Consider the following 115,343-nt stretch of genomic DNA (forward strand, 5'->3'; position numbering starts at 1 on the left):
TCACATTTGTTAAGGAATACTACGATGTATGGTACTCCAACCTGTCTTGAAAGAAGGATATGCTCTCTAGTTTGAGGCATTGGACCGTCTGCTGCTGAACATACAAGGATAGCTCCGTCCATTTGTGCTGCTCCTGTGATCATGTTCTTTACGTAGTCAGCATGGCCTGGGCAGTCAACGTGTGCGTAGTGTCTGTTTGGAGTCTCATACTCAACATGAGAAGTTGATATTGTGATTCCTCTTTCTCTTTCTTCTGGTGCTTTATCTATTTTGTCAAAGTCTACTGCTGATCCAAAACCATATCTTTCATGAAGTGTTTTTGTGATTGCTGCTGTAAGTGTTGTTTTACCGTGGTCAACGTGTCCTATTGTTCCAACGTTAACGTGTGGTTTATTTCTTTCGAATTTAGCCTTAGCCATTGTTTTATTCCTCCTGAAATATATAATATTATTTTACCCGGGAAGAGAAGACTCCTCCCGGATTGTTTTAGGTTTATAAAGCCATATTGACTCTTACTTGCCTTCTTCCATTATCTTCTTAGCGATAGATGCTGGAACTTCTTCGTAATGGTCAAATATCATTGTATATGTTGCTCTACCTTGAGTTGATGATCTTAGGTCTGTAGAATATCCGAACATTTCAGAAAGTGGTACCATAGCGTTTACAGCCTGAGCTCCGCCTAGTCTGGCTTCCATTCCTTCTATTCTTCCACGACGAGAGTTAATGTCTCCCATAACGTCTCCCATATAATCATCTGGTGTAACAACTTCTACTTTAACTATTGGCTCAAGTATTATTGGTGTTGCTTTTCTCATACCTTCTTTGAAGGCCATAGAAGCAGCCATTTTGAAGGCCATTTCTGATGAGTCTACCTCATGGTATGATCCATCATAAAGCTCAACTTTGACGTCAACAACCTGGTAACCTGCAAGTATTCCAGATTCCATAGCTCCCTGGATTCCCTGGTCAACTGGTCCGATATACTCTTTTGGTACTGATCCACCAACTGTAGCATTGACAAACTCATAACCATCACCTGGCGTTTGAGGGATCATTCTGATCTTAACGTGACCGTATTGTCCTCTACCACCTGATTGCTTGGCATATTTGTATTCAATGTTAACTGGGTTTTTTATAGTCTCTCTGTAAGCAACCTGAGGCGCTCCAACATTGGCTTCTACTTTGTATTCTCTTAGAAGACGGTCAACTATTACCTCAAGGTGCAATTCACCCATTCCACCTATTATAGTTTGCCCTGTTTCCTGGTCAGTTCTCACTGTAAAAGTAGGGTCTTCTTCAGATAGTTTCTGAAGTCCTACTCCCATTTTCTCCTGAGCTGCTTTTGTTTTTGGCTCTATTGCAACGTGTATAACTGGCTCTGGGAATTCCATAGACTCAAGTATGATAGGATGATCCTGATCACAAAGTGTGTCTCCTGTAGTAGTATCTTTAAGACCTACTGCAGCAGCTATATCTCCAGCATAAACTTCTGTAAGCTCAGCTCTTGTGTTTGCATGCATCTGAAGTATACGTCCGATTCTTTCTTTCTTGTTTTTTGTTGAGTTAAGAACGTAAGAACCTGATTTTAATATTCCTGAGTAAACTCTGAAGAATGAAAGCTTTCCAACAAACGGGTCTGCCATTATTTTAAAGGCAAGCGCTGAAAACGGCTCTGAGTCGTCTGCATGTCTTGCTTCTTCAGTTTCTCCGTCAAGAAGAACACCAGTAATAGATTCTACATCAAGTGGAGATGGCATAAATGAAACTACTCCATCAAGAAGTTGAGGTACACCTTTATTTCTGTATGCTGATCCACAAAATACTGGATTTATCTTAACATCAATAACACCTTTTCTTAGAGCTATTTTCAACTCTTCGATAGATATTTCTTCGCCTTCAAGGAATTTCATCGTTAAATCTTCATCTAACTCTGCAATTTTTTCTACCATAGTCTCTCTGCACTCTTCTGCAAGAGCCTTCATGTTTTCTGGTATTTCTCTGGCTTCTTGTTCTCTTCCAAGATCATCTATGTTGTAGTATGCTTTCATTTCAAAAAGGTCTATTACTGCTTCAAAGTCATCTTCTGCTCCGATTGGAAGCTGAACAGCTACGGCATTAGCGCCTAGTCTGTCTTTCATCATCTGAACAACTCTTAAGAAGTCTGCTCCGATTATGTCCATTTTGTTTACAAATGCTATTCTTGGCACTTTGTAATGGTCTGCCTGTCTCCAAACATTTTCTGATTGAGGCTCTACTCCACCCTTTGCACAGAAAACAGCTACAGCGCCGTCAAGAACTCTAAGAGATCTCTCAACTTCTACTGTAAAGTCAACGTGTCCAGGTGTATCTATGATATTAACTCTGTGCTCTTTCCACTCAGCAGTAGTTGCTGCAGAAGTAATAGTTATACCTCTTTCTTTTTCCTGCTCCATCCAGTCCATCTGTGATGCACCTTCGTGAGTTTCGCCTAGCTTGTGAGTCTTTCCTGTGTAAAACAGTACTCGCTCTGTTGTAGTCGTCTTACCCGCATCTATGTGGGCCATGATTCCTATATTTCTGGTTTTAGCCAGTGAAAATTGTCTTGCCACTGATTTTGACTCCTCTCTGACACTTAATTCAGTATAGTTACATTCTGAATCAGTTTGAAATAATTAGTAACGGTAATGTGCAAATGCTTTGTTAGCGTCTGCCATTTTGTGAGTATCTTCTTTTTTCTTGAATGATGCTCCAGTTCCGTTTGCTGCGTCCATTATTTCTCTAGCTAACTTTAGTGTCATACCTTTTTCGTTTCTAAGTCTTGTGTATTTAACTAACCATCTAAGACCTAGTGTTTCTCTTCTCTCAGGTCTTACTTCTATTGGAACCTGATAGTTTGCTCCACCTACTCTTCTTGCTTTAACTTCAAGCACTGGCATAATATTATTTAATGCCTTTTCGAATATTTCTAGTGGATCTTCATCTGTTTTCTCTTTAATTTCATCAAACGCCCCATATACTATTGCTTGAGCCGTTCCCTTCTTTCCGCCAAGCATTATCTTGTTGATAAGCTTTGTAACGGACTTGCTTCCATATATTGGATCTGCAAGTACTTCTCTTTTTGGAACATTACCTTTTCTTGGCACTTTGCTTCCCTCCTTAATGATTAATGGTTAAATCATCGGTACTCGACAAAATCTGCTTTGCCGGGGCGCCTATATAAAACTCTATATATTAAACGCACCGTAAACAATACGACTTATTTCTTAGCAGCAGCAGCTTTTGGTACTTTCGCACCGTACTTTGATCTTGATTGTCTTCTCTTATCTACACCTGATGTATCAAGAGATCCTCTTACTATGTGATATCTTACTCCTGGAAGGTCTTTGATCTTTCCTCCTCTTATAAGAACAACACTATGCTCTTGCAGGTTGTGGCCTTCTCCTGGAATGTAAGCTGAAACCTCTATTCCATTTGTAAGTCTTACCCTAGCGATTTTTCTAAGAGCCGAGTTTGGCTTTTTAGGTGTAACCGTTTTTACTGAAGTACATACTCCTCTTTTTTGTGGAGCACTTGCATCAGTACTTTTCTTTTTAAGAGCGTTATACCCTTTTTGAAGAGCTGGAGCTGTTGATTTCGCAGCTATTTCTTTTCTGCCTTTTCTTACTAACTGATTAATTGTTGGCATTATGGCACCTCCTTCTTTAATAAATTTGTTTTTTTGCACCGCCAACTGCATTGTCTATTGATTCGGCTATAATTAGTCGATTCTCAATGTGCTTTTTTACACACTAATAGATTTTATCACTTTAAGATGCGTTTGTCTACTTTTTTTTGTTTACATTTGTAAATTTATTCTACTGACAGTATATAATAATACAGTGGCTGTCCGCCTTTGTGTACCTCTACATCCATGTCATCATAAATTTCTTCTAGTCTTTCTTTCAGGGCTTCTGCCTGGTCTTGGGTTACGTCTTGACCATAATAAAGCGTTATTATGTCATCCATGTCTACTATATTATCAAGAAGCTGCACTACCGCTTCGTCAACACTTTTGGTGCATGTAAGAATTTTTCCTTCTCCTATGCCTATTATGTCTCCCTCATGTATGTCAATGCCATCAGAGTTTGTATCTCTTACCGCATATGTTATCTGGCCTGACTTTACAGCCTTTGTTGCTTCTTGCATATTTTGCGTATTTGTTTCAAATTCTTCTGAAGGCTCAAATACCATGAGTGCCGATATAGCCTGAGGAACTGTTTTTGTAGGTATTACTTCTACATTTTTTTCACTCAGCTCTTTGGCCTGGTTTGCTGCAAGTATTATATTTGAGTTGTTAGGAAGTATTATTATATTGTCTGAATTTATGCTGTTGATAGCCTTTATGAAGTCTTGTGTGCTTGGATTCATAGTCTGACCACCTTCTATTATCTGGTCAACTCCAAAATCTTTCATTATATGAGCAATGCCGCTCCCCATGGAAACTGATATTATTCCATATGCTTTGGGGGCCTTGTTTTTTTCTGAAGTCAGATTTTTTTGCTGAATCCTCATATTCTCAATTTTTATCTTGTCAAGCTGACCATGCTGACCTGCTGCTTCGAGTACTTTTCCTGGATTGTTTGTATGAATGTGTATTTTTATTATGCCATCATCCCCTACTACAACCATCGAGTCTCCATCTCTTTCAATTCTGGATCTAAGCTCTTGAGGTTCTATGTCTGCATTCATTACCATAAATTCTGTACAGTAACCAAATTCAATTTCGCCTTCAAATATATGGATGTCACTTTGTATAAATTCTTCATAGTCAATGCTGTCTGCCTGTCTTGATTCAACTATTTGACCATAATAACCCATCATCATGCCTTCCATGAATGACACAAGTCCTTTTCCACCTGAGTCTACAACATTTGCATCTTTAAGGGCTTTAAGAAGCTCGGGTGTTCTTATGAGTGAATTTTTAGCCTCTTCTAAAATTCTGTTCAGAAACTCTTCCATGGCCATATCTTCTTTTCTAATTGACATAGCATATGTTGCCGTTTCTCTTATTACAGTAAGGATGGTTCCTTCAACTGGTTTCATTACTGCTTTGTAGGCTACATCTGATGCTTCTTTTAGGGCCACAGCAACATCTTTTATGCTAAGTGAGTTTTTGCCTTCTACTCCTTTTGCAAAACCTCTGAGTATCTGAGAAAGTATTACTCCGGAATTTCCTCTGGCTCCCATGAGCGAACCTTTGGCTATGGCTTTTCCTATAAGTGTTATATCGTCTTCTTTCAGTTTCTCAAGCTCTGATATTGCTGAAGCTATAGTAAGAGACATGTTTGTGCCTGTATCCCCATCTGGTACCGGAAATACATTCAATCTGTCTATGAGAGCCTTATCATTTGTAAGTTTATTTGCTCCAGAAATTATCATTTCTCTTAACAACTTCCCGTCAATCTTATCCATCTACATCCTCCTGCTATTTTTGGACTCTTACGCCTTGTACGTTTATTCCAATTTTCGATACCTTGAGTCCTGTTTGATTTTCTACGTAGTATTTTACTCTTTCAATTATATTATCAGCAACGACAGAGACTTTTGTTCCATACTGTACGATTACTGATATTTCTATTTCTATAACTTCATTTTCTATATCTACTTCTATTCCTTTGCTGCCGTTTGATCTGGATAAGAGTTCTACTATTCCGTATTTATTTTTAGAGGCCATTCCAACAAGGCCATAGCACTCAAGCGCCGCCTGGCTTGCTATTTTGGAAATTACTTCTTTTTCCATTGATATTGTCCCATATTCATTTACTATATTTAACATTTTTGCCTCCTGTTCTATTATTAGTAAATTGACTATTTCTTTATTGTATAATAATTTTTGTATTTATTCAAGCGATTTAATGCTATAATGGGTTTATGACAAATATTTTGTTATGGGCGTGTTACTTGTCAAATATATAAATTTATTTATTTTTTTTTGTGATAACTTTTATGTTGCAATTAACTCAAAGCTATGATAATATAATACTTGTTAAATTCACGATTATTGATTTGAAGGAGGTGTTTTGCATGGCAAAGGTTTGTGATGTATGCGGAAAAGGTAAAATTTCTGGAAATAATGTCAGCCATTCAAATCGTCATAACAAAAGAACTTGGACGCCTAACCTTAGAGTAGTTAGAGCTATTGTTGACAGTACGCCAAAGAAACTTAAGGTTTGTACAAGATGTCTACGTTCTGGAAAAATTGCACGAGCATAATAATAAAAAAGCTTGAGGATTAATCCCCAGGCTTTTATTATTTTTAACTGATTTTTAATATTTTCGATCCCTGAGGCTCTCAATTATAATTGCGGAGCCTTTTTTTATTTCTACATAACAGTCTTTTATATATTCGTTTGACAGGCCAATGCTTTCTCCTCTTTTGAGATTGTAGTCTTTCAGGGGATACTTTACTCCTTCAAGGCTCACTTGAGCGTCTTCAAATACGGCAAAAATCGAAAAATGCTGATTTTCTCTTTTTTTAGAAATACACTCTCCCCTGCCACATACAAAGGCTCTGTCATAACGATCTACAAGCTTTAAACTAATGCCTTTTTCATAAGCATAATATAGCATCCCAAAATTAGCCAGACTGTGATCCCATCTTCCTCCGAGTGCCCCGTAGAGGTCAATTTCTTTGTAGCCTCTGTCAATAAGAAAATCAATACATATATGGGTATCGCTGAAATCTTTTTCGGGATTAAATTTTATAAACTGAACTTGTTTTTCTTTAAAATATTCGAGAGTTTCTGTATTTATAGAATCAAGGTCCCCCAAAATATAATCTGGAATTATTCCTGCGCCCTGGAGCCTGTTGCTGGCCCCATCTGCACAAACAATAATTTTATATTGAGACATTTGAGCCTTTATTTTGTCAATTTCGCCTATGTCTCCGTTTGAGATTATGGCCGCCTTCATTAAACTATCATCTCTTTTTCTGCGTTTTCCCTAAGCAGGTGGACTGCCTCTTTTATATTGCCTTTGCCAAATATAGCCGATCCGGCAACAAGTATGTCTGCCCCCGCTTCTACAACATCTCCTATAGTCTTGGCGCTTACTCCCCCATCAACTTGTATATCTACGCTCAGGTTTTTTTCTATTATCATTGACTTAAGATCTCTTATTTTTCTTAGTGATGACTGTATAAAAGACTGTCCTCCAAATCCTGGGTTAACACTCATAATGAGTACCATATCCAAGTCTTCAAGGATGTATTCGAGCACGCTTATTGGTGTGGCTGGATTTAGTGATACGCCCACTTTACAGCCACACTCTTTTACCGCCATAACTGCTCTGTGAAGGTGGTTTGTCGCTTCGTAATGAATTGTTATTATGTCTGCCCCAGCATCTGCAAAATCTTTGATGTATCTTGCCGGTTCATCTACCATGAGATGGCAGTCAAATACCATTTTAGAGTGTTTTCTTATACTCTTAATGACTACTGGTCCAAAAGATATGTTTGGTACAAATGATCCGTCCATGACATCTATATGAAGGTATTCACACCCTGCTGCTTCTACTTTGGCTACTTCTTCTCCAAGTATTGAAAAATCTGCCGACAATATTGATGGCGCTATTTTTATCATATTATTTTCTCCTTTTGTTTTTGTCTCTTATTTCATTGAGAAGCTGAATATAGCTCTCATACCTTCTTGCAGGTATGTGCCCTTCTTCTACGGCTTTTTTAACTCTGCAATCAGGCTCATTTTCATGTATGCATTTGGAACCAAACCTGCAGTCTACATCATATTCATAGAAATCTATAAAATATTCTTTGAGGTCTCTTTCTTCAATATCTGACAAGTCTATAGAGCTGAAGCCCGGTGAATCTGCTATGAACGAGTTTTCATCTACTTTTATCAGTTCTGTGTACCTTGTGGTGTGTCTTCCTCTTCCTATTTTTTCACTGACTTTTCCAGTTTTTAGTTTTGCATCTTCTACAAGCCTGTTTATAAGTGTGCTTTTGCCGGCACCTGAAGGTCCCGCTACTATGGTAATATTGTTTTTAAGATAAGATTCTAACTCATCTACATTATATCCTGTTTCTGCAGATACCGCCAGTATAGGGTATCCTGTAGCCTTGTAGTTTTCTTTAAGGCTATCGATGAGTTTTGAGTCATCCAAATCAACCTTATTAAAACAAATTATTATTTCTACGGATTCTTTTTTTGCGGTTATCAGAAATCTGTCAATAAGTGACAGATTTGGATCTGGGGATTTTACTGCGAAAACAAGTATGGCCTGTGTGATATTTGCAATCGGAGGCCTCTTCATAAGATTATCTCTTTCATGGCCTTTGAATATAACACCTTTTCTATTTTCTTCATCGAGCACTTCTATCTCAACTCTGTCTCCTGTTACAAGTTCGACATTGTTATGTCTCCAGTTTCCACGTACTTTGGTTTCATAAACCTTATCTTCTACTTCCACATAATAAAACGAAGATATTGCCTTCACTATGATTCCTGTCATATTTCCCCCTTGTGATTACAATCTTTTGTTAAAACTGTACTTTTGGATTTGCGTATAAATTGTTATAATCTCCATCTAAATATACATAGTATTCTCTTAATTCTCCAGGAAGTCCCTTTACTTCTACCTCAAGTACTTCTCCCAGATCAATCGGTTTTACTGTCTTGTCATATATAAAGGTGTCTTTGGTTACATCTTTTATCTGTACTCTTACGTTTTCTTTATCTTTTGGAAGGGTTATTACCATTGCATAACTTACTTCTTTAGGTTTTTCATAACGATTGACTACTATACCCACTTCTGATCCTGTAGACATTTTCTGACCCGGACTTGGGTTTTGTGAAAGAACTATGCCTTCGCTTTGGCCTTTGTCTTCTCTGTATGATACTTTAAGATTAAAGTTCTTCAGTATGTTTCTTGCCTCTTGCTCTGATTTACCAAGCACAGTAGGCAGTTCTATGTTATTTTCTTCTTTTCCCATGCTCACGGTTATCTTTACAGTTTGCCCTGCTTCTATCTTGTCTCCGGCTCTTGGGGTCTGTTCTATGACAATATTTTCTTCAGCCTGGTCAAATTTGTACTCTACCGATTCTTCCAATTTAGCATCTGATATAAGTTTGGAGGCTTCTTCTATTTTTTTACCTGTGAGTTCGGGAACCACCACTTCTTCTTTCCTCTGGGCCGAGATAATTACTTCTATAGTTTCGCCTTTCATAATTTTTGTTCCAGCCTCAGGATCTTGTTTTGCTATGAGTCCTGGTTCGTATATGTTATTGACTTCTTCTCCTGCAATACTTATCTCAACCCCATTTTCCAGCGCACTCTCTTTTGCTTCTTCGAATGTTTTTCCTGTAAATTCTGGTGTTTCAATTTTGTCTTTATCTGTATTCTGACCAAATCCACCATTTATCATGAATATTATCCCTACAAAGACCAGGGCTGCTAGCAGTGCCCCAGTTACAGTCATTATAAGCTTTTTACTATCTTTTTTTTCAGATTTTATATCCGATTTTTTTTGAGATTTTTTAACCTTACTGCTTTCTTCAGACTTTTTTATTTCATTTTTATCACTTACGTCAGTAAATAATATCTTATATTGATCATCTGGTACTATTTTTTGTGTATGATATGTCTCATCTGAAAAATTATTCTCAAATGCCTTGTTTTCTTTTATATAGTCCAGATCTCTTATCAGGTCGCTGACTGTTTTGTATCTTCTGTCTGCACTTTTTTGCGTAGCTTTTCTTATTACATCTTTTATCTCTGCTGAAATATTGTCATTATCTGAAAAAGTAATCTCTTCTTGTATGTGTTTGAGCGCTATGTTTACAGGGGAGTCTCCTTCAAAGGGAAGTTTTCCTGTGATCATTTCATACATCACTATACCCAGTGAATATACGTCACTGCGCTCGTCAACGTATCCGCCTCTTGCCTGCTCTGGTGAAAAATAATGTACTGATCCCATTATAGAACCTACAGCTGTAATAGTTGAACTGCTTACAGCCTTGGCTATACCAAAATCAGCAACTTTTACCATATTGTTCTTTGCAAGCATAATGTTTTGAGATTTTATATCTCTGTGGACTATTTTTTTGCTGTGCGCTTCTTCAAGGGCCATTGCTATCTGCCTGGATATTGAAACCATAGTTTCTTGCTCTATTGCGCCTTTTTTGTGTATCTCATCTTTTAGGTTTTGTCCGTCTACAAATTCCATAACAATATATGATATATCTTCGTCTTGTCCTACATCAAATATATTTATTATGTTCTGCTGATTAAGACTTGCAGCAGATTGTGCTTCATTCTTAAATTTTTCTATAAATTCTTCGTCTTTTCCAAATTCTGGCTTCAGCATTTTAATAGCTACTATCCTGTTAAGTATCCTGCATTTGGCCTTGTATACATAAGCCATACCGCCTTCGCCTATCTTTTCGAGTATTTCATATCTGTTTCCAAGCAGTTTATTTATCATTTTATACCCACCTTACTGTCATACTTTATGCATATCAAAGAAATGTTATCAATCCCACCTTTTTCAAGTGCTTTGTCTATGAGATCATTTGATTTCTGTTTCAGACTTGCATCTGTAGATATGACTTTTAGTATCTCTTCGTCTGTTATCATGTTTGTAAGCCCATCTGAGCATAATAGTAAAATATCTCTTTCTTTAAGTTCAAATTCATATGTGTCGATTTTTATATCGCAGTCTGTTCCTATTGCCCTTGTTATTACATTTTTTTTGGGATGAGTAAGCGCTTCTTCTTTTGTAATTGCTCCTGATTCAATAAGCTCTTGTACAAATGAATTGTCTTTTGTAAGTTGCTTTATCCGGTTTTCCCTTACTATATAACACCGGCTATCTCCTACATTTGCAACCATGAGCATATCTCTTGACGTAACGGCAGCCACCATAGTAGTTCCCATTCCGTAATACTCTTCTTTTTCGCTCTCTTCAAATACCAAATGATTAGCTTTTTTTATTGAAAATGTAAGCATATCTACAATCTTCTGGTGTTTTTCTTCTGCAATGTATTCTTTTATTTTATCTTTGTTCTCTTCCATTGAAGAAATCACGGCAGTAGTAGCTATCCTGCTTGCTACTTCCCCATTTTTATGACCACCCATTCCATCTGATACGATAAATATATGCGCCTCATCACAAAGCGAAAACTGGCCTACAAAGTCTTCATTATTTTCTCTTACCTTACCGACATGACTTTTAATATAATATTCCATGATATTATTCCCTCCATAAACTCTATATTTCAGTTTTATTGTCGATTATACTTCTTCTCAGTTGTCCGCAAGCTCCGGCAATATCTCTTCCCAGCTCTCTTCTTACTGTAGCTTCTATATTATTTTTAATCAATATATTCTGAAACTCTTTTACTTTTTTCATATCCGGCCTTTTGAAGTCATTTTCTTTTATTTCATTTATAGGGATAATGTTGACATGAGAAAGTGATCCTCTTAGGAGTTTTGCAAGTTGCATTGCTGTTTGTGGATTATCATTCACGCCTCTTATAAGTGCATATTCATAAGTTACTCTTCTTTTGGTTTTTTCTGAATAGGCTTTTGCCGCGCGTATCAGCTCTTCTACACTATAACTTTTTCCTATAGGCATTATCTCCTCGCGTGCGTCCTGGCTAGTCTGGTGAAGAGATATGGCCAGGTTTACTGGTATTTCAAGTTCGGCCAGCCTTTGTATCTGAGGAACCAGTCCGCATGTGGATACAGTTATATGTCTGTACCCAATGTTGAGTCCTTTTTCGTCATGGACCAGCACAAAAAACTTCTCCAGATTTTCCATGTTATCAAAGGGTTCTCCTGAACCCATTATAACTATATTGGAGATCCTCTCTCCGGCATCTTTTTGGGCAGTTATTATCTGTCCCAGTATCTCTCCTGCTGTCAGGTTTCTTACCAGGCCGTCTATTGTAGATGCGCAGAATTTGCATCCCATCCTGCACCCTACTTGTGTGGATATGCACAGGGAAAGCCCGTGCTTGTATTTCATAAGCACCGTCTCTACAATATTGCCATCATCAAGTTCTATAAGATATTTTTTAGTTTCATCTTCCTGGGACTCCAGTTTTTGATATATTCCTGCTTTTGAAATATAGGCCACCTCTGAAAGCTTGTCTTTTAGTTTTTTGGGTATATTAGGTATTTGGTCTATGCTTTCAATGCCTTTTGATATAAATGAATATATCTGCTCAGAGCGATATTTAGGCTCTCCTATGGATACTATCAGCTCTTTTAACTCTTGGCCTGTAAGGCTCTTTATATCTTTTTTCATATTTTCCCTTTTATTAGCTGATTCTTTTCAGCTTGCATATATAAAATCCATCACTTTCACCGTCTGAAGGAAGCATCATAACATCTTCTTGGGTCTTTTCAAAATTGCCATTCTTTTTCAGAAAATCATCGGTTATATCCTGATTTTCTTCTTTATTAATTGTGCATGTACTATATATCATTATGCCACCAATCTTGATATACTTGGAAGCATTTTGAATTATTTTTCTTTGTATGTTATAGATAGAGCTTATATCTTTTATTGTCTTATACCTGATTTCTGGTTTTCTTCTTATTATTCCAATCCCTGAACAAGGGGCATCTACAAGCACTCTGTCGTATTTCCCAGCCATATCCGGATTGTATATAGTTGCGTCATTTTGGCTGGTGTTTACTATTTTAACTCCAAGTCTCTTGCAAGTATTAGTTACCAGTTCCAGTTTGTTCTGTGATATATCCATTGCGTCTATTCTGCCTTCATTATTCATAAGCTCTGCAATGTAACCAGTCTTGCCTCCTGGACATGCACAAATGTCTAGTATATATTCTCCAGCAGCTGGATCAAGTTCTTTTACGCATCTCATGGAGCTTATATCTTGTACACTGAAAAGTCCGTCTTTGTAGCTTTTGCTATTTTCTATATTTTTAAGATTCTTTACTACAAGCGCGCCTTTTACTTCTTCCACCAGCTGAGCATCTGCGCCTTCTTCTTTTAAAAGCTCTGCAAGCTTTTGAGGACTTGTTCTCAAAGAGTTGGCTCTTATATAAAGTTTGGGTTTTATTGAAAAACCATACATTATATCTTCAGTTCCTTCCAGATCATACTGCTTCATAAGCAGGTCCACTATATCTGGGGATACTGAATATTCTACTGATACTCTTTCCGAAGTGTTTTTTATGTCTATATCAAATGCACCAGGGTCTCTTAGTACATTTCTCAAAACGGCATTTACAAATCCGCTTCCTCTTGGGAATACTTTTTTACATAGTTTTACAGATTCATCTACCGCTGCAAAATCAGTCACTGAGTTCATTTCTCTTATCTGATAGAGGCCCATTTCAAGTATTACAAGTACTTCTCTTGAAATGTCTGATATTTTTTGCTTACTGAATTTTTGTATAACGTAGTCCAGATAAAGCTTGTTTTCTATTGTACCATATACTAGTTCTGTAAAAAAACCTCTGTTTATATTATCGAGTTCATTTTTTCTCAGTATTTTATTTATAGTTATGTTTGAATATCCACCTTGATTAATCACATTATATATGGCTTCATATCCCAATTCTCTTGGATTTTTCATAATTCCTCTTTCATTATAATTTATATAAGTTACTTTATAATTTGTTTGTGTATCACCTTCAAAAAGGACGCAGTTTGCGTCCTTAGTTTTTCTTATCTTCTGTTCCTGTCCCTTATAGCAATCAATCTCATAAGCTGTGATATTGCTGCTGCCGCTGCTGCAATATATGTCAGAGCTGCTGCATTTAGCATTCTTCTGCCCTGGGGTATCTCAGAGGGGCTTAGTATTCCCATCTCTGCCAGTAATTTTATAGCTTTACTGCTGGCGTTGAGCTCTACGGGAAGCGTTATCAACTGAAATAAGACACTGGCCGAGAACATTATCACGCCTATATTGAATAGGGCAGGCATTGCTGCAATAAACATTCCGGCTGCTATAAATACCCATGCCAGATTTGATGCAAGGTTGACTACTGGAACCAAACTGTTCCTTACTTTCAAGGGTACATACGCATTTGCATGCTGTAAGGCGTGCCCTACCTCATGCGCCGCTATTGAATTGGCAGCTATTGTGTTTCCGTAATATACATCATTTGAAAGTCTCAGTACTTTTGTTCTCGGGTCATAGTGATCGCTGAGTTTTCCAGCAACCAGCTCAATTTGTACATTGTTCAGGCCATTTTTATCAAGTATCTCTCTGGCTGTCTGCATGCCTGTATAGCCCCTTGTAGTCCGTATTCTAGAAAACTTACTGTAGGCGCTGTTTATTTTCCCCTGAGCATACATAGTCAGTATCATTGCGGGAATCAGTATTATCATTGTGTTGTCGAAGTATAATGGGTACATATTTTTTCCTCCTGTTATACAAACAAGTCTCCTCGCTTTATATCATTTCCTTTAAGATATTCTTTTACAGGCATTCTTTTCTTGTTTGGAAATTGAACCTCATATACCAGCACACTGCTTTCTTTTGCCCTTATCTCAATGCAGTCGCTTTTTACGTCTATTATTTCTCCATAATTATTATTAAGTGAAGGGTTTCCAAGCTTTAAATCGAATAGTTTTACAGTTTCATCATTTAGTTTTGCATATGCTGATGGCCAGGGATCCACCCCTCTTGCAAGGTTTATAACAGCTTTGGCATCTTGGCTGAAATCAAGATGTCCCAGTTCTTTATTCATCATAGGCGCGTAAGATGATTTGCTATGATCTTGAGCGATTCTTGGCACTTGCCCTTTTTCAAACAACTCAAGCGTTCTTGAAAGAGTTTTTTTGCTTAAATCTGCAAGCTTGTCATGAAGTGACCCTGATGTATCTTCAGGCTCTATGTCTATCTCATCTGAAAGTATGATATCTCCAGTGTCTAGACCCTCTGCCATATACATGGTGGTTATTCCTGTCTTTTCTTCACCATTTATTATAGCAAAATTTATTGGAGCCGCTCCCCTGTATTTTGGAAGCAGGGATGCATGTACGTTTATGCATCCCAGTCTTGGTATATCTAATATCTCTTTTGTTAATATCTGACCAAAAGCAGTTACGACTATAAGATCCGGATTTAAACTTTTTATAAGTTCTACGGATTGTTTTTCTTTTACCCGATCTGGCTGATAGACTTCAAAACCATACTCCAGCGCTTTTTCTTTTACTGGTGTAGGTTGAAGTTTTTTGCCTCTTCCCTTGGGTTTGTCTTTTTGAGAAATGACAAGTAATACCTCGTCTCCTCTTTCTTTGAGAACTTCAAGTGAATTAACCGCAAACTCAGGAGTTCCCATAAATATTATCTTCATATTTATAAACTTACCTTTCTTAGCATATACTTTTATTCTGATTTTTCTTTGTCTGTCGTTTCTTTTTGTACTCTGTCTTTAAAAAGTATTCCGTTCAGGTGATCATGCTCGTGAAGCACTGCTCTTGCAAACAGGTCTTCTCCTTCCATTACGCATTCTTGCATGTCTTCGTTGAAGAACTTGAACTTTACGTAATTTGGCCTGCATACCGGTGCATAGTATCCCGGAAGGCTAAGGCATCCTTCGTCGTCTGTCTGCGAGCCTTTGGTTTCAAGTATTTCTGGGTTGATACAAACTACAGGTCCGTCTCCTACATCGATAACGAATATTCTTCTGAGAACCCCTACCTGTGGCGCAGCAAGGCCTACTCCATCTGCTTCATACATGGTATCTATCATATCTTCAATAAGTTCTTTTATTTTAGGTGTTATTTCTTCTACTTTTTTTGATTTTTTTCTAAGCACATCGTCTCCGTCATGCCTTATTGTTCTTATTGCCATATTTTCCTCCCGAAAATTACATCATATTTTTAGGGTTTACATCTACCGATACAAATGTATCGTCATCTATAATTATACTTCTTTTTTCAGATAAAATAAAGTTTATTATACTTTTTAGCAGATATATTTCATTTTCTTTACTTGTCTTATAAAAGAGTTGCCATCTGTATTTTTTTTCTATCTTTTGTATTATGCAGGGCGTAGGACCCAGAGGAATAAATTCCGCTCCTCTTTTGCCTGCATAAAAATTTATTGCATCTTTAATTTTTTCTGCTGTATTTGCTGCTTTCCCCATATTGGGGCTGCTTGATACGATTCTTACAATACTTCCAAATGGAGGATATCCAAAATCTTTTCTGGCTCTTATCTCGATTTCATAAAGCCCCTCGTAGTCATTGTTCTTTATAAATTCAAATATTTCATGGTCTTTCTCTACGGTCTGTACAATTACCTTTCCCTTGTGTTCTCCTCTGCCTGCTCTGCCAGCAACCTGAGATACCATGGAAAATGTTTTTTCATAGCTCCTGTAATCTGGAAATCTCAGGCTCTGGTCTGCATTCAGGACTACAACCAAAGTCACATCTTCAAAATCCAGGCCTTTGCTTATCATTTGAGTCCCTATTAAAATATTGGCATTGGTGTCTTTGAATTCCATGAGTAGTCTCTCATATTCACCTTTTCTTGTCGTAGTGTCCTTATCAAGCCTTACCGTTTTTGCACCGACAATGGATTTTTTTATGTCTTCTTCTACTTTTTGCGTTCCCATTCCAGTTTCTTTCATTTTACTTCCACTGCACTCACTGCATATTCCATCATAAGTTTTGCTATATCCGCAGTAGTGACACATGAGCTTGTTTCCATTTTTATGGTAGTTGAGAGTTATATCACAGTCCGGGCACTTTGGTGTATGAGCGCAGTCTGTACATGTGAGGCTCGTTGCAAATCCTCTTTTGTTTAGAAATACTATCACCTGTTTACCGCGGTCTATCTCATTTTGAATTTCTTCTTTTATATGCTGATTTATAAGTGATGTATTGCCACTTCTAAGTTCATCCATAGTATCTGTTATCTGTATTTCAGGCAAAGTAGCATTAACCCTGCTGGTAAGTTTTACCAGGTCATATTCTTTGCAAGCTGCTTTGTAATATTGTTCTATGGTTGGGGTAGCGCTCCCTAAAACAACTGTTGCACCTGTGTACTCAGCTATTTTTTCAGCCACTTGGACAGTGTCATACTTGGGGTTTTGCTCGGATTTATATGCATCATCATGACATTCATCAATTATTATGAGTCCCAGATTTTTAAGGGGTGAGAAAATAGCCGACCTTGCACCAATTACTATCTGGGCCTCTCCGCTCTCTATTATAGCCCACTGGTCTTTTTTTTCGCCTTCACTCAGATGACTGTGCATTATGGCAATGGTGTCTCCAAATATATTTCTAAAACGCGCTATAGTCTGGGGAGTAAGTGAAATTTCTGGAACCAGAAGTATTACTGATTTTTCATTTTCAAGTGCATCTGCTATAAGCCTGATGTATATTTCAGTTTTTCCCGAACCTGTTATACCAAAAAGTAACTTTGGTTTCTTGTTGTAGAGATTTTGCGTAATTTCTAAATACACATTTTCCTGCTCTTTTGTAAGAGTAGTTTTCTTGCTCTTAAGTTTATAGTTTTCTTCTGGCCTTCTATATTGGAGTTTTTTTTCAAGCTGTGCAATGCCGTCTTCTACCAGCTGCTTTATTGGCTGACTCAGTATTACTTTGTTTTTTTCTTGTATTTCCATTATGTCTACAGGCCCTTTGATCAGCTCTTCAATTAAAAGAATTTTGTTTTTTGCATTTTTCCTCTGAGCGCCTTTGTATATCTCCAATTGTTCCAAGCTTAGCAATGGTACAAGTATTCGCTTATATTTAAGCGAGGTTTTTTCTGCTTTTGGGAAAAAGAGTGAAACCGCCTCAAACATACTGCACATATATTGTTCTTTTATCCAAATCGCAATTTTAAGTGCTTCTGGGCTTATGAGAGGCACGTCTTCTTTTATTCCTGCTATCTGCTTGAGTACAATCTCCTTGGTGTTTTTTGTTTCAGAAGACTGGTCTGGTATATTTATTACAAGTGCTTCGTGTATCTTGTTCCCCTTGCCAAAAGGAACATCTACTCTTTGGCCTGGTTTTATGTCAGAAGGCGCCAGATAGTTAAAGACTCTGTCTACGTATCTGGATTTATGTTTTATGATTATTTCGACTTCAGTATTCATCATTGTGTCTGACATTGAAATTCTCCTTAATATGTTCGAAAGAGGGCACTTTTATTATCAGTGTCCTCTCTTTATTCTTATGTGTATTTATTTTCGGTCGTCTCTGCTGTCGTCATACAGCTCCATTATTTTGTCAAACAAACTTTTGGCAACCATACTTTTATCCATGAGTGGAAGCTCTGTTACAGACCCATCGCGGTCTATTATGTTAACTATGTTAGTATCCACTCCAAAACCTGCACCTTCTTTTTTTACATCATTTGCAACAATAAGGTCAAGATTTTTGCGTTCCATCTTGGATATAGCATTTTTGAGTATATGGTCGGTCTCTGCTGCAAATCCAACCAGTATCTGGTTTTTTCTTTTTTGCTGACCTGTTTCAAAGAGTATATCGTGGGTTCTTTCAAGCTCTATACTCATATCGCCTTCACTCTTTTTTATCTTACTTTGAGATTTTTGTGATGGGGTGTAGTCTGCTACTGCTGCTGATTTTATTATTATATCCATTTCAGCAGCCCTTGTTATGACAGCCTGATACATATCTTCTGCAGATTCTATGCTTATAAATTCTGATATTCCATATGGAATTTTTTCCGATGTTTTTCCTGATATCAAGGTGACCTTAGCCCCTCTTCTTACGGCTTCTCTTGCAACCTGATACCCCATTTTCCCAGAAGATCTGTTGGTTATATATCTCACCGGATCTATAACTTCAATAGTAGGTCCTGCTGTTACGAGCACCTTTTTGCCCTCAAGGTCATTTGTAAGTGTAAGATGGTGGATTACAGTATCTACTATAGTCTCTGGATCTTGCATCTTGCCTTTTCCTATATCATTACAGGCTAGCAAGCCTTCCAGAGGTTCAATAAATATTACTCCTCGCTGCATCAGTTTTTGGATATTTTCCTGAACAGCCGGACTTTCGTACATTACAGTATTCATAGCTGGAGCCATTATGATTTTTGATTTTGTTGCCATAAGGGTCGTGCTGAGCATATCATCAGCTATCCCGTTTGCCATTTTACCAATTATGTTTGCGGTAGCCGGTGCTATAAGGAACACATCTGCTTTTTTTGCAAGAGAAATGTGTTCTATATCCCAGTAAAAATTCGTATCGAACATGTCAGTCACTACTTTATTTTTAGAAAGACTCTGAAGCGTTACTGGACCGACAAACTCTGTCGCGCTCCTCGTCATTATAACATCTACGTTGACCTCTTTTTTTGTGAGCCTGGAAACTATATCGCATGCCTTGTATGCAGCTATTCCCCCTGTCACTCCCAATACCACATTATATTTCATATTACTCTCCCATCAGATTGTTGAAAGCATTACATTTGTCTTCGTAATCCTGCTGCTCCATCTCCATAGTGTATGAACTGCTATATCCTATCTTTTTTTCAAAAACTTCCTGAGTTGCTATAGAAACAGGCTTGATATCTATTGTCTTTACAAGAGCATCACTGCCTTCAACTATTTGTCTCGCTCTTTTTGACACCTGGTTCACAAGCACATATCTGCTGTCTGATATTTCTAATAAATCGTTTATTGATGGATATAACATTATTTTTCCTCCTGGTATAAGTTGATAATCTGTTGACTGTACCTCTTAACATTGCTTTTTTCGGCTTTAATTATACTTTCCATATAATCTACAGCTTCGTCTACATCTTTATTTATAATAAAATATGAGTATTCATCTATTTTTCTTATCTCACTCAGTGCTCTTGAGAGCCTGTCCTTAATCTGGTCATCTGTTTCAGTCCCCCTCTTTACGATTCTTTTTTCAAGTTCGCATATGGTTGGAGGAAGTACAAATATGAGCACTGCGTCTGGGTATTCTTCCTTTATCTGCATAGCACCCACAATTTCGATTTCAAGCAAGACGTTTATTCCTTTGTTTATATTTTCTTCCACTACACTCTTTGGCGTTCCATAGTAGTTTCCAAATACATGAACATGTTCTAAAAAACCATCTTCTTTGAGTGATTTTTCAAATTCATCTTTTGATATGAAATTATAGCTGATTCCGTCAACTTCACCAGTTCTCATTTTCCTGGTGGTAGTTGAAACAGATAGTCTGACATCTTTGTTTTTCTTCATGAAGCTTTCACATATAGTGCCTTTTCCAGCTCCTGATGGTCCTGAAAGTACAAGCAAAAGACCTTTCCTATCCATTATATTCTCCCTTTATCTTTTCATTACAGTTTTCCCTGTTGTCAAATCTATGACCCAAGGTCTCAGGGTTATGCGATGAAAGTATTACGTGATAACTATCAATTATTATAACTGCCCTTGTTCTACGTCCATAAGTTGCATCAATGAGCTTCTTAGTGTTCTTGGCTTCTTCTATTATTCTTTTTATAGGCGCCGAATCAGGACTCACTATTGCTATTATCCTTCTGGCATTAACAGTATTTCCAAATCCTATATTTACTAAGCTCATTTTTTCCCTCTGCAATTATTCAATATTTTGTATCTGCTCTCTTATTTTTTCAAGTTCGCATTTTAAATCTACTACGACGTTTGTGATTTCTATTTTTGAAGATTTAGATCCGATAGTATTTACTTCTCTGTTCATTTCCTGAAGTATAAAGTCCATTTTTCTTCCTACAGATTCTTCACCTTCTACAGTTTCTTTCAGCTGTATAATATGGCTCTTAAATCTTACTATTTCTTCTGTTACATTGGATTTGTCTGCAAGTATTGCGGCTTCTTGAACCACTCTCTGGTCATCGATATTTTGTCCCATATTCTTGAGCATATCCGAAAGTCTTGCAACAAGTTTCTGATGATATTCAAATTCTATGTTCTCACTCAGTTGTTCAATTTTTTCAAAATATGTTTCCAAAAGTGTGCATCTTTGAAGGATATCTTCCTTTAGCTTTTCACCCTCTACGCCTCGCATTTCCCTGAAGCTTATAAATGCTGGTTCCATTGCCTTATCAAGACACTTTTTTATTTCATTTTGATCTATCTCTTTTTCTTCAAGTCTTACAACATCCTGAAATTTTGCGAGATCAACTGCACGTACCTGGCTGGAGGCTCCTGTAACTTCTTCGATTCCTGTAAGAATCTCATAATAATTTTTTACAAGAGCTTTGTCAAAACTGACTTTTGTGTCACTCTCACTTCCAAGTTCAAGTTTCACGAATATATCCACTTTACCTCTGGTAGCATATTTTTTAAAACTCTGCTTGATATATTCCTCCAGATATGCAATTTTTCTTGGTAACTTTACTTGAATATCCAGATATCTGTTATTCACACTCTTCGCTTCTACGGTAAAGTGATATCTTTCATCAAGATATTCTCCTCTTCCGTAGCCAGTCATGCTGATTGTCATCTCTTCCCACTTTCCCAGGCAATATTATAAATTTACATTACTTTCTATTATACCTTCTTTTTGCAAAAAAATAAAGTTCATATTACATTAATTGTGGTAAAATAAACTAAAAACAGGAAAAAGGTGAAAACAATGCCATTAGACGGATTAACACTTCATGCTGCTGCGCACGAACTCAATGCTTCACTCGTAGGCGGTAAGATAGATAAGATAGGTCAGGCAGAAAATGATGAAATACTTCTGTCTATCAGAAACAATCAAAAAAATTACAAGCTCCTAATGAGCGCAAACAGCGCTAATCCAAGAATTTATCTGGTAAAAGAATATAAAAAAGAGAATCCCATGAAGGCTCCTATGTTCCTCATGATACTGAGAAAACATATAGGCGGAGGCAGGATCATGTCGGTTTCTCAAAATGGATTTGACCGCTCTGTTACTATAAAAATCGAGGCTTATGATGAGATGAGGGTTCTTAGTGAAAAGCTTTTAATAATAGAAATGATGGGTAAGCACAGTAATATAATACTCGTGGATGCTGAAACGAACAAGGTTATAGATTCAATAAAAAGAGTTTCTCTTTTAATGAGCTCAGTCAGAGAGGTTCTCCCTAACAGAGAATTTACTCTTCCGCCTGAGCAGAACAAGAAAAACCCCCTTATAAATATAAGTCTGGTCGATTTTGTTTCTGTGTTGAAAAATAAAGATACCCAGATATTTAAAGCCATCTATGGGAATTTTGAAGGGATCAGCCCTATTGTCGCTAAAGAAATATGTTTCCGCTCATCCATTGACTATTCTCTTTCAACTTATGAACTTACTGACTCTAGCTTTGAAACTCTTAAAAACTGTTTTGACAAGCTTTTTAATGATGTATCTGATAATAATTTCTACCCAAATATAGTAATGGATAAGCGACTCAATACTCCAGTAGAATTTTCTTCTATATTACTGACTAACATGAAGGACTACAAAATCGAGCCAAGTGAGAGCATAAGCGAGATATGTGAGCAATATTTTGCTCTCAAGGATCTTTATGAAAGGATACATCAAAGGTCTTCAGGACTCAAAAAATCCATACAGATAAAACTGGACAGGGTAAGCAGCAAACTCGAAAAACAAACAGAAGAACTAAGTAAAGCCTATGAGCTCGACAAGTATTCAAAGACCGGTGAACTTCTTAAGGCAAATATATATATGCTCCAAAAGGGTATGAAGCAAGTAACCGTAATCGACTACTTTGACGAAAATACTCCTCAAGTAACAATCCCTCTTGACGAGCACCTTACTCCATCTGAAAACATCCAGGCTTCTTACAAGAAATACAACAAATCCAAAAACCGCATCAAGGAGCTGGGCACACAAATTGAACATACTCGAAGCGAAATGGACTATCTTGATAATGTAATGGTATCTATAAATAACTGCACGAGCCTTGATTCTATTGAAGAAATTAAAGAAGAACTTGTAAAAGAAGGTTATTACAGTTTTTCAAAAACAGAAGGCAAAAAAAATAAAAAAGATAAAGCCTCAGAACCCATGGAATTTATTGCCTCTGACGGAACTAAGATTTTTGTAGGAAAAAACAATACGCAAAACGACAAACTTACACTTAAAATGTCCAGACCAGACGATGTATGGCTTCACACTAAGAACATACCCGGATCTCATGTAATAATAAAGCAAAACCTTGATGATGTATCTGAAGAGGCTCTTTATGAAGCTGCAAGACTTGCCGCATATTACAGTAAAGCCAGAACTTCATCTCAGGTTCCTGTGGACTATACCCAGAGAAAAAATGTCAAAAAGCCCAATGGGGCCAAACCGGGCCTGGTTATATACGACGACTACGGAACTCTATATGTGACACCAGATGAAGAACTCGTATATAAGCTTATGAAAAAACACGAGGATAAAAATGAGGTGACTTAATGAAAAAAAACAATTTTTCTTTTAAATACATGTACCCGCATAAGGATGATCCAGTGGTCTTTTATGCTGTCAAAGCTCTTTACGGTAGATATACAGACGATAACCTAAGTCAGCTTGGAGGCCAGCTTGCATATTTCTTTATACTGTCCATCTTTCCTATGCTTATGCTGATAAGCCAGATTGTGGGTATATTATATATAGATACTGCAGAGCTTTCATTTGTGCTTTCAGAGTTTTTGCCCCCAAACGTTTTGGACATAGTTTTTGATTATCTCCAGTATGCATCTGACACAAAAAGCACAGGGATATTTACATTCAGTGCAATATCATCTGTCTTTATTGCATCAAAAGCTCTGACTTCTATCATCTATGCTCTTAATAAGGCATACCGGGTAGATGTGCTCGCTAACAATATTCAAAAACAGATACTTGCTTTTGTAGGCACATTGTCCCTTGTTTTTGCACTTATTTTATCCCTTGTACTCATAACTGTTGGGAAACCCCTTTTTTATGACATACTTGAGTTTTTCAGACTAGACACCATCTCTCTTCAGGCATGGACAATATTCAGGTGGTCTGTGTCTCTTAGTACATTGTTTTTGACCCTGTATCTGGTCTATTTCATAATCCCGGTAGAGAGAATTCCTCGCAGGTACAATGTCACAGGAACTCTTTTTACCATGATTTCACTACTGACAATGTCACTTGGATTTGCTTATTATGTCAACAACTTTTCAAAACACACCATAATCTATGGTTCCTTAGGCACAGTAATGCTACTTCTTTTGTACCTTTATTTTTCAGGAATTATCATCGTGCTCGGCGGGGAGCTGATCCACATACTTTACCATAGAAGCATAGGAAATTATGAATTTGATGTAAAGTAGTTTCCCCTTTATTGACACATTTTAATTTTATTGGTATATATTGTTTAATGTTGACAAAATTGGTTATAAATGTTTTAGAGAGATTTCCCGATCTCTTCTCTTTTTATAGCCACGAGAGGACTCCCTATTCCCTAATTCTCGTGGTTATTTTTTTATATTGACTTTAATCAGATTCTTGGATATAATTATCTCAAGATAAATCATACTTTAATTTGGTCCAGAGAGGCCAGAAAGGGATAGATAAAATGATGATTTCTTTTGTAAATACAAAAGTGATTGGTTTTTGCGCATGTAAAAACTTTTCTTCATACATTGATACAATAAACAGAGGTAACTTTTTGCAAATTTTGTAAAAAGCTTATTTCTGTTTTTTTTATTATATCCCGTAATAATAATTGAATTTGGAGGAAACTATGAAAGCAAAACTGATTCTGGAAAATAACGTGGTTTTTGAAGGCAAGGCCTTTGGATACCTGCACGAATGCACAGGCGAAGTAGTCTTTAATACAGGTATGACAGGATATCAAGAAGTTTTAACAGACCCATCCTACTATGGCCAGATAGTTACTATGACCTATCCGCTCATAGGTAATTATGGCATAAATCTTGAAGACACAGAGTCTTCTTCACCAAAGGTAAGGGGTTTTATAGTAAGAGAAAAATCAAATTACCCAAACAACTTCAGGTGCGAGCTTGAACTTGATACTTATCTCGAATCTAACAAGATAATGGGACTTGAGGGAATAGATACAAGAGCACTTACAAAGCTGCTTAGAAATGCCGGAACTATGAAAGGCATAATAGTTCTTGAAAATTCCACCTACAGCGAAGATGAAATTAAAGAAAAACTCAATGTTTTCTCAAATAGAGATGCAGTTTCAAAAGTTTCAACTAAAGAAATACACAAGATCCCTGGCAAGGGTAAAAAAATTGCAGTTTTAGATTATGGAATTAAGACAAGTATTTTGAGAAATTTCATTAGCCGCGGTTGTGAGCTTACTGTTTTCCCATACAACGCAACCGCCGACCAGGTACTTTCAGCTGATCCAGACCTTATCTTTCTTTCAAACGGCCCTGGAGATCCTGCTGATATGTCTGAGGCCATAGAAGAGATAAGAAAAATGGTTGCAATCAAGCCAGTAGTTGGGATATGCCTTGGCCATCAGCTTCTTTCAATCGCATTTGGAGGAGCTACCGGTAAACTCAAATTTGGACACAGAGGATGCAATCATCCGGTAAAAGATATATTTATGGATAGAGTTCATATAACATCTCAAAACCACGGCTACTATGTCACTGAGCTTCCTGAAAACTTTGAAATAACTCATGTGAGCATGAACGATGACACTATAGAGGGTATGAGACATAAGACAATGCCTGTGTTTTCGGTTCAGTTTCACCCAGAAGCAAGCCCAGGGCCTGTAGACAGCGAGTATATATTCGATGAATTTCTAAAGTATTCACTGTAATTATTTTATTCAAGGAGGATTAATATGCCATTAAATAAAGCTATCAAAAAAGTACTTGTTATAGGTTCTGGTCCCATCATCATAGGTCAGGCCGCCGAATTTGACTACTCAGGCACTCAGGCCTGCCAGTCGCTTAAAGAAGAAGGTATAGAGGTAGTGCTTGTAAACTCAAACCCTGCCACAATTATGACTGATAGAGAAATAGCAGATAAAATATATATAGAACCCATAACTCTGGAGTTCGTTGAAATGATAATAGCAAAAGAAAGACCAGATTCACTGCTTGCCGGAATGGGTGGCCAAACGGGACTAAACATGGCAGTAGATCTGCATGACAACGGGATACTTGAAAAATATAATGTTAATGTAATAGGAACTTCTATAGATGCTATCAAAAAAGGCGAGGACAGAGAACTCTTCAGAAATATGATGAAGGAAATAAATCAGCCGGTCATCGAAAGTGAGATTATAACAGATCTTGAGTCTGGGCTCAGGTGGGCAGCAAAGTCAGGCTATCCTGTTATAGTAAGGCCTGCCTACACACTTGGAGGTTCAGGAGGTGGAATCGCAGAAAATGAAGATGCCCTGAGAACTATTTTGGCGTCTGGACTAATGCTGAGCACTATTGGACAGGTGCTTCTTGAAAAAAGCGTCAAAGGCTGGAAAGAAGTCGAGTACGAGGTTATGCGTGACATCAAGGGAAACTGCATAACAGTATGTAACATGGAAAACATAGACCCGGTTGGAATTCACACAGGGGACTCTATAGTGGTTGCTCCAAGCCAGACTCTTTCAGACAAAGAATATCAGATGCTCAGAACTTCATCCTTTAAAATCCTTGAAGCTGTAGGCATAGAAGGTGGTTGCAATGTTCAGTTTGCTCTCAACCCCAATTCATTTGAATATGCTGTAATCGAAATAAACCCAAGGGTATCACGTTCATCGGCGCTTGCTTCAAAGGCTACAGGATACCCTATAGCAAAAGTAGCTGCAAAGATTGCTCTTGGATACGGACTTGATGAAATAAAAAATGCCGTTACTCAAAAGACTTATGCCTGTTTTGAGCCCTCGCTTGACTACGTTGTCGTAAAAATACCTAAATGGCCTTTTGACAAGTTCTATCTTGCGGACAGAGAACTTGGAACAAAGATGATGGCAACTGGTGAGGTTATGGCAATCGGATCCAACTTTGAAGCAGCATTTCTAAAAGGAATCAGATCCTTGGAACTGAATAAATTCTCAATGGAACATCCAAAATTCAAAGACTACTCACTAGCACAACTTAAGGCCAAAGTGATTTCTCCAGATGATGAAAGAATATTTGCACTTGCGGAGATAATAAGACGCGATTACAGAATGGACAAAATCTCAAAAATCACTGGCATAGATCCCTTCTATCTTGAAAAATTCAAATGGATAATAAACGAGGAGCAAAGACTTAAACTGAGCAAGCTTGCTGATCTTGACAAAGAGTGGCTGCTTAATCTAAAGAAACATGGATTCTCAGACAAGGCTATAAGTGACATGCTCAAAGTTTCTCCAGACCAAGTTTACAAATTAAGAAACATCTGGGATATAAATCCGGCCTTTAAGATGGTAGATACCTGCGCCGGAGAATTTGAAGCAATGTCTCCTTACTATTACTCAACATATGAGCAGTATGACGAGGTTGAAGTATCTGATAAAAAGAAAGTAATCGTACTTGGTTCAGGACCAATAAGAATCGGTCAGGGAATCGAATTTGACTATGCCTCAGTTCACTGCGTAATGGCGCTTAGAAAAATGGGTATCGAAACTATAATAATAAACAACAACCCAGAAACTGTAAGTACCGATTTTAATATATCTGATAAGCTTTACTTTGAACCGCTTACAGAAGAAGACGTACTTGAAATAATATATAAAGAAAAACCGGATGGAGTTATACTTCAGTTTGGCGGACAAACTGCCATAAAGCTTGCCAAGTTCCTAAAAGAAAAAAACATCCCTACTCTTGGAACTACTTCAGATCAAATAGATCTTGCAGAAGACAGAGAACAATTTGATGCCCTTCTTGAAAAACTTGGAATTGCAAGACCTAAGGGTAAGGCAGTATGGAATGTTCAAGAAGGAGTAAGCGTGGCATCCGGACTGGGATATCCAATCCTTGTAAGACCATCTTTTGTGCTGGGAGGTCAGGGAATGGAGATCACTCATTCTGACGAAGAGCTTTCTCACTACCTTATTGATGCATTTAAAAAAGACAAAAAGAATCCGGTTCTTGTAGATAAATATATTATGGGAATGGAACTTGAGGTAGATGCTATCTCAGACGGAGAAGATGTGCTGATACCTGGAATAATGGAGCACCTTGAAAGAGCTGGCGTGCACTCAGGAGACAGTATTACAATGTATCCAACTCAAAATGTGAGCGATAAAATTAAAGCCGACATTTTAGATTACACAAAAAAACTGGCACTGGGAATAGGAATAAAAGGTATGATAAACATTCAGTTTATAAGCCTTGATGAAAAGCTTTATGTAATAGAGGTAAACCCAAGAGCTTCAAGAACAGTACCTTATATATCAAAGGTCAGTAAAGTGCCAATAGTCGAACTGGCTACCAAAGTAATGCTAGGCGCAAAATTGAAAGATTTGGATTATGGCACTGGAATATACAAGGAAAGCAAGCTTATTTCAGTAAAAGTTCCAGTGTTTTCAACACAAAAACTCCCTAACGTAGAAATCAGCCTTGGACCTGAAATGAAGTCTACAGGCGAAGTATTAGGTATTGGAAATACTCTTGAAGAAGCTCTTTACAAAGGCTTTGTGGGTGCCAACATGTACACAGGTAAAAAAGGTAAAACAATCCTTGCAACTATAAACAATCAAGATAAGGATGAGTTCATCGAGATTGCCAAAGACCTGGATAAGCTTGGATTTAATTTTGTATCTACGCAAGGTACAGCTGACTCACTTAAGGCAGCCGGAATAAAGGCAAGAGCTGTCAACAGGATAAATGAAGATAGTCCAAACCTTATGGATCTTATAAAAAATAAGGAAGTACACCTGCTTGTAAATACTCCTACCAAGGGAAATGACTCAAAAAGAGACGGCTTTAACATGAGAAGAGCCGCGATTGAGAGAAATATAGATGTAATGACTTCACTCGATACATTCAGAGCTTTCCTTTCATTTGAAAAGCTTCTAATCACTCCAGAAAAACTCGAAATATTTGATATTTCAAAATTCTAAAAAACTACAAATTAGCCAAATTACAATTTATACACAGCAAAAGGAGAGCGACTGTTTCGAGTCCTCTCCTTTTGCTGTATTCCCTGTATATAAAAATAGTATAATCTAAATTATTCTATTTTGGATTATACTATTTGAAGAGTATGTTGTCAACATACACCCACATTATAATGCTTTCTCTATGACCCCGATATGCTTAATTTTGATACTCTCACGCTTGGTGATCCTGCTCCTCCTGAAAGAGGTGATGCAACAAAATCATCGGCTACGCAGTCTATGTCTTTTAGCAGATCAAAAAAGTTTCCTGATACAGTTATCTGGCTCACAGGTTTTGAAATAAGGCCATCTTCTATACTGAAACCATTACACTGAAGTGAAAAATCACCTGAGACAACATTTATTCCTGAGTGGAGTCCTTGCACGCCTGTTATCTTTACCCCTTTTTTTATATCTCTGATCATAGTTTCTACATCAGAATTTCCGGGCATGAAACAGATGTTGAAAGGTGCAATCTCAACAGAGCTCTTATACGAGCCTTTTGATGCATTTCCTGTTGTTTTTACTTTGTCTATATATGCCGTCTTAAGGTTGTGGAGATATGTTTTTAGTATTCCATTTTCAATTATCGGCTTTTTATAAGTCGCTATCCCCTCTGCGTCAAATGCCGTTGTTCTCATCCCAAGTTTAAGGTGTGGGTCATCAATTATATTTACAAGCTCAGAGGCTATTGGCAGATCAAGTTTTCCTGACAGGGCTGAGAGTTTCTTTTGTACCTGCTCTGCACTGAAGTGATTTGAAAACTGAGAAAACAAATCAGCAAATGCCTCGTTTTCAAATACAACCGGACACTCAAGAGAAGGTATTGGCTGTGCTCCAAGCATTCCAAGGGCTTCTTGTGAAGCGGATTTTATTATCTCATCCATGTTTAGCTCTGAGAAACTTTCAGCCATATGGACTCCAGTTCCCGTCCTTGTGTCCTTATCTTCCTTAGCAACAACTCCTGCATATGCGTATATCATTTTTCTTGTTTCCTTAAGGTCGAGACCTTTTGTATTTTTTATCTGTTTGGTAAAAACTGATTCAGAATATGAATTTCCAGAAATTCTTACGATTCTCTCATCTGATTCAAGGATTCCTTTTTCAAGTTCAATCATAAATCTTATCTTATCTTCAACCGAAATATCGTCTTTGATTATTTCATCTGACATATTTTCATAGGGTCCCTTGCCATCATGAAGGAATACTCTGTCTTTGGATTCGATTATCATGGCATTTGAGTATGCCTCATCTACGAGCATTTCAACGGCATTATCATCAAAAATTTCTGTGTAGGCATATCCCATTTTCCCATCAATTATTCCGCGATAAGAAAGTCCACCTTGATCAGACATATTAAATTTTTCTACCTGACCCTGATAAACAGAGATTCTAAGACTTTCCTCGGATTCATAATACACTTCCTGATCTTCAAATCCCCTTGTTGCGCCTTTATTAAAGAGTTTTTCTATACGTGATTGCATTATAAATCTCCTTTTCCACCAACAGTTATATCAGACACTTTTATTGCCGGCTGCCCCAGTCCTGCTGGAATAGATCCACTTACCGAACCACACATCCCCTCACCCGAATCAAAATTGTCCCCTACCATTTCAATTTTTTTCAGTATTTCAAGACCTGTCCCAATGAGAGTTGCTCCCTTAATCGGTGCGTCTATTTTTCCATTTTTAACAAGATACGCTTCTTGCGTTGCAAAATTGAATTCTCCTGTAGTTGGGTTCACGGACCCGCCTCCAAGATATTTGGCATATATTCCGTTATCTATCGAGGCTATCATATCTTCAAATCGGCTGTTTCCATTAAGGATGTATGTGTTAGTCATGCGTGAAGTGGGTGCAAATTTATATGATTCTCTCCTGGATGAACCCGTTGGACCCATATTCATGCGTCTTCCATTGAGCTTGTCTACCATATAGTTTTTGAGTATGCCGTTTTCTATGAGGACATTTCTTCCTGTCTGAGTGCCTTCATCATCAAAAGAAGATGAGCCCCACTCATTTTGAACTGTACCATCATCTACCGCTGTAACTACGTCTGATGCAATTTTTTCTCCAAGTTTTCCTGCAAACACCGAGTTGTTCTTTGCTACCGAAGTCGCCTCAAGACCGTGTCCACAGGCCTCATGAAATATAACTCCGCCAAATTTATTGTCTATTACAACTGGAAATCTTCCGCTTGGTGCTGGCCTTGCCCCAGTCATGGTTACTGCTATCCTAGCTGCTTCTCTTGCCATGTCCTCTACATTTATATCATCATACAGCTCGAAGCCTTTTCCGGAGCCTTTTCCAATCATCCCCTGTTCCATCTTCCCATTTCTTTGTGCTACTGCGTTTATTACGAAGCGGGTTCTGCTTCTCTGCTCCTTTACAAATTTGCCCTCAGAATTTGCGATAAGAACATTTTGCGTAAAATCAAGATAGTTTACTCTTACCTGACTTATTGAGGAATCATAATCCGATGCTGCTTTGTGAGCGTTTCTCATCATTTCAGCCTTGATTGATTTTTCAATTGTCTGCGGCATTATTATTACGGGATGGTATACACTCGCTTCTTCCATTACAAAGTCTATCTTAAGATCAAGAGGAACTGATTTCAGAGATTTTGATGCACTTTGCGCAAGTTTTATCAGTGTTTCTCTATCCATTTTGTTGGTATAGGTATAAACGCTGTTAAATCCATTAAAAATCCGTATTCCCACTCCTGCCGTCCTGCCCGCCAAAGATCTTTCTACCCTTCCTTCTATCATGCCGATAGCCGTGTCAAATCTGTCTTCTGCAAAAACTTCTGCAAAATCTCCTCCGTAAGACAGTGCCGCCATAAGCACATCATTTACAATATTTTTGTCCAGCATAATTTTCTCCTTAATTTCAAGCTAAATCCTGCAAAGTTCTTCGTATACTCTGTTGATTGGAAGCCCCACAACGTTGAAATAGTCTCCAACTATAGATTCCACAAAAAGTCCTGCATGTCCCTGTATTCCATATGCACCTGCTTTGCCCATGGGCTCTCCAGAACTTACATACCAGTCAATCTCTTCTTCTGTAAGTTCTTTGAACACTACTGTAGTTTTTTCACAGAATTTGATTTTTTTGTCGTTTGCATCTATTATACATACTCCCGTGTATACACTGTGGGCTCTTCCTGAAAGCTTTTTGAGAAGCTTTTTTGCATGATCTGCATCTGCAGGTTTCCCTAATATCTGTCCGTCTATATAAACTATTGTATCGCTTCCTATCACTATGTCATCTGGATATTTTCGGGCTATTGGCAGTGCTTTTTTGCATGCCAGTTCCTTGAGATTTTCTTCTATATCCTGACTTTCATCCATAGTTTCGTCAACGTCTACAGCGTCTACGCTGAATTCCCAGGGTGTAAGCTCCATAAGTTCTTTTCTTCTAGGCGATTTTGACGCCAGTATTATTTTTTTTTGCATCTTCTTCATAAAAATAAGCGGGAAACCTGTACTGCCCGATTTCCCTCTCCTTTCAATTCATTATTATTTATTTTCCGATTATTATTTACTATCTCTTATTATATGACTTTTGCTGGTATTTTAAAGTTCACGAAATACTGGTCATACCACACAAGAAAGGCATATATTGTGTATATCTTTCTGCCGTTATTTTTCTTTCCTGCATAGTGCTCATCAAGAAGTGCCAGTATTTTATCCTTGTCAAAAAACTCGGATACGTACTCTTTTTCAAACTGAGCTCTTACTATGTTGCAGTATTTTTCTTCCTTTATCCAGTGAATAAAAGGTACAAGAAATCCTGCTTTTCTTCGCTTTGCCCAGTCCAGAGGTATCTTTTTCTTTGCTGCTTCTCTAAATACATATTTTGTAGTAGTCTTGTTTACTTTGTATTTAACAGGTATTTTTGTTGAAAGGTTCCATACTTCTTTGTCAAGAAAGGGTACTCTGAGCTCTATTGAGTGCGCCATGGTTATCTTGTCCGCTTTAAGCAGTATGTCGTCTACTATCCACATATTCATATCCAGGTAGCTTCGCTTTGTTACATCGTCCATATCCTTAACCTTGTCATAGTATGGCTTTGTAAGATCTCTGTATGTCTGAGAATTCTTGTATTTCTTATTAAGGATATCATTTGCCTGCTCATCTGACATTATATGGGCCTGGCCTATATAACGCTCTTCTACACTCTGACCATATTTCATTATTATGGTCTTTCCTGTAAAGTGAGGCTTATCTTTTGTCATGTCTCTTATCTTCCTTCTAAGTCCCATAGGAAGCATTGAGTAAAGCTTGTTTATTGTCGGTTCTTCATACTCGTTGTAACCTGCAAACAGCTCGTCTGCGCCTTCTCCGGAAAGCACTACCTTGACATCTTTTGCTGCAAGCTCTGAAAGGTAATAAAGAGGCACCGATGAAAGATTGGCGTGTGGCTCATCTGAATGATACTGAACCATAGGTATGGCATCAAAGAATTCGTCTGCCGTTATCATCTTTGCTTTATTTTGTATATGGAGTTTTTCTGAAAGTTCTTTTGCATATACTGTCTCATCGAATCCCTGATTGTCAAATCCCACAGAGTAGGTATTATCAGGTTTTGCACATGAAACAATATAACTGGAATCAACTCCTCCAGAAAGAAATGCGCCTACTTCCACATCGCTTATCTTGTGATATTTTACTGATTCTTCTACAGACTCGCCTATAAGCTTTACGTATTCATCAAAGGGCTTATCTTCTACTTTATAATTAAGACTGAAGTATTTATTTATACTCATCTCGCCATCTTTGAATATAAAGTAATGGCCTGGTTTTAACTTGTTTACATTCTTGAAAAAAGTTTCATTAAGTACTGAATACTGGAAAACAAGGAAGTGTTTAAGCGCTTTTTCATTTACTTCTTTTTTAAATCCAGGAAATGGCAGAAATGATTTTATCTCTGATCCAAAAAGCAGTTCTTCCCCGATTTTTGAGTAGTAAAATGGCTTTATCCCAAAGAAATCTCTCGCTCCAAAAAGCTGTTTCTTTTTTTCGTCCCATATTACAAAGGCAAACATTCCTCTTAATTTTTCAAGCAGGTCTGTGCCATATTCTTCGTATCCATGTATCAGAACTTCTGTGTCTGAGTTATTCTTGAATATATGTCCTTTTTCGAGGAGATCCTTTTTTATTTCCTGATAGTTATATATCTCTCCGTTAAAAGTGATTATCAGTGATCCATCCTCATTTTTCATAGGCTGAGATCCTTCTTCAAGGTCAATTATGCTGAGTCTCCTGAAGCCCATCGCAATCTCGCTGTCTGTATATATGCCTTCACTGTCAGGTCCTCTGTGGATAATCATATTCCCCATATTCCTGATAGTTTCTTCTTTATTCTCTATTTTTTTACTGTAAAATCCTACAAATCCGCACATTATATTTACACTGCCTTTCCTATATAATCCTTTATTGTCTCACCTTGTAATAATACCATATCAAGGGCATTTTCACAATTAAAATAAGCAAAAAAACAGGCATCTCTCTAAGAGAAAATACCTGCGCCCATTTGATATAATGGTTAAATTTTTATTATTAAATCTCCCATAAAATCAGCCTCTTCGTCATTATGAGTACTTATGATAAGCGTTTTTCCGTGTGAGCATTTTTTTACATACTCCATGCACCTGAGCCTGGTATCATTGTCCAGCCCTTTAAAGGGTTCATCCATAAGTATAATATCACTCTCTGCCATTACCGCTCTTACTATTGCGACTCTTCTTTTCATTCCTCCACTGAGTTTTTTTACAGGTGTCTTAAGTTCTTTTCCAAGGCCTGCAAGCTCAAGATTCTCCATGATGCGTTCATGTCTGTGCTTTGAATTTAGCACCATCTTTATATTGGTCTCTACGCTGAGTAGCTCACACAGACGATCTTCTTGAAAAACTGCAGAAAGCCTCATTCCCTCTATTCCATTTACAGTTCCAACATCTGGCGATTCAAGGCCCATAAGGATATTTAAAAGCGTAGTCTTTCCTCTGCCTGAGCTCCCCATGAGGATAGTAGTTCTGCCTTTTGGTATACTTATTTCAAAGTCTTTGAATACAATTTTTTCACCGTATGTCTTACTTATATTCTTAAGTGTTATGTGAGATTCTTTTATCATATTTTGCTCCAGTATAAAATAAGGTTAGATTCTTTCTATCTTCTTGCTTATCATTTTTATGATTCCTATAATAGTTTTTTCATAGATTACGCTTATTATTATCATAGTCACTGTCCAGGCCAGCAGTTCGGCGGTATCTAAAAGTATCTTTGCCTGATAGAGATTTTCACCTATAGAATTTCCTGGAAGTCCAATTACTTCAGCCGCTATTCCTGATTTCCAGCAAAAAGCTATTCCTATGGTAGCTCCTGATAAAAAAAATGGCATCACAATCGGCGTATATATGTAAAGAGCTTTTTTAAAAGGACTTATCCCGAAAACCTTTGCCATCTCAAGAAGCTTGGCGTCTGTATTTGCAAGCCCACTTAGAGTATTTGTATAAATTATTGGAAGCACCATCAAAAAAGATATAAATATTGACAGATTTTTTGTCTTTATCCATACAAGTGCAAGTATTACAAATGAGGCCACAGGTATAGCCTTTATTACATGCATAAGTGGCTCAAGTGCTATCCTTATTATACTCTTGTTATAAGAGAGCACTGAAAGAATAATCCCAAGTGTGCATGCCATCGCAAATCCTGCTGTCATTCTAATCATTGACCCGGAAATAGCACTCCAAAAATGAGGCTGAACAAAAAGCTCTGCCATGGTCTTTAGGACCTTAACTGGGGATGCCAGAAGTATCTCTTCTCCTATTGCCATGCTCGCAAACTGCCACAGCAGTATCCAGAAGGAAACTGCTGCAATGGTTACAATTTTAGATTTTTCCTGATTATCTTTATTTAGGTTCATGTCCTTATTCCTGATTCATATAATAAAAATCCTCGCCCGGCAACTTTCCTCCTACAGATTTAGGGTCCTGATCAAACAGAATCTGCAGATACGCCCCAAGATTGGACTTCATTGATTCACCATCTATGAAAACTATATTTGATTTTGGTATAGCAAGTTTTGCTATTGGTGCGGGTACTATCTCATATTTACCTACAAGCTCTGCAGCTTTTTCAAGATCAGTTGCGGTGAACTCTGTAGATGATTTGTATTCATTTAAGAATGTTTTAAATGCTCCTTCATTATCTTTAAGAAATTCATTTCTTACTATGATAACACCAGTCACAAGCTCTTGCGCGTTTATCTTTTTCCACTCATCTCCAAAACTTATTGCATCTCTGAGGTTTTCATTCTTTGATTTTGCAACGGTCACAAATGGCTCTGGAAGAACTCCTATTGCACCCTCGGAACTTGCAAGTACTGCTGCCACTTCTGCAGATTCAGCCTTATATTCTATAGTAAGGTCTTTTTGCGGATCTATTGCGTTTGAAGTCAGAAGATATTTAAGTGCATATTCAGGCGTAGTTCCTTTTCCAGTAGAGTAAATTGTCTTTCCTCTTAAATCTTCAAGCGAATGTATCGTATCTCCATTTTCAACTATATATAGAACTCCAAGCGTATTTATAGCTGCTACAGAGATTTTGCCTTCTGTCTTGTTATACAAAACTGATGCGAGATTTGCAGGTACTGCCGCAATATCAAGTTCTCCTTTTACAATGTTTGCAACTATTTCATCCGCGGTACCGCTTATCTTAAAATTATATGGATTGAGTGAGGTGCTCTCTTCACTTTGATTCATAAGACTTACCATTCCCATTCCAGTCGGGCCTTTCATTACTGCTACGTTGATTGGTGTTTCTGATACCTCTGGCGCAGTTTCTTCAGGTTTTTGCGCGCACCCTGACAGCATCGCGACAGATAATAAAACAGTTAACATTAGTGATATTGATTTTTTCATTTTCCCCTCCATGATTATATGTATTTTGTGTAAATTATATCATAAAAACAGTGGGTTTACTATGTTATGTCCCTGATTGACACCGGATAATTTCTGTTATATCATTGTAAATGGACGTGAATTTTACTCTAAAAATCATCTGGGGGTGTGTATGAAAAAATTAGCAATATTTGATCTTGATGGGACACTTGTAAGTTCCCTTAAAGATATAACCAAATCAATAAACGAGGCTTTTGAATACTTTGAAATAAACTCTATTACCGAAGAGCAATGCATGAACGCACTTGGTCATGGCGCTAGAAGCCTTGTAATAAAATGTCTTGAATATGCAGGATATAATACAGAATCTAAAACAGAGCTTGAAGAAATCATAAACAAATATAATCAAACCTACGGAAACTCTTCAAATTCAAATACCATACCGTTTGATGGAATTCTTGATATGCTTAAAAATATAAGGATTGCAGGATACAAGACCGCCATTGTCTCCAACAAGCCCCATGCTTTTACGCTTAAAATGTCTGAGGATTTATTCTCAGGGCTGATAGATTTAACTTTTGGCCAAAGTGAACTGTTTCCTAAAAAACCCGATCCTTCAATCATATATCACACACTTTCAAAGTTAGGATTTGATAAATGTGACAGTATTTATATTGGAGACTCTGATGTAGATGTAATGACTGCAAAAAATTCAGGCTTATCATCCATAGCAGTCAGCTGGGGCTACCGCTCAAGGGATATCCTTGAATCCAGCTCTCCCGATTATATAGTAGATTCAGTGGAAGATCTTGAAAAAATTCTTTATATCATATAAGTGAGGTCATAATGTCGAAATTAATAAGTTCAAATCTTAAAAATGTATTTTTCATACTTTTGGGAAATACTATCTATGCGCTCGCAATAGTTGTGTTTATACTGCCGAGCAATCTTATAACTGGTGGAACCACTGGACTTGCTTTATTATTTTATAACCTTTTTGGGCTTCCAATAAATATATTTGTTTCTATATTCAATATAGCAATGTTTGGTCTGGGAGCATTTGTACTTGGAAGAAAATTTATACTCACTACCCTAATAAGTACTTTTTACTATCCCTTTATTCTTACCGTGCTCCAAAAAATACCTCAGATACAAAATATTACAACAGACTATATGCTATCTGCCATATATGCAGGTATCATGATAGGAATGAGTATAGGAATAGTTATAAGGGCGGGAGCTTCTACCGGAGGCATGGATATACCCCCGCTGGTTCTTTACAAGAAATTCAGGATTCCAGTTTCAGTTTCCATGTATGCATTTGATTTTTCCATACTTATGTCTCAGATGCTGTTTGCAAACAAGGAGCAGGTCCTCTATGGCATAATCCTTGTTCTGATTTATACTAGTGTTCTTGACAAGGTACTTATTATGGGCGAATCCAAGACCCAGGTGAAGATAATAAGTGATAAATATAATGATATTAATGCCATGATACTTGAGGAGCTCGACAGAGGCTCAACCCTTATGCACAGTGAGACAGGATACCACAGGAAAGACGCCATGGTGATACTTACCGTAATATCCAACAGAGAACTCTCAAAACTAAATCAGCTTGTTTCTTCAATAGATTCTGATGCCTTTATGATAGTTAACAGGATAAGTGAAGTAAGAGGTCGCGGATTCAGTCTTGACAAGGTCCACAGTTAAAGAATAGATCGAGTATTTTCCATTTATTTATTAAAGCCACTTGTATAAATACCGGTGGCTTTTTCGACGTTTTTATAAAATAGGAAATAGGCAGATAACCTATTATTTTAAATTGTCAATAGCATACTGAGCTTCTTGGTTAGTGAATTTTTCTCCATAATCTGATATTAATTGATCATATATTGCACTAGGTGACATTGCCATTGTTTCTTGATACGATTCAGCTTTTTTTAAAGCATTATACTTCCAGTCTGCATCAATGTTATCAATTGCATACTGAGCCGCTTCTTTTGAAAATTTTTCACCATATTCTGATACTAGCTGATCATATAATCCAACTTTAGACATATGCATTGTATCATCATATATTTCAGCCTTTTTTAAAGCAGATTTGTATTCTGTTGGTACATCTGATACTTGAGTCTCTTGTGTTTCAGATGCTGGTGGAGCAGATGTTTCAATTTGTGATGTATTATCGCCACTATATTCGGGATCAGAAGTCATCTCCGTACCTGGCCCTGTTGCTCCAATTCCGATAAATATAACAATTGCCCAAACCCACCATTTTTTATAAAACGGTTTCTTGTTTTTTGCCCCGCAAGATGGACAACTTTTTGCGTTTTTTGCGATTTCCCCTCCGCAAGTTTTACAATTGATCAAATTTTTGTTACGTTCCATGTTAATTCCCCCTTTTCATAATAAATATTTTACTGAACTTATACCACCTATTTATAAAACATCAATACTTAATTATTCTTTAAATTGGATGTTTTTTATTATTTAATAAACAATATCCAGTTCCTATTACCATATATATGATTTTACTTTGTATTTTTTAGCAGCTTATCTTTTCTCTTTTCAAATTCAGAAGATTGAACATCCATACTTAATCCACTATAGTATTCTATTGCTCTTTCACAGATTTCAATTGATTTTTGAATCTCATTTCTTTTCTCATAAATTATTGACAGTCTCTTGAATGCCGGAATTACACAATCAAACTTACCAATTTCATTTATTTCTTTTTCAATCTGGCTTTCAGAATAAATTCCCCTTAGCATTTTAATTTCTTTTCTTCTTGAATTAATGTAACTTTTCTGCAATTTATCCAAGTTGTTAATGTCTTCTAAGCAATAATAAATGCATTTTTCGAGATATTTTTCGTCAAGATTTCTGTATTTATAATAAAAATCCAGTAGCTGATTATAATCAAAATGGACTTCGTATCCATTGCTTTTATTTTTATCCATCTGATCTATCAAAAATCTCTCTTTCGTATAATCAAATGAGGGGACAATGACTTCCTTTTTCGATTCTTTTTTCTTTTCCAATTTTCCTGTTTTTCTTAGTTGCACGAGCTTTTCTTTTACATCTTCATGTGTCTCATCCAGTAAATCATATACAGCTTTCTTAAACTTAAAATTTTCAGTAAGTAATGGAACCTCTATGGTTTCATTGAACAAAGATGTATTTGCAAATATATGAGTTCCTTCTTTTCTCAATTTGTAAAACTCTTTATCCTTTATAAATCTGTCTATCTCTAAATTTTCTGCTGTGTATTCCTTATAAATATTTGATGTTAAGGTTTCTTCAAATATTTCCGAATAATTTTTTATATAATTATTTTTCGTGAATTCAAAAGACTTGTGCATTCTCATTATGTCTTTAGCATATAATGGAATATTCAAGCTATAGTTGCAAAGAAGAAAAAGATTATCTGAGAAATTATATTCGTGATCCCGATCAAGAGAATTGATAAACATCTGAACAAGATCCACGTTTTGGCGATACAGGCAGGTTAATATAAGAGCATTCCCTGAGTAATTCTGGAATGAATTATTCTTGTGAACATCCCTGAGCTTTAGAATTACATCAAATGCTTTTTTATAGTCTCCTGAAAACAAATGCCTCTCCAGTCCGTAATACAGAATAAATACATATCCTATATCAATTCTACTGTCATAGGGATTCTCAAGCAGTTTCCAATACACCCCTCTTTGCTCTTTGGACAGTTCACTATAATTCGGATAGTACGGCGGCCTGTCTACTTTTGAAATATCTACATTTGTATTTATCGGCAAACTGCTATATATAAGACTTGGCTCCTTACTCATAAAATTAAAAGATATTTCAAAACCATCAATTACAAATTTATCATTTTTATTATCTGGTAAATAATTTCGCTTTGGTCCATCAGCAATCCAAATCAAATCTTCTAAGTCGCTATGTACAGAAAGTGTTGTTAAAGCATTAAATTCGACTTCTTTATTTACCGAAATCAAAGAATTTTCAATAGTATTCTTGTTTTCGTTACTCTTAAACAATTTACTGAATAACCCCATATTTTTCTCCTATCAGCATATTTTCAAAAAAGTGACCATAGTTTACCGTTTTTTTCTCTTATCAATACCTCTTTTAATTCCTTCATCTATTGCTTTTCTCTTTATTGACTTCATATCTTCACCCTTTACTTCCAATATTTCAATGTCTCTGAAGTCGTTTATTATATACAAAGTGCCTATGCAATCTATAAATATCTTATTGAAATTGAAATTTTCATGCAGCTCTATGCTATTCACTATTTCTATAATGTCAAACTCTTCAAGCAGTTGAGTGTGAGTAAAAATATACAGCCAGTGATCCTTGAATTTATGATGATTCTTGAGATGGTCATAGTAGATAGTATTAAGCTTTTCTGATTTATCCACTATACTTTTTTTAATAAGTTCGTGATGTATTTTGGTATCATATAAACCTTTGAAGTAGTCGAAAATTACCATATTTTCAAAGATTTCTATGTGGCCTTTCATTTTTTTGTTTCTGCTCTCCATCTTTTCTTTTATATACTGTGGAGGAAGATTTTTTCCAAAATATTCATTAATATACCTTCTTTGCTCTCCTTCTTTTTTTGATATCGCCTCCACGACTTCAATCCCTATTCCGAGTTGTTCACTTTGAAAGTCCGGAGAATCAAGATGATTTAAAGCCTTTAGCTTAGAGTCAAAACAGGTTTCTAAGGTAATCCTTGCGTAGCACTCAAAATAGTCTTTGCTGTACTTCTCATTTTCATATCCTTCTTTCATACCTGCCTCCAATTTAGAGCTTAATCCGCTTTTACTCATTCCTGAATCCTCTGTAAGCCTCTTTAGCAATCTCATTCATTATTACTGAATAGAAATTCTGATCCTCAAATAGCTTTTTGAATGCGTCCATCTGCTCTTCGTAGCACCCTTGAGCAACGTCTTCGAAAATCTTTGGAAATATACTTTCTGAAAAGACTTCGATACTGTTTTTCTTTGCATATCTTTTCAGTTTTTTGTTATCCTTTACTATTTTCCCATATATTGTTTCTACAATAACCTTGTCTCCATCAGAGAATATTCCAGCGAACTTGTCATTGATGTGATTTATTATATTCTCTAAAAGCTCATCTTTAACATCCTTATTCTTGTCAACATCAACGGTCTTAGTATTATCAATTACAGTATAATCTCCATTTCCTTCCATCACAATCTCACCTTCGTATGTTTTTTCAAGCTTAAAAAACTCAAGTTTAATTTTATCGCTCAGATCAACGTTTTCTGACTGAGCTTTAGGAAGCAGTTTATCCATATACTTCAGGAAGTTGTATTCCTTCTGCAGCTCCTTATCAAACATCCTTGTTATCTGTGTTATATATGAATGCCATTTCACAAAATTCCTTATGGATCTTCTGTATTTATACTGTTCCTCTTCATCCATAACTTCATAATTCTTTATCACAGGAGTGAACAGGCTTGTGATTTTGCCAAGATCCTTGTCTGTCTGCTTTGGCTTGTAGTATATCTTATTGAAATTCTCTACATCATCGTCATTGTAAAGCAAGAATTGCCTTATTAAGATTTTCAGATCATAAATCATGTTAACATTTATTTCTTCATCAAGAACCGTACTCTTATAGAATGGTTCAAATGATTCTTTGATATCGTCTGCCTCGTTCACAAAATCCATTACGAAGGTATCAACTTTCCCTGGAGCTGTTCTGTTGAGCCTCGAAAGAGTCTGCACAGCCTTAACGCCAGTAAGTTTCTTGTCAACGAACATCGTATGAAGAAGTGGCTCGTCAAATCCTGTCTGGTATTTTTCTGCTACTATGAGCATATTGAACTCATCTGAGTGAAATACCTCTGGTAGTTGTCTTTCACTTACTCTGCTGCCATCTTGCCTTATATTCAGACCTGGTTCTGTATATTCATCCACTCCGTCCTTTACTGTTCCAGAAAAAGCTACCAGAACATCCAAGTCCTTATATCCCCTGCTCTCAATATATCTCTTGAATTCAAGGAAATAACGCACAGCATGAAGCCTTGATGCGGTAACAACCATAGCCTTTGCCTTGCCACCTATTTTCTTCTTTGTGACATCTCTGAAGTATTCAACCATGATTGATGTCTTCTGCTGAAGATTATATGAATGCAGCGACTCATATCTCTTTATGGCTTTAACTGCTTCAGTCTGAGGCAGTTCAGGATTTTCAGGAGTATTTTTTGCTATCTTATAGCAGGTTTTATACGTCATGTAATTCGCAAGCACATCATGTATGAAGCCTTCTTCTATTGCCTGCTTCATGGAATATACATGAAATGGCCTGAAAGTGCCGTCTTCATATCTCTGGCCAAACATTTCGAGAGTCTTCTGCTTTGGAGTGGCAGTAAATGCGAAAAACGAAAGATTTTTATGTCTTCCATGACTTAGAAGCTCTTTTACAAGCTTGTCCTCAAAATCCTCTTCTTTAGACTCTTCTTCTCCTTCAATCCTCTCATATTCCAATAAAGCTTCTTCACTGTCTGCAAGGGCAGTTTTGAGCTTCTGAGCACTTGATCCAGTCTGTGATGAGTGAGCCTCATCGACTATGATTGCAAATCTTTTTCCCTTGTTACTCTCAATTTCTTCATAAATAACAGGGAATTTCTGAAGAGTGGTCACTATTATTTTCTTTCCATCGTTTATCGCATCTCTCAGATCCTTTGAAGATTTCCCATCTCCTATTGTCTCGACAAGCCCAAACGTATGATCAAAGCTGCTTATTGTGTCCTGCAGCTGAGAATCAAGCACTTTTCTGTCTGTTACTACGATAACAGAAGTAAATATAGAGTTGTTACACTCATCGTGAAGACTCGAAAGACGGTAGCTGCTCCATGCTATGGAGTTTGATTTCCCTGAGCCTGCACTGTGCTGTATAAGGTAGTTCTTTCCAGATCCGTTTCTTTTCACATCATCCATTATCTTCGTAACTACATCGAGCTGATGATAACGTGGGAAAATCAATTTCTTGCTTGTTTTATATGTATCTTTTCCGTCTTTTGTTACCTTCTTTTTTTCTATGCTCACATGAAGGAATCTCTGAATTATATTGAGAAGAGATTCTTTTGTAAGTACATTTTCCCAAAGATAGGAAGTATTGTAACCATCAGGATTTTCAGGGTTTCCAGATCCCCCGACATTTCCCGCTCCTCCTGATCCCTGATTGAATGGCAGAAAGAATGTCTTATCTCCATTGAGTTGCGTGGCCATAGCTATTTCATAGAGATCAACTGCGAAATATACAAGGAATCTTCTGTTGAACTGAAAGCAAAGCTCCCTGTGATTACGATCTTCCCTGAACTGCTTCATTGCATTTTCAACAGACTGCCCTGTAATCTGATTTTTAAGCTCAAGTGCAACCAGAGCAATACCATTCAGGCTGAGCACCATGTCTATCGTATTGTTATTCTCATTGGAATATGCAAACTGGCGTGTAACGGTCATTATGTTTGCCTTATAACCATTTACGAGTTTGTCATTAAGAGTTGATTCAGGCTTGAAATAGCAAACTTTGAACTTAACTCCCCTGTCGTTTATTCCGCTTCTAAGCACATGAAGCAGCCCATGAGTCGAAGTTTCCTCGCAGAAACGCTTCAAAAACTTCTTTTCTGAGTCATTGCCATATATCTTCTCATATCTTTCCCACTCGTTCTCCTGAGTAATTTTTATAAATGACAAAAGCTTGTGCAGATCTACTGCATTTAACTTGTCATAGGTGGACATATCCCCTTTGATATATCCACCTGAATTTATGAGAGATGTTTCTATGTCTTGTTCAAATCGTATTTCTTTATATTCCAAGATGCGTCCCCCTCTTCTTAGCTATATATTTTTAGTCTACTGCTCTTTTTCCTGTTACACATTCATATATTAATGATTTTTTGTAGGTTTCAAGGTCTGATAGTAAGGCTTCTTTTTGAGATATAAGGCTATCTATTTCGGTACATTTTCGATGTATGAAATTTGCAATTTCTTTTTGTTCTTCAAATGTCGGTACTGGTAGATAAAAATTAATAAAAGGCTCCGTTTGTAATCGCCATCTTCCAAGATTTGAAACCCCTTGTCCTAAACCGTAAAATATTCTATTTGTATAACAAATTTGAAATATATTCTTATAATATTCTTTCGAATAATTAACACCCTGTTTCATTCTAAAAACTCTATAATCTGGACTCGTAACACCATCATATTCTGACAAATCAATCCATCCTGTAAGTAAGTCCATATGATTCATAGCAAAATCACCCTTATATACAAACTGATATTTGCTATAATCAGATGATAATTGACCGTCATTTGATATGATATCTTTTACTTTTAGTCCCTGCTGTGTAATTGAGAGTACATCATAGCCGAGTTGTCCTGATATTCTCTTCAGTATTTTAAAAATATACTTTATTTTCTTCACTTCCCAATGCTTGGGTATCTCTCCAATCCACTCTATCCCACTATCTTTCATTTCTACATCAGGATTCAAGCCCTTTGTTACTGCTTCTGTGATCAGAGATTGCTTGTATTTCTTATATTCCTCTATTGATTCTCTTGTTTTTTCAAGGATATGGTCTATTTCAGATACCTTCTGGTCGAGGAAGTTGGCTATTTTTTGTTGTTCATTTATTGGTGGGGTAGGTATTATTATATTTTTTTGGTTTTGAGAATTTAGGATTTGAACAACATTACCAGTAGAGTAATACCAATGTTGTTCTTCTTGAGTGCTTAAATAATATAAGCCATATTTCCATTGAATTATGTTTTCATCAAAATTAATAGCATTAATTTGTTGATTGTAAGCTACTTCTTCCTGAGAATACCCGAACTTTCCAATGCTACCAATGCAACAAATTAATGGTGTATTTGGTTTTGCTATCCTTGCTTTAGCATATCCAATTTCATTTATTCTTTCTTTTGTATCTACTATTGGTATAAATTTGTTAAGATTGTCGGGTTTAACCCATATCAATAAACCCTCATCATAATAATTTTCATTTCCTTGCATAGACGGAGTGTTACCTGTTTGTATCGAACATATTTTTCCTAATGCAGCAGCTCCCCAATCCTCTGGTATTTCACCTATCCATTCAATCCCTGAATCTTTCATTTTTCTACTCAACTGATTCACCGTCCTTAGAGAATAACGCTCTGAGAGAAGACATAAGGTCTGTTTCCATAGCTACTATTCTTTCTGCTACTCTATCTGCTTTCTCTGGTGCCTCGTATTTATAGAAATATCTTGTAAAAGGAATTTCATAGCCTATTTTGGTCTTATTTTTATCTATCCATGCATCAGGATTGTATGGTATCACTTCTTTCTTGAAGTATTCTTCGATTACCTCATCTTTTTCTCTTCCAAAAATCATCGGAACACTTTCAGTGTCACGCTTTGAGGTGTCTGCTGATTTCTTTCCACTTTTCTTTTGTATCTTTCCATCTTCATCGTAAACTGGAGTCTCAACTGTTATTTTGTAATATCCAAAATCTTCATTCTTGAATACTTTAGACTCTACTGTTTTTCCTTCATGTTCATATGTCTTGTTCTGGAATTCTCCATATGCAGCCACTATAACTTTTCTGCATTCTTCCGATAAATCAACACGTTTAAATCCAAGTGATTTTCTTCTTTTTTCATACATATTTGAAGCATCTATGAGCTGGATCTGTCCTGCTCTTTTTGAAGATTTATTTTTAGATAAAATCCAGATATATGTTGTAATACCTGTATTATAAAATAGATCTGATGGAAGCTGGACTATTGCTTCAATCCAATCATTTTCTATAAAATACCTTCTTATTTCAGATGGGCCTGATTCTGCATCTCCTGAGAACAGAGGGGAGCCATTGTGTATTATAGCCATCTTTCCAGTGTCATTGAGTTTTTTCGCTCCATTGAGAGTAAAGAGCATCTGCCCGTCACTTATTTTTGGAAGTCCTGGTGAAAATCTGCCTTTTTCTCCAAGCTTGTTTTCTGATTCAACTCCGTTCTTCTGTGCCTTCCAGTCTACGCCAAATGGAGGGTTTGAGATTATATAATCAAATGTATATCCTGAGAACTGATCATTTGAAAGAGTGTCTCCAAAACGCATATTGCTTGAGTTTCCACCTCTTATTATCATATCTGCCTTTGCTATCGCATATGTCTCAGGATTGAATTCCTGACCAAATAGAGTTACTTCTGCTTCTGAGTCAAGCTCTTTTAGTCTTTCCTCCATTGCAGTAAGCATCTGAGATGTTCCCATAGTCATATCATATACAGTCTTTACAACGCCTTCTTCCTGAAGCATATTTCTTTCCTCTGCAACAAGAAGGTCTGTCATGGTGTATATTATATCTCTTGCCGTAAAGTGGGCTCCTGCCTCTTCGTTATAACTCTCTGAGAATTTTCTCACGAGCTCCTCGAAAATATAACCCATATCAGTAGTAGTTATAAGGTCTGCACCCATATATGCATTAGACTTGTTGAATTCCTGAATTACGTAAAATAACTTGTCATCCTCTTTTGAATTTCCGACAAGGTCTGCTATAGTATTTTCAAATTTAAAGTTCTTCATTATGTCCAGAATGTTATCGGAAAACCCTGCGATGAACGACTTGAAATTATCTTCTATATGTTCTGGTTCATTCAGTAGATTACTAAACGTAAACGGGCTTGTATTATAGAACTCATATCCTGCAGCTTTCTTCAAAAATCCATCTCTGACTTCAAAGTTCTTTACTTCTTCATATTTTTTCATTACTGCTTCTTTTGTAGGCTCAAGAGTGTCATTAAGCCTCTTTAGGAGAGTCATAGGAAGAATAACCTTGCCATACTCATGTGGCTTGAATGTTCCTCTAATAATGTCTGCAACTCCCCAGATCATGTTCGCTTTTTCTGAAATATTAATATCTGTCTGTTTATGTAAAGCTGTCATATTATCCTCCGTTGTTTGTAAAAAACTAAATTACATTAATTATATCATTTTATGTGTCCAATAAAACGGACAGTAACTGCATATGATTGTAAATATCTGTATTTCTTAGTATTAAAAGTGTTCTTTAAGACCATTATACCTAATTACTCAAAAACATTCCATAAAAAATATGCTCCTCCCTGAGTTGCACAGTTTTCATTATCTAAACTGCCTGGCCAGGTGGAGCATATCATCAATTTTTTAGCTATTTTCCTGTTTTTTACTCTTTACTTTTTTCAGCCTGAAAAAGTCTTCTCTTTCTTTTTCTTCGAGTACTTCGGATATATATTTTACGGTTTCTTCATATCTTGGTATCTGAATTTTTTCAAGGGCATTTGCACGTTTTACAGTCTTCTTGATCTCAAGTGATATAAGATAAACTGCATTTTCTATCTCTGCAAGCTCGTAAACAAGATATTTAAGGTTTTCAAGGGTGTTTACCGCGTTGTCAAGCGCAGAGTTGGTCCTGAAAAAACTATAGTTAGGATTCTTATTTTCGTCTTTTTCGTAAATTACCATGGGGATTTCAACTCCCATTACGCTTCGATGCAGTATCTGAAATTCTTCTTGTTTTGGTATGGACATGGCTACATCAGAAACAGTGTTAACTCCAAGAGTTATATTTGCAATCTCAAGAGTGCTATATGCATCTTCAAACTGGTTTTTAACTTTCTTCTGAATCTCATTTGCCCGATCAACAAGAGTCATGGCTTCTCTTATCAGAACTGTACGTTTTTTGTCTAAAAGCGCATAGCCGCCTCTTGAAAAAGAAAGATTTTCTCTGGCTTTTATAAGGTTGGCTTTTGTAGGAGTAAACTGGCTTTGCATAGATTTCCTCCTATCTTTGTGTGTAATATTTTTCCATCATCTGTGGTGAGAGTCTCTCAAGTTCTTCTGGTGGAAGTATACCCAGTATGTCCCATGCTATATCAAGAGTCTCTTCAATTGTTCTTTTTTCATCTGTTTTCTGACTCAAAAACTGTTTCTCAAATGCCACTCCAAAGGCGAGGAATTTACGGTCTATCTCAGAAAGATCGTCTTCTCCTATTATCTGCGCCAGGCTCCTTACATCTTGTACTCTTGAGTATGATGAAAACAGCTGTGAAGCTACTTCATCATGGTCGTCTCTGGTGAATCCTTCTCCTATACCATCTTTCATCAGTCTTGAAAGCGAAGGGAGTACATTTATAGGTGGATATATATTTTTCTGCTGCAAATCTCTTGAAAGTACTATCTGACCCTCAGTAATATATCCCGAAAGGTCAGGTATAGGATGAGTTATGTCATCATTTGGCATAGTCAATATAGGAAGCAGAGTAACTGAGCCCGCCTTGCCTCTTATCATACCGGCTCTTTCGTATATAGTAGCCAGGTCACTGTAGAGATATCCTGGATATCCTTTTCTGCTTGGAACTTCTTCTCTGGAAGAAGATATCTCACGAAGCGCTTCTGCATAGCTGGTCATATCTGTGAGTATAACAAGTACATGCATACCCTCTTCGTATGCCAGATACTCTGCAGCAGTCATAGCGCATCTTGGTGTGGTTATCCTCTCAATAACTGGGTCATCCGCAAGGTTTACATACATTACAACTCTTTGTATAACCCCTGAGCCTTCAAAAGATTTTCTGAAAAAATCAGCGTCGTCATGTTTTACTCCCATAGCGGCAAATACCACTGCAAAGTTTTCGCTATCTTCTCCTTTTACAGAGGCCTGCCTTACAATCTGGGCCGCCAGCTCATTGTGGCTGAGTCCATTCCCTGAAAATATAGGGAGTTTTTGTCCTCTTATGAGAGTCATCAGAGAATCTATTGCCGATATCCCTGTTTCGAGATAATTCCTTGGATATTCTCTGGAAACTGGATTTACCGGTCTTCCGTTTACGTTATATTTTTTTTCGCAATATATAGGGCCTGCTCCATCATAGGGCTTGCCTATGCCATTGAATGACCTTCCTAAAATGTCTCTTGAAAGGGCTATCTCCAGTGGTTTACCGGCAAATTTTACTGATGCGTTGCTGGTCGAAATCCCTTGTGTTCCCTGGAAAACCTGGGCTATTACACGATTCCCATCCACTGTTACAACCTTGCCATCTCTCTTTAATCCGTTGTCCAGTGTTATTTCCAGAATTTCTCCATAGGCTACTCCTTCGACGCCTTCTAATACTATAAGGTCTCCCTTTACTCTGTCCAGCTTTAAATATTCTCTGTTAGCCATTAGATTACGTCCTTTCTATTTGAGTATTTTTCTATTATCATGTCATAATAACTGTTAATCTCAAAGTGAAGATCGTCTATCCTTGAAAGGTCATCATTTGGCACTGTGTACTTCATTTTTATTACATCTTCAAAAAGCTTTGGATTTTTTATTTCTGAAAGTGGTATTGATTTTTTTTGAGCATCAATCGCTCTGTCATTAAGGTGTTTTATAACTTTGAGCATCTCGTACTGTTTTTTCAGTGGAACGAATGTATCGTCTTTGTGCATAGCGTTTTGCTGAAGAAATCCTCTTTTGATTACTTTTGCTATCTCTATGGTTATTCTCTGATCATCTGGAAGCACGTCTTCACCTACCAGCTGCACTATGGAGTTTAGCTTTTCTTCTTCTCCAAGTATAGACATCATCTGTTCTCTTATTGGAAGCAAGTCTTCTGCTACTTCCTGAGCGTAATAATCCTCAAGCAGCTTTGTATATCCGCTGTAACTTGTCAGATAACCAACTGCAGGATAATGCCTTGCGTATGCCAGCTTTTTATCAAGTGCCAGAAAGGCATTTACAAATCTCTTTGTATTTTCCGTAACTGGCTCTGAAAAGTCTCCGCCTGGAGGCGATACTGCCCCTATTATGGTTACAGATCCTTCTTGATTGTTAAGGGTCTCAACATAACCCGCTCTTTCATAAAACTGGGCCAGCCTGGACGGAAGATATGCTGGATAACCTTCTTCTGCTGGCATCTCTTCAAGACGTCCCGAAATCTCCCTCAGAGCTTCGGCCCATCTAGATGTTGAATCTGCCATTATAGCAACATGATACCCCATATCTCTGTAGTATTCAGCAATTGTTATTCCTGTATATATACTGGCCTCTCTTGCTGCAACTGGCATATTGGATGTATTTGCTATAAGAATAGTCCTGTCCATGAGTGGTTTATTACTCTTTGGATCTATAAGCTTTGGAAAGTCTTCGAGAACTTCTGTCATCTCGTTTCCTCTCTCGCCGCATCCAATGTAGACAATAATATCAGCATCTGACCATTTTGCAAGCTGATGCTGAGTCATGGTTTTTCCTGTACCAAATCCACCAGGCAGCGCTGCCGTTCCGCCTTTTGCTATTGGAAAGAAGATATCGAGCACCCTTTGACCTGTAATCAAAAGTTTTTCTATGGGCCTTCTCATTGCAACAGGTCTTGCTGTTCTCACAGGCCAGATCTGATATAATTTGAGATTTATTGTGGTGCCTTTGGTCTGCACCTCAGCTACGTTTGTATCTATATTGTATTTTCCAGATGGAAGCACGTTTTTAGCTTCTCCACTTATTTCAGGAGGAACCATTAGCTTATGAAGAATCAAATCTGATTCCTGCACATAAGCATATATCATTCCAGGTGAAAGATAATCACCTTCTTTTATAATCATCTCTACATCCCAGATTTTTTCCATATCAATGCTTATGAGTCCGATTCCCTCTGCAATAAATTCTCCTGAAATTCGCTCTATTTCTTTAAGGGGTCTTTGTATTCCATCAAATATATTACCTATCATTCCTGGTCCAAGAGTAAGTGAAAGCGGCTTGTCTGTAGGATGTATCTTTTCTCCCACTTTAAGCCCTTCTGTTTCTTCATAGACCTGTATTGTCCCTGTTGATTCATCAAGAGATATTACTTCTCCAAGAAGTTTTTTATCCCCTACCATCACCATCTCTCTGACCTGAAAATCCTGCATATTTTGTGCTTTTACAACAGGACCATTCACAGAGAGAGTAACTGCTAATTCTTTATTCATTAGTTAGTGCCTCCATCTCTTGCATAGTTTTGTATGAACTGTCCTATGACATCACGTCTTGCATTTATTGAATTTTCCAGTGTCTTTGTTATTCTCAGGTTTGATTCTGGTATTTCCATGACAAATCCACCTATGAAACTTATATCCCCTTCTAGTATTTCATATTTCTTATAGCCCTTAGCTTCGAGCTCTGATTTTATCATCTTTCTTGTTTCATTGTGGTTTGCTGGAGCAAGAGTCAAGATAAGTTTACTGTCTTTAGAAATTTCTTCTGATTCCAAAGTGCTTATAACTATCCTGCTTATAAATTCAGGATATTCACTACCTAGTACAAAGACTCTGCATTTATCTTCTATCTTAAGAGTCATAGTCTTTATAAATCCTTCTGACATTTTGAGAAGTTCGCGCTTTTCACTTTGTACAGCCATTGAAATTTTTTCTTGTTTCTGTCTGTTTATCCTGTCTTTTGAGAGTTTAGCTGTTCTTTGTGCACTTTCTTCAAGGAGCGCTTTTTGACTGTTAAGAAATGTATTTATCTCATGATTTTTTTCCTCAAGTCTGCGACTGTTTTCCTTTTCAATTTTACTGCTTATGAGTTCTTCAAACTGACTCATTTTTTCTTCAAGAGTAATCATTTATTCACCTCTTCCTTATTGCGACCTATAGTTTTACTCCTATTGATTCGTTTATATATCTGGTTATATAATTATCTTCTCTTCTTTGTCCGAATCTGTCTGGTATTTCAACTATGAGTGGATATGCCCTTTTGAGCTTTATATTCATTACTTCTTCTTCTACAAGCTCAAATATTGCCTCAGTAAGGATCAGTATCCCTATTTCTCGGTCATTGAGAATCTCTATTATCTTACCTATTATTTCTTCTTTTTCGTGAAGGATTACACCTGATATACCTGCAAGTCTCATGGCAACCATAGTGTCTTTGTTGTCACTTATTAGAAATGATTTCATTGGATCACGTCCTTAAATTCTTCCTAAAATTAATATTGATACTATTAGTCCATATATGGCAATACCTTCTGCCAGTCCTACAAATATTAGGGTCTTACCAAGTATTTTCTGGTCTTCAGATACTGCACCAAGTGCTGCTGAACCAACTGATCCAACTGCATATCCCGCGCCTATGGTAGCCATACCTGTAGAAAGGGCAGCTGCTATATATCCCAGGCCTGATGCATCAGTTCCTGTTGTTGTGGCTGCGTTTGCTATTTCTGGTATCATAAGCAGTATAGCCCCTGCTGCAAGTGGAGCAAACATACTTATGTTTGCAACAAGCGTCTTTTTTATCTTAGAGCAATCCGCTCCCTTTATATATAATCTTGCACCCATACCTATTGTTGCTACTACTACAAACGCCATAATTGCTAATACTATTCTCATCTTAAACTTCCTCCGCTTCTTCTATGAATTTTACTGGTATATATGATTTTCCATCACCTTTGAAATATTTACTGAAAAGTTCGTAATATTCGAGTCTCAGTCCCTGAATAAGAACTATAAGTCCTTCCAGACCAATTATTATTATATTTCCAAGTACGAGTATTGCCATTCCAATAAAAGGACTGTTTGCAATCTTTGCCATAGTAGAAAAAGCAAGGAAAAGTCCAACGTGGTTAAGGGCAAATGCTCCTATTCTTATAAATGATATTGAGTTTGAAAGAAGGCTGAGAATCGTCTCTACAAGGTCGAATCCCCCTTCTATATAGTAGGTTCCCTTTCCCTCTTCATAATGAGCCTCTTGCCTGAAAATCAAGGCATAAAGAGGGGTCTTGAAAAGAAGCGCCGCAAGTGAGGCCACCATAATTATTCCCAGTACTAAATTGGGGATTAAAGTTGCCTTTAAGAGCATCTGAAGGCCAAAGGAAAGAAGTGCTACGTAAAATATAAGCCCTGCCAGTCCATTTCTTCCAAATAAGCATTCTTCTATATTTTGATCGCGTTTCAAATTATATATTGAAATTCCAAAACTTATAAGAAGCAATATTACTCCAAATCCTATAGCGCTGTATAGAACAAAATTTATGTTTTCAAGTGGTCTTACTACAAGCGCCGGTATTATCTCTTCGTCTCCAAATACACTTCCATACATAAATCCAAACAGAGTCGAACTCAGTCCTATTCTGAAAAGGATTTCTCCATAGTCTTTTGAATCAGTTCCTTTTTTTGATTTTCTCTGCATCAGGAAACCCGCCACTACGAGAACAAGACCTTGTCCAACGTCTCCAAACATTGCTCCAAAAAGGATCAGATAGGTTACTCCAAGGAAAAATGTAGGGTCTACTTCGTTATAGTTGGGTACTCCATACATATTAACAAGAAGTTCAAAGGGACTTATTACCCAGTTGTTCTTGAGTTTTGTGGGAGGTATTACTTCTTTGCTTATATCCTCAGAATTTTCTTTAACAAGAATTATATCCTTATATTTTGATTCAAGAAAGCTAATTATAGTATCTATCTTTCCTTCTGGTATCCATCCTGTAAAGTAGAAGAAATTATTTGTAACTGCAATATTTTCTTTCATATATTCTATTTTTTCTTCTAAATGTATTTCAGAATAAATCTGTCTTATTTCTTCCTGGTATCTCTGATTTATATTTTTTATTACTTCTTTGTATTCGCCGTATTCTTTTTCCAGTTTTTTGATTTGTTCACCTACTATGTTAGAAGTCTGCGAAACATTTCCACTTATATCATCTGGTATGTCTATCTCTTTAAAATTAAGTGACCTTAATATCTTGTTGGTCTCTTCTTCATATTTTGAAGGCGAAAAAATCAGATATGATTCTCCATCTTCAGAACTCCCTATATGGAGGACAATAGCCGATATATTTTCGTAGTTATCACGAAGCTTTATACGATTTTCCTTGGTAAGAGTTCCTATGTGATAATTTATGTGCTTCATTTCTCTTATCTCTGATATATCTATGTCTGCGTTGTCGAGAAAACTTATATTTTCAAGAAAATATTCTTTTTCCTTGATGATTCTTTTCAAATTATCCATCTTAAGTTTTATAGGTGCTATAACACTATACATTGAATTTAATCGAGCTGTTATCTTCTGAAAATCATAAGTTGTGTCTATATCTGCGTTTATCTCAAGTTTCATATCTATGCTGTCTGATATAAAATCCAGTTTTTCAAAAAAATCTTTAAAATCCGTCTTTTCAAATTTTATCTTTTGCATACTCCCAAGGTCTACAGAATCTTCAAGAAATTCACTAACCTTGTGCATGGTCAGGCTATCTGTACTGTTTGATTTCGTATAGTTTTGTATATGGACGCTTCCGTCTATTACCAGATCTTCAAGGATTGGATGTATGTTTTCGACAGGAGAGATTATATTGAGCATCTTCATTTTTTCTATTGCCAAGCTTTCTCACCACCTTTTACAAGTAATTTTTTTATTTCTTTGTTCTTATATCTTACTCCTTCAAGTATTGTAATCAAATCATGAGATTCAAATTCTGAATCGTGGACATATCTTACCAGTTTTGCCATTGTCATAGGATTTGCCTTATCCAGTTTTGTCATCATCTCAAGCAAATGCCTGTTTATCATGACTTGAAGATACTTATCATCATTAGGATTTAGTATTATGCCATATTTTTCAAGCATTTTCATTATTAAATCAATGCTGTCTTCTGAGTATATTATATTTTTAATTTTCTTTAAATTGAGCTTTTCTCCACCTAAAAGTGTATAGTTAAAGATTTCTTCATCCATAAGATTATAATAGCGTTTTGCCCTGTATATCCATTGAATATTTATGAGATCAATATTAACTCCGATAATATGTTCTACAATTGCCTTATCCTCAGTAGAAAGTTTTTCTGCTCTTTTTCTCAGTTCCCTGAAATATACTGAATCAAGATTCATCTCTGCATGGAATTCTCTCAATTTGAGGTCTTCTTCAGTAATGCTCCTGAAAGCTTCTTCAAAAATGGTTCCCCTGAATTCTTCTCCTAAATCAAAAAGACTGTTGTTGCTTAAAAGCCTTTCAAACGATACTGTCTCGTGTTTTTTGCTGTGCTCAAAATGCTGTGGAAGCTCTTTCAGATCTTCTTTCCTGCTCACAGCTCTGAGAATAAGTTTTATATCTTCTACTTCCGACCTTAGAAACATGGCTTCTATGAATTTTTTTTCGTGGGTGGGCAAATACTTTGTAAGTTTTTCTATATCTGTGATTATTTCTTTCCTTAGTACGAGCTCAAATTCCCATCGCCTTATTCTATCTATGCTGTATTCACTCAGTACTCTGGCATATCTGGTATTGTGTTTGATATAGTTTCCAATCTCTCTTTCTGTGTCCAACCCAAGCAGTATGTCATAGTCTTTCAGGCTGACCAATTTCGAATCCATAGCCTGCAGTTTTGTATTCAAAGCACTAAATTTGCTTGCACTTCCCATTTTATTCCTCCAGGTTTCTTATTATCATCTCAAACGAATCCTGAATAACCTTGTCTTCAAATTGACTGTATCTTTCCTGTAATTCCCTGGCCTTGTCTTTTGACGTTTCCCTAATTTGCCCTATCTCCAATTCGGTCTCAATGGATATTTTCTTCTGATATTCTTCAAGATGAGATCTTACTTCTACTTCAATATTTTCCTTTATTTCCTTGAGTCTCAGCTTTTTTCGTTGTTCCAGATCTTCAAGTGTGTTTTTAAAATCTTCCTCTCTTTGTATTGCATCTTTATCAATCTTGATTATATTTTTAATTATGTCCTTCAAAGTCTTTCCTCCCGTCCACAAAAATTTAGTAATTTTTTAATATCACATTTAACCATTATATACCCTTATTTCTTTAAAAACCAATTTAAAAATGTATTTAAAAATATATGATATGGCTTATACGTCCAGTTTATTCATTTTAGTTTCATATTATCTTTATTTTGCTTTGATTTACTCTGTTTTTCTTTCATTTACACCAATTATCATTTTTATTATTTATTTATTGTTTATCTATTTTTTATCATACGAAAAAGCCAGGGTATAAACCCTGACTTTAATTAAAATCATAGTAAACTACAGATCTTTTCTTGCCTTTACCTGTTTCCATGCATAGAGTGCAAGTGATATGCCTATAACTCCATATGCAACAAATACCCTAAAGTATTCTCCTATCTGAGCATTACCAAACAGGTTCTGTCCTGCCTGTGGCGATACTATAAACAAGGTATGAAACAGTGCCGTTCCTATTATTGCCTGTCCTATGGTCGCCTTGCTTACTGATGCTCCACCTACGAGAAGGGCAGCAATAGCATACATGCCGACCTGCTCGTGACCACCATAAGTATTTAGCGTCCCGATATTTTGAAGGAAGATTAGCTGACCAACACCAGCAAGCACAGTGGATATCATTATTGCTTTTATTCTGGTCTTGTTAACGTTAATTCCTGAAACTTCTGCAACATGCATATCCTGACCAACAGTCCTGAAGTCTTGTCCAAGTTTCGTCGCCATGATGAATTTAGTAAATATACATATCAGGGCAATTACAAGAAATGCCGCCGTAGGGAATTTTATCATGTTTATTATTGATTTTTGTTGGGAAAGAACTATAAGAAGTCCAAAAATAACAACAAATATAACTGCTTTTATTAGTGCATTTATATACTTCTCGTATCTGTCTTCCTTCTTATTTTTATAAGCTCCATATGCAAAAAGTGCAATCAGTACTATGCATATAACCATGCTTGCATGTACAAATGTAATCTTGAAAAAGGGATCAAATGCTCTGTCAAGTGCATATTTTATGGAGTTAAGGTCTATGGTGTTTTTTATTCCTACCCCACCGCTCAGCACAAGTACAGGGTTGTTCATAGGAATAATCGTTCCTACAAGGAACAAGAACAGCAACTGGTAAAGGCCGTTGGTGAAATATCCAAGTATCATACCTGCAATCATTTCCTGACCTCTTGTCTTGTTAAGGACTACCCCTGTAAGATAACCAAATACAATAGATATTGGGATGGTGATTGCTACAGCAAGAGAAAATCCAGCAAGTCCTGTTATTCCCCAGTGAGTTACAGCTATAAGTGCGATTTGTCCTGCCATGGCTCCTATAACTATACCAAAGTTAAGTCCCATTCCAGCAAGTACTGGTATTATTAGTGAAAGCACAAGGAAGAGGTTTCTGGAAAGTCTGCTCACCAATTCATTTATTATAAAGCTCATAGGCATCTGAGCCACCTGAATGCAGATCAGGCAAAGTGCCACGAATATAATAACCACTATGTTATCTGTTAATGTTGTTTTTATTTTTTTATTCCAGTCTATTTTATTATTAATTATCTCTACCGGAGTTTTTTTGTTATCTATATTTTCCATTAGTCTTTTCCTCCTCCCATCTTTGTTAAAGCATAAAGAATAATTCCATTTTGCACGATTATTCTCATTACCTCAGAAAGATTTCCTTCTGTAACAATCTTATTTGCTACCGGAAGAGAAAGAGTAAGAAGCCCCTGGAAAAGGAAAGTTCCTAATACTACGTGAACCAGCGTTGCTCTTTTTGAGCTTGCGCCACCTATAAGTATAGATGCTACTGCTGCAAACCCCATCATCATGGGAGCCTGATAAAGCTGGTAGAAACCAAAACTCTGTGCGTAAACTATAATACCTACAGCTCCACACATAGTTGATATCATAGTTCCAAGAAGTCTTGCATTGTCTACGTTTATACCTGATGACTTTGCAAATCTGGGATTATCTCCCGCAGTTGCCATTGCAATCCCAGTTTTAGTTCTGAGAAATATAGCCATAAGCGCACAGCAAAAACCAAAGAATAATAAGAGTCCGGTTGGAACAGTTATTCCAAATATTTCAAATGCTCCAAAGTTATCAAGTATTTTAGAATATCTGTTTCCCAAAGTGATAGTGGTTCTTAGTCCGTCACCTATAGGCCACTTAAGCTCCAGGCTTTTAAAAGGTGCTATCAGCCATACTATACACATAAGCGATATGATTGAAAATCCTGCATATGTAGATACAGTCATCTCAGACCCCTTTACTCTGTTAAGAAGCAGCCCATAAAGCCAGCCAGCAAAAAGAGCAAAGGGCACTGAAACTATCATTGCCACAAATAGAGCTACAAATCCTGTGAGGTTAAGCTCTATACTTATGAGTCCTCCCACGAGTCCACACACTATACCAATTGGTATCCCAAAGTTAAGACCTATGCCGCACAGTATGCCTGGCACCATGGCAAGTACAAGTACGCCGTTCATACCCATTCTTACAAGCGCATCAGAAAGCAGATTATTCAGTGGAAGACCTAATTGAACAGCCGCGATGCAAAGAACTATGAAGAAGGATATAATTATAAGTCTTGGAGTTCCTAATGAACTTACTTTCTTCTTGATATTATCCATTTAGATTTCCTCCTTTGATTTTTTTGTAATCTCCACTCATCATAAGTCCAAAATCTACGTCACTGTCAGTTGGAAGAAGTATTCCTTCTACTTTGCCTTCTGTTATTATGGCTATCCTGTCGCAAATCATTCTTAGTTCATTAAGTTCAGAAGACGTCATTACAACGGTCATTCCCTTTTCTCTGCTAAGCTCAACCAAGGTATCGAGTACTATCTTTTTTGCTCCTATATCAATACCACGTGTAGGTTCTGATACAAAGAGCAGCTCTGGCTCAAGAGTAAGCGCTCTGGCTATGCACACCTTCTGCTGATTACCTCCAGAAAGTCTTCTTGTAAACTGTTTTGGTCCTGTACACCTTATATCAAGAGACTCTATATACTTTAAGGCATTTTCTCTTATAGCCTTATTGTCAGCCAGCTTTAAACCTATTTTTTTCAGGAATTTCTCTTTTATCTGCATAGCGGTAGCAGATATATTTTCCTCTATGGATACATCCAGTAGAAGGCCAACCCCTTTTCTATCTTCTGATACAAAGGCTACTCCTTCTTTCAAGATATCTTTGGTATCTCCAAGCTTTAATTCTTTGCCTTTGAATATTATGTCTCCTGCCGATGGATAAAGACCTATTACCCCATTGGCTATACCTAATTTTCCGTGTCCTGCCAGTCCTCCGATACCAAGTATCTCACCCTTCATGATATCCAGGCTTATACCTTTTGCCTCTTCAGCTGGCATATGTACTCTCAAGTTTTTGATTGACATTATAACTTCGTGGTTTTCTGCACTTTTTTCTTTTGTAAGCATCTCTACTTCACGTCCTACCATTTTTTGAGCTATTTCCTCAATGTTGGTCTCTGATGTGGCAAGCTTGCATACGAGTGTTCCATCTCTAAGTATTGTTATGTTTTCTGTAGCCGACATAACCTCATCGAGCCTGTGTGTTATAAATAGTATTGCAATTCCTGAATCAGCGATTTTTTTCATAGCTTTTATGAGCTGTTCCGCTTCGCTTTCTGTCAGTACCGCCGTAGGTTCGTCAAAAACAAGAAGCTTTACATTGGATTTATCGATTTCTCTTGCAATTTCTATAAACTGCATGTATCCAACCGGAAGATGAGACACATGTTCCTTTTCACTAAAATCCATTCCAAGTGTGTCCAGAGCTGTTCTCGCATCTGCTTCCATCTTTTTTATATCCAGAGTTTTCATTGACTGTCCAAACACTTTGCTGACAGGATTACTTTTTAGTATCTCTCTGTTAAGCTTTACATTTTCAGCAACAGTAAATCCTGGTATAAGCATAAATTCCTGATGGACCATTCCTATGCCCATCTCCATTGCCTGTTTTGGTGATTTTATATGAATTTCTTCTCCATTAAAGGTTACTTTTCCTTCAAATCCTCCTGTGGAGTGAATCACTGGCATTCCAAATAAAATATTCATAAGTGTAGATTTTCCTGCGCCGTTTTCTCCAAGCAGAGCATGTATCTCGCCTTTTTTAACTTCCAGATCTACACCTTTAAGCACTTTATTGCCAAAGTAAGTTTTTTCTATTCCTTTCATAGATAAAACGTATTCATTCATAAAAATTACCTCCCTTCGTTTATTTTTCTCAATTTTCTGAATTTTACTTTTAATTTAAATAAAGACTACCAAAACTGGTAGCCTTTATTCATTTATTGTTATTTTCTACACAAAATTAAAATACTACATATTCAGACAATACCATTAGATAATTCTCAAATGTTGTTCCTGTAGCTTCGTTAGTGTAAGGAGTTATAGTTACTGTTCCTCCAACTGAACTAAGAATTTCTGATACTTTATCAAAATCAACCTTATCTGCAAAATCTCCATCAAGGTAAGCTTTTGCATATTCAACTCCGCCTTCAACAAACATCATGTTTATTGGAACTGGCCAAGTTGCCATTCTTCCGCTCATTCCAGCTTCTCCAACCTTTGCAGTTATCTGCTCGATTACAAAAGGAACGTCTCCAGCTTTGTCTTCTGGTATTTCAATACCAAGTGCTCCTGGGTATCCGTGGAATGGTGATGGACAGCATTGCTGTGGATAAAGAGCTTTAGTTTCTATTATTGCTTTTATCATAGGCTCTTGCATTGAACAGTTTGTTCCAAAGAATGCAGTCTCTGTTCCAAATTCTGCTACTTTTCTTGGAATGTCTTCAAGTATAAACTGTTGTGTTCCAGGAACTCCTGCGTCTCCTGTTGGGTCTGGTGCAGTTGCATCTACAAATACAAGTCCTGCTGCCTCAGCATTTTGTCTTAAAAGATCTCTTCTTGCTGCAAGCATCTGATATGACATATGTCTTGGGAATGAATAGTGAATGAAAGTCTTTGCTCCCATTTTAACTGCTTCATCAATTATAGTCTGTCCCATTCCGATCTCATCAGCAACAAGCACAAGGTCTGCTTTTGAAGCTATCATGTCAGGGTCTTCTCCCGGTGTAGCGGCAATTATAAGTAAGTCGTCTCTAAGTTCTTTGGCCTGATCGATTGCAGCAGATGCTCCTGGAACTGCCTGACACATAACTATAGCTTTAACATCAGGATCTGATGCAAGACTCATAAAATTTGATATAGTTGTCTCAGTTTCTTTCATGAAGTTGTCTGGATATGTTTTTGTAATTATCATATCTCCATACTTTTCCTTCATTTTTTCTGCTGCTCGGAACTCTTCTTCTCCTTGTGAAACGGTTCCTGTCAATATGCCTATTTTATATGTAGGCGTTTCAGTTGATTCTGCTGCTTCCCCTGATTCTGTTCCAGAACCACAAGCTGCCAATCCGAAAATCATCGTTGCACTTAAAAGTGCTGCTAGAACTCTTTTCATAGTCAGTTTCTCCCTTTTCATCTTTGTAAGATTATTTACAATTTTGTGTATGCTTATAATACTACATTTTTTTACATAAGTCTACTTATTTTTAACATATTATTTAGATTATTTTGAAAACAATCACTTGAAAACAAATTAAATCAAAAAAAAAGACCAGTTGATATTACTCAACTGGCCTCTTTTACTCTGAGACTGACCTGATCTTTTCCCCCACACTCGCCTGCTGGAAATTTCGCTCTGGTTCACATCACTACTTTGCTCTCTCGATTTTTTATCGGCAGGACTTACATCTAAGACGCGCCATGCTCACTTTGTACATTTTTGTCAAAGCTTACGTGGGTCCCTTTGCCCGCGTCTGGCCTGGACTCTCAACCACAGACTCTCAAAGCTTCCTTATTTTACTTTATAAGTCCCTGCTTTGTCAAATATAATTTTAAATTTTTTTTTACATTTGTGACATTGTCACAAATCGCTTCATTAATAACTGCATATTATGATATAATCTTAATAATTATAAATTTTATTTAAAATACAACAATAAAGGAGTATTCCAAATATGAAATTTGAAAATTTTGACCCAATCAAGATGTCCCTTATAGAAAAATATGCAGAGCTTATTGTAACTAAGGGCGTAAATCTGCAAAAAGGACAACCAGTTATACTCAGAGGCCCTATAGGCGCAAGCGAATTTATGAGACTGGTTCTTCGAAAATGTTATCAACACAGTGCTTCATATGTAATGCTTGAGTATATAGACAGCCTTGCCGAAAAAGAAAAATATCTATACGGGGCAGAGGCAGCGATCTCTTATTTTCCAAAGTGGAGAGCAGATGGATATGAAGAATTATGCAAAAACAATGCCTGTTTCATACGTATAAGCGGTGATGACCCTGATGTTTTTTCAGATGTACCTGCCGAAATAACAGGGCTTGCAAATAAAACAAATTCTCAGGGAATGAAGAAGGTAAACAGATATACCATGAGCAGTGAGCTTTCCTGGGTAGTTGCAGGCGCCCCTACACCAGAATGGGCAAAAAAAGTCTTTCCAAATCTCTCATCAGATGAAGCGGTAGACAAACTTTGGAATAGAATTTTAGAAGCTTCAAGAGTAAATGCTGCAGATCCTGCAAAAGCATGGGATGAACATAATGAAAGTCTGAGGTCTAAAACCGATTATCTTAATTCAATGCAGTTTAAATCTCTTCACTATAAATCAGAAGGAACTGGAATAACAAAAGGTACAGATTTAACTGTAGAACTTCCAGACAACCACATCTGGAGCGGCGGCTGCGAAAAAAATGCAGCTGGTATCTATTTTAATGCTAACATGCCTACTGAAGAAGTCTTTACAGCTCCAGAAAAAACAGGAGTCAATGGCTACATTTCAAGCACTCTGCCTTTTAACTGTAACGGAAATCTTGTAGAGAATTTTGTACTTTACTTTAAAGATGGAAAAGTCGTAGATGTAAGTGCACAAAAGGGTCTTGATACTCTCAAAGAGCTGCTTGCTACAGATGAGGGAGCGTCATATCTTGGAGAAGTTGCACTGGTACCTCACGATTCTCCTATATCCAACTCCAATACAATATTTTTTAATACACTTTTTGATGAAAATGCATCTTGTCACCTTGCTTTTGGAGAAGCTTATCCAAGCTGTATAGAGGGTGGAGAAAAAATGTCTGAAAAAGAGCTCGAAAATCATGGACTCAATACATCTCTTGTTCACGATGATTTTATGGTAGGTTCCCCCAGATTGAATATAGTCGCTTTAAAAAAATCTGGAGAGGCGATACAGATTTTTGAAAATGGTAACTGGTCAATCTAAAACTATTTAAAACTGAAAAGAGGGTAATATGGATTATCTGATTTTATTTTTGGAGGGAATAATTACTTTTGTATCTCCATGCATCTTGCCCATGATTCCCATATATATAACCTATTTCATGGGAGAGGACACCACCGCAAAAGATACAGATTCTATATTCTCATTTAAAAATCCAGCACTCAAGAATTCCATTGGCTTTGTACTTGGATTTACAATCATTTTTGTACTCCTGGGTGCTGCAGCCGGCAGCATAGGCAAATTCGTTTTTACTCATGTTCGCATGTTTAATATAATTACTGGAGCCGTAATGATATTATTTGGTCTCAATTATATAGATGTCATCAATATAAAATTTCTTAAAAGCACCCATAAGATAGACTACAGAGTCACAGATTTTAAATTCAGTAAATCAGTCTTGTTTGGCATAGTATTTTCAATTGGATGGTCTCCATGTGTAGGGGCATTTCTTGGTTCAGCCCTAATGATAGCTGCAAACAGCCAGACTATGGTCAAGGGTTCCCTTATGTTACTGGTATACAGTTTAGGACTTGGAGTTCCTTTTATCTTGTCTTCTCTCCTTATTAACAGTCTTAAATCAACTTTTGATTTGATAAAAAAGAACTACAAAATAATCAATAACATTTCTGGGGTATTCCTTATAATAGCTGGAATTTTAATGGTTACAGGCTTGTTTTCAAAACTGCTTGTATTCTTTTCCTGATTTGTAATCATAAATTTTTCTACGTTTTATAATAGAAAGGCGAAATATATGAAAAATACTAAATTACCCATAATAATAGTTGTGATTTTAGTTTTGTTCGGTGGAGCATTTTATGCATACAATTCACTAAGCAGCAAAGAACTCCCGGTTTCAGAATCAGAAAACACTTTGCCTCCTGATCAGGTTGAAGAAACCAAGGTAAAGGCTCCCGATTTTAAGGTATATGATAAAGATAATAACGAAGTATTCCTGAGTGATTTTGCCGGGCAGCCCATGGTAATAAACTTCTGGGCGAGCTGGTGCCCTCCTTGCCGCGCAGAAATGGATTATTTTCAAAAAGCATCTGACACTTACTCTGAAAAAGGTGTCAAGTTCTTTATGATAAATTCTACAGATGGCGACAGAGAAACAGTAGAAACTGCAAGTCAGTATTTTGAAGAAAATTCATATGATATGGACATGTATTTTGACCTTGATTTTGATGCATCTTACAAATACAGTGCCCGCAGTCTCCCTACTACTTTTTTTATAGATTCAGAAGGTAATATTGTGAGCTACCAAGCTGGCAGCATGTCAGAAGACAACCTTATCAGCTCAATAGATTCCATAATGGAACCCAATGCCGAATAATTTATTGGAGATAATAATATGATAGAATTGTTAAGGAGTCTTTCAAACAACCTTGGTTATATACTGCTAATAGCTTTTTTAGTATCCAATATAAATGTGTTCAAAACCCTTATTCAAAAGGATGAACTAAGAAAGAAGAATCTAATTCTTCTTTCTCTTATATTTGGGGCTTTTGGAATACTTGGTACCTATACCGGAACAGAGATTAACGGAGCAATTGCAAACACCCGTATTATAGGCATAATGTCTGGTGGAATCCTCTGTGGCCCATTTGTCGGAATAACATCTGGCCTTATTGCAGGTATCCACCGTTTTCTTTTAGACCCCCATGGAATTACGACAATACCATGCAGCATAACGACTATAATATCCGGCTTAGTCTCCGGATACATATATACAAAATCAGATAATTCCAACAAGTGGGCCTGGGGATTTTTTACAGGTCTTGCAATTCAGTCATTTGAAATGATCCTTATAATGTTTATGGTTCCTGACTTTAACACAGCCCTTAACATCGTCAGGAGTATTTATTTCCCTATGAGCTTTGCAAACGCCATTGGAATAGCAATACTTATCCTTATAATACAGAGGATTTTTAAAGAAAAAGATGAAATATCTGCTGAACAGGCTCAAATTGCTCTTGAGATAGCAAACAAAACCCTTCCTCACTTCAGAGAAATGGACGAAAATTCCCTTGAAAACATATGCAGCATAATAAAGGATGCTGTTTGTGCCGATGCCGTTGCCATAACAGACAGGACTTGTATTTTAGCTCATGTAGGAATTGGTTCAGACCACCATATAAAGGGAAATAAGATCGAAACCCAGGCTACAAAAAAGGTCATAATAGATGGTCAACTCATTACTTTATCGGGTAAAGATAATATATGTTGTAACAACCCAAATTGCCAGTTAAAATCTGCATTAATATCCCCTCTTAAGGAGGATGCTACTGTTTCGGGAACCCTTAAAATATACTACTGCAAAGAAAACGCTATATCCTACAGGAACGTTAAACTTGCCGCGGGGCTTTCTCAGCTCATTTCTACCCAACTGGAAATAAGTAAACTTGGCGAACTCAAAAACATGGCAAACAAAGCTGAAATAAAGGCACTCCAGGCACAGATAAATCCACATTTTTTATTTAATGCACTGAACACGATTGTTTCTTTTATACGGATAAATCCTGATGAGGCAAGAAAACTCATAATAAATCTGTCCACTTATTTGCGTCATAATATTGAGTCTGGCGAAAATTTTGTTGATATCAACAAGGAAATTGAGCAAGTCAAAGCTTACGTTGAAATAGAAAAAGCAAGATTTGGCGATAAACTTAATGTTATTTATGATATAGAAGAAAACCTTGATATAAAAATTCCCAGCCTTATAATCCAGCCTCTAGTTGAAAATTCTATAAAACATGGGATCCTTGAGGGAAGTGGCAGCGGCAGTGTAAGTATAAAGATTAGAAAAATTAAAGATGATTCCATACAAGTATGCATCGAAGACGATGGGTGCGGGATTTCCAAAGAGATAATTAAGGGTATCTATAATGATGATATAGATAATACAAAAATAGGACTCTTGAATGTCCACAAGCGACTAAAGTGCATCTATGGACAGGGGCTTTTCATTGATGAACTCGATTACGGGAGTCGAATAGTTTTCACGCTCAAACAATAAGGAGGTCTTATTTTGAATTGTATAATTGTTGATGATGAATTTCCATCAAGAGAAGAACTTAAATATTTTATCAATAACTTCAGCGCTATAAAAATTCTAAAAGAATTTGATGACTCTGTTCAGGCACTTGCCTATATTGAACAACATCAGATCGACATCGTATTTATGGATATACATATGCCAAAACTCGACGGCATGTCGCTGAGCCGTATAATAAACCGTTTTCCAAAACCGCCTTTGATAGTGTTTATAACAGCCCACAAAGATTTTGCTGTGGATGCATTTGAAATAGATGCATATGACTATATACTCAAGCCCTATTCTGAAGAAAGAATTGTCACTACTATCAAAAAACTTGAGAAACAAGAACTGTGCATAAACCTTGCCAGCAAAATAACACTCTGGAAGAATGACAAAATGATAGTTACCAGGATATCAGATATTTCCTACTGTGAGGCAAAGGGACATGAAACCCTTATATATGCTAATGAAACTGAATATAGGGTCAACCTCAGTATAACTGATTTTTATAAAAAACTTCCCAAAAATTCCTTTTTCAGGAGTCACAGGTCATATATAATAAACATAGAAAAAATAATCGAGATTATTCCTTGGTTCAATAATACTTACATGTTAAAAATCGAAGGTGAAATATTAGATATTCCAGTAAGTCGAAACAAGATTTCCGAATTTAAAAATATCATGGGCATATAAAAGCACTTCATGTGCTTTTATTGTTTTTTCATGCCTTTTACCATATTATTTATCAAAGTTGCAGTATTATTAAATTAATAAGTACAGCATTACATATAAATAGAACTAATAAATACCTGTTAATATCAGGTTATACTTTCTTAATGCTGTAAAACTATAATCAGGAGGATAAAAACTATGGTTACTTTTTTAATCGGTATGGTAATACTTATTTTGGGAGGAATTGTTTACGGGACTTACATTGATAAACTTTTTGGCCCAGATGACAGAAAAACACCTGCAATTACCAAAAATGACGGTGTGGACTTTGTACCCATGTCAAAATGGAAAAATTCACTCATCCAATTACTCAATATAGCTGGAACAGGACCCATACTTGGGCCTATCCAAGGTATACTTTTTGGACCTATAGCTTTTATTACGATCCCGCTGGGATGTGTTCTTGGAGGAGCTGTTCATGACTACATGTCCGGTATGATGTGTCTTCGTGAGAATGGCGATCAGATGCCTTCACTCGTAAAAAAATATATGGGTGGCAAAATATTTCAATTCTATAACGTATTTCTTTCACTGTTGATGCTTCTAGTGGGAGCAGTTTTCATATACACTCCCGGAGACCTTGCAGTTACTCAGATATTGGGTCAAAAAGCTACAATAGATAATCCTACTGTATGGATCGTATATGGTGCAATATTTGTTTATTATCTGTGTGCTACACTTTTTCCTATAGACAAGATTATTGGGAAAATATATCCAGTATTTGGAGCAATTCTGCTTCTTTCAGCCGTGGGAGTTGGAGTTGGCATATTTACAAAAGGTTACGAGCTTACTAATTTAAGTGCCTCAAACTGGATGGGTATACATCCTCAGGGAATCCCTTTTATTCCCATATTCTTTGTTACTGTAGCCTGTGGAATAGTATCAGGCTTTCACTCAACTCAGTCTACGCTTATAGCCAGGTCTGTAACAAGTGAAAAAGAAGGAAAAACTACATTCTTTAATATGATGCTCCTTGAAGGTTTTATAGCCATGATATGGGCCGCAGCAGCCATGGGTATATACAATAAAGGAATAGCTCCCGAGCTCGTAGGCAGCCCTGCCGTAATAGGTCTGGTTTCTAGGGATCTTCTTGGTAATATAGGTGGGTTTATAGCTATAATAGGAGTCATCGTTCTTCCTATAACTTCAGGAGACACAGCGCTAAGAGCACTAAGACTTATGCTTGCAGATTTTTTAAATATAGACCAAAAAACGCCTGCAAAAAGATTTACTCTTTCAGCTATAATATTCGCATTTGTTGCAGGGATACTTGTTTTTGCAAAAACAAGCTCTGAAGGATTTAATATATTGTGGAGATACTTTGCATGGAGTAACCAGACAATTGCAGTGTTTGCCTTTTCTATGATAACTATATACCTTATCAAGAACAGTAAAAATTATTTTGTATCCCTGCTTCCAGGAATGTTTTATATGTTCATAATATCAAGTTATATTTTAAATGCACAGATTGGTTTAAGACTTCCTATGAATGTATCATATATAGGTTCTTTGTTTCTAACTGGAATATATGCTCATATGACTATTGCGCAAGGAAAGAAACTTGCCTCTTCATCTGACAAACTTCCTGATAAAAAAGCTATTTAGTTATAAAATCCATATAAAATAACAAAAAAATCTGCTCCTATTATAATTCAGAAGCAGATTTTTTTCTGTCATTTATATGGATTTTTCGCGCATTACATAGGGTGAGCCCTATTATTTCAACATCCGCAACACTCTTTTTCAGCATTAAAGCAAGTTCATTGAGCGTTGTCCCTGTAGTAAATATATCGTCAAAAATGAGAATTCTCAGCTTTGTCCCGTTTTCTTTAGCATCTGCCCCTGAGTAAAACTTTTCTAATACCTTGTCCATGACGCCTTGGTTAATTTCAAAGGCCCCCTTAATTTCATTTTTTCTCTGTGGATCAGAAAGCTTTGACAAAAATGCAGTATGCTTGTTCCTTATAAATAATTCAACATACTTTTCCTTATCACCAAGCTTTTCAGCGATTATATAAGTCTGATTAAAACCTCTGCTCCTCATTCTTTTTCCAGATATAGGAACTCCGGTCACAAAGTCATATTTCAATGAGTTCTCACTTATAAAGTCATTTGTAATAGCTGCAAAATACCTGGCCAGAAAATTCTTGTGCCCGTATTTGTATCCGTATATCTTGCCATGAATAAAATCATTATACTTAATTATGCTGTATATCTTATCAAAATAATAATGATCCCCATGACAAAAAGTGCACAGACTGCTATGGCCCCCATTTCGGCCACAGTGTGTGCAGATTTCTTCAATAAATTCTATCTTTTCAAAACAAGTCTTACACACGCTATATCTGTTATCTCGGCTTATTGGTATATTGCAAAATATACAGCATGTATTTTGGGGAAACAGGATTTCATGCATATTATATCTCCTGTAGGAAATAATCGTTATATGAGCACAAATTTTTCTATAGCATGGGCTACTCCGTCTTCAATATTGCTCAAAGTGACATAGTCAGCAATTTTTTTAAGAGGCTCACATGCGTTAGCCACTGCAATTCCAAGAGCGGCCTGTTTAAGCATTCCAATGTCGTTTTCTCCATCACCTATGGCAATGACCTCTTCTTTTTTAATACCGCACAGTTTCATTATGAGTTTAAGCCCCTCTGATTTATCCATCTCCGGATTAAGAATCTCAAGTGCATATTCCAGAGAATATCTCAACTGAATATCTTCTCCAAAAATGTCCTCCAGTTCGCTCTTTACTGTTTCTAGAATTTTTCGCTCACCCATTATCACAGATTTTCCTGCAAATCTGCTTTCAAAAAAATCTACCAGGTCTTCTACTTCCATGAGTTCAATTCCTATTATTTCATTGTAAATATCCATGGCCTTACTTGAAGTATAGATTTTTTCAATATAGCATCTTGTCTCGTCTGCTACAAGAAAAATTATTTTTTCTTTATATTTTCTGCATATTTTCTGTGCCTGCTTTATATACTCCGTTTTTAGTTCATTTACACGATAAAACCTATCTCTGTTTTTTTCATAAACGACTGACCCATTTGAAGTTACGCTGTAATCAATAAAATCCAGATATTCAAGATATTTCTCTGATTCATTATGGGTCCTGCCTGTATTCATTATTATCTTCACCCCTTTTTTATGGGCTTTTTCCAGTGTTTCTTTTGTTTTTTTGCTTATCATATGATTATGGTCAAGTGTTGTATTGTCCATATCAAGCGAAACTAATTTGTACATTAAAGGCTCCTTATTTGCATGTATGGAATTTCATAATTTAAAGGTTTTGCTATAAAAGCAGTCCCAGTAGTCCGCCCGCTATGGCTCCAGCCATTATGACTCTTGCATAAATAAGTTTTTCTCTTTTCATGAAAAAAATGAACACAGCAAGTATAGACATAGCTCCAAACAGAACCGAAATACCCATTTTTAACTGATAAATAAATGGTTGTGTCGTGTAATTTACAGGAAGTGATGTAATGTCCATCCATGAAATAAAAATAGCCCACATTGCTATAGAATTAAATACCACCGTGTTTTCGCCATACTTTCCTCCATTAATAAAGAGTAATACTATTGCCAACAATGATATTACAATCATGACCGTAAATATTATTAATAAAATTCCCATTTTCCATCTCCTTGATTTTTATTTATCTATGTATTATATATCATTTAATATTTTTTTTAGTTACAATAAACTTACAGTTCATATATGCTTTTTATTTAAAATATGGTATCATAAACTTTTGAGAAGTAAAAATTATATTAAGCATAGGATTTTAATTATGAAAATAAAAAAGAGAATAATATATATTTCCTTAATACTTTTTTTTCTGTTTTTCACATACTATTTACTTGAGAATAAGTATGAACATGAAATAAGCGTTTCCGCTTCCAACCAAGAAGAAGTTCTACCTAATGTTGAGCTTCTTAAAAATATGGAAAACAGTGAAATACCAGGAATTGAAGAAAAAATAAGAAAAGTACAATCAGAACTTTTAAGTTCAAAAAAATCAGAGTCACAAAAAAACAAACTATCAAAATCTGTATACAAAAAGATTTTCGAATCCGTTGTTTTTATGGGAGACTCTCAGGCTGAGCCATTAAGCCTGTATGGATATACGGATTCATCTTCAGTCATAGCAATCAAAGGCCGAAATGTAATTTCTGCAAAAGAAGATATAGACGCAGTGAAATCACTTAGTCCACAAAAAATCGTCATGCTCTATGGAGTAAACGACATGTTACTGTTTAAAACAACAGATGCTTTCATATCGCATTACAAAGACCTTATAAGCTCCATACAAAAACAACTCCCTGATACACAAATATATGTTAACTCTGTATATCCTGTCATGGATTTTGTTAAAGAAAAAAAGCCTCTCTTTAAGAGGAGTGACGATTTTAATAAAGCTCTGGTGAAAATGTGTGCTGACACAGGGACTGTGTTCCTTGATTCTGCAAGTCTTTTAAAGAGCAACTCCGATTACTATGCCCATGATGGTATCCATTTTAAAACGCAATACTACCCGATTTGGCTTGAATTCATTAAAACACATATTGGCATTTAGGAGAATTTATAATGAATATTAAATTTAAAATTAATAAAAACATATCACAAAAAATTATTTCCTGCATGATTCTTGCAATTTTCTTTATGATGCTAAGCGGATGCAGCAAAGATACTTCCGAAAAAAACAATGTTGATTTTGAACAAATCACCGCAGACATTAGAGGGTCTGTAAACGATGAAACTATGACAATTTCAGCGAATCCTTCCAAATCACTGAAACGTTTTTATGGTCTTAATCTTTCTGATTACGAGAATCTTGTCTTGTATTCTCCATCTTCATCAATGGATGTCAGTGAACTTATGATAATAAAACTTAGCGACGATACTCAGATTGACGCTGTAGAATCATCCATAGAAGCTCGCGTAGCTTCCCAACTCGAGAGCTTTGGCGGCTACGGACCGGAGCAATGCGCCCTGCTTGAAGATTACATTATAAAAATAAAAAACAATTATGTATTCTATGCTGTGGGTAAAAATGCCGAAAATCTTAAAAAAGCATTTATTGATGCAATCTAGCATAGGCATATTTTAAAATTAATGACAGGAAGAGGAAAAAAAGTGATTTTTAGCAGTATATTTTTTCTATTTACATTTTTGCCAGTATCTCTGGCTCTTTACTTTATATCACCAATGAAGATGAAAAATCTGACATTGCTTGCGGTTAGTCTTTTCTTTTATGCCTGGGGCGAACCGGTATATGTACTTTTGATGATTTCATCAATACTTATCAATTTTGCTTACGGAATATTTATCGAAAAACTTAAAATTGAAAATAAGATGGCGCTTAGAAAGGTAGTTTTTCTCACCGCCGTTCTTTTTAATATATTTATAATCGGATTTTTTAAATACTTTGGCTTTATAACCGATAATATAAATTTGATTTTTAATGCAGGGATAGTTAGCAGAGATCTTCCACTTCCCATTGGAATCTCATTTTATACTTTTCAGGTATTGTCTTACATAATAGACGTATATCTTGGAAAAGTGAAATTGCAGAAAAACCCTGTATCCTTTGCACTTTATGTAACCATGTTCCCGCAACTAATAGCAGGTCCCATAGTTCGATACAGCGATATTGATTCACAACTCGAAAACCGGGAAATATCATCACACAAGTTCGGTGAGGGTGCCTTGAGATTTATACAAGGACTTGGCAAAAAAGTTCTGATAGCTAATAATATGGGAGCTCTTTGGAATTTGACTTATGCTTTGGATGTGTCCACTATGTCTGCCTTTTCTGCGTGGCTCGGGATAATTGCCTACACTTTTCAAATCTATTTTGATTTTTCAGGGTATTCAGACATGGCTATAGGACTTGGGAGAATGTTTGGTTTTGAATTCATAGAAAACTTTGACCATCCCTATGTTTCAAAAAGCGTAACTGAATTCTGGAGAAGATGGCATATATCTCTTGGAACATGGTTTAGAGAATATGTATATATTCCGCTTGGCGGAAATAGATGCAGCAAAATAAAACAAATAAGAAATATAATGGCTGTATGGATGCTTACCGGCCTATGGCATGGAGCAAGCTGGAATTTCGTAATCTGGGGAATTTACTATGGATGTCTTCTTCTTATAGAAAAGATGTTTCTTAAAAAATTTCTGGATTCCATGCCTGGGATTTTTTCGCATATTTACTGCATGCTTGCCGTCATAACCGGCTGGGTTTTCTTCGCTATTGAAGACATAGGAGTTGCGAAACATTATCTGCATATAATGTCAGGTTTTTCAAAAAATCCCTTTGTTGATTCGGCCTCTTTATATTACTTTCAATCCTATGCTGTCATACTTGTAATTTCCGCACTGTTTTGTACCCCTTTGTTTAAAAAAATCTTTTCTCCAGAGGAAAACACAGACAATAAATTGCAGTATTCTATAGCAGCTCTGCTTCATGTATTTATATTAATAATGTCTACAGCATACCTTGTAACCGAGACTTATAACCCTTTTCTTTATTTCAGATTTTAATTTAAAATTAATTTTACAATATAATTAAATAGAAAGATACCATCATGAATCCAGATTTTGAAAATAAAAATAAAAATGAAAATATAAACCATAAAAAACAAAAATTCCATAAAATATCGGGGCTGTTTTTTGCACTATTTATACTCATTATCGGAACAGTAAGTTTTGTAACTGAAGATACGCATTTTTCTGAAAATGAAAACAGGGTTCTTGCTCAAACTCCAAGACTTGATTTTGACAATATCTTGAGTGGAAGATTCAGCAAAAAATTTGAAAAATACTCAACTGATCAGATGCCCTGGCGAACTTTATGGGTCGAGATGAAATCAAGGTCAGATCTTATGCTGGGAAAAAGAGAAATCAATGAAGTTTTTAGGGGATCTGAAGGTTTTCTTTTTGAAAAACCTGTAACTCCAGATTCGCTTTCTATAGATGAAAAAACTCTTGCCATAAATGCCTTTGCATCCAGATACAAGACCATAAAGACCTATTTCGTATTGGTACCCAATGCTTCTGATATTCTGATTCAACACCTGCCAGAAAATGCTCCCTTTATAAATCAGAAAGATTATATAGACAGTTTCTACTCCGCTTTAAATAATTCTGTATCTAAAATAAATGCCCATGAAGCTCTGTCTGAAACTTCAGATTCTACCATGTTTTACAGAACTGATCATCACTGGACTACCGACGGAGCTTACAGCGTCTTTAAAAAACTTGCCCAGGCCATGAATCTTGACACATCTGATGAGGACTACAAAAAACTATGTGTATCTCACGATTTTTATGGGACACTGGCCTCGAAAACAGGTTATTATAAGGATTATGGAGATACTATAACTGTATATGTCCCCAACTCACAAGACAATCAATATGTAGTCAATTATGTCGAAGAAAAATCAAAATCTCCATCTTTGTATGATACTTCAAAATTAGATACAAAAAATAAATACGAAATCTTTATGAGAGGCAATCATCCTCTTGTGAAAATAAGAACTACCGCAAAAAACGAAAGATCTCTTCTCATAATAAAAGATTCTTATGCCAACTGCTTTATACCTTTCCTCACTGCTCATTTCAGCAGAATAACTGTAGTTGATCCCAGGTACTACTATGAAGATATATACGAGCTTATAGAAACCGAACAGGTATCTCACATGCTCTATCTTTACAATGCAAATACTTTTTTTGGAGACAAGTTTCTTGAATCCGTTCTCAACAACGAATAATTTAAGTATAGTTTAAATACAAGTTTCAAATATTGTCAGTATTACCCACTTATTGTTGAAAAAATGAGTTACTTTAAAAAAAGTTACTTTATTTTTTCAACAATTTTTTTATACCTAAAAAACAATATTTCTCTATAGTATATATAATGTAAGTTTATTTCTTCTAACATTAAGGTCCACCATCTTAATTCCACTTTGCCACTATCAATATGGGCCCATGTCATTTTACATGAAACTTTTTATATGTTATGCTTTTTAATGAGCGTTTGTCCGGAATACGTATAAAATATTAAAAAGAAATAGACTAGGAGCTGATATTATTGATTAAATTTGAAAATGTAACTAAAGTATATGACGATGGATTTAAAGCATTAAATAACATTAATCTTGAGATTAAAAAAGCGGAATTAATGGTTTTAATTGGTCCATCAGGATCTGGAAAAACAACTACAATGAAGATGATTAACAGATTGATTGAACCCACAGAAGGAAACATCTACATCAATGGCAAATCGATCATGGAGCAAAATCCGGTTAAACTAAGGAGAGATATTGGATATGTGATACAGCAGATAGGCTTGTTTCCACATATGACTATTTCAGAAAATGTTGCCTTAGTCCCCAAACTTAAAAAAGAGGACCCCGCAGTTTATACTGAAAAAGTAAATGAACTTCTTGATATGGTAGGATTGGATCCTGAAATTTACCAAAATAGATATCCTAATGAATTATCAGGAGGTCAACAACAGAGAATAGGCGTAATCAGGGCACTGGCATCAGACCCATCAATAATACTTATGGATGAGCCATTTAGTGCACTTGATCCCATAAGCAGAGAGCAGTTGCAGGACGAACTTGTAAAACTCCAGGAAGATATTAAGAAAACTATTGTCTTTGTAACCCATGACATGGATGAAGCTTTGAAAATAGCTGACAGGATTTGTATAATGAAAGATGGCGAAATCGTTCAAATAGGAACTCCAGATAGAATACTTCGTCATCCTGAAAATGAATTTGTAAAAAGCTTTATTGGCGAAAACAGGCTTGAACAGGCTAAACACAGAATCTTCCCTCCTATAGGTGAACTCATGTCTAAAGCAATAACTGTAAAGCCATCACGAGGACTTGCAGAAGCAGTGAAAATCCTGCAGAAAAACAAAGTAGACAGCCTTATTCTTGTCGACAAGGATAATAATTACATGGGCATTGCCAGCGCATGGGAGATTTACAAAAACTACGATAACGAAGAAATGACAGTTAAAGATATAATGAAAACTGACCATACTACTATTGGAATCAACCAGTATATGACCGAGGCAATAACATTGCTTAACAATGCAAAACTGGGATATCTGCCGGTACTTGATGAAAATAATAAGGTAACAGGTGTTATAACTAATGCCATAGTTGTAGAATTATTCTCTAATGACATTTTAGAATAAACATTTAATTACAGTAGCTTATATACTACGAAAGGACAACTTTATGGGTGAAAATATATTTAATCAATTTATAGATACCATTGTTTCAAGATGGCCTATGGTTTTTGACAGTCTCATATCACATATGTGGCTGACTCTTATATCATTAGGTTTTGCTATTTTAATTGCAGTACCCCTTGGTATACTGCTTACAAGACACAGAAATATTTCTGATTTTATAATAGGGATTGCATCTGTTTTTCAAACAATCCCCAGCCTTGCCTTACTCGGATTTATGATTCCTTTTTTTGGAATAGGAACTAAACCAGCTATAATAGCGCTTACCATCTATGGTCTTCTTCCTATCTTGAGGAATACTTATACAGGTATAATAGGAGTTGATCCAGGCGCAAAAGAAGCTGGCACTGGTATGGGCATGACTTCATTGCAAATATTATTTATGGTAGAAATACCATTGTCACTTAGCATAATAATGGCTGGAATAAGAACTGCAACAGTTCTCATTATAGGGGTTACTACGCTTGCATCCTTGGTTGGAGCTGGAGGCTTAGGTGATCTTATTTTCAGAGGTATTTCTTCAGTTAATTCGGGATTAATTCTAGCCGGAGCCGTACCTGCTGCAATATTAGCAATATTTTTTGACTTTCTCTTAAAGCTATTTGAAAAAAAGGCTACTCCAAAAGGCTTAAGATAATAAAATATGGTAATGAAAAAAACAGTTTTTGAAAGGAATTCTATTTATGAACATGAAAAAAAACCTCAGAAAAATCTCAACAGGCTTGCTTGCTTTTGTATTGTTATTCACAATGGCTGCATGCACAGATTCATCCCAAGATACTATTGTAGTAGGCGGAAAAGATTTTACAGAGCAAGATATTCTTGTGCATCTTGTCTCTGAAGTGATTGAAGATAAAACAGACATTAATGTTGAAAGAAAACCTTACCTTGGAGGATCAAGTGTTGTAGCCTCTTCAATGCAAACCGGTGATGTTGACATTATGGTTGAATATACAGGAACAGGTCTTATGAGTGTGCTTAATATGGATGCAATCAATAACCCTGCAGAAGTATTGGAAACAGTCAGAAAAGGATATGAAGATAATTTTGATATCAAATGGCTTGAACCACTTGGTTTTAATAATACTTTCGCTTTAACTATGAGAAAAGACATGGCTGAGGAAATGGGTATTAAAAATTTATCTGATCTTTCACAGTATGCACCCGAATTCACGTTTGCATCAACACAGGAATTTTTAGAAAGATCCGATGGTTATGATTCCATAAAGCCTTTTTATAATATTGAATTTAAAGAAGTTAAGGGCATGGATCCCGGCTTATGTTACACAGCCCTTAAAGAGAATCAAGTAGATGTAAGCATATCTTTTGCAACAGATGGAAGAATTCCAGCTTTTGATTTTGTAATTCTTGAAGACGACAAGCAGTTCTTTCCACCATACGATGCTTCTATTATTGTAAGAAATGACGCTTTGACTTCTCACCCAGAACTTGAAGATGCATTGAAATTATTAGAAGGTAAAATATCTGACTATGAAATGGCCTCAATGAACTCAAGAGTAGACATAGACCGTGAGGACGCAAAGATTGTAGCAAGAGAATGGCTTATTGAAAACGGAATAATCAACGCAGATTAAGAGAATGAATTAAGAGCCCTGTAACTTTTCTGATTACAGGGCTCTTTTTAGTATTTAAAATAAAGAAAGGGTGATTTTCTCTAAAATATTCTTTTATTCCTCCAACTGCATGTCAAAGTTTACATAATTGCCTTCTACATTCTTTATTTTTACAAGCATTCCGTATTTTTTCCCATCTTTATCTGTCAGGCCTCTTAATGCTATTACTTTTCCTTCTATAAGGCATTTTGCCATGGGTTTTGTAACAGTAGTTCCTCTGGATATAAAAAACCGGTCTTCTTTCCAAAGTGAAAACCTGCACTCTGGATCTTCTCTATAACCTTCACAGTAATAAGATTTCGAATTTTCATATATATTCCTGCCACATTTGGGGCATTTACCAATTATTTCTTTTTGATTTTCTCCTGAAAATTTTGTTTTAACACCTGATTTTTTCATTCTTGTAAGGCTGGTTTTTTGTCCTATAATTTCTCTGAAATACTGAGCAGTCCTGGTTAAAGCTTCTGAAACAAGTATTTCTTTTCTATATATGTCCTTAAGTATTATCGAAGTCTCTACAGTTTTTTCTTTAGACATATCTATGTGGAGTTGTTCTAAGGCCTGTACAAGGTATGTTCCTTTTTCTGTTACGTCAAGCACCGTCTTTTTTTCAGTTATATAGCCATATTTGACAGCGTTTGAAATTATATTGTCCCTTGTAGCTACGGTTCCAATCTCAATCCCCCTTAGCATCTGAGCATAGTCTTTGTCATCTTCTTCCGAGCTTTCTTCTGATTCATCACTGATATCCTCTGTTTCTGAAGGTGAATTTTTAAGCTCTTTTATCTCTTCTTTGAATGGGTTCTTGAGATAATTGTTCATATCTACCATAGTCAGGAGTTTAGGAGGGCTGGTCTCTTTTTGACCAGCTTTGAATTCAGTGTCTACAATCTCATTTATAGCAAACTGCGGGAGGAGTTTTTCTTTGGAATCCGGTTTTTCATATTTATAAAAACCTTCTTTTTTTATAGAATTCCCTTTAAGTTCCACAATGTAATCCCGTCCATCTGCAAGGGTACTTATAGTTATGCGTGTTTCTTCCACAAGAGTTTTCTCCGACGTAAAGTTTGCAAGAAATCTGTTTAATATAGTCTGATAGACCTCACGCTCATTTTTTCCAAGAGAATCTATATTTGCATTTTTTATGGTCGGAAGCAAGGCACTGTGGCTTTCTACTTTACTGTCATCAAAAAGAGCCTTTGTATTTTTAAATTTTATCTCGTATCCCTTTGCAGTATACTTTTCAACAAGATTTTTGACATCTTGTGCTTCACTCGAATGGAGGTATTCCGTGTTGGTTCTTGGATAGGTTATAAGTCCTTTTTCATAAAGCCCCTGGGCAGCTTTGAGAGTATCTTCCAGTGTCAATTTGAAACTCTTTACCATTTGGTTTTGAAGTGTGGTAAGTGAAAATAATTTTTTAGGTTTTTTCTCTACAGCCTTTACCTGCTTATCTGTAACCACAGAATCAGATGAATTGAGTGCATCTATAGTCTTACTTATGAGCTCTGTATCATTCATGTCACTAAATCTGCTGTTTTTTACAGTGGCTTTAAATTCTTCGGAGTCTTTTTTTATTGTACAGTCTATCTCTGTGTACTTTTCTGGTATGAAATTTTCTATTTCCTGTCTTCTGTCATATACCCTTTTCACTATGGGGGTAAGAACCCTTCCAACTGGCAGAAAATCCCCTGCCTTAAGAGTTATATATCTGGTAAGATTTATTCCATAGAGCCAGTCCAGATAAGTCCTGGCCAACCCCTCTTTATAGAGGCTGTCCGTTTCAGATATATCTTTTATCCTCATTATAGAAGCCTTTATCTCTTCAAGATTTATGGATTTTAGCCACAACCTTCCTACAGGCTTTTTAATTTTATTGCTACTAAAGACCCTGTATATTATGTTGTTGATTATTACTTCGCCTTCTCTGTCAGCGTCACCGCAGTTTATTATCATCTCTACGTCGGGTCTTATAATGAGATTCTCCAGTAATTCATATTGCTTTCTTACCCCATCATCATCTCTTATTTTGAATTTAAATTTTTCCGGTATAAAGGGGAGCTCATACAGGACCCACCTGGTCTTTTCACGATCAAAATAATCATCCACATCTTGAAGTACGAGAAGATGCCCGAATGCAAAGCTAACTATGTACTCACTATTTTCATAGTAGCCGTTGCGTTTTTCCATCTTGCCAAGAGCCTTTACTATTTCCATAGCAAGGCTCGGTTTTTCTGCTATTATCATTTTTTTCATGTTCTTCAACGATGCCTCCAGTTATCTGCTTTATTTTTTGATAAGGCTGATTCTGTTTTCTACCTCATGTAATCCTAAATTATTTGCCTGTGCACATTTTCTTATACTTTCATATTCAAAATAAGTTTTTTTAACATCCTTATAGCTGCAGTGTTTAAGAACAACGTCGCCAAGTTCTGTGGATATTGTTTCAAAACTTCTTTGCATTTTTACTCTGTCAAGTTCTTGCTTTCTTATTCCTATAGCAGTGGTATGCTCGAAAACAGCTTTAATTATATCAGTTTCCAGGGATTTTTCACATATGACACTAAGGGTGTATGCCGGGCGATTTTTTTTCATAAATACAGGTGTGTAATATACGTCAAGCGCACCTTTTTCAAAAAGTCTGTCCATTGCATATCCCAGATGTTCACCACTCGTATCATCTATATTTGTCTCTATAAGCAAAACAGTATCAGTATTTTCATTCTGCAAAGAAGTATTTTCTTCTATCATGTAAACTCGCAGTATGTTCGCATGAGCAAAGTCCTTAGTACCTGCTCCCATTCCAACCGCCTTAATGGTTCCTTGTGGCATAGATGAAAACTTCGTATTTATACTGGCTACAAAAGCTGCTCCAGTTGGAGTTATAAGCTCACTTTGAGTCTGAGTTATCTTAAGCGGTATGCCATACTTTACAGCCATTTCAAGTGTCGCTGGAGCTGGCACTGGAACTTTTCCATGCTGACAATACACGTGTCCTTGTCCTTCATAAAGAGTTGAAAACACGTGAGCATCTGCATTTAAATCATCTATACAAACTGCTATTCCTACTATATCTATAATTGAATCTATCGCGCCTACCTCATGGAAATGAACTTCATGCTTTGGAAGGTTGTGCACTTTAGCTTCTGCTTCTGCTATTATATCAAACATATCCAGAGCCAGTTTTTTTGCTCTGTCACTTATTTTTGCATTACTTATTATTTTTGTTATCTCGCTCAGACCCCTGTGATGATGCTCAATCGCGTCACCGTGGTCGTGGTCATGATCGTGATGGCCATGGTCGTGATCGTGATGGCCATGGTCGTGGGGTTGATCAGTTTTAAGTATTACATCAAATTTCGTCGCAGTTATTCCACATTTTTGAGTGCTTTTTATATCAATTTCAAACCCGTCTATATAAAGACTTTGGATGGCTTGAGTCAGTTTTTCTTTGCTCGCTCCAAGATCTAGCAGCGCTCCTATTGTCATATCTCCGCTTATACCTGAAAAACATTCAAAATAAAGTGTTTTCATAAACTTTACCCTCCTCTTATTTTTTCTCAATTGCATTTACTACCAGTCTGTTTATCTGGGCCGCAAGGTAACCTGCGCCAAATCCATTATCTATATTTACAACGCCTATCCCTTCTGCACATGAGTTTAGCATGGTAAGCAGAGCTGAGAGCCCGCCAAAATTCGCTCCATATCCTATGCTTGTTGGAACAGCAATAACCGGCTTGTCCACAAGGCCTGCAAGGACCCCCGGAAGTGCTCCTTCCATTCCCGCTACTGCTATTATAGCGTTCATATCCCTAAGTTCAGGTAATACTTTAAGCAGCCTGTGAAGCCCTGCAACTCCTACATCATATATCCTTACTACATCTGCTCCAAACATCTCTGCTGTTATGGCCGCTTCTTCAGCAACTGGAATATCAGAGGTTCCCCCTGTGCATACAGCTATCTTGCCTCTTGGTACAAGTTTTTCATCTTTTACAAATATTACTCCCGAACGTTCTTCAAACTTAGCCTGAGGGAAAATTTTCTTTACCTCATTATATTGAGCCTGATCCGCTCTTGTAGCAAGAAATGAATTTTCCCTTTCATAAAGTCTTTTTGCTATTTCTGCAACCTGGATTGGCGTTTTTCCCTGTGCAAAAATTACCTCTGCAAATCCCGATCTTAATTTTCTATGATGATCCACCCTTGCGTATCCAAGGTCTTCATATGGAAGGTCTTTCAAATGATCAATGACCTGTTCTAACTCCATGTCTCCGTTTTTATATGCTTCAAGTATATCTTTCAAATCTACCTCCGATAATTTTATTTCAGCCCTACGTCCATGCTTCCGCTTCTAAAGCCTTCTATATCAAGCGTTATATATGTGAATCCGATTTTCTTGAATTCTTTTGCTATGTTCTTACGATTTATAATCACTTTTTCAAAATCTTCTTCTCTTACTTCAATCCTTGCTATATCAGAGTGTACCCTGAGTCTGCATACTTTAAGTCCACATTCTTTCAGATAGTCTTCGGCTAATTCTACTTTTTGAAGATCTGCTCTTGTTATATCTGTATTATAAGGAAATCTAGTTGCCATACATGGCGCCGACGGTTTGTTGTGTACTCTTATTCCAAGCTCCTTTGCATACTCTCTTACTTCATCTTTTGTTATTCCAAGCTCTGCAAGTGGACTCACTATTCCAAGCTCTTCAAGAGCTTTTATACCCGGCCTGTACTCTTTGTGGTCATCTGCGTTAGTTCCATCTATTATAACTTTATAAGCATTGTTTTTTGCAAATTCAGTCAATTCCGTGAACAACATTTTCTTACATAGATAGCACCTGTTTACCGGATTTTTGAGAATATCAGGGTTTGAAAATTCGTCAATTTCAATTACTGTTATATCTACGCCCATCTCTGCTGCAAGTTTTCTTGCTTCAGGCTCGTCCCCAGCAGGATGAAGATTGGTCCTAAACATTACCGCATGTACTTTTTTTCCTGTATCCGCTGCGATTTTTAGTATCAGAGAGCTGTCAACTCCCCCGGAAAATGCTATACATACCCCGTCATCTGCCAGGGTATTAATAAAATCCTGTAAAGCTTTCAATTTTTTCATATCTATATACCTCTTTATTATATCATAAATTGTAAACAAAAAATTACCACAAAAACATAATGCATCCGCTTTAGCGTGCACTTACCTTCATGGTAACCTGATGTGTTGTCGATTATATTTATGCCCAATTTTTTAATGTAAAAATCACTCTTACAACTATATTCTCTTCACAAATTCAGATTTTAGTTTCATAGCTCCAAAACCATCTATTTTGCAATCTATATCATGGTCACCATCATACATAAGACGAATATTTTTGACTTTTGTACCTATTTTTAAAACTGAAGAACTACCTTTAACCTTGAGGTCTTTTATTACAGTGACACTGTCTCCATCACTTAATACGTTACCATTTGAATCTTTTATAACTTTTTCATCTGAATTTGATGCATTTTCAGTACTCTGAGACCACTCATGTGCGCATTCCGGACATACAAACATATTCCCATCTTCATAGGTATATTTAGATCCGCATTTTGAACACTCTGGCAAATTTGACATATATTTAGTCCTCCATAATATCATTTTCTTAATTGTTAATAGAACATAATATTATCATAAACATACTCCATTTACAAATATTTCTTGTGTTTTTTCAAAACACTTGTTTACAAAAAGCATTATAAGCGGTATATATACATCAATTAGATAATTTTTATTAAAAATACATTCTGACAAGGAGAATATCATATGAATTATAAAAAAATCGACACGATTGCTATTAATACTATACGCTCACTTTCAGCAGATGCTGTTCAAAAAGCAAACTCTGGACATCCAGGACTTCCTCTTGGAGCAGCGCCAATGGCCTATGCTATATGGACTAAAATGAAACATAATCCTAAAAATCCAAAGTGGAATGACAGAGACAGGTTTGTACTTTCTGCCGGTCATGGATCTATGCTTGTCTACTCCTTGCTCCATCTTTTTGGGTATGACATGTCACTCGATGATATAAAGAATTTTCGTCAACTTGGAAGCTCTACTCCAGGACATCCCGAGTACGGTCACACAGAAGGCCTCGAAACAACTACTGGACCACTTGGACAAGGACTAGCCAACGCTGTTGGAATGGCTATAGCAGAATCTCATATTTCAAAAAAATTCAATCGCCCGGAATTTGATATCGCGGACCATTTCACATATGTTATAGCAGGAGATGGCTGTCTCATGGAAGGTATTTCTTCAGAAGCTTCTTCACTTGCAGGGACTCTTGAACTTGGAAAACTTATAATGCTTTATGATTCCAACAGCATATCAATAGAAGGAAGTACAGATATTGCATTTACTGAAGATGTAGCAGGCAGATATCGCGCTTATGGATGGCAGGTAATTGAGGTTAAAGATGGAAATGATCTCGAGCTTATATCTTCTGCAATAGATGAAGCAAAGAGTAATAAAGATAAGCCCTCACTTATTATTGTTACTACCCAAATTGCATACGGATGCCCTGCAAAACAAGGGAAGGCATCTGCTCATGGCGAGCCACTCGGAATAGAAAATGTAAGAGAATTAAAAACCACACTGGGACTAGACCCAGATTTAGAATTTTATGTACCTGAAGAAGTTTATTCTCATATGGATAAATGGATACAAAGAGGAAATGAAGCTGAATCCAGCTGGTACAATCTCCTGGAATCTTACTCTAAAAAATATCCTGAGCTCTACAAAGAATATCTCAGATGGCACGAAATTGATTTTTCAAAGATCCTAAAAGATATAATAAATCTTGAAAACTATAAAAAGGCTGTATCTACGCGTGAGGCATCAGGGAATCTCATAAACAGTATTTCTCATATAATGGAAAACTTTATAGGAGGCTCTGCAGATCTATCCCCTTCAAATAAAACTCATATGAAAGATCAGGGCGAGTATTCTGCTTCGTCAAGAGATGGCAGAAATCTCCATTTCGGGGTTAGAGAGCACGCTATGGCCGCAATCACAAATGGAATTCGCCTTCATGGTGGCCTGGTACCTTACTGTGGCACTTTCCTCATATTTTCTGATTACATGAAAGCCGCTATGAGGCTTTCTGCTCTAATGAATATCCCGGTTGTGTATGTGCTTACACACGACAGCATAGGAGTTGGTGAAGACGGTCCTACTCATCAGCCCGTTGAGCAGCTTTCATCACTTAGAAGTATCCCTAATATGACTGTATTCAGGCCAGCGGATGCAAAAGAAACTGCACTGGGCTGGTATCACGCCCTTACCAGTCATAATTCTCCTACTTCTTTGATACTTTCAAGACAAAACCTTCCTCTATATAAAGAGAGCAGCGAAAATGCCCTAAGAGGCGCTTATATACTCAAAGATTCTGAAAAGGAAATTCCTGATATAATCCTCATGGCTTCTGGTTCAGAGGTTGAACTCATATACGACGCTCACGAAAGACTTAGGGCCCTTGGAATAGACTCAAGAGTATTAAGCATCCCATCTTTTGAAATATTTGAGAGACAAGAAGCAGAATATAAAGAAAAAGTAATGCCTTTGAATGTAAGAAAGAGAATAGCTGTCGAAGCATCAAATTCAGCGCAGTGGTACAGATATATCGGACTTGACGGAGAGCTTATTGGAATGAATAGCTTTGGGGCATCTGGAAAAGCATCAGACCTTTTTCCTCACTTTGGTTTCACTTCAGAAAACGTTGTTAAAGCCGCAGTTCAAATGATGAAAAAATAATTAATTTATAACTCCCTGACTCAGAATAAGTAAACTGAATCAGGGAGTTTTGAATTTAAAGATAAACCTCTGCAGACATTTTTCTAAGGCTTTCCTCATCTACAACTTCATAAGCCCCACCAACTTTCTTCAGATATCGGGCTTCACAGAAACTTTCGAGAGTTCTAAGAAGATGTCTGTAACTGGTGGAAAGAAGCTGAGCAGTTTCCGAAAGATTAACTTCAAAATACACTTTTTCTCTTTGTTCCGATGTTTTCAGGATATACCCTGCCAGGCGACTTTCAAGAGGATATAGCAAGTTTATAGAGCTGTTGTGAGAACTCCTGTGAAGTTTACCTCCAAGACTTTTGCAGATAAACCTCAGAAATCTAGAATCATCCATAAGCCCAGGATTTACAACGTTCATAGGAATACCTATGCAATAGGTATCTTCAACCGCTTCTATACTCCCCGAAGTAAGCTCAGTTCCTAAAATTTCAATATCTCCCATAACTTCAAAATTTTCATAAAAACATATAAGGAGATTTTTTCCGTTTTGAAGAGATATATATGATTTCGCCCTTCCTTGTGTGAGAAAAAGCATATAATCAAGATTTTCTCCTTCTGTGCACAGCATTTCACCCTTTTTATAAAGAATAAGCTTCATCTCAGACCTTATATCCAAAGTGAAAATATCATCAATCTGATATTTTTTGATATGAGTGTCTTTCATAATATCATCATTTATTATTCTCATCGCACCGCTCCTTAGATTGTTAAAAAAATAAAGATAAGTGATATGACATATGTCATATCACTGTATATATGTAACATGTTATAATAATAATTATTATAACAATAAAGGAGTAAAATATGAACAATATAATATCGGCAGCTACCGGTGTGTTAATAGCGCTAATGCTGCTTTTCAATGGATATCTTGCAGGTTTTTTTGGTATATACACTTCAAGCGTCCTCATTCACGCAGCTGGTCTTTTAGCAATTACTGTGATAATAATTGCGGGCAGGCATCGCTTTGGCAGATGCAAAGAAGCAAAGTGGTATCTTTACAGCGCAGGAGCAGTAGGTGTAATAACAGTTATATTTAATACCATTTCATTTTCAGGAATGGGAGTTTCACTTACGCTTGCAGTCAGCCTTCTTGGCCAGTCTCTCGCTGCCATAATAATTGATCATTATGGCCTTATGGGAATGAAAAAAGTAAAATTCGAAAGACAAAAAATCACCGGTCTTGTTCTTATACTAGCTGGAATTATTATTATGTCAGTATTTTAGGAGGTCCACATGTTTTATATATTAGCAGCAATAATGGCTGGTGCTTCAGTACTCATAGCCAGAATAATAAACTCTATTCTTGCCGAAAAAATAGGCGTATTTCAGGGAACTTTTTTTAACAACCTTACCGGACTTATGGTATCTCTAATTCTTATGTTCATAAGTAAAGACACACTGATAACAGCGTCAACTATTTCTCAGACATCTGCATATATGTATCTTGGGGGTGTCCTTGGAGTAATAGTCGTTTCAGTCTCAAGTTTTATGACACCAAAAATGTCAGCTTTTTATTTTACATTATTTTCTTTTGTAGGTCAGCTTTTTGGAGCCATTCTTATAGACTATGCCACAACAAGAACTTTTTCAATCCCAAAAACTGTAGGCGGACTGCTTGTACTTGCGGGTCTTAGCTACAATCTCATGCTGGATTCAAAAAAATCCGTTGATTCTTCAAAAACAGAAAACATCTTATATGACCCAAATGTTTATTAATAGGGCCTTAATATGTGTATATAGCTTTGGATAAAGTGCATAAAAAAGGCAGGTGAACTCTCTCAGTTGAGCCATCCCACCTGCCTGAAAAGTAAAATATATACAAGATTAGATTCCCACGAACCCTAGTATTAGGTAACCTGCCAATGCAATTCCCGCACATATCAAAGAATATGGAAGCTGAGTCCTTACATGGTCAATATGATCAGCTGCTGCACCGGTTGATGCTAATACCGTCGTATCCGAAAGCGGGGAACAATGGTCTCCAAATACACCCCCTCCAGCTACTGCTGCAAAAGCTGCCGCTACAAGAGTTGTTACCATCCCACCTGAAAAACTAAATGCAAGGGGAAGCGCTATAGGCATACATATTGCAAAAGTTCCCCATGAAGATCCTGTTGAAAATGCCATTACTGCAGATATAAGAAATATAACTGCCGGTAAAAGTTGTGGCGTAAGGAATCCTTTTGCTATATCTACTATATAATTTGCAGTCCCCATATCTTTGCTCAATTGGTTTACTGAATATGCAAGCGCAAGGAGCATTATAGCCGGTATTGCTCCTTTGACTCCATCTGTTGCTGTGTTCATTACCTCCTTGAAAGGAATCCCCTGAAAAACCATGCTTATTGACATGAATATTATTACAAAAAGGAATGCTTCCATTGTTTTTGCTGATTTAAGTGTAAAAAATGTTGCAAGTGCTATTACTATTATCATTATTACTGGAAGAATAAAATTGAGAAATATCCTCTGCTTAAGCCCTGGGTATGCTTCCATATCAGTAAGCTCTTTTCCTATAAGTGGAACTGCTCCATCTCTAAGAACCTTACCTTCGTTCATAGCCCTATCTTCAGCTTTTTTCATTGGTCCAAAGTCTTTAATAATCCCTGACCCTATAAGCCCTACGAATATTATAGATATAATTGGGTAAAAGTTCATCGGTATCGCTTTTATAAAAAGTGACATCGCATCTTCTTGAGTAACTATACTACCTACTCCAATAGCCAGCCCACTCAGGAAAGCCGCCCATCCAGTGATTGGCATAAGTACGCTTACTGGAGCAGATGTTGAGTCAGCTATGTACGAAAGCTTTTCTCTTGAAACTTTGGCTTCGTCAGAAACGCTTCTCATCGTTGCCCCTACAAACAACGGGCTGAAAGAATCACTAAAGTAAACGAACATTCCCATTACCCATGATGCCAGTTGCACTCTTGCCCTGCTTAGTTTCTTATTTTTCATATACTTAGTAAATCCTTGTATGGCTCCAGTTTTTTGGAAGTAAGCAACAAGGATACCTATGAATGTATTCAGAAGCATTATCCATGCAAAACTCGTTGTTCCCAGACTTGTTTTTAAGAGTGTTGGAAACCCCATTATTCCTTGACCCGCAAGCAGTGTCCCTACTATGCAGGCACTCATAAGTGACACAATAGTGTTTCTCGTGACAAATGATAAAACGATGGCTATAATCGCTGGTATTATAGAAATAAATCCCATATTAACTATTTCTTGCATAATTGCCTCCTATTTGGTATATATTCAAATTTCAATCTAAACTCTTTCATAATAGTTTTCTGATTTGCTCACGGTTGCCGGAGGAGCCATATCCAGTTTGTTTTTTGAAATTTTAAGAATGTCTTCTGGCCTTATCCATGGTCTTTCTTGTATAGCGCTTGTTTCTTCATGTGTAAGATAGCCTCTGTAAGCGGTAAGACTTCTTCTAAGAAATCCATCTTTTTCGCATGCTTTTTCGATACCATTATTCATTATGGACCTGAAGTGAGGAAGTACTGAAGCCGCATATGCTATTGATGTCGAATGAGAAATAAGACTCGGAATATTGCTCACACAATAATGAACTACTCCATTTTCAATATATCTCGGATTTTCATGAGTTGTCTCTTTAAAAGACTCTATTGCGCCTTGTTCATCATTGCTTATGTCCACGATAACTGATCCCTTTTTCATTAAATTTAGCATTTCCCTGTCTATAAGGTACTCCTTGCAACCTTTTGGCCATTTTACACAGTTAAGTACTATATCTATTTCAGGGAGCAGCTTTGTAATATTATATTTTGTTGAAAGGACTGTGTTTACCCTCTCATCATACTTTCTGCCAATTTCTCTCATAGTACCTATGTTTATGTCAGCAACCGTACACCAGGCTCCCAAAGAATGCAGTACTTGAAGTGCAGATTTACCTACTATTCCCCCTCCTAGCACAAGTACTTTTATTCCTGGGGCTCCGGCCAATCCGGAAACAAATTTACCTTTTCCTCCGTTTATTGACTGCATTGACTCAAGACCCATAAGTGCTCCTTGTTTTCCTGCAGCCTCACAGTTAGGAGAACCGTATCTGTGTGAATCTTCTGCCGTAAAAGCAATTACCTTTTTTTTAATCATTGCATCAACTTCCTCTGGATGGGATGCGGGGTGTATGCAAGTAAAGATAATTTGCCCTTCCCTGAGAAGATCATATTCAGGTTCTTCTATTTCTTTTACCTTTGCTATAAATTCACATGTGTCATAAATTTCCTTGGCAGAGTTAAGTATGGTTGCTCCTGCTTCTTGATATTCCAAGTCTTCAAAACCTGCTTTTTCACCTGCTTCAGCTTGTACATATACTGCATGTCCATCCGAACATATTGTTGCTACTTCTGCAGGAGTCGCAATAACCCTGTTTTCTCCAATTTTAATGTCTTTAAGTACTCCAAATTTCATTTTATTCTCCTTCCACTTTTATAATAGCTTGCCTGACTGCTTTATAATACAGCAATTAGTGTGCCAACTCTGGAAAGGTAAATAAAACAATACTATCTTTCGCTAAGCCATGTATTTTCAAGGCTTACATCTACTTCTACGAGAATTGTCATATTATCTTTGTAGTTTAAAATTCATACCTTTTTAAAAAATATGACCACATATGGGCACACTCATGCCCATTTGCGGTCATATAAATTACATTATTTTATATTATATCAAAAGACTTGGCTTTTCTTTGAAGGGTCTGTCTCGGTATCTGAAGCATCTTTGCTGCTTTAGAAATATTGTAATCACACATTTCCATGATATTTTGAATTATACCCTTTTCATAATCACCCACTATATCTCTAAGTGACTTTTCAATGACACTGGCACTGACAAGATCATGACCTCCCATTATCCGCCTTTCTACATCTTCAAACTCCATTATCTCTTTACTGCTATCCATATTACTCATAGCCTGTACTACAGCATTTTCAAGTTCTCGTACATTTCCCGGCCAGTCATGTTCTATTGTTTTTTCATAAAATTTCCTGGATATATATTTTATTTTTTTCCCAAATATACCATTATACTTGGCAATATAGTAATTAATAAAAAGAGGAATGTCTTCTTTACGTTCCTTAAGAGGAGGTATATCTATATTAAGCTGGCTCAGCCTGTAATAAAGATCATTTCTTATGTCACCATCTGCCATTGCTTTCACTGGTCTTTTATTGATTGCAGATATTATTTTTACATCCAATTTTTTTATCTCGCTCCCACCTAAAGCCCTATACTCCCTGTCTTGTATTACTCTGAGAAGCTTAGCCTGGAGGGTCACAGGCATTGAATTTATCTCATCAAAAAATACAGTTCCGCCTTCTGCCATCTCTAGCAACCCTGGGCTGTCTATTGCTCCTGTAAAAGATCCTTTTACCGTACCAAACAGGAGTCCCTCCATTAAGCCTTCTGGTATTGCCGCGCAGTTCTGAGCTATAAATGGTCTCTCTTTTCTGCCACTGGCATTATGTATGGCCTGAGCAAATAGTTCTTTTCCAGTTCCTGTCTCTCCATATATCATCACTGCAAGGTCACATCCCGCAGCTACTTTTATGTATTTCTTTGCTTCAAGCATGGTGCTGTCCACGCCTATTATATGTTCAATGCAATATTTTGCAGATGTCTTTGACTTTGATAGCTTTTCTATATCAATTTCCTCGAATATAGTTGAATCCAGTTTTATGACTTCAACGCATTCTTCATTTATCCCTTCACTCACAGAAAGATCAATACAGCCTACAATCTTGTCTTTGGATTTAATAGGTATGGAAAGCGATGTTATTTCAGTTTCTTGACCAGATCCAAATTCTAGTACCTGATTTTCAATATATAGCGGAGATCCTAGTTCCATCGCCTTAAACATGGTGCTGCTCTCCCGATTAAGGTTGTTGTATATTTCAAACAGTCGCTTTCCTACGACTTCTTCATCACCCTCTCTGGCTTCATTAAGTTTTTTATTCAGCTTTGCAGTAAAAAGTATTTCACCTTCAGTATCTATGACTGTTATCCCGTCTATATAACCTTTATCACTGAAAATCTTCGGCATCAGATACATTTGAATTTTCTCCTTCTCAAAATCAACTTTTTTATTATGATTTTTCATAATTTTCTATTTATAATACGTATTAACATTATAACACATAGAAGGTACAAATATATCTATAATATTAAACCTTACAGGGCCAAAGTAGTTTGCATAAACAGTTAAAATACAGTATAATTATTTATATACAATTTAACGAGGTGACTTAATGGATAATAAAGAACAACTTCTCGAAATCATGGAAAAAACAATTTCCTCGCTCGAAGTAAATAAAGACTCTATTATGTCTTTGATCGGAAATATGCAATCAGAATATGAAAAGAAAAAGCAGGAACTAATTGACCTTCAAATCAAAATTCCACTTATGATGGATGATGTTAAAAAGCTCACAGTTCAGGACACTGAAATGAGACAAAAACTTGCTGCAGCGTCCGAAGATTTCAGTGAAACAGGCAGAATAAGACTTCACAAAACATACCAACAGGCAAACGAAATCCACAGCCAGCTTCTTAAGTTGGAAGAAGTTGAAGACTCCCTCATAAAAAGACGTAACAACCTTGAATTTGAGCTTAAACGAAATCAGTTTTACATATCTCAGGCTGAACATATGGCTCAACAGCTTGTGGTTTCGCTTTCTTATCTTCAAACAGGTATATCACATCTTTCTTCCTCTTCTGAAGAAGAAAATAACAACAACAATCAAAGCGCTTTTTCTGCACAGTATATGTCTTTTCTAAAATCAATTGAAAATGAAAAACTACATATTGCAAGAGACATTCACGACGGACCAGCCCAGCAAATTGCAAGTGCTCAGATGCGTGTAGATTTTTGCAAAACCGTACTAAGGCATGATCTCGAAAAAGGCTTAAAAATACTTGATCAGCTAAAAGCAGATCTTGCCTCTTCTCTCACAGAAGTTCGCAACATATTGTTTAATCTGACCCCTGCTCCTCTGGAAAAAATGGGACTCAAAGGGTCTATTGAAAATCTCCTGAACACAATTATTGATTCCGAAAAAACCTCGACTTCATTTCGTTTTGAATTATGTGATGTTATTATTGAACAAGGCATAGAAACTACTATATACCGAATCGTACAAGAACTTATAAACAATATAAAAAAACATGCTCAGGCAACTCAAGTTGTCCTCAGTCTGACGTCATCAGAAAAATATGTATATATCAATATGATAGATGATGGTATAGGATTTAACGTACCCGAAGATCTCAAAGAGTTCTCAAACGGACAAAAATCATTTGGACTTTCGAACGTATATACAAGGATACATGATCTAGATGGGCATCTCAAGATAAGCAGCCAGATTGATAAAGGTACAGTGTTTAGAATCCAATTGCCAGTATGATACAGAAGGAGAACAAATGACTCAGAAAATCAAAATCATAATAATTGATGATCATCCACTTATAAAAGAAGGCCTGAAACAGATTTTATCATTCTATCCCGATATTGAAATTGTAAGCGAAGGTTCCAACGGAGGCGAAGCAATAAGCATAGTAAATAATACTTCCTGTGATATACTGCTTCTTGATATAAATATGCCTGTAATGAGTGGTCTGGATGCCCTTAAATTAATAAGGGAGACACATCCTTATCTAAAAGTTCTACTGTTAACCGTAGAAAATGACTTCGGGACACTTAAAGAAGCTATAGATCTCAAGGTAAATGGGTATATTCTTAAAGAGTCTGCTGGAAGCACGCTTACTGATGCTATAAGACATGTTTATTCAGGCGGCAACTACATAGATCAGACGCTTACAAAATATGTATTTAATATAATAAATGAACCTTCAAACAATAAAGAACATGCTACAAAGTTAGAAAGTGCCGATCCTTTTTGTTTATTGAATGAAAGAGAAGAAGAAATCCTCAGATATATCTCAAAGGGACTCACTAACAAAGAAATTGCTGGAAAATTATTCCTTTCTGAAAAAACCATAAGAAACACTATAACCTCAATATTTAAAAAAATAAATGTCAAAGACAGGGTTCAAGCTACAATATTTGTACTAAACAACACCACTCTTAAACATTAAATTTTACAATCAAAAATACAGATAGCCTTTTTATATTAAAAGGCAATCTGTATTTTATTTTTTCTCCATAACATTTACAAAAGCTTTCACAACGTCTGGGTCAAAATGAGTTCCACTGCATTCAATTATTTCATTCATGGCATATCTAAAATCGGCCGCACAATGATAGGGTCTGTCATTTGTCATAGCATCGAATGCATCAACCACGCATATTATCCTTGACATCACTGGTATATCCTCCTCTTTCAGAGCAAGCGGATATCCTGAACCATCCCATTTTTCATGATGACATCTCACGGCATGAGCAATATTGCCAAGCCCTTCAGAAGCCATTACAATCCTATACCCATTTTCTGAATGTGTTTTAATAACCTGAAACTCTTCATATGTAAGTTTTGATGGTTTACGCAGAATTTCCTCTGGAACTGCTATTTTTCCTATGTCGTGAAGTCTTGTGGCCAAATCCAGTTCACATAGATTGTTTATTGACATTCCCATATAACTGCCTACAAGAATGGCATTGTCTCTCATCCTTATCGTATGCTCCATAGTTTCAGTATTTTGAGATTCAAGCAGCTTTAGAAGCGAATCTATCGACTCGTTAGACTTCGTATTGCATTCCAAGAGCTTCGTTCTAGAGCTGCAGTCACTTGTTTCTCTAATTATTGAGTACACGCTTTCATTCTCATCTGTCATCTGCTCCTCCTAAATTTATACCTATACCTAAATTATAGATTTGAGTGTTGTCCCTTGTCTATACTTTTGATGTCCTAACAATTCGGGACATTAGTCCCTTATTCCATTTATTCTTCATTTATGATAATATATACCTATGAAATCAAGGAGACTAATATGAATATATACGGTTTTACATTTTCCATGCTGGAAAAATATCTGCTTAATAAAGAAATCAAAACTTCCAAGGTAGCATTTATTGCAAAATCCCTTTACAGATACCCTATTCTTAGCTTTGATGATATGAATGATGTCAATAAAGAAATAAAGTCTATGCTTAATACAAATTTTGAAATTTCGCTTCTTGAAACAGCAGAAATCTGCGAGTCAGAGGATTCAATCAAGGTTCTTTTCAAGTTACCTGATTCCAATGTAATCGAAGCTGTTCTAATGCGCCAGAATTACGGCAATACCCTGTGTATATCTACACAGGTAGGTTGTAACATGGGATGCAGCTTCTGTCAGAGCGGAAGGCAGAAAAAAACGAGGAATCTCGAAACATGGGAAATGACTGCTCAGGTAGTCTCCATCCAGAAGAAACTTTCAATAAAAATATCTAATGTAGTCTTGATGGGTATGGGTGAACCATTTGATAATTACGATAATGTTATGAATTTTATAAGCATACTAAATAATCCGTATATGCTTGCTCTAGGAAAAAACCACATCTCAGTATCGACATGTGGGATTGTTCCCAAAATATATGATTATATTTCGCACCCAGACTGCTGCCTTCTAGCGGTGAGCCTTCATGCCCCCGACGACGCTCTAAGAAGCAAGATAATGCCCATAAACAAGGTCTATCCAGTCAACGAACTCATGAAAGCTATTGATGCATATACCTCAGCTGTAAACAAAAAGGTTTTTCTTGAATATGTTATGATACATGAAGTAAATGACACTGTCGAATGCGCTCTTGAACTTGCTAATCTAATAAAAGACAGGAGATGTCACGTTAACCTTATTCCTTATAATGAGACGCAAAATACCGATTTTTCAAAGAGTTCTCATGATAGTATCATGAAATTTTATGATATCCTTAAAAAAAACGATATTCCCGTCACTATGAGAAAGGTCTTTGGATCTTCATCAAATGCGGCCTGCGGACAACTGAGAGCAAATTATAAATCAAATTACCAGGCTCCCTCCGCATTGTCCACATAAATTGTAATCTAACAGTGCAGTATGATTAATTAATATTATATACATTTGAAACATTTTTATTTATTAAATCCAAATATCTTATCTCAGGTATTCAATCAACAGTTTAAGTGTATTTTCCACCCCGTCCATATGGCTTCTTTCATAGCCATGAGATGCGTATACACCCGGCCCAATAAGACCATGCTTGAAGTCAAACCCGGCTTTGAGGGTAGCATCCACATCTGATGCATAAAATGGATATACATCAGCAGCGTAGCCTATATTGGCTTTCTTAGCCGCTTCTATAAGCGCCTTAACTATATCATAGTGATATGGCCCGCCACTGTCCTTTACACATATTGAAACTTCATGTTCCGTGCATTCGAGTCCTTCTCCAACGCATCCCATATCTACAGAAAGAATTTCTTTTACATTTTCAGGAACAGATGCACTTGCACCGTGTCCAACCTCTTCAAATACTGTAAAATGCTGAAAAACAGTTCGTTGAGGTTTTATGTTTTCTTCCTTAAGATATTTTGCATATCCAAGAAGTATCGCTGCACTGAGCTTGTCATCAAGGAAACGACTTTTTATGTAACCACTTTTAGTGACTCTCGTAGCCGGCGAAAAACACACATAATCCCCGTTTGTTATTCCAAGTTTTTTGGTATCTTCTTTAGAAGATGTCTTTTCATCAAGTACGATCTCAACCGTATCAAATGTACGTTTAATGTTATTGTATTCTCCATTTACATGAGTAGATGCATTTATCAGCTGGCACGTCCCCTCATATACTCCGTCAAATTTTGTGTATATCTTGCAAATTTCGGTCTCTACATTGTTAGCATTGAGACCACCTATCGCTGTTATTTTGAGTCTCCCGTTTGACTTTATCTCTGCTACCATACCTCCCAGAGTGTCCACGTGAGCATCCAGCATAATCGCATCATCTTTTTGTTTACCAGGGATTTGCGCCATCACTCCCCCTTTTACAGTTTTTTGTGATTCATAACCAAGATTTTTGAATTCATTCATAAGATAATTGCTTACCTCTTCAGTAAATCCTGATGGGCTGTCAATGTCCAGTAATTCTTTTGCCTGCTGCATTATGTAATCCAGGTACTTATCCATATTACTTTTCCTCCAATTTTAATTTTCTTACACTAATATCTTAACCCTATATTCAAATTTGTGCAAGTGTTCAAAAAAATAATATTTTAATATTATTTCTAATTGCATGATTCATTAATTTGTATTAACATAAAACTGAAGGATAATCAAATATCAGGAGGATTTTTTATGGGATATATGGATATTAAGGTGATTGCATATTTAGATATGAAAGAAGATGAAAAAGTAAAAGCCCTGGATTATATGAGGGTCAACGATGAACTACAAGATGACTATATCAAAGACTGCATAGACAGTAAGATATATGATAAAGGAAGAGGTATGTTTTTTGCCTTTAATGAAGGTGACATTGTTGGTAAGGGATTTTTGGTTATGGAGACCTTGAAGCTGTTGGAATGCGCCTATATACATAAAGTTTCTGCTATAAATTCTTACTTTGAAAACACTGTTGGAAATAGTAGCAATTACATTGAACAAGGAATCTTACAAATTGTAGGCAGGCTAAAAGCCTTTGGAAAAGAAAATGGGGCGGTGGATATAAGGTTGGGTTTTTCAGATAATCCTTCTCAACTCAAGCTTATGGAGCTGTTTAAAAACAAGGATGGATATAAAAAGGCTTATAGATCTTTTGTCATGAAGCTTGACGATAACAGAAGGGATTTGGAAAATGAAATTCTGGAGCTCCGAGATATTAAAGAGCTCAGTATAGAGGAATACATCAATATTTATAATGACAGCTTTGAAGGCGCTCCTCACAGAAGCTTTATGGGAGACCTTGAGGCTTTGGAAGCTTTCGAAGGTAAAGACGGAGTGTCTCATTTTATTGTATGGGATAATGGGGTGAAGATAGGGTTTTTAGATTTTTATATTGACATAGAGCGCGGTATTGGAAAGTTTGATTTGGGAATAGTTAAATATAAAAGAGGAATGGGATATGGAAAAAAAATTTTAGAAACAGCCATCCAATATCTCGTTAGAAATAAACTTAAAGTAGAGCTTATTGTACTTGAACCTAACACCGTGGCTTATGAAATGTACAAGAAGAGAGGTTTTAAGATTAAAAGTATTATGGGGCACTGGATTAAGTTATCAATTTAACCTTGGATAAAAACTTACGCTATGCGCAAAAAAGGACGCCTTTAGACGTCCTTACTTTGCTTAATAAAATTACGCTTTGGCTATGTTTTTTCCATATTCAAAAGCTGCATTTTTCATTTCTTCATCAGGGTTCCAAAGATTTTTAAAACCATCGTCTATTATTTCAAAGCCAGCTTTGTCCATCATTTCATTGATAACTTTTACTGACCCGCCGCTCCATCCATAACATCCAAATGCAGCTGCTTTTTTATTTTTAAATTTCATTTCTTTTACCATATGAATAAACCCTGCAATAGAATGCAACACACTGTTTCCAACCGTTGGAGAACCTATCAAAACAGTCTTTGACTTAAATATTTCTGTTATAAGATCATTGTCATCGCTTTTTGCAAGGTTAAACAGCTTTACTACAACGTCTTTATCTTCAGCGATTATTCCTTCTGCAATTTTTTCAGCAACGTGTTTTGTTCCATTCCACATTGTATCGTATATTATTGTGATCTGGTTTTCCTGATAGTCATTTGCCCACTGTATATATTTTTCAACAATCTGCATAGGATTATCTCTCCAGATCATTCCATGACTTGTTGCTATCATTTCTATAGGAAGATTTAGCGCTATTATTTCATCCAGTTTTTTTCTTAAAATAGGGCTGAACGGAGTTATTATATTTGCATAATATTTTATTGCCTCATTAAACAGGTCGCACTGATCAACAAGATCATTAAATAGTTTCTCACTTGCCAGATGTTGTCCAAATGCATCATTACTGAATAAAATATTGTCTACAGTCATATATGTTGCCATACTGTCTGGCCAGTGAAGCATAGCCATTTCAACAAAAATCAGTTCTTTTCCATTACCTATATCCAGCTTGTCTCCAGTTTTTACTGTATTAAAATTCCAATCCTGATGGTATTGACCCTTCAGTGACTTTACTGCATTTGCGGTACAATAAATTGGTGTTTCAGGTATTCTCTTCATTAACTCCACAAGAGCACCACTGTGATCCACTTCTCCGTGATTCATAATTATATAATCAATATCATTCAGATCAATTTCTGAAGCAAGATTGTCAACAAATTCTTTCCCAAATGGCATCCATACAGTGTCAATCAAAACGTTTTTTTCTTCCTGAATCAAGTAAGAGTTGTAACTTGAACCATTATGTGTGGAATAGTCATCTCCATGGAATTTTTGAAGTTCCCAGTCAACCTTACCTATCCAAGATACATTATTTTTTACAAGCTTTTTCATGATATATTCTGCCTTTCTAACACTTAAAATAAAATTCAACTTAATATCATATTATAAACATTATACTATTATTTAGTCTAAGTGTACATATAAGCAGTTTATTATTTTTGAAACTGCATCTTCTTGGCTCATATCATTTACAATTTCAATATCTGAATACATCTCATACAGCTCGCGCCTTTCCTCATACAGGCGGTATACTTTTTCTCTTCCACCTGACAGAAGTGGCCGATTTTCAATATTAATGTCTTTTACTATTTCTTCTACCGGTCTGTTGATATAAATGATTATGCCATTTTGTTTAAGGATTTCTATGTTTCTTTGTTTTTTTACTATGCCTCCGCCTGTTGAAATTACCTTTGGGTATGTTTTTGAAATTTCTTCCAGAGCGCATGTCTCTATTTCTCTGAAATAGTCTTCTCCCTTTTTAAATATTTCGGGGATTGTCATCTTGCATTTTTCCTCGATATAGGTGTCTACATCACAAAATTCCAGGTCTAAGGCTTTTGCCAGTTTTTCTCCTATGGCAGTTTTCCCGCAGCCTGGCATCCCTATAAGGACAATGTTTTTAGAAATTTTCTTCATAAATTCTCCTATACCAGCTCACCTGTTTTTATAAATATATTTTCAACAAGGCTGTCTTTTATCTTGATATTATTCCATATCTCCTGTGATTTAACGGCCTGCCCTACAAGCATATAAAGACCATTTACAGCTTTGATTCCATTTTCTCTTGCATATCTTAAAAACACAGTTTCACCTGGATTGTATATAAGGTCTACCGCCACTTTGAATTTTTTTATTATATCTTTTTCCACCGGCGATGCACCTATATTTGGATACATGCCTTTTGGGGTACAGTTTATTATAATATCTTTTGAATCAAGATGTTTTAGTTCTTCATATGATACCGTATTGCATCCGCCAAATTCATTCTTAATATTTGAAGAGTCTCTGCTTACTATCGTTATCTCTTTTACCCCATTGTCTGTGAGGTATTGAAGCACCGCCTTGGCTGCCCCTCCGCTTCCAAGTATCACTGCGAATTTATTTATTGTCTCGATTTGATTTTTTTTGAGAAGCATTCCAAAACCGTAGTAGTCTGTGTTAAAGCCTTTCAGTTTGTCGCCTTCAAAAAACACGGTATTTACAGCTGAAATTTTGGCCGCTTCTGGTGATATTTCGTCAAGATACTGCATTACACATATTTTATATGGTATGGTAACGTTCATTCCCTTAATTCCTGACTCTTTAAATCTATGCATGGCATCTTTTAAATCAGTTTTTTCTACTTCAAAAAGATGGTAGCTCGCGTCAAGATTCAGTTCTTCAAATATCATCTTGTGAATTGATGGAGAAAGGCTGTGTCCCAGTTTTTCTCCAAGTAAACCATAAATATGCTTCATCTATTTGCTCCTGTTAATCAATATTTTTTGTAATTGCCAAGTATTTTGAAATAAGTGGTTCTGGTTTTTATATCTTCCACGATATTATTTACTTTCGGTTCTTTTAGATTTCCCTCAAAATCTATATGAAAGAAGTATTCCCATGATTTATTCATAATCGGTCTGGATTCAATTTTCATCAAGTTGAGCCCTTTTTCTGAGAACAATTTCAATACATCGAAAAGCGAACCTACCTTATGCTTAACCGTCAATACGACACTGATTTTGTCTGAACACTCATCTATCTCAAGGTCTTTTCCTACAATTACAAAGCGTGTATAATTATTGCTGTTAAAGTTCAGGTTTTCCTTTAATATATCCAGTCCATACATGGCTGCCGCTCTGTCACTGGCAACGGCGGCCTTTGATTTATCGCCGGCTTCACTCACAAGTTTTGCGCTCAGAGCGGTATTGTGATATGGAATCAGTTTCCAATTTGGATAATCCCGAAAAAACTGTGCCGATTGCTGAAATCCCTGCTCATGAGAGTATACTTCCTCTATGTCATCTATGCTTGACCCTTTTACGCCAAGAAGGTTCTGTTTTACCTTAATAACTATTTCACCGTTTATATAACATCCGTATTTTCTCAAAAGATCATAAACTTCATTTACGCTTCCTGTCGAGGAGTTCTCTATAGGCAAGATACCGTAATCTACAATTCCCTCACTTATCGCCACAAATACATCCTCAAAATATTTGTATGCACTGGTGTTTGTTGCTTCTCCAAAATAATTAAAAAGTGCTTCTTCACTGAACGAACCATTTATTCCCTGAAAACCAATTTTTAGTGCCTTGTTGCCTGTTCGAGTTTTTAATGTTTTTTTATCTACTATGGACCGTTTTTGATTTTCCTGAATATGTTTACTTTGAAGATCCCTGCTTATTCTCATTATATCAACAAAAAATTCTTCCATTTCCTTGCTCAGAGATTTATTGTTCAGGCTCTCGATGCTTTTTTTAATTACCTGCGCCTCTCTTTCACTGTTAAGCACTGGCATATTGTTTTTTATTTTATATTCTGCAACCCTTGCGACAATTTCCATACGTTTTTCAAAAAGCTGTGCCAGGCTCGAATCTATTTCGTTTATTTCGTCTCTAAGTTCATTTAAATCAAGTTCTTTCATATTTTTGCCTCCATAAGCAGATCAAGCAGTCCAAGCGCTGTTACCGCCTCTACTACAGGTACTGCTCGCTGTACTATGCAAGGGTCATGTCTGCCTTTTATTTCAAGAATTATATTGTCCATTTTTTCAATATCTACAGTCTGCTGTTTTTTGGATATCGAAGCAGTCGGTTTGAAGGCCGTCCTGAAAACCACTGGCATTCCATTGGTTATTCCACCAAGTATACCACCGTTATTATTTGTGTATGTCTTGATTTTATCGCCTTCTACATACATTTCATCATTTACTGACGAGCCTTCCATAGCTGATATGTCAAAGCCCAGCCCAAATTCCACGCCTTTTACCCCTGGCACAGAAAACAGAAGCCCCGCAAGTGTGCTTTCAACAGAATCAAAAAACGGTGAGCCTATTCCTGGTTTAAGATTGATTACTGCGGTCTCAATTATCCCTCCCAAAGAGTCATGATTTTCTTTTGCAGTCAGGATAGCGGCTTTCATAGCTTCGCCTTTTTCATGAGAAATGACTGGGAAATCCATTATGGACAGGTCATCCAATGTCTCTTTTTCTATATTTATGAAGTTAAAATTATCTTCGCTTATTTTTCCTATGCTCAGTATATGGCTCCCTATTACTATGCCCTTGGATTTTAGAATCTGGCTTGCAAGAGCGCCTGCAAATACAAGAGGAGCAGTAATTCTTCCCGAAAAATGTCCTCCCCCTCTATAATCGTTGAAGCCACTGTATCTTACCTTGCCTGTATAATCAGCATGTGAAGGTCTCATCTTGCTTTTTATTTCTGAATAGTCCTTAGAATGTTCATCCTTGTTTCTTATAATTGCGGCAAGCGGGGTTCCGGTGGTTTTTTCGTTAAAATATCCGCTTAATATTTCAAATTCGTCCTTTTCATCTCTCTGAGTTGAGAGAAGATTTCTTCCTGGCGCTCTTCTTTTCATTTCTCTTTTGATTTCATCTATGTCCAGTTCCAGTCCCGAAGGCAGGCCGTCTATCGTTACTCCAATGGCTGATCCATGTGATTCTCCAAATATTGAAACCTTGATGTTTCTACCCCAAATTCCACTCATGAATATTTCCTCCTAAACTTTCAAAGTCTTTCCAGAATCCCGGATAGGATTTGTTTACGGCCTCACTGTTTCTTATGATGACCGGAGATTCACACCTTGTAGAGGCAACGGCAAGCGCCATAGCTATCCTGTGATCGTTCCAGCTGTCTACTTCGCCGCCCCAGAGCCTCTCAACTCCATTTATAACGAGTCCTTCTTTGAGTTCTTCTATGTCGGCCCCAAGCTTGCGAAGTTCTTCAGATATGGCCTTGAGTCTGTCCGATTCTTTGATTCTCACCCTTGCAGCATTTATTATTCTGGTAGTTCCTTTGCTGAGTGATGCTAAAACAGTCAGTATAGGAACCAGGTCCGGACACTGGGAAGCATCTATAACGGTTCCCTTTGTATCTGATTTATATACAGTTACAGAATCTTCATTTTCTTTAAAACAACCGCCCATCTCACGCACTATATCCAAAATAACTTTGTCGCCCTGAAGGGATTCTAGATTGAGGTTATTGCACTCAAGGCCATTCCCGATTATTCCCGCTACAATCCAAAATGCAGCCTGCGAAAAATCCCCTTCAACGCGATAATCTCTTTTTGAATACCTTTGATTTCCTTTTACGATGAATTCTCTGTAGTCTTTGTTCTCAACCTGAATCCCATATTTTTTGAGCATATCCAGAGTCAAATCGACATATCCCTTGGATTCAAGCTCTGTTGTAATTACAATTCTTGAGTCACCGTCAAGAAGGGGAAGCGCAAACATCAGTCCAGTTATAAACTGTGAGCTTATGTTTCCTTTAAGTGGGTACTCACCGCTCTTTAAAACGCCGTCTACAGTAAGGGGCAGATGATTGTCTTCATATAAGTAATTTATATTTTGTTTATCAAACATTTCCTTGTATGGACCCAAAGGCCTTGTGGCAAGTTTCCCTCTTCCATCAAATGTTATTTTTCCTTCATCCAAAAGGGCAAGTGGTATCAAAAACCTGATTGTAGATCCTGATTCGATGCAGTCTATATACTCTCCATTCTTTTTGTCTCTTCCGCTTATCTTAAGCTCCAAAGTACCGTTCTGATCTAAAAGCTGGTCTATTTTCGCTCCAAGCACCCTCATACCGCCTATGGTAGCCTCCATATCCTCTGACATTACAAAGTCTTGAATCCTGCTCTCTCCCTCGCAAAGGGAAGCACATATTATAGCTCTGTGACACAGGCTTTTTGAAGGAGGTATTTTTACCTGACCTTTCAGATTCGATGGTTCCAGCTTTATATGTTTCATTAATTAAGTCCTTTCCAAAAACTATAGATATCTCAAAATCTCTTCTTTTTTAATTTTCTTTAAATATCCGTCTCCAATTTCGCTCAGTACTACTATATTAAGGTCATCCCCATCGCTTTTTTTATCAAGGGCTATGGCCTCAAGCAAGCCTGGTTTGTCCATACCCTCTATCTTAAAGGGAAGGGAGTATTTGGTCAAAAGACGCTTTATGGAAGCTGCAGTTCCGGCCTTTGTGATGCCTTCTTCTTCAGTTTTAAGTGTAATCGCATACATTCCTATAGCGACCGCTTCCCCGTGGCTGTACTTTTCAAAGCCATAGTACTTTTCTATGGCATGCCCCAGGGTATGTCCAAAATTAAGTACCATGCGTTCTCCTGCATCTTTCTCATCTCTTTGAACTATGCCGCTCTTGATTTTGCAGCAGGTATAAATTATATCTTCTAATCCATTAAGAGGATCTTTTTCGACTTCCATTTCTGACAATTTTTCGAACAGTTCAGGGCTTCTTATGCAGGCATACTTTATTACCTCTGCCATGCCATCATTTAAAAATCGACTGTCAAGTGTTTTCAAAATCTCCGGGTCTATAAACACAGCCCTTGGATGATAGAAGCTCCCTATGAGATTTTTACCTCTGGGGTGATCAATTGCAACTTTTCCTCCAACGCTGCTGTCAACCTGTGCAAGCAGTGAAGTAGGAACCTGAACATATGTTATTCCCCGAAGAAGAGTTGATGCAACAAATCCTGCAAGGTCTCCTGTTACTCCTCCCCCAAAAGCCACTATCAAATCTCCTTTTGTGATTCCAAATTCCAGAAGCTTATCGCAGACCTCGGCATATACCTCAAGGGACTTGCTCTTTTCCCCAGGCTTTATTATAACAAGTTTGACAAGAAATCCACTGCTCAAAAGATCAGCCTCGACATCTCTTCCATACTCAGCGGCTATATTTTCATCTGTGACAACTGCAACTTTTTTCCCCTTGTATATTTTTGAGATTTCCTTACCCAGCCTTCCAAAAAGGCCTTTTTCTATATATATTGGATAATCCTTACCCGGAAGTTCTACAATTAATTCTTTCAATTTACATGATCTCCTTCCATATATCCCATTAATCTCTTTTACAATTCCCGATTTTATACCTGCTATATCAGTAATTATAGCACCCTTTTTAAAGAAATTCATATTGTCTTTTATATATTTCACAATTTGCTCAGGATACAGGCAAATAATTACGATATCTGAACCTACATCTCTCTTCCAACTGCCAGGGCAATGTACTTCAATGATTTCATAAGATCATTGAAGTTTTCAGGTTTAATGGACTGCGCTCCATCACAAAGCGCATTTGCAGGGTCATTGTGAACCTCAATTATAAGCCCATCCGCTCCAACTGCTATTGCCGCTCTTGAAAGTGATTCAACCATCCACCATGCACCTGTAGCATGACTTGGATCGACTATAACAGGAAGGTGACTGAGCTTTTTGATAACTGGTATTGCACTCAAATCCAGAGTGTTTCTGGTGCTGGTTTCAAAAGTTCTTATTCCTCTTTCGCAAAGAATTACATCATTGTTTCCTCCAGCCATTATATACTCGGCTGACATCAACCACTCCTCTATTGTTGCCGACTGACCTCGTTTAAGAAGAATCGGTTTCTTGATTCGCCCAACTTCTTTAAGCAAATCGAAGTTTTGCATGTTTCTTGCACCAATCTGTATTATATCTACTTCTTCAACAAATTTTTCCAGCATATCTGCAGACATAAGCTCACTTACTACGGGAAGTCCGGTTTTTTCTCTGGCTTTTGAAAGCAGATCCAGTCCAGTTGCACCAAGTCCCTGGAATGAGTATGGTGAAGTTCTGGGTTTGAAAGCTCCACCTCTTAAAAATTCCGCTCCTGAGTCTATGATACTTTCTGCGATTCCAACAATCTGATCTTCAGTCTCTACCGAACAAGGTCCTGCAATTACCGCTATTTTTTTTCCGCCAATAAGTCTGCCGTTAACATCAACAATAGTATTTTCGGGATGCATAAGCCTGTTTGCCTTCTTGTAAGGCTCCATTACCTTAAGCACGTCGTCTACTTCGGGGAATGATTTTATAGAGTTTATATCAATCATTCTCGTATCACCAACTACGCATAAAACCGTCTTATTGGTACCTCTTGTTATATCAACTTCAACTCCTTTAGATTCCAGCTTTTCTTTTATTTTTTTAACCATCTCTGGTGATGTTCCTGATTTTATTATAACTATCATTTGATTTCCTCCTGAATTTAAGTACTAAAAAAACAGACTCATTATATGAGCCTGTTTTATATACAGATAATTTACATGTCCTTGGTAAGGCGAAACACGTATCTTAATTTCTCATCATAAAGGGATTCCTATTTTTTTATAGAACAAAGTGCCGTAGCTATAAAAATAAAAGCTAAAGCTAAAGCTAAAATAATAATTAAATTGTTCTACGAATCTCTTTATAGTAAGATTTTTCATGATACTGTCTCCTTTTGGAAAGATTTTTTATTTTTGTGTTAAGGCATATTCTATATTAGTTTATTCTATGTGTCAACATAAATTTCCAATTTTCAGAATAAATTTTTAATTAAGACAATTTGTTTTTAATATTTTCTATCTCCTCAGCTGTCAAGTTTCTCCACTTTCCAGTGTCCAATCCTTCCAGAGTCAAATCCATAATTTTAATGCGTTTTAAATTAAGTACCTTATATTCAAAAGCTGAGCACATTCTTCTAATTTGCCTGTTTAATCCTTGAGACAGCGTGATTTTGAATGTCCTGTCGTTAATTTTAACTACCTCACATTTTTTGGTTATGGTATATTCATTTTTTACAGGATTATAAATTTTTACACCATCAGACATAGCCTTTATAAAACTTGATGTTATGATTTTATTCACAGTTACTATATACTCTTTTTTGTTATTGTTACCTTCTCGCAAAATCTTATTCACAATATCACCATCATTTGTTAATAAGATCAGGCCTTCAGAATCTTTGTCCAATCTGCCAACTGGAAAAATTCGTTCAGTGTGATTTACAAAGTCAACTATATTGCCTTCTATATGTCTTTCAGTAGTGCAAGTTATGCCTGTAGGCTTATTCAAGATAATATATACATTGTTTTCATTTAATTTTAATGGTTTCCCGTCTATATCTATCTTATCATCTTCATTTACATCTTGGCCTATAATTCCAGTTTCTCCGTTAACACTCACTCTTTTATCTTTAATCAATTCATCTGCCTGTCGCCTTGAATACAGTCCTGTTGAACTGATAAATTTGTTTAATCTCATTATATGCTCCCTTGAATATATTATTTATTTTTGTATGTAAATTAATTTTATCACGTAGAACTTATAAATTCAATTAATATCTGCAGTTGTTGTACTTACATTTATTGAAATAATTAACTTGTGTGATGCTATGATTTGTATTAACATAAACTTATGGCTTTTAATATGTGTTTTTTGATAAAAATTTAAAGTAGGGAGTCTTAATTATGGATATAGTTATCGGTATGCTATTCACTTTTTCAGTACTCATTTTTTCTGTATACAAGGGTATCTTTGTCGGTATTCCATTGTTAACGGGATTTTTCATTTTTGCCTTTATTTCATGGAAAAGAGGATTTCCTGTAAAAAACATCCTTATAATGTCCTATACAGGTGGAAAAGATGCTTTTGTTGTTTTGAAGATATTCGTATTGATAGGAGCAATAACATCTATGTGGATGGCTTCAGGAACCGTACCAGCCATAGTTTATTATACTCTTAATCTTATGAATCCCAATTTTTTTATTCTCTACGCATTCTTAATAAGCGCTGTGACATCTATGCTGCTTGGTACATCACTTGGAACAGTAAGTACCGTAGGCCTTGCTTTAATAATCATGGCAAAGGGTGGCAATGTCGATCTAAATATAGCAACAGGGGCTATTATTTCAGGAGCTTTTCTGGGAGACAGATCTTCTCCTATGTCTTCAAGTGCAAGTCTGGTTGCAAGCATAACCGGGACCAATCTTTTTGTTAACATAAGAAATATGTTTTCAACAGCAATTGTTCCGTTTGTTATATCAATAATACTTTATACTATGTTTTCATTTAAACAGCCTTTGAATTTTACAGGTACCAATATTGACAGCAACCTTATCGATGTTTTCAATATAAACTGGATGGTTTTATTACCAGCTGTCATAATAATTATTTTGTCCATACTAAAAATAAATGTCAAAATTTCTATGTCATTTAGTATACTGAGCGCCGCTTTTATAAGCTTCTTAATTCAAAATAACAGTCTTATAGAAATTATAAAATATCTGTTCCTGGGATTTAGACTTGATCCATCGAGCCCCCTTTATGACATAATTAAAGGCGGAGGAATCATCTTTATGTGGAAAGCTGCTCTGGTCGTGTTTATTTCCTGCTCCCTTGCCGGAATATTTGAAGGAACAAAAATGCTTAAAAGTGCAGAAGATATATTAAGAAAAGCAAAAAAAAGAAGTACTGTTTTCTTTTATACCACAATTGTCAGTATTGTAACTGCTGCAGTTGGATGCAATCAATCTATTTCGATTGTCTTAACTAACCAGCTTATGAAAAAGGTATATACTTATAACAGTATTGATAATCACCAATTAGCTGTAGATTTGGAAAATACCGGTATAATTCTATCCGCTCTTATTCCATGGAATATTGCTTCACTTTTGCCAACTTCTACATTGGATGTTAGCCACAGTGGATTCATTCCATATGCATTCTATCTGTATCTTATACCTGTACTCAACCTGATTTATTTCAAAATCAAAAAAATATAAAGATATCACACTTAAAAAATGTGATATCTTTATATTTAGTGTTATATTATAATTTTTATTTTATAACTTAAACTAAAGATGATAATACAGAGGCTTTTGTTACAATCCCTCTTAGGGTCCCCGAATCACTTATAATCGCGATTGGAAACGATGATTTTGCCGAAAGCGGAAGCACATCATTAATGAGTGTATCCTCCGTAACAGTTATCGTGTCACTGATAATAAAATCAAACAACGGCAAGCTTTCTTTGTTTGCCTTAATGGCATCATCTATAGTTATAATGCCTTTAAATTTCATTTTTTTATCTACTGCATATGCACTCGATGTCGAGTTCTGTCTCATCTCTCTTATTGCATTTATTGGTGAAGTGCTTTCCTTAACCAGACATGACGGTGTAATCATAATGTGCTTTACACTCATTACCTTAGACTTGTCTGCGCTATCAATAAACAGTTTTACGTAGTCATCAGCCGGATATGCCGACATATTTTCCGGTGTATCTATCTGAACTATCTTTCCGTCTCTCATTATATTTACGGTATCTCCCAGTTTGAAGGCTTCGTCAATATCATGTGTAATAAATATGACAGTTTTCCCAAGCTTTCTCTGTATAGAGAGCAGTTCAAATTGCATATCTTTTCTTACAAGCGGATCGAGAGCAGAAAAAGGTTCGTCCATGAGCAAAATTTCAGGGTCATTTGCCAAAGCCCTTGCAAGCCCTACCCTTTGCTTCATCCCTCCAGACAGACTGGCAATGGGGCTATTTTCCCAGCCTTCCAGTCCAACCAGTTTCGTAGCTTCGATTGACTTTTGATCTCTTTCTTCTTTAGAAATCCCCTTTACCTCTAATCCATATCCCACATTATCTATTACGTTTCGATGTGACATTAGACCAAAATTTTGAAATACCATAGATATTTTATTTCTTCTATATTCCAAAAGTTCTTTTTTGTCTAGTTTTTCCAGCTCTTTATTTTCAAATCTCACCTCACCAGATGTAGGCTTGATAAGGCAGTTGAAACAACGCACCAGCGTAGATTTTCCAGAACCCGAGAGCCCTATAATTACATATATTCCTCCACGCTTTACTTTAAATGACACGTCCCAAAGAGCTACTGTAACGCCTGTCTTTTTAAGCACTTCATCCTTACTTGCACCTTCACTCATCATTTTAGCTGCTTCTTTTTTATTTATTCCATATAATTTCGAAAGATGGCTGACTTCAATTACATTATCATCCACATTGTCGTTCATAGTATCGTTTATAGTATTGTTCTCCATTATTCAATCACCTCATTCTCTTTGATTAAACCCTGTGTAAGGCGATCGAGTATAACAGCTACTATTACAATTGATACCCCTGGAAGAAGTGCTTTTCCCATTTCTACACGATTTGTAGCGAGAAGTATCTCCAGTCCCAGTCCATCAGCTCCAATCAGAGCACATGTTACAACCATAGACATAGCCATCATTATCGTTTGATTGACGCCTGTCATGATTGTGGGCATTGCCTGTGGAATCTCAACTTTAACGAGTGCCTGTATTTTAGTGGATCCAAAAGCCAATGCAGCTTCCTTCGTATCAGAGTCCACATGTGTTATCCCATGGCTGGTCATACGTACCATTGGCACTATGGCATAAATTGTTGTTGCTATCAAAGCAGGTGTTTTTCCCGTACCAAACAGAATAACTGCAGGTACCAGATAGACAAACGATGGCATAGTCTGCATTAAATCCAGCACCGGCCGTATTACGCTCTCCGCTTTTTTACTCATTGCAATCAATATTCCAAGTGGGAATCCCAAAAGCAGGGACAATATAACCGCTGCAATTACTATACTTATGGTCTGAAGCATCTGTTCCCAAAGTCCGCTGCTACCTATGAAAATAAGCGAAGCCCCGTATATCAATCCAATGTGAACCTTTTTACTTACCCTGTAACCGAGATATCCTATTACGAGTACCAATACAAACCATGGGATAAGATCAAGCAAGCCATTAATTGACTGTATTATACTTATTATTGCCGATTTTATTGCGTTGAGTATATCTCTGTTATTTCGACTAAAAAGTTTAACAACATCATCTATGGATGATCCCAAATTAAATTCCCATGCTTTAGGAAATGCAAAAATATAACTCTCCAAATTCAAAATTCCTCCTTTTAAAGTTTATTGTCATCTACAGTACCGCACGCACTCTGTCTGCCTGCTCCGAAGTTAACCATTGATCTAGTAAAGCATCATTTTCTGTAAGAACCCATTTAGCAGTCTCTTCGTGAGTTGCCTTTGTTTCGTCAAGATGAGCAAGCGCTTTACCTATTAAATCACTTCCCGTTTGATATTTACTGAAAAACTCAACTAATTCAGGAGCTTTTTCAGCAAACTTGCCGCTGCTTACTATTTTTAGCTCCTGTGAAGGGAATTCACATTCACCATTCATATATTTTTCAGCATCATATGGTGCATCTTCAAGTAATACTATATCAAGCTTTCCACTTACCCATGTAGGCTCATAGCAATACCCAACCCAAGGCTCACCCAGATTATATGCAGAAACAAGAGATGCAAATAAAGTAGATTCGCTTCCTAGTCTTGTATAGTTATAGCCTTCATTCAATCCATAAAATTCATATTTTTTATAAAGAATTTCATCAGCCATCCAGCCTGGAATTGCCCCATATATACGCCCTTTTGTCTTGTCCTCGTCATCTGGGAATATTTGTGGATAATTTTTCAAATCTGCTACAGTTTTCAAATCTGGAGCCATAGCTTCGATGCCTCGCGCTGGATCACCCTCTATAACATATCTTGGAACATAAAGTCCCTGATTACTGTCTGGAACAAGAACACCAACTTCAACAATGTTTCCGCTGGCTATATCATCGTCATAACTGACAACATTATCAGTCCAGCTCTCGATATCAAGGTCTATGTCTCCAGCTATGAGCGACTGCCAGTTCATTGTAGATGAACCTGTTGACGTATCAAAAGTATAATTGTCAAAAGCATTTTCAACAATCAATTTTGCTATTGCATTATGGAGCATCTGACTATCCCAACCATTATCAGTTGCTACAATAGCAATTGTTTCATTTGAATCACCTGTATCGCCCTGTGAACATCCGGTTAGCCCCAGTGCTAACATTGTTGTAATAATAACTAATGTAAGTAATTTTTTCATTTGTTTCCCCTTTCAAACATAACTTTTATAAGTGAATGTAAATAGAAATTTTAAATAAAATATTTTTTTAAATTTTCTATTTACATATATACCCAATTTAATGATATTTCCTCACATTTACCACATTTGAATTACTGCATTAAACTCAAAAAATCCAATTTTTTGTTGCTGCAACTTCACTGTGAAAATCTATATCTAGTTATATTATATTACATATTCACTCAAATATATACCATTTGTAGTATATTCTTTTATTTCTGCTCTTTAATAACCCCTTTTCTGTAGGCATCCAGAAGCATTTCTAAATCCTTAATCTGAGTTCTGAGTTCTTCGCCTACATCTGTATCTCCTACTCTTTTTCGTTCAACTTCTCTCTCTAAAACCATTGTTGTAGAAATGATATCTTGTTCTTCTTCAATGGCTTTTTGAGTTGACTCAAAGGACTCGTGTGACGCCAATAAAAGGCCATAGGAGTTATATATAAGTGTGTAACCCGCTATTCCGGTAGTATCTTGATACGCTTTTGAAAGGCCCCCGTCTATAACCAGCAATTTACCATTTGCCTTTATCGGACTCTCTCCTTTTTTTATTTTGACAGGTACATGGCCATTTATTATATGAGAAGTCTCGGGATTTAGACCGAATTCTTCAAATATCATATTGCAGACATCCTCATTATCCTGCAGTTTGAAATAGGTCGTCTTGTTCTCAACATGAGTTTCCTTGTCATCTATAAAATATCTTTCAAAGGTAGTCATCTTATCTTTACCAAAAAGCGGAGACTCTGGTCCTGTCCACAGATACCATGTCAAATCCATGCCATAAAGTTTGGCAGCTGGATTGTTTTTATAAAAATATCCCTCTCTCACGAGAACTTCGAGTCTGTCCAGGTAGATTTTACCACTGTATTCTCTTCCAGTAGCTCCAATTTTAACTTTTTTAAAGCTGAAATCTTCATTTAACGGTATGCATCCGTGATACAATAAATTTGAATTACATTTTAAGTAAACACTTCCCTTTGCAAAAAGAAATCTGACATGTTTTTGAAGTCTTTCACTGTTTAAAAAAGAAAATTTAAGTTTTTCCACAAGCTCTCTTTCTTCAGGAATAAGCTCATAAGGATTCTCAGGGTTTATGGTTGGAAATTTGTTATCATTCAATTTGTATGTCTTGCCGTCCAGATTAATAGTTCCATCTTCAAAATTTATTTTATTTAGTAAGAGTCTGTCCTGTAACCCAAAATGTGGACGTCTATTAATTATTTCACCCTCTAATTTAAACTGTATTATGCTTATTGCCTTGTGCATCTGGGATATCAGCTTTAAATCTTTTTCGCTGTATTGCATATCGTTTTCAATTTTAGGTCTAAAGTTAAAGCACTCATCATCGCTATACCAGTCTAAAGCAAAAGTCGCCAATGGCAGTATGTTTATTCCATATCCTTCTTCTACTATGTCAAGGTTTACATATCTGGCACAAATTCTTAGAACAGTTGCAATACATGCCTCACTTCCAGCAGCGGCACCCATCCATAGTATGTCATGGTTGCCCCACTGAACGTCTACGTTATGATAGTTCATCAGAGTATCCATCACAATGTCTGCGCCTGGCCCTCTGTCAAATATATCCCCCACAATATGCAGGCGATCTATTACCAGTCTTTGAATAAGCTTTGAAATAGCGCTTATAAATTCATCCGCTCTTCCAATCCGTATTATAGTTTTTATTATTTCACTGTAATATTCTTCCTTATCCATTCGGTCTGGTCTTTCGTGAAGCAATTCTTCAATGATGTATGCAAAGTCCTTTGGGAGCGCTTTACGCACCTTAAGCCTTGTATATTTTGAAGATACATGTCTGCATATCTCTATCAGTCTATGCATATTTATCTTGTACCAATCTTCTATGTTTTCCTCATCCTTGAGCATAAGTGCCAATTTCTGTTCGGGATAATAAATAAGAGTTGAAAGGCTCTTTATCTCCTTTTCGCTTAAAATATCTCCAAAAACATACATTATCTTTCTTTTTATAACTCCCGATGCATTCTTTAAAACATGATTAAAAGATTCATATTCTCCATGAATATCAGTCAAAAAATGTTCAGTTCCCTTAGGAAGGTTTAATATTGCCTGCAAATTTATTATTTCTGTGCAGGCCTCAGCTATAGTTGGATATTGTCTGGACAGCAGTTTGAGATATCGCAGTTCACTTTCAAACTCGCCAGTTATATCACTGTTATTGTAACTCATAAAAAATACCTCCTTTATTTATGATATGGTTCTCCGTAATTTATTCTAAATCCCCTGTATATCTGTTCGAGCAGCATTACCCTGAATAGCTGATGCGGAAATGTCATTTTTGAAAAGCATAGCTTGTAGTCAGCTCTTGCAAGAACTTCTTGTGATATCCCAAGGCTTCCCCCTAT

General features: G+C 36.5%; 104 protein-coding genes (1 of these 104 running past the window's edge). 28 read left to right on the plus strand and 76 right to left on the minus strand.

Annotated features, from left to right (window positions below; genetic code table 11):
- The 6 genes from G558_RS0101005 to G558_RS0101030 form a co-directional block, all read right to left on the minus strand.
- A partial coding sequence (locus tag G558_RS0101005) for a GTP-binding protein (protein ID WP_028828485.1) occupies nucleotides 1-419 on the minus strand: 419 nt, incomplete at its 3' end.
- A 93-nt stretch (nucleotides 420-512) separates the two neighbouring features.
- On the minus strand, nucleotides 513-2,588 hold the full coding sequence (fusA, locus tag G558_RS0101010; protein ID WP_028828486.1) for an elongation factor G: 2,076 nt from the start codon (nucleotides 2,586-2,588) through the stop codon (nucleotides 513-515).
- 63 nt (nucleotides 2,589-2,651) lie between these two features.
- Nucleotides 2,652-3,122, minus strand: coding sequence for a 30S ribosomal protein S7 (gene rpsG, locus G558_RS0101015; protein ID WP_028828487.1), 471 nt, complete (start codon nucleotides 3,120-3,122; stop codon nucleotides 2,652-2,654).
- 113 nt (nucleotides 3,123-3,235) lie between these two features.
- The gene (gene rpsL, locus G558_RS0101020) at nucleotides 3,236-3,664 is read right to left on the minus strand and encodes a 30S ribosomal protein S12 (RefSeq protein WP_028828488.1); all 429 of its coding nucleotides are present in this window, start codon (nucleotides 3,662-3,664) and stop codon (nucleotides 3,236-3,238) included.
- A gap of 164 nt (nucleotides 3,665-3,828) precedes the next feature.
- Entirely contained in the window at nucleotides 3,829-5,430 is a 1,602-nt protein-coding gene (locus G558_RS0101025) for a DAK2 domain-containing protein (protein ID WP_028828489.1), read from the minus strand.
- A 13-nt stretch (nucleotides 5,431-5,443) separates the two neighbouring features.
- Nucleotides 5,444-5,794, minus strand: coding sequence for an Asp23/Gls24 family envelope stress response protein (locus tag G558_RS0101030; protein ID WP_028828490.1), 351 nt, complete (start codon nucleotides 5,792-5,794; stop codon nucleotides 5,444-5,446).
- 248 nt (nucleotides 5,795-6,042) lie between these two features.
- Between G558_RS0101030 and rpmB the strand changes: the two genes are divergently transcribed.
- On the plus strand, nucleotides 6,043-6,231 hold the full coding sequence (rpmB, locus tag G558_RS0101035) for a 50S ribosomal protein L28 (protein ID WP_028828491.1): 189 nt from the start codon (nucleotides 6,043-6,045) through the stop codon (nucleotides 6,229-6,231).
- Nucleotides 6,232-6,285: 54 nt separating this feature from the next.
- Here rpmB and G558_RS0101040 read toward each other — a convergent pair whose 3' ends face one another.
- The 16 genes from G558_RS0101040 to G558_RS0101115 all read right to left on the minus strand — a co-directional run bounded on the left by G558_RS0101040 (nucleotide 6,286) and on the right by G558_RS0101115 (nucleotide 21,415).
- Entirely contained in the window at nucleotides 6,286-6,930 is a 645-nt protein-coding gene (locus tag G558_RS0101040) for a thiamine diphosphokinase (protein WP_028828492.1), read from the minus strand.
- On the minus strand, nucleotides 6,930-7,598 hold the full coding sequence (gene rpe / locus G558_RS0101045) for a ribulose-phosphate 3-epimerase (protein ID WP_028828493.1): 669 nt from the start codon (nucleotides 7,596-7,598) through the stop codon (nucleotides 6,930-6,932). Before rpe ends, G558_RS0101040 begins: the two co-directional genes overlap by 1 nt.
- A gap of 1 nt (nucleotide 7,599) precedes the next feature.
- Nucleotides 7,600-8,484, minus strand: a complete 885-nt coding sequence (rsgA, locus tag G558_RS0101050; RefSeq protein ID WP_028828494.1) for a ribosome small subunit-dependent GTPase A — start codon at nucleotides 8,482-8,484, stop codon at nucleotides 7,600-7,602.
- Between the two features lie 28 nt (nucleotides 8,485-8,512).
- The gene (gene pknB / locus G558_RS0101055; protein ID WP_028828495.1) at nucleotides 8,513-10,456 is read right to left on the minus strand and encodes a Stk1 family PASTA domain-containing Ser/Thr kinase; all 1,944 of its coding nucleotides are present in this window, start codon (nucleotides 10,454-10,456) and stop codon (nucleotides 8,513-8,515) included.
- Entirely contained in the window at nucleotides 10,453-11,220 is a 768-nt protein-coding gene (locus G558_RS0101060) for a Stp1/IreP family PP2C-type Ser/Thr phosphatase (protein WP_028828496.1), read from the minus strand. The genes pknB and G558_RS0101060 overlap by 4 nt, the downstream gene beginning before the upstream one ends.
- Before the next feature lie 22 nt (nucleotides 11,221-11,242).
- Entirely contained in the window at nucleotides 11,243-12,283 is a 1,041-nt protein-coding gene (gene rlmN / locus G558_RS0101065; protein WP_028828497.1) for a 23S rRNA (adenine(2503)-C(2))-methyltransferase RlmN, read from the minus strand.
- 13 nt (nucleotides 12,284-12,296) lie between these two features.
- Entirely contained in the window at nucleotides 12,297-13,583 is a 1,287-nt protein-coding gene (gene rsmB / locus G558_RS0101070; protein ID WP_028828498.1) for a 16S rRNA (cytosine(967)-C(5))-methyltransferase RsmB, read from the minus strand.
- Between the two features lie 92 nt (nucleotides 13,584-13,675).
- Nucleotides 13,676-14,368 carry a zinc metallopeptidase gene (locus G558_RS0101075; RefSeq protein WP_028828499.1) on the minus strand — a complete coding sequence of 231 codons (693 nt, stop codon included), beginning with the start codon at nucleotides 14,366-14,368 and terminating at the stop codon, nucleotides 13,676-13,678.
- A gap of 14 nt (nucleotides 14,369-14,382) precedes the next feature.
- A complete protein-coding gene (gene fmt / locus G558_RS0101080; RefSeq protein WP_028828500.1) occupies nucleotides 14,383-15,312 on the minus strand; it encodes a methionyl-tRNA formyltransferase in 930 nt (309 codons plus the stop codon).
- 32 nt (nucleotides 15,313-15,344) lie between these two features.
- On the minus strand, nucleotides 15,345-15,812 hold the full coding sequence (gene def / locus G558_RS0101085; RefSeq protein ID WP_028828501.1) for a peptide deformylase: 468 nt from the start codon (nucleotides 15,810-15,812) through the stop codon (nucleotides 15,345-15,347).
- A 16-nt stretch (nucleotides 15,813-15,828) separates the two neighbouring features.
- Complete coding sequence (gene priA / locus G558_RS0101090) at nucleotides 15,829-18,084, minus strand: replication restart helicase PriA (RefSeq protein ID WP_051188385.1); 2,256 nt, start codon at nucleotides 18,082-18,084, stop codon at nucleotides 15,829-15,831.
- A 72-nt stretch (nucleotides 18,085-18,156) separates the two neighbouring features.
- Nucleotides 18,157-19,371, minus strand: coding sequence for a bifunctional phosphopantothenoylcysteine decarboxylase/phosphopantothenate--cysteine ligase CoaBC (coaBC, locus tag G558_RS0101095; RefSeq protein ID WP_028828503.1), 1,215 nt, complete (start codon nucleotides 19,369-19,371; stop codon nucleotides 18,157-18,159).
- Nucleotide 19,372: 1 nt separating this feature from the next.
- Nucleotides 19,373-19,633 carry a DNA-directed RNA polymerase subunit omega gene (gene rpoZ / locus G558_RS12030; protein WP_036931356.1) on the minus strand — a complete coding sequence of 87 codons (261 nt, stop codon included), beginning with the start codon at nucleotides 19,631-19,633 and terminating at the stop codon, nucleotides 19,373-19,375.
- The gene (gene gmk, locus G558_RS0101105) at nucleotides 19,633-20,247 is read right to left on the minus strand and encodes a guanylate kinase (RefSeq protein ID WP_028828504.1); all 615 of its coding nucleotides are present in this window, start codon (nucleotides 20,245-20,247) and stop codon (nucleotides 19,633-19,635) included. The genes rpoZ and gmk overlap by 1 nt, the downstream gene beginning before the upstream one ends.
- The gene (locus G558_RS0101110) at nucleotides 20,240-20,515 is read right to left on the minus strand and encodes a DUF370 domain-containing protein (RefSeq protein ID WP_028828505.1); all 276 of its coding nucleotides are present in this window, start codon (nucleotides 20,513-20,515) and stop codon (nucleotides 20,240-20,242) included. Before G558_RS0101110 ends, gmk begins: the two co-directional genes overlap by 8 nt.
- A 15-nt stretch (nucleotides 20,516-20,530) precedes the next feature.
- Nucleotides 20,531-21,415 carry a YicC/YloC family endoribonuclease gene (locus G558_RS0101115; RefSeq protein WP_028828506.1) on the minus strand — a complete coding sequence of 295 codons (885 nt, stop codon included), beginning with the start codon at nucleotides 21,413-21,415 and terminating at the stop codon, nucleotides 20,531-20,533.
- Between the two features lie 132 nt (nucleotides 21,416-21,547).
- Here G558_RS0101115 and G558_RS0101120 point away from each other — a divergent pair, with 132 nt between their 5' ends.
- The 4 genes from G558_RS0101120 (at nucleotide 21,548) to carB (ending at nucleotide 28,934) form a co-directional block, all read left to right on the plus strand.
- On the plus strand, nucleotides 21,548-23,344 hold the full coding sequence (locus G558_RS0101120; protein ID WP_028828507.1) for an Rqc2 family fibronectin-binding protein: 1,797 nt from the start codon (nucleotides 21,548-21,550) through the stop codon (nucleotides 23,342-23,344).
- Nucleotides 23,344-24,231, plus strand: a complete 888-nt coding sequence (locus tag G558_RS0101125) for a YihY/virulence factor BrkB family protein (RefSeq protein ID WP_028828508.1) — start codon at nucleotides 23,344-23,346, stop codon at nucleotides 24,229-24,231. Before G558_RS0101120 ends, G558_RS0101125 begins: the two co-directional genes overlap by 1 nt.
- A gap of 413 nt (nucleotides 24,232-24,644) precedes the next feature.
- Nucleotides 24,645-25,700, plus strand: coding sequence for a glutamine-hydrolyzing carbamoyl-phosphate synthase small subunit (carA, locus tag G558_RS0101130; protein ID WP_028828509.1), 1,056 nt, complete (start codon nucleotides 24,645-24,647; stop codon nucleotides 25,698-25,700).
- Nucleotides 25,701-25,724: 24 nt separating this feature from the next.
- A complete protein-coding gene (carB, locus tag G558_RS0101135) occupies nucleotides 25,725-28,934 on the plus strand; it encodes a carbamoyl-phosphate synthase large subunit (protein WP_028828510.1) in 3,210 nt (1,069 codons plus the stop codon).
- 179 nt (nucleotides 28,935-29,113) lie between these two features.
- On the opposite strand, the gene G558_RS0101140 is transcribed toward carB, so the two are convergent.
- From G558_RS0101140 to G558_RS0101170, 7 genes are all read right to left on the minus strand, one after another.
- A complete protein-coding gene (locus G558_RS0101140; RefSeq protein WP_028828511.1) occupies nucleotides 29,114-30,454 on the minus strand; it encodes a TldD/PmbA family protein in 1,341 nt (446 codons plus the stop codon).
- Complete coding sequence (locus G558_RS0101145) at nucleotides 30,454-31,842, minus strand: TldD/PmbA family protein (RefSeq protein ID WP_028828512.1); 1,389 nt, start codon at nucleotides 31,840-31,842, stop codon at nucleotides 30,454-30,456. Before G558_RS0101145 ends, G558_RS0101140 begins: the two co-directional genes overlap by 1 nt.
- 21 nt (nucleotides 31,843-31,863) lie before the next feature.
- Nucleotides 31,864-32,424, minus strand: coding sequence for a Maf family protein (locus G558_RS0101150; RefSeq protein ID WP_028828513.1), 561 nt, complete (start codon nucleotides 32,422-32,424; stop codon nucleotides 31,864-31,866).
- 98 nt (nucleotides 32,425-32,522) lie between these two features.
- Complete coding sequence (gene asnB, locus G558_RS0101155) at nucleotides 32,523-34,373, minus strand: asparagine synthase (glutamine-hydrolyzing) (RefSeq protein ID WP_028828514.1); 1,851 nt, start codon at nucleotides 34,371-34,373, stop codon at nucleotides 32,523-32,525.
- 143 nt (nucleotides 34,374-34,516) lie between these two features.
- Nucleotides 34,517-35,101, minus strand: coding sequence for an ATP-binding cassette domain-containing protein (locus G558_RS0101160; protein ID WP_028828515.1), 585 nt, complete (start codon nucleotides 35,099-35,101; stop codon nucleotides 34,517-34,519).
- 24 nt (nucleotides 35,102-35,125) lie between these two features.
- The gene (locus G558_RS0101165; RefSeq protein ID WP_028828516.1) at nucleotides 35,126-35,896 is read right to left on the minus strand and encodes an ABC transporter permease; all 771 of its coding nucleotides are present in this window, start codon (nucleotides 35,894-35,896) and stop codon (nucleotides 35,126-35,128) included.
- Between the two features lie 4 nt (nucleotides 35,897-35,900).
- Nucleotides 35,901-36,893, minus strand: a complete 993-nt coding sequence (locus tag G558_RS0101170) for an ABC transporter substrate-binding protein (RefSeq protein ID WP_028828517.1) — start codon at nucleotides 36,891-36,893, stop codon at nucleotides 35,901-35,903.
- Nucleotides 36,894-37,044: 151 nt separating this feature from the next.
- Between G558_RS0101170 and G558_RS0101175 the strand changes: the two genes are divergently transcribed.
- Together G558_RS0101175 and G558_RS0101180 are read left to right on the plus strand one after the other, a co-directional pair.
- Nucleotides 37,045-37,707 (plus strand): HAD family hydrolase, encoded by a 663-nt coding sequence (locus tag G558_RS0101175; protein WP_028828518.1) that lies wholly within the window; start codon nucleotides 37,045-37,047, stop codon nucleotides 37,705-37,707.
- Between the two features lie 11 nt (nucleotides 37,708-37,718).
- Complete coding sequence (locus G558_RS0101180; RefSeq protein ID WP_028828519.1) at nucleotides 37,719-38,582, plus strand: YitT family protein; 864 nt, start codon at nucleotides 37,719-37,721, stop codon at nucleotides 38,580-38,582.
- Between the two features lie 102 nt (nucleotides 38,583-38,684).
- Here G558_RS0101180 and G558_RS0101185 read toward each other — a convergent pair whose 3' ends face one another.
- The 19 genes from G558_RS0101185 to G558_RS0101275 all read right to left on the minus strand — a co-directional run bounded on the left by G558_RS0101185 (nucleotide 38,685) and on the right by G558_RS0101275 (nucleotide 62,106).
- Nucleotides 38,685-39,260, minus strand: a complete 576-nt coding sequence (locus tag G558_RS0101185) for an Ltp family lipoprotein (protein ID WP_036931357.1) — start codon at nucleotides 39,258-39,260, stop codon at nucleotides 38,685-38,687.
- Between the two features lie 143 nt (nucleotides 39,261-39,403).
- The gene (locus G558_RS0101190; protein ID WP_028828521.1) at nucleotides 39,404-40,924 is read right to left on the minus strand and encodes a TerB N-terminal domain-containing protein; all 1,521 of its coding nucleotides are present in this window, start codon (nucleotides 40,922-40,924) and stop codon (nucleotides 39,404-39,406) included.
- Nucleotides 40,925-40,966: 42 nt separating this feature from the next.
- Nucleotides 40,967-41,665, minus strand: coding sequence for a hypothetical protein (locus tag G558_RS0101195; RefSeq protein ID WP_156888481.1), 699 nt, complete (start codon nucleotides 41,663-41,665; stop codon nucleotides 40,967-40,969).
- 31 nt (nucleotides 41,666-41,696) lie between these two features.
- A complete protein-coding gene (locus G558_RS0101200) occupies nucleotides 41,697-44,726 on the minus strand; it encodes a type I restriction endonuclease subunit R (protein WP_036931362.1) in 3,030 nt (1,009 codons plus the stop codon).
- 31 nt (nucleotides 44,727-44,757) lie between these two features.
- The gene (locus G558_RS0101205; RefSeq protein ID WP_036931370.1) at nucleotides 44,758-46,023 is read right to left on the minus strand and encodes a restriction endonuclease subunit S; all 1,266 of its coding nucleotides are present in this window, start codon (nucleotides 46,021-46,023) and stop codon (nucleotides 44,758-44,760) included.
- A 4-nt stretch (nucleotides 46,024-46,027) separates the two neighbouring features.
- A complete protein-coding gene (locus G558_RS0101210; RefSeq protein ID WP_028828525.1) occupies nucleotides 46,028-47,830 on the minus strand; it encodes a type I restriction-modification system subunit M in 1,803 nt (600 codons plus the stop codon).
- Between the two features lie 240 nt (nucleotides 47,831-48,070).
- The gene (locus G558_RS0101215) at nucleotides 48,071-48,697 is read right to left on the minus strand and encodes a V-type ATP synthase subunit D (RefSeq protein ID WP_028828526.1); all 627 of its coding nucleotides are present in this window, start codon (nucleotides 48,695-48,697) and stop codon (nucleotides 48,071-48,073) included.
- A 10-nt stretch (nucleotides 48,698-48,707) separates the two neighbouring features.
- Nucleotides 48,708-50,087 (minus strand): V-type ATP synthase subunit B, encoded by a 1,380-nt coding sequence (locus G558_RS0101220; protein WP_028828527.1) that lies wholly within the window; start codon nucleotides 50,085-50,087, stop codon nucleotides 48,708-48,710.
- Nucleotides 50,087-51,871 carry a V-type ATP synthase subunit A gene (locus G558_RS0101225; RefSeq protein WP_028828528.1) on the minus strand — a complete coding sequence of 595 codons (1,785 nt, stop codon included), beginning with the start codon at nucleotides 51,869-51,871 and terminating at the stop codon, nucleotides 50,087-50,089. The genes G558_RS0101220 and G558_RS0101225 overlap by 1 nt, the downstream gene beginning before the upstream one ends.
- The gene (locus G558_RS0101230) at nucleotides 51,871-52,506 is read right to left on the minus strand and encodes a hypothetical protein (RefSeq protein WP_028828529.1); all 636 of its coding nucleotides are present in this window, start codon (nucleotides 52,504-52,506) and stop codon (nucleotides 51,871-51,873) included. Before G558_RS0101230 ends, G558_RS0101225 begins: the two co-directional genes overlap by 1 nt.
- A gap of 25 nt (nucleotides 52,507-52,531) precedes the next feature.
- Nucleotides 52,532-52,840: a V-type ATP synthase subunit F gene (locus tag G558_RS0101235; protein WP_028828530.1), complete on the minus strand. Its 309-nt coding sequence runs from the start codon at nucleotides 52,838-52,840 to the stop codon at nucleotides 52,532-52,534.
- 12 nt (nucleotides 52,841-52,852) lie between these two features.
- Complete coding sequence (locus tag G558_RS0101240; RefSeq protein ID WP_028828531.1) at nucleotides 52,853-53,269, minus strand: ATP synthase subunit C; 417 nt, start codon at nucleotides 53,267-53,269, stop codon at nucleotides 52,853-52,855.
- Nucleotide 53,270: 1 nt separating this feature from the next.
- Nucleotides 53,271-55,259: a V-type ATP synthase subunit I gene (locus tag G558_RS0101245; protein WP_028828532.1), complete on the minus strand. Its 1,989-nt coding sequence runs from the start codon at nucleotides 55,257-55,259 to the stop codon at nucleotides 53,271-53,273.
- Complete coding sequence (locus G558_RS0101250; RefSeq protein WP_028828533.1) at nucleotides 55,250-56,296, minus strand: V-type ATPase subunit; 1,047 nt, start codon at nucleotides 56,294-56,296, stop codon at nucleotides 55,250-55,252. Before G558_RS0101250 ends, G558_RS0101245 begins: the two co-directional genes overlap by 10 nt.
- A gap of 1 nt (nucleotide 56,297) precedes the next feature.
- On the minus strand, nucleotides 56,298-56,618 hold the full coding sequence (locus tag G558_RS0101255; RefSeq protein WP_028828534.1) for a hypothetical protein: 321 nt from the start codon (nucleotides 56,616-56,618) through the stop codon (nucleotides 56,298-56,300).
- Between the two features lie 294 nt (nucleotides 56,619-56,912).
- Entirely contained in the window at nucleotides 56,913-58,217 is a 1,305-nt protein-coding gene (locus G558_RS0101260; RefSeq protein ID WP_084502771.1) for an ABC transporter permease subunit, read from the minus strand.
- On the minus strand, nucleotides 58,217-59,257 hold the full coding sequence (locus G558_RS0101265; RefSeq protein ID WP_028828536.1) for an ABC transporter permease subunit: 1,041 nt from the start codon (nucleotides 59,255-59,257) through the stop codon (nucleotides 58,217-58,219). Before G558_RS0101265 ends, G558_RS0101260 begins: the two co-directional genes overlap by 1 nt.
- Nucleotides 59,250-60,842, minus strand: a complete 1,593-nt coding sequence (locus G558_RS0101270; RefSeq protein ID WP_028828537.1) for a sugar ABC transporter ATP-binding protein — start codon at nucleotides 60,840-60,842, stop codon at nucleotides 59,250-59,252. Before G558_RS0101270 ends, G558_RS0101265 begins: the two co-directional genes overlap by 8 nt.
- 115 nt (nucleotides 60,843-60,957) lie before the next feature.
- Nucleotides 60,958-62,106: a DUF3798 domain-containing protein gene (locus G558_RS0101275; RefSeq protein ID WP_028828538.1), complete on the minus strand. Its 1,149-nt coding sequence runs from the start codon at nucleotides 62,104-62,106 to the stop codon at nucleotides 60,958-60,960.
- Between the two features lie 559 nt (nucleotides 62,107-62,665).
- Here G558_RS0101275 and G558_RS0101280 point away from each other — a divergent pair.
- The 6 genes from G558_RS0101280 to G558_RS0101305 all read left to right on the plus strand — a co-directional run bounded on the left by G558_RS0101280 (nucleotide 62,666) and on the right by G558_RS0101305 (nucleotide 69,326).
- The gene (locus G558_RS0101280; RefSeq protein WP_242825191.1) at nucleotides 62,666-63,934 is read left to right on the plus strand and encodes an aminopeptidase; all 1,269 of its coding nucleotides are present in this window, start codon (nucleotides 62,666-62,668) and stop codon (nucleotides 63,932-63,934) included.
- A 28-nt stretch (nucleotides 63,935-63,962) separates the two neighbouring features.
- On the plus strand, nucleotides 63,963-64,655 hold the full coding sequence (locus tag G558_RS0101285; RefSeq protein ID WP_028828540.1) for a cytochrome c biogenesis CcdA family protein: 693 nt from the start codon (nucleotides 63,963-63,965) through the stop codon (nucleotides 64,653-64,655).
- A 48-nt stretch (nucleotides 64,656-64,703) separates the two neighbouring features.
- A complete protein-coding gene (locus tag G558_RS0101290) occupies nucleotides 64,704-65,285 on the plus strand; it encodes a TlpA family protein disulfide reductase (RefSeq protein WP_028828541.1) in 582 nt (193 codons plus the stop codon).
- Between the two features lie 18 nt (nucleotides 65,286-65,303).
- On the plus strand, nucleotides 65,304-66,968 hold the full coding sequence (locus G558_RS0101295) for a sensor histidine kinase (protein WP_028828542.1): 1,665 nt from the start codon (nucleotides 65,304-65,306) through the stop codon (nucleotides 66,966-66,968).
- A gap of 12 nt (nucleotides 66,969-66,980) precedes the next feature.
- Nucleotides 66,981-67,682: a LytR/AlgR family response regulator transcription factor gene (locus G558_RS0101300; protein ID WP_028828543.1), complete on the plus strand. Its 702-nt coding sequence runs from the start codon at nucleotides 66,981-66,983 to the stop codon at nucleotides 67,680-67,682.
- Nucleotides 67,683-67,859: 177 nt separating this feature from the next.
- Nucleotides 67,860-69,326: a carbon starvation CstA family protein gene (locus tag G558_RS0101305; protein WP_028828544.1), complete on the plus strand. Its 1,467-nt coding sequence runs from the start codon at nucleotides 67,860-67,862 to the stop codon at nucleotides 69,324-69,326.
- 40 nt (nucleotides 69,327-69,366) lie between these two features.
- On the opposite strand, the gene G558_RS0101310 is transcribed toward G558_RS0101305, so the two are convergent.
- From G558_RS0101310 to G558_RS14095, 3 genes are read right to left on the minus strand one after another with little or no spacing between them, the layout of a single operon-like run.
- Nucleotides 69,367-70,137, minus strand: a complete 771-nt coding sequence (locus G558_RS0101310) for a ComF family protein (protein WP_028828545.1) — start codon at nucleotides 70,135-70,137, stop codon at nucleotides 69,367-69,369.
- A gap of 26 nt (nucleotides 70,138-70,163) precedes the next feature.
- On the minus strand, nucleotides 70,164-70,976 hold the full coding sequence (locus G558_RS0101315) for a Cof-type HAD-IIB family hydrolase (RefSeq protein ID WP_028828546.1): 813 nt from the start codon (nucleotides 70,974-70,976) through the stop codon (nucleotides 70,164-70,166).
- A 49-nt stretch (nucleotides 70,977-71,025) separates the two neighbouring features.
- On the minus strand, nucleotides 71,026-71,367 hold the full coding sequence (locus tag G558_RS14095) for a hypothetical protein (RefSeq protein WP_028828547.1): 342 nt from the start codon (nucleotides 71,365-71,367) through the stop codon (nucleotides 71,026-71,028).
- 157 nt (nucleotides 71,368-71,524) lie between these two features.
- On the opposite strand from G558_RS14095, the gene G558_RS0101325 reads away from it, so the two are divergent.
- The 7 genes from G558_RS0101325 (at nucleotide 71,525) to G558_RS0101355 (ending at nucleotide 78,606) form a co-directional block, all read left to right on the plus strand.
- Entirely contained in the window at nucleotides 71,525-72,310 is a 786-nt protein-coding gene (locus tag G558_RS0101325; protein WP_028828548.1) for a GDSL-type esterase/lipase family protein, read from the plus strand.
- 11 nt (nucleotides 72,311-72,321) lie between these two features.
- Nucleotides 72,322-72,828 carry a DUF4358 domain-containing protein gene (locus G558_RS0101330; RefSeq protein ID WP_051188387.1) on the plus strand — a complete coding sequence of 169 codons (507 nt, stop codon included), beginning with the start codon at nucleotides 72,322-72,324 and terminating at the stop codon, nucleotides 72,826-72,828.
- A gap of 42 nt (nucleotides 72,829-72,870) precedes the next feature.
- Complete coding sequence (locus tag G558_RS0101335) at nucleotides 72,871-74,283, plus strand: MBOAT family O-acyltransferase (RefSeq protein ID WP_028828550.1); 1,413 nt, start codon at nucleotides 72,871-72,873, stop codon at nucleotides 74,281-74,283.
- Between the two features lie 44 nt (nucleotides 74,284-74,327).
- Nucleotides 74,328-75,512, plus strand: a complete 1,185-nt coding sequence (locus tag G558_RS0101340; RefSeq protein ID WP_051188388.1) for a DHHW family protein — start codon at nucleotides 74,328-74,330, stop codon at nucleotides 75,510-75,512.
- A 320-nt stretch (nucleotides 75,513-75,832) separates the two neighbouring features.
- Entirely contained in the window at nucleotides 75,833-76,954 is a 1,122-nt protein-coding gene (locus G558_RS0101345) for an ABC transporter ATP-binding protein (protein ID WP_028828552.1), read from the plus strand.
- A 43-nt stretch (nucleotides 76,955-76,997) separates the two neighbouring features.
- Nucleotides 76,998-77,648, plus strand: coding sequence for an ABC transporter permease (locus G558_RS0101350; RefSeq protein WP_028828553.1), 651 nt, complete (start codon nucleotides 76,998-77,000; stop codon nucleotides 77,646-77,648).
- Nucleotides 77,649-77,694: 46 nt separating this feature from the next.
- Nucleotides 77,695-78,606 carry a glycine betaine ABC transporter substrate-binding protein gene (locus tag G558_RS0101355; RefSeq protein ID WP_242825192.1) on the plus strand — a complete coding sequence of 304 codons (912 nt, stop codon included), beginning with the start codon at nucleotides 77,695-77,697 and terminating at the stop codon, nucleotides 78,604-78,606.
- Nucleotides 78,607-78,699: 93 nt separating this feature from the next.
- On the opposite strand, the gene G558_RS0101360 is transcribed toward G558_RS0101355, so the two are convergent.
- The 5 genes from G558_RS0101360 to G558_RS0101380 form a co-directional block, all read right to left on the minus strand.
- Entirely contained in the window at nucleotides 78,700-80,901 is a 2,202-nt protein-coding gene (locus G558_RS0101360; protein ID WP_028828555.1) for a DNA topoisomerase, read from the minus strand.
- A gap of 30 nt (nucleotides 80,902-80,931) precedes the next feature.
- Nucleotides 80,932-82,179 carry a nickel pincer cofactor biosynthesis protein LarC gene (gene larC, locus G558_RS0101365; RefSeq protein ID WP_028828556.1) on the minus strand — a complete coding sequence of 416 codons (1,248 nt, stop codon included), beginning with the start codon at nucleotides 82,177-82,179 and terminating at the stop codon, nucleotides 80,932-80,934.
- A 16-nt stretch (nucleotides 82,180-82,195) separates the two neighbouring features.
- The gene (larB, locus tag G558_RS0101370) at nucleotides 82,196-82,912 is read right to left on the minus strand and encodes a nickel pincer cofactor biosynthesis protein LarB (RefSeq protein ID WP_051188394.1); all 717 of its coding nucleotides are present in this window, start codon (nucleotides 82,910-82,912) and stop codon (nucleotides 82,196-82,198) included.
- Nucleotides 82,913-82,965: 53 nt separating this feature from the next.
- Complete coding sequence (larE, locus tag G558_RS0101375) at nucleotides 82,966-83,760, minus strand: ATP-dependent sacrificial sulfur transferase LarE (RefSeq protein ID WP_051188390.1); 795 nt, start codon at nucleotides 83,758-83,760, stop codon at nucleotides 82,966-82,968.
- Nucleotides 83,761-83,916: 156 nt separating this feature from the next.
- Nucleotides 83,917-84,261, minus strand: a complete 345-nt coding sequence (locus G558_RS0101380) for a zinc ribbon domain-containing protein YjdM (RefSeq protein WP_028828559.1) — start codon at nucleotides 84,259-84,261, stop codon at nucleotides 83,917-83,919.
- Nucleotides 84,262-84,450: 189 nt separating this feature from the next.
- Between G558_RS0101380 and tkt the strand changes: the two genes are divergently transcribed.
- Complete coding sequence (gene tkt, locus G558_RS0101385; protein WP_028828560.1) at nucleotides 84,451-86,442, plus strand: transketolase; 1,992 nt, start codon at nucleotides 84,451-84,453, stop codon at nucleotides 86,440-86,442.
- Nucleotides 86,443-86,497: 55 nt separating this feature from the next.
- Here the strand turns inward: tkt and G558_RS0101390 are convergent, their stop codons facing one another.
- Entirely contained in the window at nucleotides 86,498-87,178 is a 681-nt protein-coding gene (locus G558_RS0101390) for a cyclic nucleotide-binding domain-containing protein (protein ID WP_028828561.1), read from the minus strand.
- 116 nt (nucleotides 87,179-87,294) lie between these two features.
- On the opposite strand from G558_RS0101390, the gene G558_RS0101395 reads away from it, so the two are divergent.
- Entirely contained in the window at nucleotides 87,295-87,717 is a 423-nt protein-coding gene (locus G558_RS0101395; RefSeq protein WP_028828562.1) for a DMT family transporter, read from the plus strand.
- A 9-nt stretch (nucleotides 87,718-87,726) separates the two neighbouring features.
- Nucleotides 87,727-88,209, plus strand: a complete 483-nt coding sequence (locus G558_RS0101400) for a DMT family transporter (protein ID WP_028828563.1) — start codon at nucleotides 87,727-87,729, stop codon at nucleotides 88,207-88,209.
- A gap of 108 nt (nucleotides 88,210-88,317) precedes the next feature.
- Here the strand turns inward: G558_RS0101400 and G558_RS0101405 are convergent, their stop codons facing one another.
- From G558_RS0101405 to G558_RS0101415, 3 genes are all read right to left on the minus strand, one after another.
- Nucleotides 88,318-89,727: a Na+/H+ antiporter NhaC family protein gene (locus G558_RS0101405; RefSeq protein WP_028828564.1), complete on the minus strand. Its 1,410-nt coding sequence runs from the start codon at nucleotides 89,725-89,727 to the stop codon at nucleotides 88,318-88,320.
- Between the two features lie 36 nt (nucleotides 89,728-89,763).
- Nucleotides 89,764-90,933, minus strand: a complete 1,170-nt coding sequence (locus G558_RS0101410) for an alanine dehydrogenase (RefSeq protein WP_028828565.1) — start codon at nucleotides 90,931-90,933, stop codon at nucleotides 89,764-89,766.
- Nucleotides 90,934-91,180: 247 nt separating this feature from the next.
- A complete protein-coding gene (locus tag G558_RS0101415) occupies nucleotides 91,181-92,572 on the minus strand; it encodes a sigma-54 interaction domain-containing protein (RefSeq protein ID WP_028828566.1) in 1,392 nt (463 codons plus the stop codon).
- Between the two features lie 196 nt (nucleotides 92,573-92,768).
- Here G558_RS0101415 and G558_RS0101420 point away from each other — a divergent pair, with 196 nt between their 5' ends.
- Entirely contained in the window at nucleotides 92,769-93,923 is a 1,155-nt protein-coding gene (locus tag G558_RS0101420; protein WP_028828567.1) for a sensor histidine kinase, read from the plus strand.
- A gap of 16 nt (nucleotides 93,924-93,939) precedes the next feature.
- Nucleotides 93,940-94,614 carry a response regulator transcription factor gene (locus G558_RS0101425; protein WP_036931364.1) on the plus strand — a complete coding sequence of 225 codons (675 nt, stop codon included), beginning with the start codon at nucleotides 93,940-93,942 and terminating at the stop codon, nucleotides 94,612-94,614.
- Nucleotides 94,615-94,668: 54 nt separating this feature from the next.
- Here the strand turns inward: G558_RS0101425 and G558_RS0101430 are convergent, their stop codons facing one another.
- Nucleotides 94,669-95,310 (minus strand): HD-GYP domain-containing protein, encoded by a 642-nt coding sequence (locus tag G558_RS0101430; protein ID WP_028828569.1) that lies wholly within the window; start codon nucleotides 95,308-95,310, stop codon nucleotides 94,669-94,671.
- A gap of 156 nt (nucleotides 95,311-95,466) precedes the next feature.
- Between G558_RS0101430 and rlmN (G558_RS0101435) the strand changes: the two genes are divergently transcribed.
- Entirely contained in the window at nucleotides 95,467-96,513 is a 1,047-nt protein-coding gene (rlmN, locus tag G558_RS0101435) for a 23S rRNA (adenine(2503)-C(2))-methyltransferase RlmN (RefSeq protein ID WP_028828570.1), read from the plus strand.
- A gap of 78 nt (nucleotides 96,514-96,591) precedes the next feature.
- On the opposite strand, the gene G558_RS0101440 is transcribed toward rlmN (G558_RS0101435), so the two are convergent.
- Complete coding sequence (locus tag G558_RS0101440) at nucleotides 96,592-97,623, minus strand: M42 family metallopeptidase (protein ID WP_028828571.1); 1,032 nt, start codon at nucleotides 97,621-97,623, stop codon at nucleotides 96,592-96,594.
- A 168-nt stretch (nucleotides 97,624-97,791) separates the two neighbouring features.
- Between G558_RS0101440 and G558_RS0101445 the strand changes: the two genes are divergently transcribed.
- A complete protein-coding gene (locus G558_RS0101445) occupies nucleotides 97,792-98,721 on the plus strand; it encodes a GNAT family N-acetyltransferase (protein ID WP_028828572.1) in 930 nt (309 codons plus the stop codon).
- A gap of 69 nt (nucleotides 98,722-98,790) precedes the next feature.
- Here G558_RS0101445 and G558_RS0101450 read toward each other — a convergent pair whose 3' ends face one another.
- The 9 genes from G558_RS0101450 to G558_RS0101490 all read right to left on the minus strand — a co-directional run bounded on the left by G558_RS0101450 (nucleotide 98,791) and on the right by G558_RS0101490 (nucleotide 108,214).
- The gene (locus G558_RS0101450; protein ID WP_028828573.1) at nucleotides 98,791-99,978 is read right to left on the minus strand and encodes an anaerobic nitric oxide reductase flavorubredoxin; all 1,188 of its coding nucleotides are present in this window, start codon (nucleotides 99,976-99,978) and stop codon (nucleotides 98,791-98,793) included.
- Nucleotides 99,979-100,050: 72 nt separating this feature from the next.
- Entirely contained in the window at nucleotides 100,051-100,563 is a 513-nt protein-coding gene (locus tag G558_RS0101455) for a shikimate kinase (protein WP_028828574.1), read from the minus strand.
- Between the two features lie 8 nt (nucleotides 100,564-100,571).
- Nucleotides 100,572-101,384 (minus strand): shikimate dehydrogenase, encoded by an 813-nt coding sequence (gene aroE / locus G558_RS0101460; RefSeq protein ID WP_028828575.1) that lies wholly within the window; start codon nucleotides 101,382-101,384, stop codon nucleotides 100,572-100,574.
- A 17-nt stretch (nucleotides 101,385-101,401) separates the two neighbouring features.
- Nucleotides 101,402-102,550, minus strand: coding sequence for a prephenate dehydratase (pheA, locus tag G558_RS0101465; RefSeq protein WP_028828576.1), 1,149 nt, complete (start codon nucleotides 102,548-102,550; stop codon nucleotides 101,402-101,404).
- Nucleotides 102,547-103,632, minus strand: a complete 1,086-nt coding sequence (gene aroC, locus G558_RS0101470) for a chorismate synthase (protein ID WP_028828577.1) — start codon at nucleotides 103,630-103,632, stop codon at nucleotides 102,547-102,549. The genes pheA and aroC overlap by 4 nt, the downstream gene beginning before the upstream one ends.
- Nucleotides 103,613-104,899, minus strand: a complete 1,287-nt coding sequence (gene aroA, locus G558_RS0101475) for a 3-phosphoshikimate 1-carboxyvinyltransferase (RefSeq protein ID WP_028828578.1) — start codon at nucleotides 104,897-104,899, stop codon at nucleotides 103,613-103,615. Before aroA ends, aroC begins: the two co-directional genes overlap by 20 nt.
- Before the next feature lie 21 nt (nucleotides 104,900-104,920).
- Nucleotides 104,921-105,982 carry a 3-dehydroquinate synthase gene (gene aroB / locus G558_RS0101480; protein ID WP_028828579.1) on the minus strand — a complete coding sequence of 354 codons (1,062 nt, stop codon included), beginning with the start codon at nucleotides 105,980-105,982 and terminating at the stop codon, nucleotides 104,921-104,923.
- Between the two features lie 164 nt (nucleotides 105,983-106,146).
- On the minus strand, nucleotides 106,147-107,160 hold the full coding sequence (gene aroF / locus G558_RS0101485; RefSeq protein WP_028828580.1) for a 3-deoxy-7-phosphoheptulonate synthase: 1,014 nt from the start codon (nucleotides 107,158-107,160) through the stop codon (nucleotides 106,147-106,149).
- Nucleotides 107,161-107,506: 346 nt separating this feature from the next.
- Complete coding sequence (locus G558_RS0101490) at nucleotides 107,507-108,214, minus strand: pseudouridine synthase (protein ID WP_028828581.1); 708 nt, start codon at nucleotides 108,212-108,214, stop codon at nucleotides 107,507-107,509.
- Between the two features lie 206 nt (nucleotides 108,215-108,420).
- On the opposite strand from G558_RS0101490, the gene G558_RS0101495 reads away from it, so the two are divergent.
- The gene (locus tag G558_RS0101495) at nucleotides 108,421-109,734 is read left to right on the plus strand and encodes a Na+/H+ antiporter NhaC family protein (protein WP_028828582.1); all 1,314 of its coding nucleotides are present in this window, start codon (nucleotides 108,421-108,423) and stop codon (nucleotides 109,732-109,734) included.
- Nucleotides 109,735-109,801: 67 nt separating this feature from the next.
- Here the strand turns inward: G558_RS0101495 and G558_RS0101500 are convergent, their stop codons facing one another.
- The 5 genes from G558_RS0101500 to rlmH form a co-directional block, all read right to left on the minus strand.
- Nucleotides 109,802-111,016, minus strand: coding sequence for a quaternary amine ABC transporter ATP-binding protein (locus G558_RS0101500; protein WP_051188391.1), 1,215 nt, complete (start codon nucleotides 111,014-111,016; stop codon nucleotides 109,802-109,804).
- Nucleotides 111,016-111,882 (minus strand): ABC transporter permease, encoded by an 867-nt coding sequence (locus G558_RS0101505; protein WP_028828584.1) that lies wholly within the window; start codon nucleotides 111,880-111,882, stop codon nucleotides 111,016-111,018. Before G558_RS0101505 ends, G558_RS0101500 begins: the two co-directional genes overlap by 1 nt.
- Nucleotides 111,883-111,916: 34 nt before the next feature.
- On the minus strand, nucleotides 111,917-112,918 hold the full coding sequence (locus tag G558_RS0101510; RefSeq protein ID WP_028828585.1) for a glycine betaine ABC transporter substrate-binding protein: 1,002 nt from the start codon (nucleotides 112,916-112,918) through the stop codon (nucleotides 111,917-111,919).
- Between the two features lie 251 nt (nucleotides 112,919-113,169).
- Nucleotides 113,170-115,167 (minus strand): fructose-bisphosphatase class III, encoded by a 1,998-nt coding sequence (locus G558_RS0101515; protein WP_028828586.1) that lies wholly within the window; start codon nucleotides 115,165-115,167, stop codon nucleotides 113,170-113,172.
- A 14-nt stretch (nucleotides 115,168-115,181) separates the two neighbouring features.
- A protein-coding gene (gene rlmH, locus G558_RS0101520; RefSeq protein WP_028828587.1) for a 23S rRNA (pseudouridine(1915)-N(3))-methyltransferase RlmH crosses the window boundary here: on the minus strand, nucleotides 115,182-115,343 show its end. 318 nt of this gene lie beyond the right edge of the window; the window shows 162 of its 480 coding nt (coding positions 319-480); its start codon lies off the right edge, out of view; its stop codon occupies nucleotides 115,182-115,184.

Source organism: Proteocatella sphenisci DSM 23131, from assembly GCF_000423525.1.
GTDB classification, from domain to species: Bacteria; Bacillota; Clostridia; order Peptostreptococcales; family Filifactoraceae; genus Proteocatella; species Proteocatella sphenisci.

What these genes read in the sequence shown, in the direction of transcription:
- rpsL (WP_028828488.1), bottom strand. Translation starts at nt 3,664, where the DNA reads ATGCCAACAATTAATCAGTTAGTAAGAAAAGGCAGAAAAGAAATAGCT.
- G558_RS0101025 (WP_028828489.1), bottom strand. Translation starts at nt 5,430, where the DNA reads ATGGATAAGATTGACGGGAAGTTGTTAAGAGAAATGATAATTTCTGGA.
- G558_RS0101030 (WP_028828490.1), bottom strand. Translation starts at nt 5,794, where the DNA reads ATGTTAAATATAGTAAATGAATATGGGACAATATCAATGGAAAAAGAA.
- rpmB (WP_028828491.1), top strand. Translation starts at nt 6,043, where the DNA reads ATGGCAAAGGTTTGTGATGTATGCGGAAAAGGTAAAATTTCTGGAAAT.
- G558_RS0101040 (WP_028828492.1), bottom strand. Translation starts at nt 6,930, where the DNA reads ATGAAGGCGGCCATAATCTCAAACGGAGACATAGGCGAAATTGACAAA.
- rpe (WP_028828493.1), bottom strand. Translation starts at nt 7,598, where the DNA reads ATGATAAAAATAGCGCCATCAATATTGTCGGCAGATTTTTCAATACTT.
- rsgA (WP_028828494.1), bottom strand. Translation starts at nt 8,484, where the DNA reads ATGACAGGAATCATAGTGAAGGCAATATCTTCGTTTTATTATGTGGAA.
- pknB (WP_028828495.1), bottom strand. Translation starts at nt 10,456, where the DNA reads ATGATAAATAAACTGCTTGGAAACAGATATGAAATACTCGAAAAGATA.
- G558_RS0101060 (WP_028828496.1), bottom strand. Translation starts at nt 11,220, where the DNA reads ATGGAATATTATATTAAAAGTCATGTCGGTAAGGTAAGAGAAAATAAT.
- rlmN (WP_028828497.1), bottom strand. Translation starts at nt 12,283, where the DNA reads ATGAAAAAAGATATAAAGAGCCTTACAGGCCAAGAGTTAAAAGAGCTG.
- rsmB (WP_028828498.1), bottom strand. Translation starts at nt 13,583, where the DNA reads ATGAAAAATCCAAGAGAATTGGGATATGAAGCCATATATAATGTGATT.
- G558_RS0101075 (WP_028828499.1), bottom strand. Translation starts at nt 14,368, where the DNA reads ATGTACCCATTATACTTCGACAACACAATGATAATACTGATTCCCGCA.
- fmt (WP_028828500.1), bottom strand. Translation starts at nt 15,312, where the DNA reads ATGAAGATAATATTTATGGGAACTCCTGAGTTTGCGGTTAATTCACTT.
- def (WP_028828501.1), bottom strand. Translation starts at nt 15,812, where the DNA reads ATGGCAATAAGAACAATAAGGCATGACGGAGACGATGTGCTTAGAAAA.
- priA (WP_051188385.1), bottom strand. Translation starts at nt 18,084, where the DNA reads ATGTCAGACACAATGATGAATACTGAAGTCGAAATAATCATAAAACAT.
- coaBC (WP_028828503.1), bottom strand. Translation starts at nt 19,371, where the DNA reads ATGAAATATAATGTGGTATTGGGAGTGACAGGGGGAATAGCTGCATAC.
- rpoZ (WP_036931356.1), bottom strand. Translation starts at nt 19,633, where the DNA reads ATGTTATATCCATCAATAAACGATTTATTAGAAATATCAGACAGCAGA.
- gmk (WP_028828504.1), bottom strand. Translation starts at nt 20,247, where the DNA reads ATGGATAGGAAAGGTCTTTTGCTTGTACTTTCAGGACCATCAGGAGCT.
- G558_RS0101110 (WP_028828505.1), bottom strand. Translation starts at nt 20,515, where the DNA reads ATGAGCTTAGTAAATATAGGATTTGGAAATACTGTTAATGCCAGAAGG.
- G558_RS0101115 (WP_028828506.1), bottom strand. Translation starts at nt 21,415, where the DNA reads ATGACAATCAGCATGACTGGCTACGGAAGAGGAGAATATCTTGATGAA.
- G558_RS0101120 (WP_028828507.1), top strand. Translation starts at nt 21,548, where the DNA reads ATGCCATTAGACGGATTAACACTTCATGCTGCTGCGCACGAACTCAAT.
- G558_RS0101125 (WP_028828508.1), top strand. Translation starts at nt 23,344, where the DNA reads ATGAAAAAAAACAATTTTTCTTTTAAATACATGTACCCGCATAAGGAT.
- carA (WP_028828509.1), top strand. Translation starts at nt 24,645, where the DNA reads ATGAAAGCAAAACTGATTCTGGAAAATAACGTGGTTTTTGAAGGCAAG.
- carB (WP_028828510.1), top strand. Translation starts at nt 25,725, where the DNA reads ATGCCATTAAATAAAGCTATCAAAAAAGTACTTGTTATAGGTTCTGGT.
- G558_RS0101140 (WP_028828511.1), bottom strand. Translation starts at nt 30,454, where the DNA reads ATGCAATCACGTATAGAAAAACTCTTTAATAAAGGCGCAACAAGGGGA.
- G558_RS0101145 (WP_028828512.1), bottom strand. Translation starts at nt 31,842, where the DNA reads ATGCTGGACAAAAATATTGTAAATGATGTGCTTATGGCGGCACTGTCT.
- G558_RS0101150 (WP_028828513.1), bottom strand. Translation starts at nt 32,424, where the DNA reads ATGCAAAAAAAAATAATACTGGCGTCAAAATCGCCTAGAAGAAAAGAA.
- asnB (WP_028828514.1), bottom strand. Translation starts at nt 34,373, where the DNA reads ATGTGCGGATTTGTAGGATTTTACAGTAAAAAAATAGAGAATAAAGAA.
- G558_RS0101160 (WP_028828515.1), bottom strand. Translation starts at nt 35,101, where the DNA reads ATGATAAAAGAATCTCACATAACACTTAAGAATATAAGTAAGACATAC.
- G558_RS0101165 (WP_028828516.1), bottom strand. Translation starts at nt 35,896, where the DNA reads ATGAACCTAAATAAAGATAATCAGGAAAAATCTAAAATTGTAACCATT.
- G558_RS0101170 (WP_028828517.1), bottom strand. Translation starts at nt 36,893, where the DNA reads ATGAAAAAATCAATATCACTAATGTTAACTGTTTTATTATCTGTCGCG.
- G558_RS0101175 (WP_028828518.1), top strand. Translation starts at nt 37,045, where the DNA reads ATGAAAAAATTAGCAATATTTGATCTTGATGGGACACTTGTAAGTTCC.
- G558_RS0101180 (WP_028828519.1), top strand. Translation starts at nt 37,719, where the DNA reads ATGTCGAAATTAATAAGTTCAAATCTTAAAAATGTATTTTTCATACTT.
- G558_RS0101185 (WP_036931357.1), bottom strand. Translation starts at nt 39,260, where the DNA reads ATGGAACGTAACAAAAATTTGATCAATTGTAAAACTTGCGGAGGGGAA.
- G558_RS0101190 (WP_028828521.1), bottom strand. Translation starts at nt 40,924, where the DNA reads ATGGGGTTATTCAGTAAATTGTTTAAGAGTAACGAAAACAAGAATACT.
- G558_RS0101195 (WP_156888481.1), bottom strand. Translation starts at nt 41,665, where the DNA reads ATGAAAGAAGGATATGAAAATGAGAAGTACAGCAAAGACTATTTTGAG.
- G558_RS0101205 (WP_036931370.1), bottom strand. Translation starts at nt 46,023, where the DNA reads ATGAAAGATTCAGGGATTGAATGGATAGGTGAAATACCAGAGGATTGG.
- G558_RS0101210 (WP_028828525.1), bottom strand. Translation starts at nt 47,830, where the DNA reads ATGACAGCTTTACATAAACAGACAGATATTAATATTTCAGAAAAAGCG.
- G558_RS0101215 (WP_028828526.1), bottom strand. Translation starts at nt 48,697, where the DNA reads ATGCAAAGCCAGTTTACTCCTACAAAAGCCAACCTTATAAAAGCCAGA.
- G558_RS0101220 (WP_028828527.1), bottom strand. Translation starts at nt 50,087, where the DNA reads ATGGCTAACAGAGAATATTTAAAGCTGGACAGAGTAAAGGGAGACCTT.
- G558_RS0101225 (WP_028828528.1), bottom strand. Translation starts at nt 51,871, where the DNA reads ATGAATAAAGAATTAGCAGTTACTCTCTCTGTGAATGGTCCTGTTGTA.
- G558_RS0101230 (WP_028828529.1), bottom strand. Translation starts at nt 52,506, where the DNA reads ATGATTACTCTTGAAGAAAAAATGAGTCAGTTTGAAGAACTCATAAGC.
- G558_RS0101235 (WP_028828530.1), bottom strand. Translation starts at nt 52,840, where the DNA reads ATGAAATCATTTCTAATAAGTGACAACAAAGACACTATGGTTGCCATG.
- G558_RS0101240 (WP_028828531.1), bottom strand. Translation starts at nt 53,269, where the DNA reads ATGAGAATAGTATTAGCAATTATGGCGTTTGTAGTAGTAGCAACAATA.
- G558_RS0101250 (WP_028828533.1), bottom strand. Translation starts at nt 56,296, where the DNA reads ATGGGAAGTGCAAGCAAATTTAGTGCTTTGAATACAAAACTGCAGGCT.
- G558_RS0101260 (WP_084502771.1), bottom strand. Translation starts at nt 58,217, where the DNA reads ATGGAAAATATAGATAACAAAAAAACTCCGGTAGAGATAATTAATAAT.
- G558_RS0101265 (WP_028828536.1), bottom strand. Translation starts at nt 59,257, where the DNA reads ATGGATAATATCAAGAAGAAAGTAAGTTCATTAGGAACTCCAAGACTT.
- G558_RS0101270 (WP_028828537.1), bottom strand. Translation starts at nt 60,842, where the DNA reads ATGAATGAATACGTTTTATCTATGAAAGGAATAGAAAAAACTTACTTT.
- G558_RS0101275 (WP_028828538.1), bottom strand. Translation starts at nt 62,106, where the DNA reads ATGAAAAGAGTTCTAGCAGCACTTTTAAGTGCAACGATGATTTTCGGA.
- G558_RS0101280 (WP_242825191.1), top strand. Translation starts at nt 62,666, where the DNA reads ATGAAATTTGAAAATTTTGACCCAATCAAGATGTCCCTTATAGAAAAA.
- G558_RS0101285 (WP_028828540.1), top strand. Translation starts at nt 63,963, where the DNA reads ATGGATTATCTGATTTTATTTTTGGAGGGAATAATTACTTTTGTATCT.
- G558_RS0101290 (WP_028828541.1), top strand. Translation starts at nt 64,704, where the DNA reads ATGAAAAATACTAAATTACCCATAATAATAGTTGTGATTTTAGTTTTG.
- G558_RS0101295 (WP_028828542.1), top strand. Translation starts at nt 65,304, where the DNA reads ATGATAGAATTGTTAAGGAGTCTTTCAAACAACCTTGGTTATATACTG.
- G558_RS0101305 (WP_028828544.1), top strand. Translation starts at nt 67,860, where the DNA reads ATGGTTACTTTTTTAATCGGTATGGTAATACTTATTTTGGGAGGAATT.
- G558_RS0101310 (WP_028828545.1), bottom strand. Translation starts at nt 70,137, where the DNA reads ATGCATGAAATCCTGTTTCCCCAAAATACATGCTGTATATTTTGCAAT.
- G558_RS0101315 (WP_028828546.1), bottom strand. Translation starts at nt 70,976, where the DNA reads ATGTACAAATTAGTTTCGCTTGATATGGACAATACAACACTTGACCAT.
- G558_RS14095 (WP_028828547.1), bottom strand. Translation starts at nt 71,367, where the DNA reads ATGGGAATTTTATTAATAATATTTACGGTCATGATTGTAATATCATTG.
- G558_RS0101325 (WP_028828548.1), top strand. Translation starts at nt 71,525, where the DNA reads ATGAAAATAAAAAAGAGAATAATATATATTTCCTTAATACTTTTTTTT.
- G558_RS0101330 (WP_051188387.1), top strand. Translation starts at nt 72,322, where the DNA reads ATGAATATTAAATTTAAAATTAATAAAAACATATCACAAAAAATTATT.
- G558_RS0101340 (WP_051188388.1), top strand. Translation starts at nt 74,328, where the DNA reads ATGAATCCAGATTTTGAAAATAAAAATAAAAATGAAAATATAAACCAT.
- G558_RS0101350 (WP_028828553.1), top strand. Translation starts at nt 76,998, where the DNA reads ATGGGTGAAAATATATTTAATCAATTTATAGATACCATTGTTTCAAGA.
- G558_RS0101355 (WP_242825192.1), top strand. Translation starts at nt 77,695, where the DNA reads ATGAACATGAAAAAAAACCTCAGAAAAATCTCAACAGGCTTGCTTGCT.
- G558_RS0101360 (WP_028828555.1), bottom strand. Translation starts at nt 80,901, where the DNA reads ATGAAAAAAATGATAATAGCAGAAAAACCGAGCCTTGCTATGGAAATA.
- larC (WP_028828556.1), bottom strand. Translation starts at nt 82,179, where the DNA reads ATGAAAACACTTTATTTTGAATGTTTTTCAGGTATAAGCGGAGATATG.
- larB (WP_051188394.1), bottom strand. Translation starts at nt 82,912, where the DNA reads ATGGAGTTAGAACAGGTCATTGATCATTTGAAAGACCTTCCATATGAA.
- larE (WP_051188390.1), bottom strand. Translation starts at nt 83,760, where the DNA reads ATGAAAAAATTGAAAGCTTTACAGGATTTTATTAATACCCTGGCAGAT.
- G558_RS0101380 (WP_028828559.1), bottom strand. Translation starts at nt 84,261, where the DNA reads ATGTCAAATTTGCCAGAGTGTTCAAAATGCGGATCTAAATATACCTAT.
- tkt (WP_028828560.1), top strand. Translation starts at nt 84,451, where the DNA reads ATGAATTATAAAAAAATCGACACGATTGCTATTAATACTATACGCTCA.
- G558_RS0101390 (WP_028828561.1), bottom strand. Translation starts at nt 87,178, where the DNA reads ATGAGAATAATAAATGATGATATTATGAAAGACACTCATATCAAAAAA.
- G558_RS0101395 (WP_028828562.1), top strand. Translation starts at nt 87,295, where the DNA reads ATGAACAATATAATATCGGCAGCTACCGGTGTGTTAATAGCGCTAATG.
- G558_RS0101400 (WP_028828563.1), top strand. Translation starts at nt 87,727, where the DNA reads ATGTTTTATATATTAGCAGCAATAATGGCTGGTGCTTCAGTACTCATA.
- G558_RS0101405 (WP_028828564.1), bottom strand. Translation starts at nt 89,727, where the DNA reads ATGCAAGAAATAGTTAATATGGGATTTATTTCTATAATACCAGCGATT.
- G558_RS0101410 (WP_028828565.1), bottom strand. Translation starts at nt 90,933, where the DNA reads ATGAAATTTGGAGTACTTAAAGACATTAAAATTGGAGAAAACAGGGTT.
- G558_RS0101415 (WP_028828566.1), bottom strand. Translation starts at nt 92,572, where the DNA reads ATGTATCTGATGCCGAAGATTTTCAGTGATAAAGGTTATATAGACGGG.
- G558_RS0101420 (WP_028828567.1), top strand. Translation starts at nt 92,769, where the DNA reads ATGGATAATAAAGAACAACTTCTCGAAATCATGGAAAAAACAATTTCC.
- G558_RS0101425 (WP_036931364.1), top strand. Translation starts at nt 93,940, where the DNA reads ATGACTCAGAAAATCAAAATCATAATAATTGATGATCATCCACTTATA.
- G558_RS0101430 (WP_028828569.1), bottom strand. Translation starts at nt 95,310, where the DNA reads ATGACAGATGAGAATGAAAGCGTGTACTCAATAATTAGAGAAACAAGT.
- rlmN (WP_028828570.1), top strand. Translation starts at nt 95,467, where the DNA reads ATGAATATATACGGTTTTACATTTTCCATGCTGGAAAAATATCTGCTT.
- G558_RS0101440 (WP_028828571.1), bottom strand. Translation starts at nt 97,623, where the DNA reads ATGGATAAGTACCTGGATTACATAATGCAGCAGGCAAAAGAATTACTG.
- G558_RS0101445 (WP_028828572.1), top strand. Translation starts at nt 97,792, where the DNA reads ATGGGATATATGGATATTAAGGTGATTGCATATTTAGATATGAAAGAA.
- G558_RS0101450 (WP_028828573.1), bottom strand. Translation starts at nt 99,978, where the DNA reads ATGAAAAAGCTTGTAAAAAATAATGTATCTTGGATAGGTAAGGTTGAC.
- G558_RS0101455 (WP_028828574.1), bottom strand. Translation starts at nt 100,563, where the DNA reads ATGAAGAAAATTTCTAAAAACATTGTCCTTATAGGGATGCCAGGCTGC.
- aroE (WP_028828575.1), bottom strand. Translation starts at nt 101,384, where the DNA reads ATGAAGCATATTTATGGTTTACTTGGAGAAAAACTGGGACACAGCCTT.
- pheA (WP_028828576.1), bottom strand. Translation starts at nt 102,550, where the DNA reads ATGAAAGAACTTGATTTAAATGAACTTAGAGACGAAATAAACGAAATA.
- aroC (WP_028828577.1), bottom strand. Translation starts at nt 103,632, where the DNA reads ATGAGTGGAATTTGGGGTAGAAACATCAAGGTTTCAATATTTGGAGAA.
- aroA (WP_028828578.1), bottom strand. Translation starts at nt 104,899, where the DNA reads ATGAAACATATAAAGCTGGAACCATCGAATCTGAAAGGTCAGGTAAAA.
- aroF (WP_028828580.1), bottom strand. Translation starts at nt 107,160, where the DNA reads ATGATAGTTATAATAAAATCAGGAACATCACCAGAGATGGTTAAAAAA.
- G558_RS0101490 (WP_028828581.1), bottom strand. Translation starts at nt 108,214, where the DNA reads ATGAGATTAAACAAATTTATCAGTTCAACAGGACTGTATTCAAGGCGA.
- G558_RS0101495 (WP_028828582.1), top strand. Translation starts at nt 108,421, where the DNA reads ATGGATATAGTTATCGGTATGCTATTCACTTTTTCAGTACTCATTTTT.
- G558_RS0101500 (WP_051188391.1), bottom strand. Translation starts at nt 111,016, where the DNA reads ATGGAGAACAATACTATAAACGATACTATGAACGACAATGTGGATGAT.
- G558_RS0101510 (WP_028828585.1), bottom strand. Translation starts at nt 112,918, where the DNA reads ATGAAAAAATTACTTACATTAGTTATTATTACAACAATGTTAGCACTG.
- G558_RS0101515 (WP_028828586.1), bottom strand. Translation starts at nt 115,167, where the DNA reads ATGAGTTACAATAACAGTGATATAACTGGCGAGTTTGAAAGTGAACTG.